The sequence below is a fragment of the Paenibacillus sp. 8b26 genome, assembly GCF_050626875.1.
Taxonomy (GTDB): domain Bacteria; phylum Bacillota; class Bacilli; order Paenibacillales; family Paenibacillaceae; genus Paenibacillus.
Genome location: NZ_CP192445.1, coordinates 865,072 through 980,414, shown reverse-complemented (window position 1 = coordinate 980,414; position 115,343 = coordinate 865,072). Strand labels below are relative to the sequence as shown.

The 115,343-nt window shown below is 46.6% G+C and carries 111 protein-coding genes, 3 pseudogenes and 1 riboswitch (2 of these 115 only partly in view); of the genes and pseudogenes, 85 read left to right on the top strand and 29 right to left on the bottom strand.

What is annotated here, in order from left to right:
- Positions 1–548: the 5' portion of an AraC family transcriptional regulator gene (locus tag ACQ4MX_RS04195; RefSeq protein WP_431089501.1), read on the bottom strand. Its footprint begins 382 nt before the window's first position; 548 of the gene's 930 nt are visible here — the first part of the coding sequence; it begins with the start codon at positions 546–548; its stop codon lies off the left edge, out of view.
- 182 nt (positions 549–730) lie between these two features.
- On the opposite strand from ACQ4MX_RS04195, the gene yicI reads away from it, so the two are divergent.
- Positions 731–3,052 carry an alpha-xylosidase gene (yicI, locus tag ACQ4MX_RS04190; protein WP_431089500.1) on the top strand — a complete coding sequence of 774 codons (2,322 nt, stop codon included), beginning with the start codon at positions 731–733 and terminating at the stop codon, positions 3,050–3,052.
- Positions 3,053–3,171: 119 nt separating this feature from the next.
- Here the strand turns inward: yicI and ACQ4MX_RS04185 are convergent.
- Positions 3,172–4,121 (bottom strand): annotated as a pseudogene (locus ACQ4MX_RS04185) (serine hydrolase domain-containing protein).
- A 218-nt stretch (positions 4,122–4,339) separates the two neighbouring features.
- On the opposite strand from ACQ4MX_RS04185, the gene ACQ4MX_RS04180 reads away from it, so the two are divergent.
- Both ACQ4MX_RS04180 and ACQ4MX_RS04175 read left to right on the top strand, forming a co-directional pair.
- Positions 4,340–6,055 carry a methyl-accepting chemotaxis protein gene (locus tag ACQ4MX_RS04180; RefSeq protein WP_431089499.1) on the top strand — a complete coding sequence of 572 codons (1,716 nt, stop codon included), beginning with the start codon at positions 4,340–4,342 and terminating at the stop codon, positions 6,053–6,055.
- A 90-nt stretch (positions 6,056–6,145) separates the two neighbouring features.
- On the top strand, positions 6,146–7,456 hold the full coding sequence (locus tag ACQ4MX_RS04175; RefSeq protein WP_431089498.1) for an MFS transporter: 1,311 nt from the start codon (positions 6,146–6,148) through the stop codon (positions 7,454–7,456).
- 70 nt (positions 7,457–7,526) lie between these two features.
- Here ACQ4MX_RS04175 and ACQ4MX_RS04170 read toward each other — a convergent pair whose 3' ends face one another.
- From ACQ4MX_RS04170 to fsa, 3 genes are all read right to left on the bottom strand, one after another.
- Positions 7,527–8,726, bottom strand: coding sequence for an MFS transporter (locus tag ACQ4MX_RS04170; protein WP_014280953.1), 1,200 nt, complete (start codon positions 8,724–8,726; stop codon positions 7,527–7,529).
- A gap of 1 nt (position 8,727) precedes the next feature.
- Positions 8,728–9,183, bottom strand: a complete 456-nt coding sequence (locus tag ACQ4MX_RS04165) for a MarR family winged helix-turn-helix transcriptional regulator (RefSeq protein WP_431089497.1) — start codon at positions 9,181–9,183, stop codon at positions 8,728–8,730.
- Between the two features lie 415 nt (positions 9,184–9,598).
- Positions 9,599–10,246 carry a fructose-6-phosphate aldolase gene (gene fsa, locus ACQ4MX_RS04160; protein WP_134910245.1) on the bottom strand — a complete coding sequence of 216 codons (648 nt, stop codon included), beginning with the start codon at positions 10,244–10,246 and terminating at the stop codon, positions 9,599–9,601.
- Positions 10,247–10,430: 184 nt separating this feature from the next.
- On the opposite strand from fsa, the gene ACQ4MX_RS04155 reads away from it, so the two are divergent.
- Positions 10,431–11,147, top strand: coding sequence for a CBS domain-containing protein (locus ACQ4MX_RS04155; RefSeq protein ID WP_431089496.1), 717 nt, complete (start codon positions 10,431–10,433; stop codon positions 11,145–11,147).
- Positions 11,148–11,182: 35 nt separating this feature from the next.
- Complete coding sequence (locus tag ACQ4MX_RS04150; protein ID WP_431089495.1) at positions 11,183–11,803, top strand: TraX family protein; 621 nt, start codon at positions 11,183–11,185, stop codon at positions 11,801–11,803.
- Positions 11,804–11,892: 89 nt separating this feature from the next.
- Here the strand turns inward: ACQ4MX_RS04150 and ACQ4MX_RS04145 are convergent, their stop codons facing one another.
- From ACQ4MX_RS04145 to ACQ4MX_RS04135, 3 genes are all read right to left on the bottom strand, one after another.
- Entirely contained in the window at positions 11,893–12,891 is a 999-nt protein-coding gene (locus ACQ4MX_RS04145) for a polysaccharide deacetylase family protein (protein WP_431089494.1), read from the bottom strand.
- A 116-nt stretch (positions 12,892–13,007) separates the two neighbouring features.
- Positions 13,008–16,703 carry an amino acid adenylation domain-containing protein gene (locus ACQ4MX_RS04140; protein ID WP_431089493.1) on the bottom strand — a complete coding sequence of 1,232 codons (3,696 nt, stop codon included), beginning with the start codon at positions 16,701–16,703 and terminating at the stop codon, positions 13,008–13,010.
- Between the two features lie 144 nt (positions 16,704–16,847).
- Positions 16,848–18,617 (bottom strand): methyl-accepting chemotaxis protein, encoded by a 1,770-nt coding sequence (locus tag ACQ4MX_RS04135; protein ID WP_431089492.1) that lies wholly within the window; start codon positions 18,615–18,617, stop codon positions 16,848–16,850.
- Between the two features lie 468 nt (positions 18,618–19,085).
- Here ACQ4MX_RS04135 and ACQ4MX_RS04130 point away from each other — a divergent pair, with 468 nt between their 5' ends.
- The 10 genes from ACQ4MX_RS04130 to ACQ4MX_RS04085 all read left to right on the top strand — a co-directional run bounded on the left by ACQ4MX_RS04130 (position 19,086) and on the right by ACQ4MX_RS04085 (position 27,072).
- A complete protein-coding gene (locus ACQ4MX_RS04130; RefSeq protein ID WP_431089491.1) occupies positions 19,086–19,556 on the top strand; it encodes a GNAT family N-acetyltransferase in 471 nt (156 codons plus the stop codon).
- A 60-nt stretch (positions 19,557–19,616) separates the two neighbouring features.
- Positions 19,617–20,285 (top strand): ribose-5-phosphate isomerase RpiA, encoded by a 669-nt coding sequence (gene rpiA, locus ACQ4MX_RS04125; RefSeq protein ID WP_134910239.1) that lies wholly within the window; start codon positions 19,617–19,619, stop codon positions 20,283–20,285.
- Positions 20,285–20,731: a VanZ family protein gene (locus tag ACQ4MX_RS04120; RefSeq protein WP_431091249.1), complete on the top strand. Its 447-nt coding sequence runs from the start codon at positions 20,285–20,287 to the stop codon at positions 20,729–20,731. The genes rpiA and ACQ4MX_RS04120 overlap by 1 nt, the downstream gene beginning before the upstream one ends.
- A gap of 182 nt (positions 20,732–20,913) precedes the next feature.
- Positions 20,914–21,372 carry a MarR family winged helix-turn-helix transcriptional regulator gene (locus ACQ4MX_RS04115; RefSeq protein WP_044648507.1) on the top strand — a complete coding sequence of 153 codons (459 nt, stop codon included), beginning with the start codon at positions 20,914–20,916 and terminating at the stop codon, positions 21,370–21,372.
- 201 nt (positions 21,373–21,573) lie between these two features.
- The gene (locus ACQ4MX_RS04110) at positions 21,574–22,119 is read left to right on the top strand and encodes a hypothetical protein (RefSeq protein ID WP_431089490.1); all 546 of its coding nucleotides are present in this window, start codon (positions 21,574–21,576) and stop codon (positions 22,117–22,119) included.
- A gap of 83 nt (positions 22,120–22,202) precedes the next feature.
- On the top strand, positions 22,203–23,915 hold the full coding sequence (locus tag ACQ4MX_RS04105) for an ATP-binding protein (protein ID WP_431089489.1): 1,713 nt from the start codon (positions 22,203–22,205) through the stop codon (positions 23,913–23,915).
- Between the two features lie 98 nt (positions 23,916–24,013).
- The gene (locus tag ACQ4MX_RS04100) at positions 24,014–25,267 is read left to right on the top strand and encodes an MDR family MFS transporter (RefSeq protein WP_431089488.1); all 1,254 of its coding nucleotides are present in this window, start codon (positions 24,014–24,016) and stop codon (positions 25,265–25,267) included.
- A gap of 20 nt (positions 25,268–25,287) precedes the next feature.
- A complete protein-coding gene (locus ACQ4MX_RS04095; RefSeq protein ID WP_134910236.1) occupies positions 25,288–25,842 on the top strand; it encodes a nucleotidyltransferase family protein in 555 nt (184 codons plus the stop codon).
- Positions 25,843–25,884: 42 nt separating this feature from the next.
- Positions 25,885–26,307 carry a GNAT family N-acetyltransferase gene (locus ACQ4MX_RS04090; RefSeq protein WP_431089487.1) on the top strand — a complete coding sequence of 141 codons (423 nt, stop codon included), beginning with the start codon at positions 25,885–25,887 and terminating at the stop codon, positions 26,305–26,307.
- 126 nt (positions 26,308–26,433) lie between these two features.
- Positions 26,434–27,072 (top strand): GDSL-type esterase/lipase family protein, encoded by a 639-nt coding sequence (locus ACQ4MX_RS04085; protein WP_431089486.1) that lies wholly within the window; start codon positions 26,434–26,436, stop codon positions 27,070–27,072.
- Positions 27,073–27,167: 95 nt separating this feature from the next.
- On the opposite strand, the gene ACQ4MX_RS04080 is transcribed toward ACQ4MX_RS04085, so the two are convergent.
- The 5 genes from ACQ4MX_RS04080 to ACQ4MX_RS04060 form a co-directional block, all read right to left on the bottom strand.
- The gene (locus ACQ4MX_RS04080) at positions 27,168–28,049 is read right to left on the bottom strand and encodes a TetR/AcrR family transcriptional regulator (RefSeq protein ID WP_431089485.1); all 882 of its coding nucleotides are present in this window, start codon (positions 28,047–28,049) and stop codon (positions 27,168–27,170) included.
- Positions 28,046–31,126 (bottom strand): efflux RND transporter permease subunit, encoded by a 3,081-nt coding sequence (locus ACQ4MX_RS04075; RefSeq protein ID WP_431089484.1) that lies wholly within the window; start codon positions 31,124–31,126, stop codon positions 28,046–28,048. The genes ACQ4MX_RS04080 and ACQ4MX_RS04075 overlap by 4 nt, the downstream gene beginning before the upstream one ends.
- Positions 31,123–32,535 (bottom strand): efflux RND transporter periplasmic adaptor subunit, encoded by a 1,413-nt coding sequence (locus ACQ4MX_RS04070; protein ID WP_431089483.1) that lies wholly within the window; start codon positions 32,533–32,535, stop codon positions 31,123–31,125. Before ACQ4MX_RS04070 ends, ACQ4MX_RS04075 begins: the two co-directional genes overlap by 4 nt.
- Before the next feature lie 220 nt (positions 32,536–32,755).
- On the bottom strand, positions 32,756–33,433 hold the full coding sequence (locus ACQ4MX_RS04065; RefSeq protein WP_431089482.1) for a hypothetical protein: 678 nt from the start codon (positions 33,431–33,433) through the stop codon (positions 32,756–32,758).
- A gap of 371 nt (positions 33,434–33,804) precedes the next feature.
- The gene (locus tag ACQ4MX_RS04060) at positions 33,805–34,014 is read right to left on the bottom strand and encodes an XRE family transcriptional regulator (RefSeq protein WP_431089481.1); all 210 of its coding nucleotides are present in this window, start codon (positions 34,012–34,014) and stop codon (positions 33,805–33,807) included.
- A gap of 237 nt (positions 34,015–34,251) precedes the next feature.
- Here ACQ4MX_RS04060 and ACQ4MX_RS04055 point away from each other — a divergent pair, with 237 nt between their 5' ends.
- Positions 34,252–35,436, top strand: a complete 1,185-nt coding sequence (locus ACQ4MX_RS04055) for a DNA-binding protein (RefSeq protein WP_431089480.1) — start codon at positions 34,252–34,254, stop codon at positions 35,434–35,436.
- On the opposite strand, the gene ACQ4MX_RS04050 is transcribed toward ACQ4MX_RS04055, so the two are convergent.
- The gene (locus ACQ4MX_RS04050) at positions 35,431–36,465 is read right to left on the bottom strand and encodes an IS630 family transposase (RefSeq protein WP_431085585.1); all 1,035 of its coding nucleotides are present in this window, start codon (positions 36,463–36,465) and stop codon (positions 35,431–35,433) included. The two genes, ACQ4MX_RS04055 and ACQ4MX_RS04050, sit on opposite strands and share 6 nt — an antisense overlap.
- 284 nt (positions 36,466–36,749) lie before the next feature.
- Here ACQ4MX_RS04050 and ACQ4MX_RS04045 point away from each other — a divergent pair, with 284 nt between their 5' ends.
- The 5 genes and pseudogenes from ACQ4MX_RS04045 to ACQ4MX_RS04025 all read left to right on the top strand — a co-directional run bounded on the left by ACQ4MX_RS04045 (position 36,750) and on the right by ACQ4MX_RS04025 (position 40,671).
- Positions 36,750–36,878, top strand: coding sequence for a hypothetical protein (locus tag ACQ4MX_RS04045; protein ID WP_431089479.1), 129 nt, complete (start codon positions 36,750–36,752; stop codon positions 36,876–36,878).
- Between the two features lie 415 nt (positions 36,879–37,293).
- Positions 37,294–38,411 (top strand): annotated as a pseudogene (locus ACQ4MX_RS04040) (IS3 family transposase).
- A gap of 420 nt (positions 38,412–38,831) precedes the next feature.
- On the top strand, positions 38,832–39,146 hold the full coding sequence (locus tag ACQ4MX_RS04035) for a DUF2500 domain-containing protein (RefSeq protein ID WP_431089478.1): 315 nt from the start codon (positions 38,832–38,834) through the stop codon (positions 39,144–39,146).
- Positions 39,147–39,156: 10 nt separating this feature from the next.
- Entirely contained in the window at positions 39,157–39,288 is a 132-nt protein-coding gene (locus ACQ4MX_RS04030) for a hypothetical protein (RefSeq protein ID WP_431089477.1), read from the top strand.
- Positions 39,289–39,537: 249 nt separating this feature from the next.
- The gene (locus ACQ4MX_RS04025) at positions 39,538–40,671 is read left to right on the top strand and encodes a fibronectin type III domain-containing protein (protein WP_431089476.1); all 1,134 of its coding nucleotides are present in this window, start codon (positions 39,538–39,540) and stop codon (positions 40,669–40,671) included.
- A gap of 88 nt (positions 40,672–40,759) precedes the next feature.
- Here ACQ4MX_RS04025 and ACQ4MX_RS04020 read toward each other — a convergent pair whose 3' ends face one another.
- Entirely contained in the window at positions 40,760–41,278 is a 519-nt protein-coding gene (locus ACQ4MX_RS04020) for a DUF3231 family protein (protein ID WP_044648487.1), read from the bottom strand.
- 157 nt (positions 41,279–41,435) lie between these two features.
- Between ACQ4MX_RS04020 and ACQ4MX_RS04015 the strand changes: the two genes are divergently transcribed.
- Positions 41,436–41,549: a WGxxGxxG family protein gene (locus tag ACQ4MX_RS04015; RefSeq protein WP_431089475.1), complete on the top strand. Its 114-nt coding sequence runs from the start codon at positions 41,436–41,438 to the stop codon at positions 41,547–41,549.
- A gap of 145 nt (positions 41,550–41,694) precedes the next feature.
- Positions 41,695–41,867, top strand: a riboswitch (M-box (ykoK) riboswitch).
- A 315-nt stretch (positions 41,868–42,182) separates the two neighbouring features.
- On the top strand, positions 42,183–42,728 hold the full coding sequence (locus ACQ4MX_RS04010; protein WP_134910227.1) for a DUF1003 domain-containing protein: 546 nt from the start codon (positions 42,183–42,185) through the stop codon (positions 42,726–42,728).
- 65 nt (positions 42,729–42,793) lie between these two features.
- Here the strand turns inward: ACQ4MX_RS04010 and ACQ4MX_RS04005 are convergent.
- From ACQ4MX_RS04005 to ACQ4MX_RS03995, 3 genes and pseudogenes are all read right to left on the bottom strand, one after another.
- Positions 42,794–43,070 (bottom strand): annotated as a pseudogene (locus tag ACQ4MX_RS04005) (transposase); the annotation flags it as partial.
- A gap of 261 nt (positions 43,071–43,331) precedes the next feature.
- Positions 43,332–44,549 carry a sialidase family protein gene (locus ACQ4MX_RS04000; protein WP_431089474.1) on the bottom strand — a complete coding sequence of 406 codons (1,218 nt, stop codon included), beginning with the start codon at positions 44,547–44,549 and terminating at the stop codon, positions 43,332–43,334.
- 43 nt (positions 44,550–44,592) lie between these two features.
- On the bottom strand, positions 44,593–44,958 hold the full coding sequence (locus ACQ4MX_RS03995; protein WP_354452682.1) for a hypothetical protein: 366 nt from the start codon (positions 44,956–44,958) through the stop codon (positions 44,593–44,595).
- Between the two features lie 570 nt (positions 44,959–45,528).
- Here ACQ4MX_RS03995 and ACQ4MX_RS03990 point away from each other — a divergent pair.
- Positions 45,529–45,774, top strand: a complete 246-nt coding sequence (locus tag ACQ4MX_RS03990; RefSeq protein ID WP_431089473.1) for a hypothetical protein — start codon at positions 45,529–45,531, stop codon at positions 45,772–45,774.
- A 99-nt stretch (positions 45,775–45,873) separates the two neighbouring features.
- Here the strand turns inward: ACQ4MX_RS03990 and ACQ4MX_RS03985 are convergent, their stop codons facing one another.
- Positions 45,874–46,377 carry a TetR/AcrR family transcriptional regulator gene (locus tag ACQ4MX_RS03985; protein ID WP_431089472.1) on the bottom strand — a complete coding sequence of 168 codons (504 nt, stop codon included), beginning with the start codon at positions 46,375–46,377 and terminating at the stop codon, positions 45,874–45,876.
- On the opposite strand from ACQ4MX_RS03985, the gene ACQ4MX_RS03980 reads away from it, so the two are divergent.
- The 5 genes from ACQ4MX_RS03980 to ACQ4MX_RS03960 all read left to right on the top strand — a co-directional run bounded on the left by ACQ4MX_RS03980 (position 46,360) and on the right by ACQ4MX_RS03960 (position 48,717).
- Positions 46,360–46,728: an NAD(P)H-binding protein gene (locus ACQ4MX_RS03980; RefSeq protein WP_431091248.1), complete on the top strand. Its 369-nt coding sequence runs from the start codon at positions 46,360–46,362 to the stop codon at positions 46,726–46,728. The genes ACQ4MX_RS03985 and ACQ4MX_RS03980 overlap by 18 nt on opposite strands.
- A gap of 96 nt (positions 46,729–46,824) precedes the next feature.
- Positions 46,825–47,046 (top strand): VOC family protein, encoded by a 222-nt coding sequence (locus ACQ4MX_RS03975; protein ID WP_431089471.1) that lies wholly within the window; start codon positions 46,825–46,827, stop codon positions 47,044–47,046.
- 28 nt (positions 47,047–47,074) lie between these two features.
- The gene (locus ACQ4MX_RS03970) at positions 47,075–47,431 is read left to right on the top strand and encodes an SDR family NAD(P)-dependent oxidoreductase (RefSeq protein WP_431089470.1); all 357 of its coding nucleotides are present in this window, start codon (positions 47,075–47,077) and stop codon (positions 47,429–47,431) included.
- Between the two features lie 20 nt (positions 47,432–47,451).
- Positions 47,452–47,718 (top strand): dehydrogenase, encoded by a 267-nt coding sequence (locus ACQ4MX_RS03965; RefSeq protein ID WP_431089469.1) that lies wholly within the window; start codon positions 47,452–47,454, stop codon positions 47,716–47,718.
- A gap of 891 nt (positions 47,719–48,609) precedes the next feature.
- Positions 48,610–48,717: a YjcZ family sporulation protein gene (locus ACQ4MX_RS03960; protein WP_431089468.1), complete on the top strand. Its 108-nt coding sequence runs from the start codon at positions 48,610–48,612 to the stop codon at positions 48,715–48,717.
- 531 nt (positions 48,718–49,248) lie between these two features.
- Here the strand turns inward: ACQ4MX_RS03960 and ACQ4MX_RS03955 are convergent.
- The gene (locus ACQ4MX_RS03955; protein WP_431089467.1) at positions 49,249–50,283 is read right to left on the bottom strand and encodes a stalk domain-containing protein; all 1,035 of its coding nucleotides are present in this window, start codon (positions 50,281–50,283) and stop codon (positions 49,249–49,251) included.
- 245 nt (positions 50,284–50,528) lie between these two features.
- On the opposite strand from ACQ4MX_RS03955, the gene ACQ4MX_RS03950 reads away from it, so the two are divergent.
- Positions 50,529–51,680, top strand: coding sequence for an iron-containing alcohol dehydrogenase (locus ACQ4MX_RS03950; protein ID WP_431089466.1), 1,152 nt, complete (start codon positions 50,529–50,531; stop codon positions 51,678–51,680).
- 90 nt (positions 51,681–51,770) lie between these two features.
- Here ACQ4MX_RS03950 and ACQ4MX_RS03945 read toward each other — a convergent pair whose 3' ends face one another.
- The gene (locus ACQ4MX_RS03945; RefSeq protein WP_431089465.1) at positions 51,771–52,367 is read right to left on the bottom strand and encodes a TetR/AcrR family transcriptional regulator C-terminal domain-containing protein; all 597 of its coding nucleotides are present in this window, start codon (positions 52,365–52,367) and stop codon (positions 51,771–51,773) included.
- 246 nt (positions 52,368–52,613) lie between these two features.
- On the opposite strand from ACQ4MX_RS03945, the gene ACQ4MX_RS03940 reads away from it, so the two are divergent.
- From ACQ4MX_RS03940 to ACQ4MX_RS03930, 3 genes are all read left to right on the top strand, one after another.
- Entirely contained in the window at positions 52,614–53,738 is a 1,125-nt protein-coding gene (locus ACQ4MX_RS03940; RefSeq protein ID WP_431089464.1) for an NADH:flavin oxidoreductase, read from the top strand.
- 321 nt (positions 53,739–54,059) lie between these two features.
- A complete protein-coding gene (locus ACQ4MX_RS03935) occupies positions 54,060–54,482 on the top strand; it encodes a MarR family winged helix-turn-helix transcriptional regulator (RefSeq protein ID WP_431089463.1) in 423 nt (140 codons plus the stop codon).
- Between the two features lie 72 nt (positions 54,483–54,554).
- Complete coding sequence (locus ACQ4MX_RS03930) at positions 54,555–55,136, top strand: NAD(P)H-dependent oxidoreductase (RefSeq protein ID WP_431089462.1); 582 nt, start codon at positions 54,555–54,557, stop codon at positions 55,134–55,136.
- A gap of 663 nt (positions 55,137–55,799) precedes the next feature.
- Here the strand turns inward: ACQ4MX_RS03930 and ACQ4MX_RS03925 are convergent.
- Both ACQ4MX_RS03925 and ACQ4MX_RS03920 read right to left on the bottom strand, forming a co-directional pair.
- Positions 55,800–56,333: a peptidase M56 gene (locus ACQ4MX_RS03925; RefSeq protein ID WP_431089461.1), complete on the bottom strand. Its 534-nt coding sequence runs from the start codon at positions 56,331–56,333 to the stop codon at positions 55,800–55,802.
- A 265-nt stretch (positions 56,334–56,598) separates the two neighbouring features.
- A complete protein-coding gene (locus ACQ4MX_RS03920; RefSeq protein WP_431089460.1) occupies positions 56,599–57,063 on the bottom strand; it encodes a GNAT family N-acetyltransferase in 465 nt (154 codons plus the stop codon).
- Positions 57,064–57,254: 191 nt separating this feature from the next.
- Here ACQ4MX_RS03920 and ACQ4MX_RS03915 point away from each other — a divergent pair, with 191 nt between their 5' ends.
- Both ACQ4MX_RS03915 and ACQ4MX_RS03910 read left to right on the top strand, forming a co-directional pair.
- A complete protein-coding gene (locus tag ACQ4MX_RS03915; protein WP_431089459.1) occupies positions 57,255–57,692 on the top strand; it encodes a MarR family winged helix-turn-helix transcriptional regulator in 438 nt (145 codons plus the stop codon).
- Between the two features lie 21 nt (positions 57,693–57,713).
- Positions 57,714–58,544, top strand: a complete 831-nt coding sequence (locus ACQ4MX_RS03910; RefSeq protein ID WP_431089458.1) for a DegV family protein — start codon at positions 57,714–57,716, stop codon at positions 58,542–58,544.
- A 79-nt stretch (positions 58,545–58,623) separates the two neighbouring features.
- Here the strand turns inward: ACQ4MX_RS03910 and ACQ4MX_RS03905 are convergent, their stop codons facing one another.
- From ACQ4MX_RS03905 to ACQ4MX_RS03895, 3 genes are all read right to left on the bottom strand, one after another.
- Positions 58,624–59,256 (bottom strand): BclA C-terminal domain-containing protein, encoded by a 633-nt coding sequence (locus tag ACQ4MX_RS03905; RefSeq protein ID WP_431089457.1) that lies wholly within the window; start codon positions 59,254–59,256, stop codon positions 58,624–58,626.
- A 208-nt stretch (positions 59,257–59,464) separates the two neighbouring features.
- Positions 59,465–60,691: an MFS transporter gene (locus ACQ4MX_RS03900; protein WP_431089456.1), complete on the bottom strand. Its 1,227-nt coding sequence runs from the start codon at positions 60,689–60,691 to the stop codon at positions 59,465–59,467.
- Positions 60,692–60,761: 70 nt separating this feature from the next.
- Entirely contained in the window at positions 60,762–62,789 is a 2,028-nt protein-coding gene (locus ACQ4MX_RS03895; protein WP_431089455.1) for a beta-galactosidase, read from the bottom strand.
- A gap of 139 nt (positions 62,790–62,928) precedes the next feature.
- Here ACQ4MX_RS03895 and ACQ4MX_RS03890 point away from each other — a divergent pair, with 139 nt between their 5' ends.
- From ACQ4MX_RS03890 to coaD, 8 genes are all read left to right on the top strand, one after another.
- Entirely contained in the window at positions 62,929–63,765 is an 837-nt protein-coding gene (locus tag ACQ4MX_RS03890; protein ID WP_149095796.1) for an AraC family transcriptional regulator, read from the top strand.
- Between the two features lie 192 nt (positions 63,766–63,957).
- Positions 63,958–65,775, top strand: a complete 1,818-nt coding sequence (locus tag ACQ4MX_RS03885; protein ID WP_431089454.1) for an APC family permease — start codon at positions 63,958–63,960, stop codon at positions 65,773–65,775.
- 149 nt (positions 65,776–65,924) lie between these two features.
- Positions 65,925–67,043 (top strand): acyltransferase family protein, encoded by a 1,119-nt coding sequence (locus ACQ4MX_RS03880; RefSeq protein WP_431089453.1) that lies wholly within the window; start codon positions 65,925–65,927, stop codon positions 67,041–67,043.
- A 171-nt stretch (positions 67,044–67,214) separates the two neighbouring features.
- Positions 67,215–67,847, top strand: a complete 633-nt coding sequence (locus ACQ4MX_RS03875; RefSeq protein ID WP_431089452.1) for a hypothetical protein — start codon at positions 67,215–67,217, stop codon at positions 67,845–67,847.
- A complete protein-coding gene (locus ACQ4MX_RS03870; RefSeq protein WP_431089451.1) occupies positions 67,840–68,355 on the top strand; it encodes an accessory gene regulator ArgB-like protein in 516 nt (171 codons plus the stop codon). The genes ACQ4MX_RS03875 and ACQ4MX_RS03870 overlap by 8 nt, the downstream gene beginning before the upstream one ends.
- A gap of 5 nt (positions 68,356–68,360) precedes the next feature.
- Complete coding sequence (locus tag ACQ4MX_RS03865; protein WP_431089450.1) at positions 68,361–68,483, top strand: cyclic lactone autoinducer peptide; 123 nt, start codon at positions 68,361–68,363, stop codon at positions 68,481–68,483.
- Positions 68,484–68,795: 312 nt separating this feature from the next.
- Positions 68,796–69,434: a 16S rRNA (guanine(966)-N(2))-methyltransferase RsmD gene (gene rsmD / locus ACQ4MX_RS03860; RefSeq protein ID WP_431089449.1), complete on the top strand. Its 639-nt coding sequence runs from the start codon at positions 68,796–68,798 to the stop codon at positions 69,432–69,434.
- Positions 69,427–69,948 (top strand): pantetheine-phosphate adenylyltransferase, encoded by a 522-nt coding sequence (gene coaD / locus ACQ4MX_RS03855; RefSeq protein ID WP_025686336.1) that lies wholly within the window; start codon positions 69,427–69,429, stop codon positions 69,946–69,948. Before rsmD ends, coaD begins: the two co-directional genes overlap by 8 nt.
- Here coaD and ACQ4MX_RS03850 read toward each other — a convergent pair.
- The gene (locus ACQ4MX_RS03850; protein ID WP_431091247.1) at positions 69,911–71,206 is read right to left on the bottom strand and encodes a nucleoside recognition domain-containing protein; all 1,296 of its coding nucleotides are present in this window, start codon (positions 71,204–71,206) and stop codon (positions 69,911–69,913) included. The genes coaD and ACQ4MX_RS03850 overlap by 38 nt on opposite strands.
- Positions 71,207–71,442: 236 nt before the next feature.
- Here ACQ4MX_RS03850 and ACQ4MX_RS03845 point away from each other — a divergent pair, with 236 nt between their 5' ends.
- Entirely contained in the window at positions 71,443–72,474 is a 1,032-nt protein-coding gene (locus tag ACQ4MX_RS03845; RefSeq protein WP_431089448.1) for a YlbL family protein, read from the top strand.
- On the opposite strand, the gene ACQ4MX_RS03840 is transcribed toward ACQ4MX_RS03845, so the two are convergent.
- Positions 72,464–73,699, bottom strand: coding sequence for a nucleotidyltransferase (locus ACQ4MX_RS03840; RefSeq protein WP_431089447.1), 1,236 nt, complete (start codon positions 73,697–73,699; stop codon positions 72,464–72,466). The genes ACQ4MX_RS03845 and ACQ4MX_RS03840 overlap by 11 nt on opposite strands.
- Positions 73,700–74,055: 356 nt before the next feature.
- Here ACQ4MX_RS03840 and ACQ4MX_RS03835 point away from each other — a divergent pair, with 356 nt between their 5' ends.
- From ACQ4MX_RS03835 to ACQ4MX_RS03700, 28 genes are all read left to right on the top strand, one after another.
- Entirely contained in the window at positions 74,056–74,574 is a 519-nt protein-coding gene (locus ACQ4MX_RS03835) for a YceD family protein (protein WP_431089446.1), read from the top strand.
- A 186-nt stretch (positions 74,575–74,760) separates the two neighbouring features.
- The gene (gene rpmF / locus ACQ4MX_RS03830; protein ID WP_007429979.1) at positions 74,761–74,934 is read left to right on the top strand and encodes a 50S ribosomal protein L32; all 174 of its coding nucleotides are present in this window, start codon (positions 74,761–74,763) and stop codon (positions 74,932–74,934) included.
- 276 nt (positions 74,935–75,210) lie between these two features.
- Complete coding sequence (gene fapR, locus ACQ4MX_RS03825; RefSeq protein ID WP_025682284.1) at positions 75,211–75,807, top strand: transcription factor FapR; 597 nt, start codon at positions 75,211–75,213, stop codon at positions 75,805–75,807.
- Positions 75,791–76,783, top strand: a complete 993-nt coding sequence (gene plsX / locus ACQ4MX_RS03820; protein WP_431089445.1) for a phosphate acyltransferase PlsX — start codon at positions 75,791–75,793, stop codon at positions 76,781–76,783. Before fapR ends, plsX begins: the two co-directional genes overlap by 17 nt.
- A gap of 8 nt (positions 76,784–76,791) precedes the next feature.
- A complete protein-coding gene (locus tag ACQ4MX_RS03815; protein WP_044644902.1) occupies positions 76,792–77,781 on the top strand; it encodes a beta-ketoacyl-ACP synthase III in 990 nt (329 codons plus the stop codon).
- Between the two features lie 81 nt (positions 77,782–77,862).
- The gene (gene fabD, locus ACQ4MX_RS03810; RefSeq protein WP_431089444.1) at positions 77,863–78,804 is read left to right on the top strand and encodes an ACP S-malonyltransferase; all 942 of its coding nucleotides are present in this window, start codon (positions 77,863–77,865) and stop codon (positions 78,802–78,804) included.
- Between the two features lie 52 nt (positions 78,805–78,856).
- The gene (gene fabG / locus ACQ4MX_RS03805) at positions 78,857–79,606 is read left to right on the top strand and encodes a 3-oxoacyl-[acyl-carrier-protein] reductase (protein WP_044644900.1); all 750 of its coding nucleotides are present in this window, start codon (positions 78,857–78,859) and stop codon (positions 79,604–79,606) included.
- A 109-nt stretch (positions 79,607–79,715) separates the two neighbouring features.
- Entirely contained in the window at positions 79,716–79,949 is a 234-nt protein-coding gene (locus ACQ4MX_RS03800; RefSeq protein WP_007429985.1) for an acyl carrier protein, read from the top strand.
- Positions 79,950–80,175: 226 nt separating this feature from the next.
- Entirely contained in the window at positions 80,176–81,414 is a 1,239-nt protein-coding gene (gene fabF / locus ACQ4MX_RS03795; RefSeq protein ID WP_431089443.1) for a beta-ketoacyl-ACP synthase II, read from the top strand.
- Between the two features lie 12 nt (positions 81,415–81,426).
- Positions 81,427–82,125: a ribonuclease III gene (gene rnc / locus ACQ4MX_RS03790; RefSeq protein WP_014281046.1), complete on the top strand. Its 699-nt coding sequence runs from the start codon at positions 81,427–81,429 to the stop codon at positions 82,123–82,125.
- 257 nt (positions 82,126–82,382) lie between these two features.
- A complete protein-coding gene (gene smc, locus ACQ4MX_RS03785) occupies positions 82,383–85,952 on the top strand; it encodes a chromosome segregation protein SMC (protein ID WP_431089442.1) in 3,570 nt (1,189 codons plus the stop codon).
- Positions 85,953–85,990: 38 nt separating this feature from the next.
- Positions 85,991–87,007: a signal recognition particle-docking protein FtsY gene (gene ftsY, locus ACQ4MX_RS03780; protein ID WP_431089441.1), complete on the top strand. Its 1,017-nt coding sequence runs from the start codon at positions 85,991–85,993 to the stop codon at positions 87,005–87,007.
- A gap of 137 nt (positions 87,008–87,144) precedes the next feature.
- Positions 87,145–87,795 (top strand): PAQR family membrane homeostasis protein TrhA, encoded by a 651-nt coding sequence (trhA, locus tag ACQ4MX_RS03775; protein ID WP_134910191.1) that lies wholly within the window; start codon positions 87,145–87,147, stop codon positions 87,793–87,795.
- 166 nt (positions 87,796–87,961) lie between these two features.
- Positions 87,962–88,330, top strand: a complete 369-nt coding sequence (locus tag ACQ4MX_RS03770; protein WP_431089440.1) for a putative DNA-binding protein — start codon at positions 87,962–87,964, stop codon at positions 88,328–88,330.
- A gap of 52 nt (positions 88,331–88,382) precedes the next feature.
- On the top strand, positions 88,383–89,759 hold the full coding sequence (gene ffh / locus ACQ4MX_RS03765; protein ID WP_014281050.1) for a signal recognition particle protein: 1,377 nt from the start codon (positions 88,383–88,385) through the stop codon (positions 89,757–89,759).
- A gap of 67 nt (positions 89,760–89,826) precedes the next feature.
- Entirely contained in the window at positions 89,827–90,099 is a 273-nt protein-coding gene (rpsP, locus tag ACQ4MX_RS03760) for a 30S ribosomal protein S16 (RefSeq protein ID WP_014281051.1), read from the top strand.
- 23 nt (positions 90,100–90,122) lie between these two features.
- Complete coding sequence (locus ACQ4MX_RS03755) at positions 90,123–90,353, top strand: KH domain-containing protein (RefSeq protein WP_013309863.1); 231 nt, start codon at positions 90,123–90,125, stop codon at positions 90,351–90,353.
- A gap of 97 nt (positions 90,354–90,450) precedes the next feature.
- Complete coding sequence (gene rimM, locus ACQ4MX_RS03750) at positions 90,451–90,966, top strand: ribosome maturation factor RimM (RefSeq protein WP_431089439.1); 516 nt, start codon at positions 90,451–90,453, stop codon at positions 90,964–90,966.
- Positions 90,966–91,769 carry a tRNA (guanosine(37)-N1)-methyltransferase TrmD gene (gene trmD, locus ACQ4MX_RS03745; RefSeq protein WP_431089437.1) on the top strand — a complete coding sequence of 268 codons (804 nt, stop codon included), beginning with the start codon at positions 90,966–90,968 and terminating at the stop codon, positions 91,767–91,769. The genes rimM and trmD overlap by 1 nt, the downstream gene beginning before the upstream one ends.
- A 246-nt stretch (positions 91,770–92,015) precedes the next feature.
- Entirely contained in the window at positions 92,016–92,360 is a 345-nt protein-coding gene (gene rplS / locus ACQ4MX_RS03740) for a 50S ribosomal protein L19 (RefSeq protein ID WP_010346403.1), read from the top strand.
- A gap of 101 nt (positions 92,361–92,461) precedes the next feature.
- Positions 92,462–93,088 carry a signal peptidase I gene (lepB, locus tag ACQ4MX_RS03735; protein ID WP_431089435.1) on the top strand — a complete coding sequence of 209 codons (627 nt, stop codon included), beginning with the start codon at positions 92,462–92,464 and terminating at the stop codon, positions 93,086–93,088.
- Positions 93,089–93,176: 88 nt separating this feature from the next.
- On the top strand, positions 93,177–94,037 hold the full coding sequence (ylqF, locus tag ACQ4MX_RS03730) for a ribosome biogenesis GTPase YlqF (RefSeq protein ID WP_014281056.1): 861 nt from the start codon (positions 93,177–93,179) through the stop codon (positions 94,035–94,037).
- Positions 94,038–94,229: 192 nt separating this feature from the next.
- Positions 94,230–94,898, top strand: a complete 669-nt coding sequence (locus ACQ4MX_RS03725; protein ID WP_431091246.1) for a ribonuclease HII — start codon at positions 94,230–94,232, stop codon at positions 94,896–94,898.
- Between the two features lie 91 nt (positions 94,899–94,989).
- Positions 94,990–97,137, top strand: a complete 2,148-nt coding sequence (locus ACQ4MX_RS03720) for a DNA ligase (RefSeq protein ID WP_431089434.1) — start codon at positions 94,990–94,992, stop codon at positions 97,135–97,137.
- On the top strand, positions 97,134–97,433 hold the full coding sequence (locus ACQ4MX_RS03715) for an EscU/YscU/HrcU family type III secretion system export apparatus switch protein (protein ID WP_134910176.1): 300 nt from the start codon (positions 97,134–97,136) through the stop codon (positions 97,431–97,433). The genes ACQ4MX_RS03720 and ACQ4MX_RS03715 overlap by 4 nt, the downstream gene beginning before the upstream one ends.
- Positions 97,433–97,816 (top strand): YraN family protein, encoded by a 384-nt coding sequence (locus ACQ4MX_RS03710; RefSeq protein ID WP_431089432.1) that lies wholly within the window; start codon positions 97,433–97,435, stop codon positions 97,814–97,816. The genes ACQ4MX_RS03715 and ACQ4MX_RS03710 overlap by 1 nt, the downstream gene beginning before the upstream one ends.
- Positions 97,817–97,971: 155 nt before the next feature.
- Positions 97,972–98,523 carry a nitroreductase family protein gene (locus ACQ4MX_RS03705; protein WP_431089430.1) on the top strand — a complete coding sequence of 184 codons (552 nt, stop codon included), beginning with the start codon at positions 97,972–97,974 and terminating at the stop codon, positions 98,521–98,523.
- A gap of 150 nt (positions 98,524–98,673) precedes the next feature.
- Positions 98,674–100,425 (top strand): YifB family Mg chelatase-like AAA ATPase, encoded by a 1,752-nt coding sequence (locus tag ACQ4MX_RS03700; protein WP_431089428.1) that lies wholly within the window; start codon positions 98,674–98,676, stop codon positions 100,423–100,425.
- A gap of 266 nt (positions 100,426–100,691) precedes the next feature.
- Here the strand turns inward: ACQ4MX_RS03700 and ACQ4MX_RS03695 are convergent, their stop codons facing one another.
- Positions 100,692–101,120, bottom strand: a complete 429-nt coding sequence (locus tag ACQ4MX_RS03695) for an organic hydroperoxide resistance protein (protein WP_431089426.1) — start codon at positions 101,118–101,120, stop codon at positions 100,692–100,694.
- Between the two features lie 147 nt (positions 101,121–101,267).
- On the opposite strand from ACQ4MX_RS03695, the gene ACQ4MX_RS03690 reads away from it, so the two are divergent.
- The 13 genes from ACQ4MX_RS03690 to fliG all read left to right on the top strand — a co-directional run.
- A complete protein-coding gene (locus ACQ4MX_RS03690; protein ID WP_431089425.1) occupies positions 101,268–101,738 on the top strand; it encodes a MarR family winged helix-turn-helix transcriptional regulator in 471 nt (156 codons plus the stop codon).
- Between the two features lie 332 nt (positions 101,739–102,070).
- Positions 102,071–103,231: an ADP-forming succinate--CoA ligase subunit beta gene (gene sucC / locus ACQ4MX_RS03685; protein WP_431089423.1), complete on the top strand. Its 1,161-nt coding sequence runs from the start codon at positions 102,071–102,073 to the stop codon at positions 103,229–103,231.
- Positions 103,232–103,280: 49 nt separating this feature from the next.
- Positions 103,281–104,210, top strand: coding sequence for a succinate--CoA ligase subunit alpha (sucD, locus tag ACQ4MX_RS03680; RefSeq protein ID WP_025684916.1), 930 nt, complete (start codon positions 103,281–103,283; stop codon positions 104,208–104,210).
- A gap of 228 nt (positions 104,211–104,438) precedes the next feature.
- Positions 104,439–105,557: a DNA-processing protein DprA gene (gene dprA, locus ACQ4MX_RS03675; RefSeq protein ID WP_431089421.1), complete on the top strand. Its 1,119-nt coding sequence runs from the start codon at positions 104,439–104,441 to the stop codon at positions 105,555–105,557.
- Positions 105,558–105,774: 217 nt separating this feature from the next.
- The gene (topA, locus tag ACQ4MX_RS03670) at positions 105,775–107,877 is read left to right on the top strand and encodes a type I DNA topoisomerase (RefSeq protein WP_431089419.1); all 2,103 of its coding nucleotides are present in this window, start codon (positions 105,775–105,777) and stop codon (positions 107,875–107,877) included.
- A 27-nt stretch (positions 107,878–107,904) separates the two neighbouring features.
- The gene (gene trmFO / locus ACQ4MX_RS03665) at positions 107,905–109,245 is read left to right on the top strand and encodes an FADH(2)-oxidizing methylenetetrahydrofolate--tRNA-(uracil(54)-C(5))-methyltransferase TrmFO (protein WP_431089417.1); all 1,341 of its coding nucleotides are present in this window, start codon (positions 107,905–107,907) and stop codon (positions 109,243–109,245) included.
- Between the two features lie 26 nt (positions 109,246–109,271).
- Positions 109,272–109,814, top strand: a complete 543-nt coding sequence (hslV, locus tag ACQ4MX_RS03660; RefSeq protein WP_014281071.1) for an ATP-dependent protease subunit HslV — start codon at positions 109,272–109,274, stop codon at positions 109,812–109,814.
- Between the two features lie 36 nt (positions 109,815–109,850).
- Entirely contained in the window at positions 109,851–111,251 is a 1,401-nt protein-coding gene (gene hslU, locus ACQ4MX_RS03655; RefSeq protein WP_149095822.1) for an ATP-dependent protease ATPase subunit HslU, read from the top strand.
- A 407-nt stretch (positions 111,252–111,658) separates the two neighbouring features.
- The gene (gene flgB, locus ACQ4MX_RS03650) at positions 111,659–112,066 is read left to right on the top strand and encodes a flagellar basal body rod protein FlgB (RefSeq protein ID WP_134910154.1); all 408 of its coding nucleotides are present in this window, start codon (positions 111,659–111,661) and stop codon (positions 112,064–112,066) included.
- A 6-nt stretch (positions 112,067–112,072) separates the two neighbouring features.
- Positions 112,073–112,525 carry a flagellar basal body rod protein FlgC gene (flgC, locus tag ACQ4MX_RS03645; protein WP_014281074.1) on the top strand — a complete coding sequence of 151 codons (453 nt, stop codon included), beginning with the start codon at positions 112,073–112,075 and terminating at the stop codon, positions 112,523–112,525.
- Between the two features lie 39 nt (positions 112,526–112,564).
- Positions 112,565–112,879 carry a flagellar hook-basal body complex protein FliE gene (gene fliE / locus ACQ4MX_RS03640; protein WP_431089414.1) on the top strand — a complete coding sequence of 105 codons (315 nt, stop codon included), beginning with the start codon at positions 112,565–112,567 and terminating at the stop codon, positions 112,877–112,879.
- A 35-nt stretch (positions 112,880–112,914) separates the two neighbouring features.
- Positions 112,915–114,501, top strand: a complete 1,587-nt coding sequence (fliF, locus tag ACQ4MX_RS03635) for a flagellar basal-body MS-ring/collar protein FliF (RefSeq protein WP_431089412.1) — start codon at positions 112,915–112,917, stop codon at positions 114,499–114,501.
- Positions 114,502–114,512: 11 nt separating this feature from the next.
- Positions 114,513–115,343, top strand: partial view of a flagellar motor switch protein FliG gene (gene fliG / locus ACQ4MX_RS03630; RefSeq protein WP_431089410.1) — the 5' portion only. It continues 186 nt past the right edge of the window; only the first 831 of its 1,017 coding nucleotides appear in the window; it begins with the start codon at positions 114,513–114,515; its stop codon lies off the right edge, out of view.

The following is a 115,343-nucleotide window of genomic DNA, read 5'->3' as shown; positions in this document are numbered from 1 at the left end:
ATAATCACGTCCTCTCCGTTAGCCGGGGTCATATGTGGATACATGCTGGCGATGATGCTATAGAGCTGTGCCTTGGTCGCCAGTTCACGGGCAGGTGCATTCTGTTCATGGCTGGTGATGATGCGACGCAGCGCGGTCAGCACCTCCTGTTCCCAGGGCAGGACTCCGCGAATGTGAGGGGGAGCGACCAGCTTTTTGCTGATAAAAGGGTCGATAAACTGCTCCTGCACCGTATCTTGTGTCTGGCTGTGCAGCAGATCTGGATGAAACACCACGGCAGAGAATACGCAGTCAGGGTCTCGCTTCAAATACCCGGCGTGAAGTTCCCCGCTATTTACAAAAAGGGCTTCACCTTCGCTGACCTCAGTGTAGGCCATATCCGTCTGAAATACCGCGCTGCCCCGCTCCACAACAATAAACTCCATTTCCTCATGCCAATGACACTCCAGTACACAATTTCCATTCAACTGTTCCACGCCCGGATACACGCTGACCGGATACATGGGATTGCCATGAATACGGTTTTCCCGCAGCATTTCCCGATTCATTTCCTGCACTCCCTTCCAGATGCCTGTTTAGTATAGAAAATATCAAAATATTGATACAATACGTCAAAATAAAAGAAGTAAACCCTTACATAAATCAATATTATTATAGTAAGGATTTCGAAAAAATCCAACAAGCGATTTGGGTTCACCAATATATAGATCGAAACGGAGGAAATAAACAGATGAAATTTACAGATGGCTATTGGATGGTCCGCAAGGGCTATGAAATACAAAACCCTGCGGAAATCCGTGATATTGTGACGGACGATGCTTCCATGACGGTATATGCGGCAACTCACCGGATCGAGCATAAGGGAGATACCCTGAACGGGGCGTTACTGAAAGCGACCTATAGCTCGCCGATGCCGAATGTCATTCGGGTACGCTTCAACCACCACAAGGGACGGGTGCATCATGGACCGGATTTTGAAATTCATACCTTGCCGACCGAGGTGAACATTACGGTAGGTGAGGACGCAGCGGTGCTCCAAAGCGGCGATCTGAGTGTGCGGGTCGGCCGTGGAAAGAGCTGGGACGTAGGCTTTTATGTGGAGGATCGTAAAATCACGGGTAGCGGGCATCGTGGGCCTGGATACATTACAGACCCGCAGGATCAGCCTTTTTTCCGGGAGCAACTGGAGCTGGGGATCGGGGAGTACATTTACGGCCTCGGGGAGCGCTTCACTCCGTTTGTGAAAAATGGGCAGGTGGTCGATATTTGGAATGAGGACGGCGGCACCAGCAGTGAGCAGGCGTACAAAAACATTCCCTTTTACCTGTCTAATAAAGGCTATGGTGTGTTCGTCAATCATCCGGAAAAGGTATCGTATGAAATTGCATCGGAAAATGTCTCGAAGGTGCAGTTTAGCGTCTCCGGCGAATCGTTAGAGTATTTTATTATTGGCGGAGCCAATCCTAAAGAGGTGCTGGACAATTACACCAAGCTGACGGGCAAGCCGGCGTTGCCACCAGCCTGGACCTTTGGTTTGTGGCTGACCACCTCGTTTACGACCGACTATGATGAAGCGACGGTGAATCATTTTGTAGATGGGATGGCTGAGCGTGATTTGCCGCTCTCTGTATTCCATTTTGACTGCTTCTGGATGAAGGAATACCAATGGTGCGATTTCCAATGGGATCAAGATATGTTCCCGGACCCGGAAGGCATGCTACAACGTTTGAAAGCGAAGGGACTTAAAATTTGCGCATGGATTAACCCGTATATTGCGGAAAAATCCATTTTGTTCGATGAAGGCATGGAGAACGGATATCTGGTCAAAACCGCAGATGGCGGCGTGTGGCAATGGGACATGTGGCAGGCAGGTATGGGGCTGGTTGATTTTACGAATCCGGCTGCGGTGACCTGGTATCAGGAAAAGTTGAAGGTACTGGTGGATCAGGGCGTGGATTGCTTTAAAACGGATTTCGGCGAGCGGATTCCTACGAATGTGGTGTATTATGACGGCTCTGATCCGGTGAAAATGCACAATTATTACACGCATCTGTACAACAAAGCTGTATTTGAAGTGCTGGAGGAAAAGCTGGGTAAAAATGAAGCGGCCTTATTCGCACGTTCCGCCACAGCCGGGGGACAGCAGTTCCCGGTTCACTGGGGCGGCGACTGCTCGTCGACATATGAGTCGATGGCGGAATCGCTGCGGGGCGGCTTATCGCTCGGTTTGAGCGGCTTTGGCTTCTGGAGTCACGACATTAGCGGCTTCGAATTAACAGCAGCGCCGGACGTGTACAAACGGTGGGTACAATTTGGACTTCTGTCCTCCCACAGCCGTCTGCACGGAAATGAATCGTACCGCGTACCTTGGCTGTTCGATGAAGAGTCGGTGGATGTGGTACGCAGCTTTACAAAGCTCAAATGCTCGCTGATGCCGTATCTGTACCCGTCCGCTGTGGAGTCCTCGGTAAAGGGTCTGCCAATGATGCGGGCTATGGTATTGGAATTCCCGCAGGACCCGACTTGTGCAACGCTGGATCTGCAATACATGCTGGGCGATTCTATTTTGGTAGCCCCGATCTTGAATAAAGAAGGCAATGTGCAGTATTATGTACCGGAGGGCCAATGGACGAATTTATTGACGAATGACACGGTAACAGGGGGTCGCTGGGTTAACGAGCATCACGATTTTACAACCTTGCCCGTGCTGGTGAAGCCGAACACGCTGCTGGCGATCGGTCATGAGGACAGCCGTCCGGATTACGATTATGCAGATCAAGTGGTTTTCCACCTGTTTGAGCTGGGCGAAGGCCAACAGGCTCGGACGGTTATTGTGAACACATCAGGTGAAAAAGAGCTGACCTTTACAGCCAGTCGCAAGGATTCTGTGATTACGGTGAAGGCTGAGGGTGCGGTTAAACCATGGTCACTGGTACTGAGAGGGATTCACGAGGCTAAAGTCGAGGATGGCAGTAGTCAAGCGGGAGAGCAGGGTGTGACCATTACACCAGCCTCAAGCGGACAACAGGAGCTCACCATTCATTTGGGATAGCTCATGTACACTCTCGCTTACAAATAAAATTCGCTATTTTTTTTGTATAACGATTGTATTGCAAAAAGAGGCTTGCCTGATTCAACGGGCAGGCCTTTTTTTTGCTTTGGAATTGCCGGTTATCCTTGCTGGAGAAGCATCGGAACAACGTACTGCCTGAATATATCCACAGGAGTCCGTTTCTTTTTGAACTTGTCAGCAGTAACGACCACCACCATGTCATAAGACGGGACGACAACAATATATTGACCGCCAAAGCCGAGCGCGTAATAATAGTCCGTTTCAGTGCTTTTCTCCGTTGCGTCTGAAAAGGAAGAAGCCCACCAGTGCCAGCCGTAAAAGGCTTTTTGTGGCTTGGCCGCGGGAAGGAGCGCACGGGTGGAGTGCCGGACGGTCTTAGCTTGTATGAGCTGATGGCCTTCACGGCTTCCTTCGTCAGGTAGAGCAGTCCAAATTGAAGCATATCCACGGGTTTGAGACGCAGTCCAAAGCCTCCTGTATGAGTGCCTTGCGGATCGGTTTCCCAATGGTAGTTTTCGATACCCAGCGGTTGGAATAACTGCTGCTCGGCAAATTCAGCTACCGCTTGTCCAGAAGCATGACGCAAAATGGTAGCCAAAAGCTGAGAGCAGCCGGAGTTGTACTCCATTCGTGTACCTGGTACATCAGCCAGCGGCTGTGACAGCACAAATTGCACCCAGTCTGATGTTCGGCTCATCGTCGGAAATGAATTTTGCCCGCCAAATTCAGTCCAGTTAAAGCCCGCGGACATCGTTAACAGATGTTCAATCGTAATATCACGCTTTCGCGTATCGCTGTCCTCGGCAATCTGGGGAAAAAAATTAAGGATAGGCGTGTCCGGCTGTGGTACGATTTGCTGATCCATTGCGATGCTGACTAGTGCGGCAATCACGCTTTTGGTGCAGGAGTTTATTTTATAGAGTTCATTCGCGAATTGAGGTTCACGGTAGTATTCCAGCATTATGTTCCCTTGCTGAACGATCAGGCAGCTACGAATTTCCAGCTCCTTCAGCCCACGGACAAGCGGTGTAAGTTCCAAACTACTCAAGTAAGTCCCTCCTTGACATTTATACTACATAAAAAAATAAGTATATCATTTTTTAACCGCTTCTTAAGACAATGAAGGCGGCCTTTTTGGTTCACAATATTGTCACAAATACATTGAGAAATCTATACACTATTCTCGTTTCGTTCAAAAACTTCTCTAAATTAAACGATATATAGTAAGTTGGACATTTTATTCAGACATAACTGGGGGATCGATTCATGAATTTAACAATCAAGGCCAAAATGATTCTTAGTGCACTGCTTATTCCGGGTGTCATTGCAGCCATGCTGCTGACAAACTATATTCTGAGTGTGCACAATGAGAACGAGTATAGGGATATTGTGAATCGTGAGGAGACCATTGTATATAATTCAAAATCTCTTCAATTTTTATTGAACGGAATATCTAATGACGAGCGTGGATATTTGCTAACCCGGGACGAACAGTATGGTAAAGAGATCGAAAACAAGCAGAGCGAAATCGAAAAGCTGCTACGGGAAACGGAAGCTTTGGTCGATACGAGTAATGGGGATATAAACAAAAAGATGGATGATCTGAAAACGGGAATCAATGCCTATTTTAACCATGTCCATGGCTTATTGAATACAGCGGGTTACCGGAGTACTAAAGACATGTTTCCGCCATTTTCGGATTTACTCGATGTGTTTGAAAATGAACGGGTTCAACGAAAGCAGCTTGATGTGAAGATGATGGCGTTCGTCAAAGCTCAGGAGGACATGGTAAAGGTGAAAATACAGCACGCGCACCAAACCATGACGAACACTACCTGGATAACGAGTATTGTGGGCTGTCTGATCATCATTTACAGTATTGCACAATCGGTTATTTTGATTCGTTCGATCCGGCCGCTGCATCACATGAATGAACAATTGCTGGAGATGTCGGAGGGCGGGGGAGATTTGCGTAGCCGCCTCGATATTACATCCAAAGACGAAATTGGCATGATTGCCAGCTCGTACAACAAGCTGATCGCGGGCTTTCGCAATATTATTGTGGATGCTCAGGATACAGCCCGTACGTTATCTGTGACCGCCGAGCGGGTAAGCCTGAGCACTGAAGAGATGAATCAGGCCAATCGTCATACTTCCGGTGTGATGGAAGAGCTTGCTACTGGTATGGAGCACCAGGTCGATGATATTACACGCACCACCGATACAGTGAAGGAGCTTGCTGACGGACTCAACCATATTGCGGTGACGAGCCAGCAGGTATATGAGCTGTCTGATACGGCTGCCAGAGATGCGCAAGCAGGGGAGCAATCCATCGGTCAAGCGATGCGGCAGATGGAAAAGGTCAGCGAAAGTGTAGATAGCTCTGCTCGTGCTGTACGTCTGCTCAGTGAACAGGCTGAACAGATTGGAATGATCGGTTCCGTCATTACCGGTATTGCCAAGCAAACAGGAATGCTGGCGCTTAATGCGTCGATTGAAGCCGCCAGAGCAGGAGAACAGGGCAGGGGATTTGCTGTCGTAGCATCTGAGGTAAGAAGGCTGTCTGATCAGGTATCCGTTTCAGCAGCGGAAATTACACAATTTGTGCAGCATATTCAGGACCATGTTGGTCATGTAGCATCAACGATGCAAGCCGGAACGGTTGAAGTTCAATCAGGCGTGAAGATTATGGAATCGGCTGAAACGGCATTTCGTCAGATTGGCGGCTCCATTCAGCAGGTTAGCGAACAGATACACAGTGTACATCGCTCTGTGGGACAGATGTCTACCGGATCGGGACAAATGGTGGAGGCCGTAGAGCGTATCCGTGAAGTAGCCGAACAGTCGGCAGGCGGAACCCAGAGCGTCAGTGCAGCCGCTGAGGAGCAGTTGGCTTCCATGGAGGATATCGCGTCATCCATTCATACGCTGGCAGAAATGTCGAAATTGCTGAATGCAAGGGTTGGAGGATTTAAGGTATAGCTGTATAAATCCGCACCAATGTAAACACAATAACACCTGTTGAATCATTTTGGACAGTTGTGTTATTACTTTTGCAAAGGTGGTAACGGGATGCAACAAAATAAAGGGAATCTGCTTGCATTAGGTTCCATCCCGCTGATGATGACGCTAGGCAATTCCATGCTGATTCCTGTTTTGCCGGAAATCGGACGTAAGCTACATGTCAGTTCCTTTCGCATTAGCATGTTGATTACGGTATATGCGGTAGTTGCCATTTTGCTGATTCCAATCGCGGGATATCTCTCCGACCGATTTGGTCGCAAGGCCGTGATTGTGCCCTGCTTGATCCTCACGGTGATTGGCGGGGGAATTTCTGCGGTGGGGGCATGGCTGCTTCATGATCAGGCAGCGTACTGGACCATTATTGGGGGACGGTTGCTTCAGGGGGTCGGAGCAGCGGGAGCTTTTCCCATTGTCATTCCGCTCGTGGGGGATTTGTATGAGAACGAGGAAGAAGCCAACAAAAATCTGGGTGTAGTTGAGACGTACAATACATTCGGAAAAGTGCTAAGTCCGATACTTGGTGCGGCATTGGGAGCAGTCCTTTGGTTTTTGCCATTGGCGGTGATTCCGGGCCTCTGTCTGATTTCACTCATTTTGGTGCTTTGGCTGATTCATGCGCCCAAACGTAAGAACCAACCGGTTACGTTTCGAGAGTTTGTGGGAAATGTGAAGCAGGTGCTTAGCGAAAAAGGACGCTGGCTATATGCTATTTTCGCCGTGGGTGGCATTTGTATGTTTGTCATTTTTGGCGTCCTGTTCTACTTATCTGACATACTGGAAAGTCGTTACAATCTTCGTGGAGTCTGGAAGGGTTTCGTGCTGGCGATTCCGCTGGTTTCTCTCTGTCTGTGCTCTTATATCGGAGGAAAGATCATCGGTAAGCACAAAAAACGGATGAAATGGATCGGTTTTGGCGGGTTGGCCGTGTTGACGATCAGCTTTGGCATTCTCGGATTTTTTCAACATATTTATGCGGTGATCGGACTGTTTACATTGGGGGGAGCCGGAATTGGACTGGCACTTCCTTGTTTGGATGCCCTGATTACGAAAGGGATTGAAAAAGAGGAGCGCGGAACGATTACCAGCCTGTACAGCAGTATGCGCTTTGTCGGGGTATCGCTAGGTCCTCCGGTTGTATCCTTGCTGATCGGAAGCAGTGGGCATAGTCTGCTCTTTGGCGTGATGGCCGGAGTGGGCGGAATTGCGGCTCTGCTCATGCTGTTTGCGGTTAAACCGAAGCAAGATGAACCCTCAGACGAAAAATCCGGTGAACGCATAAATGTGTCCGGGGGGCAGTCAGATATATCACGAAAAAAGCCGCTTTCTTCCAAATTGAGACGCAAAACCCCTGCAAAATAAGAGCGATCTAAAACCAAAGAGCACCCGATTCCATGAAGCCATGGTGTTGGGTGCTCTTTTCGAAATATGTTTACCCCTCGACAGGGACACGTGTCTTGGGCTTGCGACCTACAGCAAGCTGAATGATATAGATGAGCAGGAACAATACGATAAATAGCGAGGAAAGGCGATACATCCACGCATAATCGCTGGCTTTGGCGATAATACCAAGAATAAGCGCTCCGGCAGCGATCCCGAAATCGAGGGAGTTTAGAAACATACCGTTTGCCATGCCCCGCTGCTTGGGCGACACGACCTGAATCATCCACGTTTGCAAAGTCGGCTGCATTACGCCAAAACCGACGCCATAGCAAAGGGCAGACAGATACATGAAGGCATCACTGTGCGCGTAGGAGAGCAGGATGAGACCGCCGAACAGGAACAGGGAACCGGGGATGAGCAGCGCTTTTGCTCCTTTTTTATCATAGATACGGCCTGAGAAGGGACGTACGATCAGGACGGACAACGCATTAAACAGGAAAAAATAGGCCGGGTGCGACAAATTGGCTTCATCTCCGTAAAGCGCCATAAAGCCGATCAATCCGCCGTACGTAATAGACATGAGCATGTTCAGCAAGGCGGGAATCCAGAGCTTGCGGTTAAATGCCGGTTTTCGTCCTTCTTCCAAAGGAACCATCGGCGGCTCAACATGTCCTTTCGGCAGGGTGCGAATCAGCCAGTAAGCCAACGGGAAAATGAGGACAATGACAGCTGAGGTCGTATATACCAGCAGATTAAAACTGCCATATTGCAGCATCGAAATACCGATGGTCGGTCCAATCGACATCGCCAGGCTGGTGGACAAGCTGAAATACCCCATTCCTTCACCTAGACGCTTGGCAGGAATGACATCTGAGGCCATGGTCGGAAAGGCGGTACTGCTCAAACCGAAGCCGATACCAAACAGCATGCGCATGAGAAGCAGCACCGTAATCGTCGGTGAAACGCTGTATCCGAGCGTACCCGCTAATCCGAGTAGCAGACCGATGAAAATCAGGGTATTGCGATGCCCTTTTTCCAGCATACGGGCTGAAAAAAGCCTTGCCACAATCGCGCTCAATGCGAACAGCGTAGTGACGAGGCTGACCTGAACGGAGCTGGCGTGGAATGTATTTTTAACATACGCAGGAATGGAAGATACGATCATCTGTAATTCAAGAAATAAAAATAAATTAGATACCGTTAGAACGATAAATTCTTTGGTCCAAAGAGGTTGCTTGCCTTGTTGCATGTTAGTCATTATCTCCTTGTTTTTCCGATTGAGTCAGGTTAGCGTGGACTTGTAAAAGAGTTTGGCGAAATTGCTCCAGATCAGCAGGGGAAATTCCCTTCATAAAATCGTGGTTGGCGTCGCGCTCGACCGGAAGAGTTTCCTCCACGAGCTGTCGACCGGCTTCGGTCAAATGAAGCAAATAAGCCCGACGATCCTGTGGACTATTCACACGGCGAACCCAACCCTTCTTGTCCAACAAATCAATAATTCGGGTCGTAGTCGGCTGGTCCTTGACCGCCTTAGCTGCAATTTCCTTCTGATTGAGACCTTCTGCCTGGTAAATTTGATACAGAACCGACCATTGCTCAGGGGAAATATCATAAGGTTTAAGGCGCTGCATAAGCTGCTGGCTCATCTTACGGTGGGTAATGCCGAGCAGCATGCCGATGGAACAATCCGGGGGCAAGTTATTCATGAGTAGCTTCCTTTCTGTTTTCCGTACATAAATTAATTCAAAAATAAATTAATTGTTAAAACAATTATATGTAAAACAAGTTGTTTTGTCAAAAAAAGTTGTCTATAAATGCTCATCTGCCGATTCCTGAACCAAGATAGCAGCCGCAATTACGCAGGAGCAATTTAGGGAGGCGCTGTCAAGCCATCCGACATACGAGAGGTGCTGGTAGAGGATCGGGTTAACCATATGTCTAGCTATCTGAAATCGGTTTACGTGGATCATGGTGAGGATTTGCCTGAACGCTGGAGAAACTTGACGCGCCCTTTGGCAGACTTGCGAGATATGGAGAGAAAATGATGCGGAGGCAAAAAACAGCCCGCAATATACGGGCTGTTCGGGTTTAAAGCAATATAGTTTTGCCGTTTCGGGCGAATTAGGCTTTAGGTACAGTTTCCCAGTCCTTCAGGAAGCGTTCAATACCGCTGTCAGTCAACGGGTGTTTCCACAGGGAAGGGAGCAGGGAACCTGGAATGGTGGCAATATGCGCACCAGACAGAGCAGCATCTTCCACATGCTTGATGTTACGGATGGAGGCTGCAATGATTTCGGCTTTCAGATCATAAATGTCCAAAATCTGTCTCAGGTCACGAATCAGCTTCATACCATCAACGGCGATATCATCCAGACGTCCTACGAACGGGCTGATAAAAGTAGCGCCAGCTTTGGCAGCCATCAAACCTTGAGCCGCGGAGAAAATCAGCGTTACGTTCGTTTTAATCCCGTTCTTGGTCAGCTCGTTACAAGCATACAAGCCGTCTTCAGTCATAGGCAGCTTAATAACAACGTTTGGAGCCCATTTGGCAATCTCATAAGCTTCCTTGAGCATATCCTCGGCTTTCAAGCCAATGACCTCAGCACTTACGGGGCCCTCAACGATACCGCAAATCTCCTGAATGACTTCCTTGAACACCCGACCTTCCTTAGCGATCAGCGAAGGGTTCGTTGTTACACCATCAACCAGACCCAAACGTTCAATACGTTTGATTTCTTCAATGTTACCAGTATCCAAGAAAAATTTCATTTGATTTCCTCCTCAGGGTTTTATAATTCATAATACATATCACACACCATGCACATCAGCTAATAAAAGGTAGCATATTGCACACGTTAAACTTATAATTAGTATGTATTACATACTTAATTGTGACACATTTTAAAATTGAAAACAAGCGGTCTTTGATTAAAATTTGATGAATTGTCGGAAAATGCGGAAATTTACCGATCGATGCTCATCTATAATGTATACTACCCCATTCTATAAGGAGGTAATCATTATTCAACTGTCTGAAAGACAGCGGGAAATTGTTGATATCGTCCAGCGCCAGGCGCCTGTTACAGGGGATAAAATCGCTGAGGAGTTGGGGCTGACGAGACCGACCCTCCGTTCCGATCTTGCTTTGCTCGTCATGCTCGGTCTGGTAGACGCCAAGCCCAAGGTTGGATATTTGCCAGGGCGTTATCCTAAATATGAAAGTCATATCGGCACCATGCTTAAAAAGCTGACCGTGGCTGATGTGCTCAGTGATCCGATTTTGATTTCCGGTGACGCTACGGCTTACGATGCGGTACTGATGTTGTTTCAGCAAAATACGGGTACGTTGATGGTCACGGGAGAGGATCAGGAGCTGATCGGAATTGTTACCCGCAAGGATCTGCTGAAGGTGACGCTGGGGCATACCGATCTTCACGCCGTTCCGGTAACGATGGCGATGACGCGACGGGCACAAATGACGACACTTACTCCGGGTGATTCTCTGCTGGAGGCGATATCCAGACTCGTTCGTCATCAGGTCAATTGCCTTCCGGTCATGGACGAGCAGTGTATGGAGACCTCCTCCATTCAGGCCAATGGATTGGTGGGGCGGGTTTCCAAAACGGACATTATGAACGCTATTTTGAGCTTGACGGAAGAGAAGACGTAAAAGAAGATGTAGAACAAGAAAAAAGGGGGCCTTATATGTACTGGTTGGCCATGCTGACCATGCTGATTGATCATATCGGACTCGTATTTTTCCCGACTGATCCGGCCTGGAGAATTGCCGGCAGGCTTGCTTTTCCAATCTATGCGTATGCGCTGTATATGGGGTATGCCCGCACCCGGAATATGCGAAGCTATATGCTCCGCTTGCTCGGTATCGCCCTGATTTCTCAGGTGCCCTATATGCTGGCGTTCGATGTGTACAGGCCGAACGTGGTCTGGACACTGTTGACCTCGCTGCTGGCACTGACCGCCGCGTCCCGCCTGAAAAATGGAGCGGCTGTGGCAGGCTTGTATGTGCTGACAGCACTGGTCATGGAGCTTACCCTGATGGATTACGGAGCCTACGGGTTGCTGCTCATCCTCATTTATCGCTATACCCGTTCGTATATGATGGTTGCGGCGCATTTTGCGCTGAACGTCGTATATGACATGGTGCATCACGCGAATCTCCAGCATTTTAGTCTGCTGTCTACTATTCTTATCGCATGCTTTGCATCGGGGGAGAGCGGCTTTCATAAACGGGTGCCGCGCTGGTTGTGGCGCAGCTTTTATCCGGTGCATCTGGCTGTTATTGCAGTCGTTCGCCTCTGGCCCTGAAATAAGCTCATAATCATCCTCAAAATTAGCAAAAGAACCTTTGAAACCACAAAATACATGGTTTCAAAGGTTCTTTGTTATACCAAAGTTCAGGACGCTTTGTTAGGACCTTGGGCAAAAGGCAATGGCCGCTCTGGAGCGCCTTCCTTCATGTACTGCACCAATACTTCCGGAATATTGTGTATTCCGCCTGCATTAACACGATAGCCATTCGTTTGTCCAGGTGAGTTAATGCCACGCTTCACCGTGAAGGTAACGTCAATACCCAAGGCGCGGCAAATTTCCAGCGTTTCCTTAGTATATCCTCCATACGGAAAGGCAAGGACGTTGCGATCATTATGAAGATGCTTGAACAGCTTCTTGTCGGCAGTGTCCAAATCGTTGTAAACCCGCTGTTTAAATTCGTCCTCGGTTTCCATACGCCCCAGCTTTTTCGAATATACCGGACCCATGAGAAGCGGTTTTTCCTTGGTGCGTGCTACATTTGTGTATCCATACGCATGCTGGTCATTGGTATGATTGTAAAAATCAACACCTTCAGAATGCATGTACTGGATTTGTTCCCAGGTCAGCTTCGGAATACCGATGTGTTTGGGATTACTGATCGTGGATGTGATGAGAAAATTGGTTGCCGGTACACGGTACTTTTTCAACACGGGAAAGGTGTCTGTATAAAAAGATTCATAGCCGTCGTCGAAGGTCATGAGAACAGCATTATCGGGCACCTTGGCTTTATGCAGAATAAAGTCCGTATACTCTTTCATCGTGATCCAGTGGAAGCCGTTGGCTTTCATTTCATCCAGTTGCTTCGTAAAATTGCTGAGCTTGAGAGCGCCGGGATCGGGTGGCGTTTTGGTTACCTCATGGTACATCAGAACAATGACTTTGTTTTGGTAATATACTTTATCCGGCGTTGGCGTCAGAGAGAATAAATGTCGTACCAGCCGATCTGCATTAGCCGTACGTGTACGGTGAGTCCCTTTAACAACGGGTGGATGGTAGATGGCGCGTGCTTCGTACACCAGTATCCCTAAAATAGCTACCATGCTCATAATCAGCATCGTTCTTTTGAATATGACGTGTTTCATGTGATGACATCCCCCGCATGCAAAAATTCTAAAAGTGCAGATATGTAAACCAGATATCTACTAGCAAAATCTAGTCTATCATACCTAATACACACGGAGGAAATATCACAACTTTGTTACCTCTGTGTTGCTTTTGCCGATACAGACGATGCGGCAGGGAAATAACCGATCTCAACCGCATGCTGGATCATATTTTGAATAAACTCCAGATCGGTTGTCGGGCATTGCACACCAGCCTGATCCAGTAGAGCGGCGGTCACAGGGCAGCCGTATCGGTAAGCCGAATCCTTGGCCCCGTCTCCCTCCAGTTGGCCCATAGCGAGGTGCAACGCATCCTCCTGAATGCCGGAAGACGGGTTCAGCAGCCAAGCGCTGTAATCGTCAAAAGGCATCGTGTCTACTGCGTATCCAAGCTGGTTGACCATAGCAATCAGCTCATCATACGGCAGCGGGTTCGGATTGCATATATGGAAAATGCGGTTCGCGCTTTTTTGATGCACGGATAGCTCCACAATAGCGCGGCTCGCATAGTCAATTGGCGTGAAGTCCGTATGCCAATCAGCCTGTGGCGCTTTGCCCAGCAGCAGCATCGCCTTTATCATCCGGTAGTAGGCGTTACTATCAATATTGCGCTGGAAGCGTCCGTTAGCCGAATGGGCCGTCAGATTGCCTGCACGATAGATAGAGACAGGTGTACCCGACTGGGCCGCCTGGAACAGCAGCTTTTCCGCTGCGAGCTTACTGTTCGTGTACAGGTTGTCCACCTGTAGCTCGTCAGGGAAGGAGGACAGCTCCAATACGGATTCCCATTGTCCTTCATTCGCCAGATCCTCCGGTATGCCCATGGTTGAGACATGATGAAAAGATACTCCCGGTTTGGCCTGAGCAATTTTCAGCAGTTCCAGCGTTCCGGTTACATTCGTACGATCAAAGGCAGCCGAATCACCAAAATGGCGAACGTCAGCGGCGCTGTGAATAATACCGTCAATTTGATGCTCCAGCATATGGCGGTCAACGTCAGAGAGGCCAAGGTTCGTCTGCTCCAGATCACCGTACACCGCTTTGACCCGTCCTTCGATCAGGCTGGAAACGTCTGGTCCAAAATATCCTGTCAATACGGACTGAATACGTTCGATGCCGGATGGACCGTCCTGAGAAGGGCGTACCATGGCATACACTTTGGCTCCCGTCCGTTGAAGCAGGTCATAGAGAATATGCGAACCGAGATAACCTGTAGCCCCGGTCAATAACACAACATTCATGTCGCGCAATTCAGCTACATCCGCAGTGCCTGACAGCTCGATAGGATGCTCATTCAGGTCTGTTTTTTCTTGTGTAACTGTTATTGTTTTGCGTTGCGGTGTTTGTTCCGTACCCAGTTGCTCCACGTATTCGGCAAGCTCACGAACGGTTTTGTAGCGGAAAAAGTCTCCAATACGTAACGCACCATAACTCGGCTTTAGAATAGCCAGCACATGAATGACCCGAAGGGAGTCGCCGCCGATCAGGAAGAAGTCATCTGTTGCGCCGATGTTGGTTTTGCCAAGTACCTGTGTCCAGGCTTCGGCAATAAGCGATTCAGTTCCTTCACGGAGAGGTTCCCCGCCGTAGGAGCTGTCGGACGCCTCGGGAAGCGGCAGCAGGGCCAGCTTTTTGCGGTCAATCTTGCCCGTCGGTGAAATTGGCATAGCTTCCAGATGAAGGACATGGCTCGGTACAAAATAGGAAGGCAGCTTGCCCGCAATATAAGACTGTATTACGTCTTGCGGAATGGACTGTCCGTCCGTAGTTGTGTAATAGCCAACCAGCATATTTTGATCCGTGTGATCCTTGACAGCTACGACAGACACGTCCTGAACGCCCGGATGCTTGGAAAAATGATCTTCAATCTCCCCAATTTCAATCCGGTTGCCCCGGATTTTGAGTTGTGAATCTTTCCGGCTTACATATTCAATCGTACCGTCCGGCAGCAGCTTGGCGATATCGCCTGAGCGGTACATTTTTTCACCCGGAACAAAAGGGTTGTCCACGAACGATTGTGCCGTCCGTTCCAGCTGATGGAGATAGCCATGAGCCAGTGCCGGCGTAGCAATGCATACTTCACCGGGAATGTTAATCGGGCATAGCTTGTTATCATCGTTGACGATATAGACTTTGTAGTTATAAATCGGCTTGCCGATCGGGATGTTCACGACGTGCTCAGGCACAGCACCACGCACCCGGTGGGTCGTCGTTGCTACGGTGCATTCAGTCGGGCCATACACGTTCACGATGTCTGTATCTGTACCGAATTTGCTCTGGAAGGCCCGAACTTGTGAGCCGTACAGGGCTTCGCCTGCCACGGTGACAATTCGTACCTTAGCTAATTTGCGGTAGCCTTCGTCTGACAAATACGTAGATAGCTGATTAAAGAACACGGTTGGCAAAATGGTAATGATCGTCGTGCCTGTGCGTGCGATGGCTTCTGCGAATTCTTCAACAGACACGCGTTCTTCAGAGGACAACAGGTACAGCTTGGCTCCGTAGAACAAGGCTCCAATCGTATCCCAAACGGATGCATCAAAGCTATAGGTGGCGAATTGAGTCAATACATCCTGAGGTGTAATATCGCAATCGCGCTGTACGACAGCCCCCAGGTTCACGACGCCCCGGTGAGCAATCAGGGCACCCTTCGGCTTGCCTGTCGAGCCGGACGTATAGATGACATAAGCGAGATCATCCGGACCTACGTTAACGTTCGGATTGCTTGCGGCATAGCCTGCCAGAGGCCCGTTAATGGCCAGAATTTCTTTGACCGTCTCAATGGAGCCGCATAGTTCAGCCGCTTGTCCGGCGAGTGCAGAAGTCGTAAGGACGAAGGGAGAACGCGTGTCCTCTACAATGTAGCTGCTCCGGTCGGCTGGATGGGCTGGATCGACAGGCACATATACACCCCCGGCTTTCAGAATACCAAGCAGGGAAATGATGGTTTCCAGGCTTCGCTCCATGAAAATGGTCACGAATTCGCCTTTTGCCAGACCTTTAGACAATAGCACGCGTGCAACTTGATTGGCGCGTTCATTAAGCTCACGGTACGTATATTCTCCGGCGTGGGAAGCGATGGCCGGACGATCCGGATACTGCGAAGCGGCCTCCTCGAACATTCCATGAATGGTCTGATGCTCAGGATACTTCACAACTGTATTATTTAAGTCCTCGTGAGCTGCCCGATCTGCTTCGGATAAGATGTCAACCGAATTGATAAGGGCATGACTGTTGGTGAGTACGCCACGCAGAAGAAATTCAAAATATTCTGTATACCGAACAACCGTTGTTTCCAGAAGAAGTGATTCATCATACCGAATCTGTATTTGGTAAGTGCCGTTGTTCTCACGGATCACCCAGTCCATGATACGAGGCTCTGTATCTTCATTGACCAGCAGATTTACCGAGAACGAGGTATCCGCTTGCGGGTCTGCCAGATAAGCCTGGGGCTTATGGAGCATTTCCTGAAACAAGCCTGCCAGCTCGTGAAAATTAGTATTATTTTCCATCGTCAGCGAAGCTGTGAGTATACCGGATTGAGGCACGAAAGTAGAGAAGGAGATATTTTCTTCTGCGGACAGACGATACAGCCATGCTGCATACACTGACAGAAGCATGGCATGTTGTTCTTCCGCTGACGTTTGCTGATGCAACAGCTTCGAGATGCTTGGTTCTAACTCTACCTGATAAGTAGAGTATGTATGTTTGCGTTGCAGACGTGCAAAATCCAAAGGAACCAGGAATGGGGATGGCGCTGTTTGTGTACTGTTTTGTAGTAATAAAACCATTACGCTTACCTCCTGAACGTATGATGTCGTAATATGAATGCTAAAGTCAGTAAATGCCTCCGATCCCGTCAAATGCATGAATAGGAGGGAGGCACTACCGAACGACTTACTTATTGAATAAGATTCAAAGTAGATAATTGATAATTATGATTTGGTGCGGTTAGGGTCTGCAATTTTGAAATAAGAAGTAATTTCCTGAAGCTCCTCAGACATGGATGACAGCTTATGGGACGATTCAATGATGGAGTCCAGAGAAGCTTTTTGTTCATCAACCGTTTGTGCAATATGAATGCTGTTGTTAGCTGTTTTGCTTACGGTGGAAGAAAGATCATCTGCTGTCGCCGTCATTTCCTGCGTACCGGCGGATATTTCCTCGGTAGCGCTGGATACTTCTTGAATTTGCCATGCCACCGTTTTGGTTGCTTGAAGAATGCTATTGAACAGCTCGCCTGCTTGTCCGGCAACGACGATTCCGCTCTGTGCCTCAACGTTACCTTGATCCATCGATTTCACAGCCTGACCGATTTCACTTTGAATCTCTTCGATCAGCGGCGTGATTTGTTTCGTTGCATCCGCTGTTTGTTCTGCCAGCTTGCGTACTTCGCTGGCAACCACGGCAAAGCCTTTACCTTCCTCACCGACACGCGCTGCTTCAATAGAAGCATTCAAGGCAAGCAGGTTTGTTTGGCTGGAAATGCCTGAAATCGTACCGATGATATTACCAATTTCCTGTGAACGGTCGTTCAGTAACTTTATAATACGGGATGTATTCGTAACTGTATCGGTAATCAAATGCATTTGTGAAGAAACTTTGCCCATGATTTCGTTGCCTTCATTAGAACGCTTCTCTACCGAATTGGCTTCCTCTGCAACGGTGGCGGAACTGGCGGCAATATTTTGGATAACCGAGGCCATTTCAGCCATGGCCCGTGCGCTATCGCCCGTTGCCTTTTCCTGTGCACGGATATTTCCCGTAATTTCATTGATGTTCTGATTGATGATGTTCGAATTGATTCCGTTTTGTTCGCAGATTGCGAGTAATTCCTTCGCCGATTCATTCACTTCATCAGTTGTCAGCTTCACTTTGGTCATAATGCTGTTAATGTGGCTTACCATATCGTTGAAGTTTCTATTCACAACGCCCAGATCGTCTTGTCCTGCTTGAATTTGAACGTCCAGATTTCCACGGCTTACTTCACTGATACCGTACATCAGTTGTTTAATAGGGGACAGCGTACGCTTCACGACCCAATATTGGAGCGCCAAGCAGATGAGCAGGAAGATAGCTAGAATGGTAGCACCGCTGATCAGCAGCTTGGTCAAACCGGCAGGTACAGCGCCTGCATCTGCATCGACAGCAAAATATGCAAAGATTTTGCCACTTGAATCTTTAAGCGGGTACGTCAAGGTTGTCCACGTACCGAAGCTGTCATCATAGAAACTGGTAAACGTCGGTTTTCCGGTATCCAGCATATGGCTTACGCCTTCTGCGACAACAGCGGGTTGTTTGTACATAGCGCCGACACCCAATTTATCTTTTTCGAATGCTTCTCTCAGAGCGGTAGGCATCGCTACAATAGATGTCTTGTCACCGTCTTCCAGCTCGGTTCCGAAGATATAAGCTTGAGAGATATTTGGGTTCGTCGCTGTGATGTTATCCAGATAAGTGCGTAGTTTGGCCTGAACGGGACCATCATAACTTTTTTCTTGAACGGCTTGGGTTACTTCATTTACATTAATTCCCTCAGCCCACTTTAATGTGATTTTTTCCACTTGCCCATGTAACTGGTCTATCAAAATCGTACGCTGGATCAAATAGCTGGACACAATGAGGACTAGCCCGATCAATACGATGTTGAAGAAGGATAATAATAAGTTCTTGGTGAAGAAAGATAAGCTACTCCACTTTTTCAAAATGCTCCACTCCCTGGTTGTAATTTTTGTATATGGTGTTGAACCGCTTATCGAATGAGATAATTTAGTCCCCCTTACAAACAATATTAATTAAGGTAATAGACCTCTTGAAATTTTGTTAATAGGTCTTTGGTCCTTTTTAGATAAGTATGTATCCCTATATATATGTCGTACGATAAGCTCTTGAAATGAATACCTTGCCCAATAAAAATTTAATTTTTACCGGGTAATTCCTGTGTGTGTTTCAGTATATTCCATTTTATACTTCAACTTGAAATTCAAATTCAATTCAGGCTTCAAGTAGGTATCCAATAGAAACCATCATACTTTATAATAGAGTCAAATGCACTTGTCAATTTGGGACATTTTTCATATTTCGCATTACAGATGCTTGATATGCCGCGGTTTTTGCGGGTTCCTTGCAAAATGAGTCAATATAGCCACGACATAGGAAGAGGGATGAAGAGAATGTCCAAGCTTACGATTGTAAAGGTTGAAAGTGATCATGCAGATCTGCATGATTTGATTCAAAGGCTGGATAAGGATTTGCTGAAAAGGTATCCTGCTGATGAAATTTACTTGGTTGATTTTTCCAATCCGAAAGTTAAAGAAATGATTTTCGCTGTTGTGTATTCGGATGCAAAACCGGTCGCTTGCGGCGGACTTAGGCCTATAGATGCGGAAGAGATGGAGCTTAAGCGATTTTATGTCGATTCTTCTTATCGTAGGCAAGGCATTGCCGTCAGTCTGTTAGCTTTTCTGGAAGAAGAGGCCCGTAAACGAGGCACTATAAGAATCAAGCTGGAGACAGGGGCTGCTCAACCTGAAGCCATTGCTCTCTATACGAAGCAGGGATATGAGCCTATTGAACGATTTGGAGAATATAAAGAGGATGAAAATAGTCTTTGTTACGGTAAGAAGCTGACAGTGTCTTTATAAAACGTTTTCATATAAAATGAATGATGAACCATACTAGCCTATATAGCGGGAGAGATGATAATGAATTTGAAGCAAAAAGCAGCTGAAAAAGCAGTAGAAGCCATTCAGGACGGCATGAAAGTAGGACTGGGCACAGGCTCCACAGCTTATTGGGCCATTCAAAAAATAGGTGAGCGTGTGGCGCAAGGCTTACATATACAGGCTGTAGCTACTTCCCAAGCTTCGGAGGATCAGGCCAGAGAACTGGGAATTCCCATCGTTCCATTTGATCAGATTGGACGACTCGACGTAACGATTGACGGAGCGGACGAGGTGAATGAGCAGCTTGTTCTGGTGAAGGGTGGAGGTGGAGCTTTACTGAGAGAGAAAATCGTGGAAAGTAACAGCAACCGGCTAATCATTATTGTGGACGAGTCCAAAGATGTGAAGGTGCTGGGTGCATTTCCATTACCAGTCGAAGTCGTACCCTTTGCCAGTGAATGGACGTTGGAGGCATTACAGCAGACAGGCTGCCGGGCTGAGTGGCGAATGAAGGACGGGGAGCGTTTCCAGACAGATAACGGCAATTATATTGCCGACTGTCGTTACGGAACCATTGAAAACCCGCAAGAGCTGGAAATCCGATTGAACCAAATTCCGGGGGTGGTCGATAACGGACTGTTCATTAATATGGCAGACCAGGTTATTATCGCACGGGCCAATGGACAGATTGACGTTCGAAATAAGTGATGCCTAACGCTCGTCTGCTTCGCAATGTAGCCTTTGTGGTATTCATTTTATATACGGGGCTGTTATTATATTGGATGTTTCTTGGTTTTGGGCGTACATTACGACCGGGTCCTCCATATTCATATAATATCGTTCCGCTGGATACGATCGGGCGTTATGTGAGGGCGGCACAGTCGCTTCCTTTTCGGGTGTGGGGTGTCAATTTGCTCGGTAACATCGGAGTCTTCGTCCCGTTTGGCATCCTTCTGCCTATCATTTGGGTGGCCTTACGCAGATTAGGCAGCTTGTTGCTGACCGTGGCGGTCGCGCTTGTAATTCTTGAAGTGTCCCAAATGCTGCTCGGCGCAGGCACGATGGACGTGGATGATGTGATCCTGAATGTACTGGGTGTGCTTCTTGGCAGGGTTGTTTACAAGCTACTACGAAAGAGGCTAGGGATTGAATAATGAAAGCCCTGCTCTCCCGAAGGCGTTTCTTGTGCCGATTGGGGACGGGCTTTTTTACATAATAGACTGTAGTTTTCGCATAATACAACTTCATAACCAGGGGGGATAAAAAGGTTGAACTTGACAAAAGTTTGCAATTAAGATATCTTTGAATAAAGATATGAGTAACGGAGGCTGTTAATATGTCAGTAAAACCAGATGATCAGGACTTGGCGCTTAACTTATTTGTTGTGCTGGCTCGCGCCTATAATTCGGTCACATCCCGCACAAATCGGGATATTCATAGTCATGGATTGAACACAACGGAATTTGGTGTACTTGATCTGTTATATTATCGTGGACCGCAGCCCTTGCAGAAAATTGGTGAAAAGGTGCTGATCTCCAGTGGAAATATTACGTACGTCGTAGATAAACTTCAGAAAAAAAAGCTGCTCACCCGGCGTGCATCACAAGATGATCGGCGTGTGATTTATGCAGAACTGACTGACGAGGGACGTCATTTCTTTGAGCAAATATTCCCGCAGCATCATCGTGTTATTATGGAGACAGTGGACGGATTATCTGTGGAAGAGAAAGAACAGGTCATTCATCTGCTAAAAAAGTTGGGGCTAACGGCTGAGGGACAGAAAAGTAACGACTAATAAGCTGCAAATATCCGAGTTAAATAGGCTTATAAATAAAATACCGGTTTTCCGGTATTTTATTTTTTTACACGCATTTTTAGGCAGCGGGGTTAATGTAAAGGCGGAAATCAGGTATAATTGACAAATAGTCACGCTCGGATGTTCCCCCAGTTACAGTCTATGGATATAAATACGGCCTTGTCGGGGAAGGAGCTGTACATGAGTATACAGCAATATACCGCAGGTGAATCGTTACTGCTGCAAGCAGAAAATTTGGCGGAATTAGTCACAAATAAGCAATACGAATTACAGCCGGATCTTTTGCAGCGTTTTGGGGATAACGGTAAAGTAAAAACAAAGCAGGATTCAATATATAGTTTGAATTATTTGGCAGAAAGTGTGATTGTAAACAGTCCGATTCTATTTACTCAGTATGTTTCCTGGTTAAGAAAGCTGTTGGAAGGCTTCGATATAACACAGGAAGATTTGACGATCAATTTCAGATTGATTAAGGAGACGTTAGTAGAGCATTTCCGTCATCCGGATAAAATGATGGTGCTGCAGCATCTGGATTTGGGGATACAGCAAATTGGAAAGAAAGAGGAATACGCCTCTTTTATTACGAATGATAATCCGTTAGCGGCTGATGTGGTGGCTATTTCAGCTACCATGGCTTACCATGTCCATTTGGTGAAGGAACTGATTGCTTTCATTCGGCAAAATGCTGCTACTGTGCACCTGATGCAGAGGAAGCGCTGGAGGTAGCAGAACACCTGCTGTCGTCCAGGGTGTGAGGCAGTTTGAAATATTTGTAACCAGGAGTCATTGGGTAAAGGGGGGCCTTTTATATGAAGGAACCGGCAGCAGAAATGGCTGTCCTGCGGAAAACGATCGAGCAATTAACAGATGAGATTGTGAAAAGCAAGGCTGAAGAAGAAAAGATGCTGAATGAATTTTCAGCGATGAATAATGAGCTTGTCAATTTGCAGCGTCAGCTTGCCAAAAGCAATGCAGATTTAAATCGGACAAAGGAAGAAGCGGTACGGGCGAATGACTTGAAAAGCACCTTTCTTGCAGTGGTCAGTCATGAATTCAGGACTCCGATGAACGGGATACTCGGGATGATCGAAATGCTGGGTTCATCCAGGCTTTCCCCGGATCAACGGCAGGCGATCAGTGTCATACGCGAATCGGCATCTGTGCTGCTAAATATGATTAATAACCTCCTTGATATATCCAAGGTGGAAGCGGGACAAATGGAGCTGGAGATCGGGAGCGTCAGGGTCCAGGCGATTATGAACCACGTTGCCCAGTTGTTGGAGCCGCAAATCTATCAGAAGGGAAACCGTCTAAGCGTAGAGGCTGATTCCGGTGTAGCAGACCATTTGGAGGGAGATTCGGCACGGATCATGCAGATTTTGCTCAATCTGCTGAACAATGCCAATAAATTCACGAGCAATGGATTGCTAGTTGTTCGGACGAAGCTGGTAGAAGAAACAGAAGATTCCCAGCGTATTCGGTTTGAGGTGCAGGATTCAGGCATCGGGATTTCACCGGAGGATCAGGTCAAGTTATTTCAACCCTATGTGCAGGCAGGGGAAGGCAGCTCTTCACAATATGGAGGGACCGGACTGGGACTATGGATATGCAGTTCATTCGTTGATCTGATGAAGGGACAGATTGGAGTCATCAGTGAGGAAGGTCAAGGCTCTACGTTCTGGTTTGAGATTCCTCTTGTCAGGGGAACAGGGCAGGCAGACGAAGTGAAAGAGCATGAAACCGCCGAGCTGACAGGGCTTGGTGAGTGGCTGCGTGAGCATAGTCATTCCCTCGCTATTCTGGTAGCCGAGGATAATCGGGTTAATCGTCAGGTTGTCGAGTTACAGCTTCGTCACTTGGGATTCCAGCATATCGATTTCGCGGAGGATGGAGAGGCTGCCGTAAAAGCGGCCTCTCAACGGACTTATGCTTGTATTTTGATGGATCATCATATGCCCATCATGAATGGTATTGATGCGGCAAGGGCCATTCGCCAGCGTGAAGCGGTGGACAAGCTACCCCCGGTGCCAATCATTTCTTTGACAGGGAACGTGTCAGAGGAGGATAGAGCGAGGGGCCGGGAAGTTGGGGTGAACGACTATCTGTTGAAGCCGGTAATGATTGAACGACTGTCTGAGAAGCTCATCCAATGGCTTCCCATGGCTGCTGCCGAGCCTATCCTTAATGAAGAAGTTATTCATGAAATTATGCTGCTGGACGAGAATGGCAGTATGGGATTGCTGGCCTCACTCGTAGAGATGTACACCAGTGATACACCTGCTAAAATAAGCACATTAGTTGAACTGGCTACTGCGGACGAATCAGCAAAAGTAGTGGAGGTTGCTCACGAGCTGAAATCAGGTAGCGTGAGTCTGGGAATTGGGCGTTTGTCCACGTTATTTTCCGATATTGAGCAGCTTGCACGGGAGAAGCAACTTGAAGCTGCACAAGAGAAGCTGGCTGCCCTTCAGTCTGCTTATCAGGCAACGTGTAGGGAACTGGAACGATATATTCGTCAGTAATCGTTGGAATTTTCCTGTTAGGCTTGCACACAGATGGAAGAGTTGTGTGCAAGTTTTTTTCTGGAGACAGGGCGGAGAAGGAGACATAGATAACAGATATGAAAGAACAGCTTCGTTCGATTCACCCACTGGCCTGGACGATTATTGCGGGTACTATATTTGGCAGGATGGCGACATCCATGAGTATCCCGTTTTTGTCCATTTATTTGACTACCCGCTTGGGGGTATCCCCTTTTCATACAGGGGTGATCGTATCGGTCAGTTCATTAGTTGGCATTTTTGCCAGCTTTTACGGTGGATATATTTCCGACCGGATCGGACGACGTAAAGTGATGCTGGTGTCCATCGCCAGTTGGGCACTTGTATTCGTGGCTTTTGCGTTGGCTGAAGCGCCCTGGGCCTTTTTCGTCATCAATGCTCTGAATGGACTGTGCAGATCCTTGTTCGAGCCAACCTCGCGGGCGCTGTTATCAGATGTAACTCCCAAGGAGAAAAGACTGCTCATCTACAATATGAGATATGCGGCGATTAATGTAGGTGTGGTGGCAGGGCCGTTGCTTGGTTTGATGTTAGGATCGGCATCCTCGGGTACACCGTTTATGGTAGCGGCTGGTGTGTACGCGTTGTACGGGGTGTTGCTGTTGATCCAATTTACTCGGTATGCATCAGATCTGCATTCAGGGACAACGGCGGGAGAGGCTCCACTGCGGATGGGAGAGGCGTTCCGCACAGCCAGCCGTGATCCGGTGTTTATGCCGATTTTGCTGGGGACGATATTTTGCGTCATGGGTTATGCTCATTCCAATTCCACGATGCCCCAATTCTTGTCCTTATCCTTCGAGGAAGGGACCCGGTGGTTTACATACATGCTTACAGTCAACGCGGTGTGCGTATTGGCTTTTCAATATCCGCTGGTACGGCTGGCAAGCCGTTTTTCCCCGGTAAATTCCTTGATTGCAGGAAATATATGTATTGCAGCCAGCCTGTTACTGTGCAGTATGTTAAATTCGGGCTGGATGTTCATACTGGATATGGTGCTGTTTACAGTGGGGGAAGTACTGCTGTTCACGATGCTGGATGTATTAATTGACCAAATTGCAGATGCTCAATATAAAGGGACCTATTTCGGTACGATTGGCTTTAATAATCTGGGTAGCGTGCTTGCTCCTTTGTTTGGCGGCTGGCTATTGGACATCTATGGTCAAACAGCGCCGCTTGCCGTTTTTGTTCCGGTTGCGCTGTCGGTCGTGATTGGCATTCCATTCCTACTGGTCGCACGCCGCCGTCTGGCGCAGCGTACAGCCCGGATCGCAGCTCAAGGAGGAGAGTCCGTAGAGCAACTGTCATCATAAAAAAGGGAGCTGAGTGCTGGATGAAGTCGGAAGAAGATGTGCTACGAATCATACAATATATGAATGATCCACAGGTGCTTGAAGACTTGCGCTATGTGCGAGAGCTGAGGCTGCCGCAGGGCTGTATTGCCGCAGGTTATGTACGTAATCGGGTGTGGGACAAGCTGCATGGTTATACAACTCCTACGCCTTTGAATGATATAGATGTTATTTATTTTGACCCGAAAAATACGCTGGAGGAACGGGACGAGCACCTTGAACTGTCCTTGAACCGCAAGCAGGCGGGACGCAACTGGTCTGTCAAAAATCAGGCGCGGATGCATTTTCGCAACGGGGCAGCTCCTTATGCTTCGGTAGAGGATGCGATGAGCCGCTGGCCGGAGACGGCTACAGCGGTAGCGGTTAGATTGAATGACGAGGATCAAATGGAAGTCGTTTGTCCGCATGGATTAAAGGATCTGCTGGATATGCGGGTACGCCAAAGTCCATTGTTCCGCCATACGACGGCTTTTCGTCAGCGTGTATTTGAGAAGCAGTGGCTGGATAACTGGCCGTTGCTTATTTTGGAGAACTAGAGTGTAATCCCCATTTCAGGTTATAAGGAGAGACGATGAACCATGTTTAAAAATATAAAAGCAGATTCGGATCGTGAGGAGGTTCTGGAGCTGCTAACCTACGCCGTGCTGGATCATCCTGAACGCGGAGAGGCAGCTTTACGTATTTACCAAGCTTCGGATGACTGGAAGCTGTTCGGTGTGGAAGATGAAGGACTTATTGTAGGTATTGTCGGATTTGAGGAGCAGGAGGATGGAACAACCGTAATCCGGCATCTGGCCGTGTTGCCCGAAAATCGTCATAGAGGATATGCCAGAGGTATGCTGCTTACGCTCATACAGGAGCGTAATCCGAAACGGCTTACTGTGGACACGGATGCGGAAGGGGTTGACTTTTTTCGCAACGTGGGCTTTGCCGTATACGGATCGGAGGACTTGTCCGAGGATGGGCAATTTCATTGTGTGTATGAAATGGACGAAGAATAAGCGAATCTCCGGGTCCCGCGTCTCTTTTTTTACATAAGATATGATATGTCTGGAATTGACATCATTCTCATGTAAAAGTTGATGTGCCTTTGATTGCAAAGGCATTAGCGGGGGAGTTGGGTTCCAATGGGTTACCACTACACGGCTATAGGAGATTCATTAACGACAGGTGCTGGGACGCTGCTGACTGGCGGATTTGTGCCTACCTATCGACGGATGGCGGAAAAACGTCTTCGTACTCCAGTCAGTTACGAGAATTTGGGGATCAACGGACTGACATCGCAGGAGCTGCTGGCGATGGTCCGCAACAATCCACTCTTTCGGTCGGCGTTGAGCCGGGCTGAACTCATAACGGTGACGATCGGCGGGAATGATCTGCGCCCATACGCCAGCGCTATTGCTGGAGGCTCCGGTTCGTCTGCGTCGTCCATTCCGCAAGCACTGAACCGCACGAAAGAACATGTACGCCAAATCGTACATGCCCTGTATCAGATAAAATACGGCCAGCGTGAGCCATTTATCATTCGAATGGTAGGGCTGTATAATCCTTTTCCGGGCGTGAGGGAGGCGGGGATATATGTACGCCAATATAACTCATTTCTCGCTACGCTGGGCGGTCCGAATTACCGGGTGGCGAACATTTACCCTGCGTTTGAGGGCTACGAACGGGAACTGCTCTCGCTGGATCGGGTGCACCCGAACAGCCGTGGCTATCGCGTCATTGCGGAGGAGCTGGATCGGCTTGGCTATGCGCCATTGCGGTGAGCGTAGAAGGGTATGTGCAACAGAAAAAAGAGGTCCATCATGGCAGTAGTATCTGACCATCGTGGACCTCTTTATCTTTAGCTGAATTGAACCGTTTAAACTTCCAAAATAGCTTTCAGCTTGGTACAGTCTTCCTGTAACTCGGGTAGCTGCTCCAAAAAAAGGAGGAGTGCTTTAACGTGGGCAGTTTCCACGTTTTGTTCGGACAGTTCGTCCTGTAGCCTGCTTAATATTTGTATATGTTCATTCTGGATGGCTGCATCTAATTCGATTTGTTTCAAGACTGCGTCCATATGTTGAAGCACATAGGCGATTTGTCTTCCTTTGGTCCAGATTTGATCAGAATCTTCATGGAATACGGAATCGTGGCCCCACATGATTTGATGTTGAACATCAGGGCTCAGCATTCCTTGTGCCAGCATATCCGTAATGCTGACGATAAATTCAGCCAGTGTTTGGTGCTCCGTCGAGGACAGTTCTGAATCGCTCATTCGGAAGGAATTAATAATGATACTTTTGATGACAAAATTGATATCGTGCGCATAGTCACGTATAGATTGTCCATAAGCATCAATTAAGAAATCAACCATCACGTTAGACAAATAATGTTCAACACGGTCAATGGCTTGTGCGATTTTTTCTTCCTTAGAACCGATTAAAGGGACGGAGTATATCAGCAAATGAACTTTATTCTTATAAATCCGGCCCAGCGCAATCAAATACAGTTGTCTCAACTTTTCACGGGAAGGTAGCTGGTGCTTCAAATAAAGTTCTTTAATATCTGCATCAAGAAGTTTTTCAATCAGGACGATTGTCCCCAGCAGCAACTCTTCTTTACTTTGAAAGTATTTATAAAAGGAAGCCTTCACCATCCCGCTTTCGCGGGCAATTTCATCCACCGAGGTGGCATCGTACCCTTTTTCAGAAAACAGGGAAAGGGCGGCATATATAATATCATCGCTCTTTATTTTTTTCATTGTACCCCCAATTTTTTGCTCTGTCTTTTTAATTTCCAGCGGGCAATAACCATATACAGGGACGGAACCACAAACATCGTAAGAATGGTCGAGTACATCAATCCAAACATAATGGTGTACGCCAGCGGTCTAAACATAAGTTCCCCAATAAGTGCAATTGGAATCAGACCGACAATGGCTGTCAGTGAAGTAAGCAATATGGGACGGAAACGCGCTTTGGTCGCTGCAACAACGGCCTCCTTCAGTTCGATCCCTTCACGTCTTGCATCCTCAATAAACTCAATCAGCACAATGCCATTACGTACGATAATACCTGCCAAGGTCATCAAGCCCAACACGCCCATAAAAGTAATCGGCGTATTTAGAATAAACAAGCCAAGAAATCCGCCTGCTGCTGCCATATACACGGTAGTCAATATGATGAGTGGAGTCGAGAAAGAATAAAATTGCAAAAAGATCAGCATGAAGATTAATAGTATGACGACAACATATAACCATCCTATTTCTGATAAAATGTCATTTTGTCCTGAAATCTCACCGCCAATTTCCCAAGTGTAGCCTGGAGGAAATTTAATGTCCTGCAATTTAAGCTTGACATCCTTCATGACTTCGGAAGCTGTACGCCCGTGAACTTCAGCTTCAACAGTAATCGAACGTTTTAAATTATAATGGTTAATTTTTTGTGTTGCAAAGGATGGCTTCAACTCAGCCAATTGAGATAAAGGGATTTGAACACCATTGGCATTGGTCACATTCAATTGCTGAAACAAAATTTCAGGATTTTGGTCGGTTTGGCTCAGCTTCAGCTTAATATTGATCAAATCTTTCCCCGTATCAAATCGGCTAAAGCTCACGCCATTACCCATTAACAAGAGTGTACGTGTCAGATCATTATTGCTTACCTGATATTGATCCATTGCTTGTTTGTTGATTTGGAAATCCAGCGTATAGCCTTCGTTTTCCATATTGTCTTGTATGTCTTGTGTTCCTCTGGTAGCCATAATGCCTTCTTTTAACTGCTGTGACAACGAACGCAACTGATCTACATCATTGCCTGAAATCCGAATGGAGATCGGCTTGCCGAGAGGCACCCCCACTTTGGCTATTTTCAAGGAAATGGATTGACCCGGATAACGATCCTTTAAGATGAAGGGCCATTTGTTTGCCATTTCATCGGGATCAAATGCACCTTCTTCCCCAACAATAGCAATCTGACCCACGGTTGTGCCTGTTTTGGCGTCAGCGGTCATATCTTGAAACAACGGGGGAGCATCGCCGCCAGCCGCATAGCTGATCGTTTCCACATGAGGTTGCTGCTTCACCCATTTGGCAATATCCTCGGTGACTCGCTTGGTTTCTTCTATAGAAGTACCTGTAGGCATACGCACATTAATGCTTAATTGCGGATCGTTGGTTCTGGGGAACAGGTCGATCGGAATCAGAGCAAGTACGCCGTACAGTGTGGTACTGATCAATAATCCTAATGAAGCATACAATCCAGGTCGCTTAATGACTTTGGGAATCAGCTTGCTGGCATATATGTTACGAAGAGCATCAATTTGTTTTCCCAGCAGTCCCGGCGACTTCATGGTGGAGTGGGGTGTTTTTTGACTTCGTTGTCCATACCATTCTCTAAAGATCGGGATGACGGTAAAGGACATGAGCATGGAAGCCAATAGCGTAAAGACAACAGCAAACGGTAAAGGTTTGATAAGGGAGCCTGCATCGCCTGACATAAAGAACAGTGGGGCAAAGGAGGCTACAGTTGCCAGGGTTGCTGTCAAAATAGAAATGGAAACTTCCTTTGTTCCTTTTAAAGCGGCTATCTTGGGACTCTCACCTAAGGTCAACATTCTGCGTTCAATATTATCATTAACCACCACAGCATCATCGACTAGAATCCCCATTACAATAATTAAGCCAATGACCGTAACCTGATTCAATGTTATTCCGAGCATAGGAAGAATAATAAAGCCTATGGCAATCGAAATGGGAATAGCCAGTGCCACAAAAGACGATGTAATCAGATTCAAGCCCAGTGTACATACGATCACAACCGCCGCAATGGCAAACAGCAATTCACGGGTCAACCCATGAAAAATATGATCAATCCGCTCGATCTGTGAAAATAACGTATTCAGTTGAAACGTATTAGGCAGATCTGGTTTTAACAACTGCATTTCTTTATTTACTTTGCTATAAATCGTGTCTACGTCAGAGCCGGTATTACCGTTAATCGTCAGTGTAATAGCTGGTTTACCGTTAAAAAAGGCCATATAGCTGCTGGTGTTATGTGTAAGCAATACGGTGCCCACATCACTGAGATACACAGGAGCGCCGCTGTCCGTTCTGGAAATAATGACTTTACTCAAATCCTGAGCATTCTTGGACTGCGTTACATTCATTCGGTACGTGCGTTCATCGTAATCCAGATTGCCTATCGGATATTGCTCATTTTCCTTCTGCACTGCACTCATGAGCTGTTCCCAACTGATATGGTACTGCTGGAGCTTTTGAGCATCAATCTGAATCTGAACCTCTTGATCCGGTAATCCCTTGATTGTTACTTCCGATACACCGGGAACGGTTTTTAATTGATCCTTCCACGATTTCACCATATCATTTAGCTGATACAATTGCTCTACAGAGTCCCCCGTGATGGCGTAGGAATGGATAAATACCTTATTCAAATCATCATTGACGACAGGCTTTTGAGCATCTGTGGGCAGAGAAGACTGGGCATCGTTCATTTTTTTGCGTAATGTATCCCAGACTTCTGCGGCATTGGCGTTGCCTTCTGTCTCAATGATAATCGTCGAAAGTCCATTTTCGGATGTAGAAGAAATCTTTTTAATATGACTGATTTCTTTCATTTTTTGTTCCAGAGGCTTCGTGACCGTTTGTTCTACCTTTTGGGGTGTAGCTCCAGGGTAGAGGGTCGTGACCACAGCGGTTTTCTTGATAATATCCGGTGTTTCCTGCCGGGGAAGTTGAGAGACACTATACAGCCCGGCAACAATCGACATGATAAAAATAAAGAGGGTCAGTTTTTTCTTTTTGATAAAATATGCAATCATTTGCTGGTTCCCTCCGTGATCTGAACGAGCAGCCCATTGTAGATCAGGTTTACTCCGGTGGTAACGATACGATCCCCGACATTCAGCCCCTTCGTAATTTCGAGCTTATTGTTGGACATCTGACCGACATTCACAACCGTCTTGACCGCCTTGTTGTTCACCACTTTATAGACAAAGGTATCTGTACCATTATTAATGACAGCCTTGGCTGGGAGCAAAATTTGCTCACTTTGGGTCAATTGGCGGCCTGCCTTTACGACTTGTCCTGGGGCCCAATCATGCTGGGTGTTAGGAATAATCACTTCCACGTTGATACTGCCCGTATTGGTGTTGGTGGCCGGATAAATTTTGCTGACCGTTCCTTCTCTGTTCTCATCGTACAGTTGAAGCTGGACGGTCTGACCTTGCTTCCAGTTTGTGATTTCATGGTCGGGAACAGGGAGCAGCACCTTGAGCCTGTTGATTTGTGCGATACGATATACCGGCTGTCCAGCGCTCGCCAATTGTCCGACGGTTGCTTTTTTCTCCAAAATAACGCCGGAAATCGGTGCCTTTAAAGCTGTCTTGGAGAGGGCGAGCTCAGCCTGCTTTTTAGCAATGATCGCCTGCTGATATGCCGCAGTAGAGTTATCCATGGAGGCTACGGCCTGTTCCTTCGCGGCGATGGCAGATTCTTTCCCGGCTTGGGCTTGCTGTAAACTGGATGCTGCCGATTGCCGATCTTCTAATGTTGCTCCCTCCTGGATTAAGGAGAGGGCTTCTTGTGCATCCTCAAGGTCCTTGGTGGCATTGGTCAAAGCGAGCTGCGCATTTTCATTATCGTTTTTGGTTGCAGCTCCCTGATCATATAAAAGCTTGGTGCGTTCAGCAGTAGCCTGTACTTTAGTCAAAGCGGACTGCGCTCTTAGCACTTTGGTGCGCACTTGTGCTTTTTCCTGCTCTCTGGCTCCTTTATTCACTTTGTTAACTCCGGCCTGAGCTGCTGCCTTTTGCGCATCGGCGGATTGGATGGAGGCATCTGCGCTTGAAATGGCGGCAGTTGCATTTTTCATGCCTGCTTGTGCTTCAAGAATAGTCGTATTCGCTTGCTCCAGTTGTAGCTGATAGCTGGATGGATCAAGCTTCGTTAATATCTGCCCTTGGGAAACGGAGTCTCCCACATTGACAACTGTGTCGCGTATCAGTCCGGATAACTCAAAAGATACAGAGGTATCCTCATAGGGCTGTAGTGTGCCTGAAAGGTCAAAAGACGCAGATAGCGGCTCTTTTTTAACGACCATCGCTTCCACCTTTTGGTTTTGTTGTTTTGCTGCTTCATGATCACTCGATCCTGTAGATGAGCAGGCTGAGGTGAACAGAAGAATGAATATAGCAGATATGTAGAGACTGTGTTTCAACAAGATGATCATCCTTCCTGATTTGAACTTTATAGTTTATATATAAACTCATTAGTTTATAAACGGATTATAGGGTCTGATCTGTGGCATGTCAATAACTGTTATGAAAAAACATTCCAAATTCAGGTATCAAAAAAGCCGATTCAGGCGAGTGAAGGTGCAGGGTGGACAAGCATAAAAACGACCTTTCTCAAAGGATGAGAAAGGTCGTTAAGAAAAAAATATAAGCTCGTCAGCCGATTAATTTACGGAATAAGCTGCGTACAGCCCACTTGCGCTCACTTCGTTTGCGGTATTTGGGCAGGGAGCGGTAGACCGCGATAGACTGGTTAAAAGCTGCCGTGGCTTCGTCTTTGCGTCCCAGCAAACGATACATCAAGCCTGTCAGATAATAGCCCTCGCTGGAAGAAGACTGAATCTCCTGAAATTGGTGTAGATAATGCAGCGCCTTGTTTACGTCACGTTCCTTGAAAGCTGCGGCCAAATGCAAATAAGGCTCACCGTATTGTACCCGCGGGTTAATGTCCAGTGCTTTCAGTAAATGCGGTTCTCCATCTTCGATGTGCCCCGTATGTACCTCAGCCGTTCCCCGTGCGTTCCAATAATCTGCGGAAACCTCATAGCGGGACTCGATGTCCAGCAGCAGCTCCAAAGCCTGATGATATTTCTTACTTTCGATCCAAATGCGAGCCACATCGAACTTGGCAGCCACATCGTTGGCATTTAAGGCAATCTGCTGACGCAGCCGCGCAGCATTGCGCCTTCTTTTCCATGGCTTGCTGATGCTGGGCAATACACCGATAAAGCTGCGATCCAATATATAGATCACAATCAGCAGTACGAGCAACGCCAGAAACGGATTGCCGAGCAAGCTCCATAATAGAGAGAAAATTAAAAATTTCCCGATCATTCTGCTCCCATCCTCCTGTACATGTAACTATCCATACTTTCCACATTATAGCATAGGGTCATCGCAAGGGTCATTAGTATGGTGAGGCTTGCAAGGAGTGTAAAACAGGCAGTGTGAAGTAGTGTGTTCATTTATGATGTTCGATGTACATTCTTACCAGAAAGGCAACTTTGGAACGGTGGTAGCTCTCTAACTTGGTAGGGTACTTGTACGTGCTTTTGAGATAACAGTGGGCACAAATGAATGCACCTTTGGACATAATGATAGAATCGGTCGAATGGCAGAGTACACAACGTTCAGGCTTATGCTTATGCTTATGCTTGTAAAAATGTTGCATGTTCAAAGTCTCCCCTCATATGTACGATAGGTTTCTATGAATCGTCCTGAATGCCAAGTAATTGGGATACTATTTTCCTGTGTCGTTTGGCTTTTCTTGTACCATGAATGAGATTCGACAGACGAGAAGGCGGAATTTGATACGTCTCACAAAACGTTTTCTGATCCAGTTTCCTTTCCACAAGCTTCTGCTTGATCGTCCATCCGAAGGGCGTTACAGGATGTTTTTTATTATTGTCCAACATGATTCACCTTCTCTATATTAAGGATTGAAAAATTAGTCTTGATTGGTTGCTAATTGGTTATTCAAAGCGTACCATGAGATAAAATAATTATCGAAAATAGATTTTCATTGAAAATTGCAACTTCATCGTGGGTATAATTGACATTATTTCTAGGTGCATTCTATAATCGGAATATTACGTAAAAAAGTAGGTTCTCTAAATGAAATTTTAAAATCATTACTGGAGGCGACATATTCATTGGAACAAGCCATTGTGATTCGTTCAGAAATACGAAAGTGTATGCAAGAAGAAGGCTTTACGCTAGGCGGTTTCTCGAAAGCAACAGAAATAAGGGGTAGCTACCTTAGTTTATTGCTCAATCACGATCCCCATAAATATCCTCTACCGATGCGACATTTTGATAGTATGATCCAGGCTTTAGGTAAACCAGAGGGATGGCTGTATGAGTGCTACGTGGATGAATGCTTTATTACAGGAAAGACGGATCGTCGTCGGGTGGAACCTTTTTTGCTGCGTTGTGCAGAGCTTGGGAAAACTGAATGTATAGAACGAGTATTATCTCGTTTAATGGAGAACCTAAATCAACTTTCTCTAGTGTTCGAAATTGCAGAGAAGGTACACGCAGCGGGAAATCAGCAGGGGGCGGTGCCGCTCTATGAGTGTGTGGCTGAACATGAGAAACACCAGCATTCCGAAACCTTGGCGATTAGCCAGTATCGGCTGTTTCGTGCCGCCTTGGGTCAAGACTTGCAGAAAAATAGATTTGCAGCCACACGTTTTGCACCTTTTCGTAAACGTTTGCCTGTAGAATATCAGTTGGATGGACTATTACAATTGGCTAACACATATTATACATTGAGTGACTGGAAACGACTGGGGGAATGTGCCGATGAATTAATCGCATTAGCTAAAGTTGTGTATCAAGAGCAGCATCAAAGAAAAACTAGTAAGCGGGAAAAAACTCTGTTGAATACAGAGCGGCATTTGGTACTGTATTACGGTAAAGGCTATCTAAGTAAAGCTACAGCATATGAAAAACAAGGGTTATATGCTGAATCTAAAAAATGCATTGAAGGTTACGCAGATTTGAGTTGGTTTGAAGGACTAGACGAAGTTGGAAAAAAAGAGGTACAAATGTTTCAAATATTCGCGGTAGCTAATTCGTATACCTTAGAAATACTTATGGGTCATAGCTATGTATTGTCCGAGTATACAAACTATTTAAGTATGCATAAACATGAGATATTATCAGGGTTAGCTACAATTTTAGAATCGGCAAATAAATATGGGTTTTCTGTAGATGAAACATTAGAAATGTTGTCCAAAGAGATATTGGAGTTCAAACAACGTGAGGATCTTCCCGGATTAGGGTGGCGATTGCGGTTTCATTATTATCTATATAAACCGCAATTAAGATTATAACCTGACCAACAGGCGATCAATCGTTTCCAACGGCCGCTTATTGATTCGCTTCATAAACTGGCCGACATGAAGCTTAATCTTGTAGAACTTTTCAAAAAAGACGTTATTGACTACGTCGGATTTAAGCCACAGCCATAGTCCCTCGACCGGATTCAGGTTGGGACTATAGGGCGGTAGAAAGACCAAATGAAGGCGCGGATGTTCTTTCAGAAAAGGTTGTAACCCGGTGGCATGATGAATCCGGCTGTTGTCCAGAATGATAGCCATTGTTCCATTAGGGTACGCCGACAGAAGATCCTGGAGGAAGCGAATAAAAGCGTCCACATCGGCCTTTTCTTCTTCACGGTGATGCACCTGTCCGGTTTCATAGTTAATCGCGGCGAATAACTTGGCTCCTTCATGCTTCCCATACGTTGGTACTTTACGCTGCTTGCCGCGCGGAAACCAGTTATATTGCAGCGCCTGATAGGAACGAATCATCGATTCGTCTTCAAACAGCAGATGATCGATTTCTTCGGCTTCCACCTGCTTTTTAAGCTGGGCGAAGGTGTGCTTACGGAAAACCGCTTGGGTCTCCTCATCAGCTTTGGCCAGTGTATAGGTTGCTTTAGTGAAGCTGAAGTTCATGCGTCTAAGCATGGCGCTGATTCCGCGCACACTCATCGTAACGCCAAACTTTTGCTTGATCCATTCCGCTACGAGCGGTAGGGTCCAGGTATAGCGAGCTTCAAAGCCTACATCGGCTGGCTGTTGCTGCTCCAGCATAGCGGCTAATTGGATGCGTTGCTCTTCCGTAAGCTTAGGCGGTTGTCCAGGGGAGTGTCCTATTTCCAGTCCGGTAAGGCCCTGCTCTTGGTAGCTCTGCCAATAGATACTGACGGTTTGACGCATGCGACCGAGTAGATCACCGATCTCCGAAAACGTGTGTCCTTCCAGACGAAGACGAACGGCCAGGTATCTTTCGTAAAGTCGTTTATCGGCTGTTTCTTTCATGGCTTTATTCAGTTGCTCGATTTCTTCGCTCTTCATTTTTATCGCCACCTTGGGTTTGATCTTTCTATTCATTACCCGATTAGGCGATGGGTGTGATGCTGTTGGTTTCTTAATTGCGGTTTATATAGCCATTTATTTTTTAGGTAAGGGTAAAATTGCTGAATGCATAGAGAATACTTTACAGAGTCTTGATTTATCGGTTATTATTAACAATAGTGGCGCATTTGCTCAGGCTGTCGCTTTATTTGAATTCTGTAGGGGGCAGGCCACAGATGCACATTTGAACAATTACAAGGGTTTACTGGAGGAGGTTAGAAAGCGTGAAAGGTTTAATCTCGGCTTTCATAACTATTAGCTTTGTTAGTGCTATTTTCTTTGGGAATGATCAAATCCTGATTAAACCTCCTACTACTGTGATTGAACCATTAGATCATGGTATGGATCATTGATCTAAACGTTTTTTTGGAGTCATAATTACTTTTACAACATAGACATTTTTAAATATCTAATTAGATTCAGCGCTTTTAATGTTTATTAGTACACAACCCACATAAACTACATAATTACATTTGACCCTTGCCACTTGCGACAGGGGTTTTCTGCTTTCTTATTATCATTTAATCGTAGCAACATGTTCGTTAAAGAGTGATTTTCTGTTAAAAGATACGAAAAGGTACTTTCGGCATGGGGAAAAAGGTTTATTCAAGCAATCACATTGAGCGATATAAAAGAGATATCAGGATAAAATACGGATATACGTCATTTAATTCTTCTGATAACATTGTGGATCGGCTACACTTAGTTGGACAATAAAAATGAGGGCTTGTAGAATGAACATATCATTCTAAGGAGCGGATCTCTACAATGCTAAAACAACGCAGAACGTTTACAGCAGAATTCAAGAAACAAATGGTAGGGCTCTATGAAAACGGGAAATCCCGAGCAGCTATTGTGGAGGAATATGGCCTCACAGCCTCGGCTTTGGATCGCTGGATTAAACAAGCTCAAACGACAGGCTCCTTCTCCGAGAAGGACAATCGCTCTGCCGAAGAAAATGAGCTGATCGCTTTGCGCAAATAAAATCAGCGTCTCAAAATGGAGAACGATATTTTAAAGCAAGCCGCGCTGATCATGGGACGAAAGTAGCTATCATCCAGAATAATCGTGATAAATACTCGGTATCAGCAATGTGCGACGTCCTGCAAATCGCAAGAAGCATGTTTTACTATGAAGCTAAAGTACAGACTCAGGACGATGAGGTGTCCGAAGCTGTGGTGGAGATTTTCCACAAGAACCGAAAGGCTTACGGTACACGAAAGATCAAAGTTAAGCTTCATGAACGCGGAATGGTTGTATCCAGACGATGGATCGGTCGGATTATGAAAGAGCAAGGATTGGTTTCAACGTACACCGTGGCACAATACAAGCCCCATAAAACGGCGTGTAACGAAGCGATGACGACCCATACACTGAACCGTGAGTTCACCCAAACGGAAGCCAAACGTTTCGTGGTCAGTGATCTGACCTATGTGAAAGTTCAGAACAAGTGGAACTACATTTGTGTGCTTGTCGATTTGTTTAATCGTGAAATCATTGGGCACAGTGCCGGACCTCATAAGGATGCTGCGCTAGCTTCCCGCGCCTTTGCGACGGTGAAGGGCGACTTGCGTCAGATTCAGTGGTTCCACACAGACCGTGGAAGTGAGTTTAAAAATCAAAATATGGACGAACTGTTGAGCACCTTCAGCATCGGCCGATCTCTAAGTATGAAGGGTTGTCCGTATGATAACGCCGTGGCTGAAGCCACGTTTAAGGTGATGAAAACCGAATTCGTGAACCAGATGGACTTCCAGAGTCTACGTCACCTGGAACTGGAGTTGTACAATTACGTCAACTGGTTTAACAAACATCGGATTCATGGAACCTTGGGGTACATGACCCCTATTCAGTATCGATATGCAGCCCTTAAAAAAGTTGTTTGATTTACTGCTGACAATCCAATATATCCCTTTTTATGTAGGAGCTTGAAAACTATTTTCTTTCAATAAAACTTCTGTAAGTCTTCCTTCATAAAATTGCTCGACATGAAATTTATTCGGTTGGGGCTCATAATTCATAAGGAATTTTACAACATCACCAGGCTTTACTGGGGTCGGTTTGGATCGGCTACACTCTTCTAGACAGGGGCTGTCCAAAGCATTTTTAATTATCTGATTGATTAGTTAGTTGCAAAAAACTCTGCTGACCTTAATAGGCTATCAGAGTTTTTTTGTTCATCGGTTACACCCTACTGGCTACATTGTTGGGGTGTTTTTATATTCACTTTTCATTGGATATCAAAATAAACAGTTGAAAAGCCGATATCATAATTACCAACGAATGAATACTTAGGAGGATTATTAATGAATTGGGGTTTTTGGATTCCTTTACTTGTAGTCGTGGGACTTATTCTTTCAGCAATGATAGGCGGTTCTCGGATTGCAAGCAATAATCGTAAACAACCGAAAATAGAACGTATAGGTGAGGTGGTTGATAAACGGGTAGATTGGACTGAAGGATCGTCTTCAAAAACATTCTATATAACCTGCGAGTTCGAAAACAATGAGCGCAAAGAAATTTCAGTTAGTGACGATAAATACGGCCTTTTTGTCGTAGGGGATAAAATCAAAGTTACAAGCCAAGGTACTTGGAACTGGACAGAACGCGTCATAACGTGAGGTGATTAGTATGAATCACACTTATAAGAAGCTTGAAACGAATATTGATTTTTTTGCGGCTGAATTGTCCCAAGAACGTGTACATGTTGTGTCGATTGAAGAGAAGCTGCGAGTGACGTTGAGATTATGGCGGCGTGGTTGAGAAGATCACGCTGGAGTCGATCAAGATTAACGGAAAGTATTTCATGAGAAATCAGTTTGATTTTAGAGTAGATGTAAAGAAGGACTCCAACGGTATGTAGCCGGAAAGAGTCCTTTTTAATACCCAATAAAAAATAAATATGCAAATATATGGATTAAATTTATAGATCAGCAAGTTTATGTTTAGACAATATAAGAGTGTTAATTTATCTTTATGGATATAGAAGATATTCATAGGGGGCTAATAATCATGTCAAAGAAATTTATGGCTACGGTTTTAACTTTTTTTCTAATTAGTATCATGTTACTACCGTCTGTAACACATGCAGCAACACCAAATAAAACAGTAAAAGGGATGCTTGGATTCTCACCTCCAGAAGGAACTACTGCAAAAGGCAGCAGTATTTATAGCAAATATGTAGCGGAAAATTCAATAGACGGAGACATCGGAACGTATTGGAATGCCAGTACATTCAAAGGGGATATTGAATTAATTTTTCCTAGCCCAATCGAAATGAATTTCGTTCATATTACCACTGCTGCTACGCCACCGAGAGCGATTTCATACACCATTTATGGACTAGAAGGTGGAAAGTGGGCGCCAATAAGTGAGCAAATAACTCATTCTTTAACTGCTACATATACAACGTCACAACCCGATAAGGTGAAGCTTGGAACCTATGATGGTATAAAAATTGATGCTAACGGAGGTTCGTCATGGTTAGCATTTAACGAGATAACTATTGGCATGGTGGAAGCAATTGATCTTAAGGGTCTGCCACAGAACTCATCTGCTAAATTAAGTTGGAATACAATCAAGGATGCTACTAATTATAAAATTAATTACGGTACACAACCTAATAAATATACAGATTCAATTTCTGTAGAAAAAGACGCGGCTGGTAACTATGTGATTCCTAATTTGATAAATGGAACAACTTATTATTTTCAAATAGTTGCTATTTTCAATGGTGTTGAGACATCGGTTTCCAATGAAGTGGCTGTTACACCAAATGAGCCTCAAACGACTGAGCCGACAACTCCGGACAATCCTTCTACGGGAGAGCCAAGTAAACCAAGCGAGCCTGGTACAACAAATCCAGGTGACCCATCAACTGGTGAGCCTACGAATCCTCAATCACCATCAGGCAACCGTGCTATTCTGGTAGTTACTATGACAACGGGTCTTGAGAAAGAATTTGATCTGAGCATGAAAGAGGTCAATGATTTCATTTCTTGGTATGAAGGCAAGCAGGCCGGAACTGGCAAAGCTTCATACGCCATTAATAAGCACGATAACAATAAAGGCCCATTCAGCAGCCGTAAGGACTACATGCTATTTGATCGTATCCTAACATTTGAAGTAAGTGAATACTCTAAATAAGATTAAATCCCCGCTAACCTTAACTGGTCGGCGGGGATTTTTGTTGAAGAATATAAGGAACAGTGTGTTGAAGAATCGTACAGGAAATTTAGGCTTTAACTGGTTCAGGTCTTTTTAATTGAAGAGGGGGAGGTATTAGCCAACCCTTTTCTTTGTTCATTTTTAGAATACGAACTCCCAAAGCAGTCTTAGTTAGATGATATTTTGCAAATAAAGCCCCGATGTCTTCTCTAATGGATTGACCCATAGCTTGGCTGCAAGATGTCAATCCCACAGAGGTATCTAATGCGATTTTAGCTGCAATTTCGGGATCAGTAAACCTTGCACCAGCCGGGATATCCTCAAGTTTCACAGGGGGTCTTTCAGGCATAATAGGGGCTGGGGCAATACCATTATCAGTAAGCATTGCGTCGCATTCTTGGATTTCCAGTTTAGCTTGATCAATAAGATCATCCAGTACTTTTTTGAGTTCTTTGTCTCCTGCGTGGTTTAAATATGCTTGGTAGAATGAAACGCTGCCTTTCGCTAACGCTGAAAACTGCCACACACTATAAATTTCTCCGTAATGCATGGGCTCGTCTTTTGGATTCCCGCTTAGGATACCCATTATAAAAACCACTCCTTGTTTATTTTAATGTTGTACAAATTTATGATTCCCAGTAGTTAAGATTTAATGTGAAGGTAAAAGCAATACTGTCATTACAAATAATGTATGTTGTTGCATTAATGATTTCAAGTTTTGGAGCGGTAATAGCATTTGCTAAATGCTGACCACTAACAATGGCGATAATGATAATTGGGGATGGCTTGGTTTATTGGGGTTAATTGGATTGGCAGGTTTAAGACGTCGCGACCATGAAAACGACAAAAAAAGATAATCGTAAATAACAACTCAAAAAACACCTTAAAAAATCTCTGCTGTCCTTAACTGGTCGGCGGATTTTTTTACTTTCAGAAATTACCACCCCGATATATTTGGGTTGACAGCACATTTGGACAGCAGTATGCTTGCTAGGGAAATATTGATGTCCTTGTTAGGTGAGGCTCCTATACGAACATAAGCCACTGCCCGGAAACATCGAAAGATGCCAATGGGTATAACAGGAATTGCCGGATTAAGGCTCTTCTTAATGTGGCTAAAGAACTTTGGTTCTTTTACGTCGTATAGTGCTAAAGCTCGACTTGGGGGAATCGGATATTTGCATGCCTTATCTTGCATGCAGAACGACGCCCCTTCAGTTGAGCTGAGGGGCGTTTTTATTTCAATGTGTTAGGTATTGGCAGTGACATGGTTCCAGTGTGATCAGTAAAATATGGAGCCAACAATATGATAATGGGAGAGGGGGTGAACCATTCTTATGAGTAGCCAAAGTTCGTCTGAACCGGATCCAGAACCAGTGAGTCTATTGGCAGTCGGGTTAAAACTAGATACCGTAATTGAGTATGGTTGCAACTCCTCTCCTACGGGGTAGTATTGGGCCTGACTGCCTTAAAACAAGGAGGCAGTCGACATGTCAAAAATGAATTTTTTTCAAAAAAAGCAGCAAAATAAAAGTGCTGCTCATATTCAAGGCTTTGATATTGAATTGAATCAGGAAAATACTCGTCGTATTGATCGGCTAGTCGATAGTTACGAAAATAGCATTCTTTCTCATTTAGATGAAGCGTACCAAAGAACGACAAGCTGGTCAGATCGTCTTGCAGATCGGATCGCATCATTCGGCGGTAGCTGGAGATTTATTACTTATTTCGCTATCTTTCTGACCATCTGGATACTCTTGAACAGCTTGCCGTTTACTCGCTTTCATTTCGATGAACCTCCATTTATCTTGTTGAACTTGTGTTTGTCCTTTATCGCAGCATTTCAGGCTCCGGTCATTATGATGAGTCAGAACCGCCAAACTGCAAGGGATAAGCATGAATCGATCATTGACTTCGCGATCAACTACAAAGCCGAACAAGAGATTGACGATATGCAAAGCCACCTTCATCGGATCGAAGGCGAACTGATTGAGATTAAAAAACTTTTACTTGTTCTAAAACAACCGAATGAATGAAGAACACAAATGACCCTTTGGATTATACGGAGGCCTCGTGGAAAAGTTGGATTGTGAACACTAAACTAGACAATTTTTTTGTGGTGCCTCTGCTTGAACTCAGCCGGACTCAAGTAATCCAGAGAACCGTGAATCCGCAATATGGTTAAACCAGTGTACATAGTCATGTAATTCTGTGGTTAGCTCAGCAAGACTTTCAAAATGACGTTTCTTCACAAACTCCGTTTTGAAAATTTTAAAAGTAGCTTCCGCAACGGCATTGTCATAGGGACAGCCTTTCATGCTCAAAGAACGCTCAATCTGAAAAGCCTTCAACGCATCGTCGATGAGCTTATTCTTGAACAGACATGTAATAAGGCGCTTCAATTTACATAACCCAATTCATTTTTGAATATAGTCTATCAGAACTGGGAATATATATCCAGATTAAAAAGTGTTCAACACCTGCAACTACTGAATAAAAGAATAAAGTAAATACCCTACTGGCATTAAGCTGGTAGGGTATTTTTTGTTTATAGATACAAATTTATTGTGAGTAACGAAAGCTGTCTCGCTGATTCGAGTTCCTGGATCTCATGAAACCATGTGGTGGACTTTAGAAGTTTATTGGTTATCGCCAAACCAAATGTTTTCAGTTCCTGTCCGAGTGTCCATCCAAACGGTTACAAGGCGGCCTGTTTGAGGAACAATGGAATTTCCAATGTAGTCTCCAATTAGAGGAAGGCCTGCGACACTAAACGAAGTTGTCGTAATGCGAGTGTTTGTAAATGTTACTCCGCCGTCCCTTGATGTAGCAAGTAAAACGTCAATATCAGGCGGATTTAATCGATTGGTATAATAGGAAATAAACACTGCTCCATCCGTTGGGGAAACGGTGATGGCCGGGAAAAAGTTCTGGGATCCCACCGGACTGTTTGTAATAGGCGTCGGCGTACCCCAATCTACGCCAAAATTAGTGGAAGTTGTCATAAAAATATCGGAATAACCTTGCCGAAAGTCTTGCCACACTGCATAAACATTTCCTTGGGACGTTGGTGCGTTTGAAATGTCCGCTGACATGGAGGGATACGTCAGACATCTGAATTGGTATCCTGGTAGTGGCGAAGGCGGAACAACGACCGGGGCAACCATGGTTTCCGTCTCGAATGTTGTTCCTCCGTCTAGTGATGTACGAGTATTAAGTTCGGAATTACCTGGAGGTTGGGTAATCCAACCCACGATGAGAATTCCATTTAATGTGATTGCAATTCCAGGGAATTCTTCAAATTCGGTGACTGAAGATAGGAGGCCTGGGCTAGAGTAAGTGTTTCCCCCATCTAGGGAACGATTGAGGAATATTGTATTTCCTGGTATAAATTGCGTGTTGTAATCGTGAGTATAACCTGTGTAAACATTTCCGAAAAATGGGCTGGACCCTGCCTTATCGGCGGTAACAACCACCTGATCGTCATTGACAAACTGTCCAAATCCCTGGTTCACAATGACTGGCGGTCCGAACGAAGATGCATTGTCGTTAGAGGTATAGGACACAATCGTTCCGCTGAGACCGTCCGAATCAAAGGCGTGAGCTGCCACAACGAACGAATTGGGGAAAAAATAATCAATATGAGGTGCCTCTATGCCAGCGAACCCGGTTGGTAAAGGGAGTAACGTCGTGCTCCATGTTGCGCCTGCATCGATTGACTTGTATAAGCCAATATTCGGCGGTCCTGCCCTAGAATCTACAGCCACCGTCACCATAACGGAGGGATTGAGCCAGTTTATCGCGATGGTTGGCTCAAACTGAACACTAGTACTTGGCGAGATTTGTACGTTTACCATAGTTGCCTCCCCTTTATATTAAGGAAACTGCGGTTACTTCAACTTATGGGTTAAGTTGGGCAATTTGAGTAAGTTCTTCTTGCAGCACCTTTTGATGTGGAATCACGTTTCCAGATGAATCCGTTCCGAATACCGTGATGACTGTATCTGTTGGAACCGTGCCAGTAACAAGAAATTGAACTTCGTAAGAAGTATTACCTGTGATATTGAAACTAAGAATTTGACTAGTATTCGCATTGATCGTCAGTGAATTGGAATAAACCAGTGACTTACTCACCAAGCTATTCCATACGTAGATGTGATAAACAACGTTAGATGAAAAACTAAGATTATCATTACTAATGTTTATTACAAGGTTCGATGCAGGGGTCGTTCCCGTATTCGTAATTATTCCAGTTGTTGAAGCCATGAGAACACTCACTCCTTCTCTAAATGTTTTAGTTAGTATATGAATTCCGGGTCCATGTTGTGTGGACAATGTTACTCTTTTCTTGTCTTAGTTTGGTCATATAGTAAAGCCGTTGGATCTTATTTCTTTCGTAATCAGTTTGAATTTAGAGTAGATGTAAAGAAGTGATCTGTGGGAACTTAGCTGAAGGAGCCCTTCTTGTGCGAATTACCGTTTAGTCTAGTCAATTTCTTTATTTATACATACTGTATACCGTATCTTATAAAAAGGAGGAGTTCATGTGAGTGAATGTGGACATGAGCATAAGGTAAAACATTTTGGTGCTTTCACATCGCCAGCTGCAATTTTGGTACTTTTTATCCTGTTGGTTATCATCACTAAAGCCTGTTGGATTTAATTTTTAAAGTATCGTGGCGGTAACGTCCAATCCTTGTTTCGGTATAAAAGGCTCTACTGGTATGTAACCGGTAGAGCCTTAGTAATGTTTACCTGTATGCCCTGTCCTCTGACGTATTTGAGCTTATATTTATGTTGTACTGCAAATAAAGGAGGTTCAAGCCAAGAGCGGATATGAAGGGTAATGTAGTTGCTAGATCAATCAAGCTTACAGGCCAGATCGACAGCTCAGAAATGAATGCTTCAGATATAAAGGCCAGTACAGTTACAGCAAGTACAATACGAGGTAGCAAGTTAATCGGCAATGAGATCGAGGGCGGTATCATTACAGGAGCCTTGTCCGAACTGCTATTCATTTATTCAGATAAGAATGATACTGCAACATACGAAAGAATACCTTCAAAGCAAATAGGTAATTAAAAATGAGAACGTGGCCCCAGCGAAGGAGGGAGCGTTCTTTTATTTTTGTTGAGCTAACGGGCAGTTTTCGCTAATCGATAAGTTAAAGAACGGGATATCTCACTTAAGAACGGTAAATCTGATTCCTTTCAAACAATCCCCAAACGCAAAGGCCATAAATTGCGTAATCAATTGCTTGTCATACCCCTTATTAAGGTCCTCCATATTGACTTGATCTTTTATGTTCCCTGCCACGATCTCCAGCATATGCTCCCGAAAAGCAGGGATTCCTTTATTCGAAAGCATGGAAGCGTAAAACGTATGGTTCTGCTCAAAGTATTGAAAAACAGGTAACAATGAATGGATAAAATTAACTTCCTCTTGGTTTGGATCGGTCGAGATGCAAATAGAAATCATTTTGCTCAAATGCTCATCGATGCATTTGTTAAGAAGATCGTATTTATCGTTGTAGTGAAAATAAATGGTTCCCCTATTAACATTCGCCCGATCCGCAATCTCATTAATAGTTATTTCTTCAAAATCCTTCTCCGAGATCAAACCGATAAATGCATTAAATATGGCTTCCTTCGTTTTTAGGATTCTTCGATCGATTTTAACTCCCATAATATAGCCCCCAGAAAAAGTGGTGCGATCGGGAAAATTTTGACTGAGGTAACAATTCAAAACGGAGATAACGTTACCCTGTATGTTAGAAATGCCGGGAAAATTGGACAGAAACATGAGAAGCTAAATGTTGTCGAGGGTCAATTATCTAATCAAGACTTGGTGGAACAAGCAATATCGAATGCTGATGTCGTCATTAGCACATTGGGACCCGCGCTCGATACGTCCAGAAAATTAAAAGGTACCCCTGTTGCGGATGGTCATGAGGTTATTGTTACACTTGCTACTTCAACCTTGAAATCTGATAAGGATCGGAATTTATGCACCATGCAGCTTCAAACCAATCCTTAATTCATCAGATGCCGATTGTATCCAACAATTAAGAAAGCCTCCGTTAGGGTAAAAAGTAGCTGATTAATAGAGGTCTAAAACTGAGGAGGTGTTCAAATGGCAGAAAGAAGTGAAGTAAGGCATTCCGCTCTACATCATGTCGGTATTACAACAGGTAAAATCGACGAAATGTTGTTGTGGTACAGTAAGGTGCTCGGAATGAAAATCAATTTCGAGAAAGTTAATCCGGCAGCTAACCTTCCGGGCGTTAAAGCAGCATGGGTGACGAACGATAAAGCAAACCACCGAATAGCGCTTAGGTCAATCGTTAGCACGTAAATTCGGCAAAAATGGATTTCAGATTGCCTTGATATCTCGAAACCAGAGTAAACTGGTTGATCTAGTATTGGAGTTAGAAGAACAGAACATCGCGGCAACTGGCTTTGCAGCTGATTTGTATAGTAAAGAACAGCTGGAGGGTGCTTTTGCAACAATCAAAGAGAAGTTTGGTTCAATTGATGTCGTGGAGTTTAGTCCAACGGTTGGCAACTATCCACCTACTCCAGCTTGGCAGGTAACAGACGAGAATGCCTTAGACATCTTTAACGGCTTTATGATTGGTGCAATTCGAACCGTCCAATCTGTCTTACCTGATATGATTAAGGAGGGCGAAGGCGCACTCTGTTTACGACGGGCCTATCTGCAATTTATCCGATGCAAATAATGGGGAACATTGGTATTGCTATGGCTGGTTTACGAAACTATTTGATCAATCTTCATGCCGATCTTGCGCCTAAAGGTATTTATGTCGGACATCTCTCTTTGGGGGTATTCACTAAGCAGGGAACGCAAACAGATCCTGACTACATTGCTGAGGCGTGGTTTGACATGTACACTAGACGAGACAAGGCCGAAGAAACTTTTCCGGTCGGTGTAACCCCAGAAACAATAGTATGGGATTTGAACTCAGTCTATTTTTTAACGAATAACGATAGTTCAATTCCACTGTAAATTCTTAAGAGAAACGTTCTATTATATATTTGTACCAGTCAATCCTGAGTCTAATGTGTAGCCTTATATTAAGGACTCCTAATAAGTATTTGAGGTAACTGGTGCAAGATTGTGGTTGGATAGCCTGATACAGTCAAACGCGCGTGCCAACCGATGCAGCGGTGTGGAAGCCAACTTAGATGAGCAATACCTTAAAAAAACGGATAGAAATTCTTCTGGAGTGGAAATCAGTGTTATTATGTCTTGCAGAAGGTGAACTGTCCCCCTTTGATAAATGGTCGCTGAAATAAACTTAGTCAGGAAGACCCTGAAGTTGAAACATATTGAAAAATATCAACAAGACAAATAACCAATCAATGAATGGGACGCTAGAGAAGTGCTTGAAAAGCTGACCGAGAGTAATAGGAGTATTGAGCTGAAAGAAAAGCTACTTGGTTAGTTATGGATTCTGAACGGAATAGGAACAAAACAATCCCCGCTAACCTTAGCTGGTCGGCGGGGAATTTTTTCGTCGAAGTAATTTCCGCTTAGCCTTGCCAAATTTATTGAATGACACATACGGTATACAGTATCTAAATAAAAGGAGGAATTCATGTGAGTGAATGTGTTGGAGGGGCTGAGCGTAGGGAAGAGCGTAGGGAAAACTGTTTTGGTGCTTTCACATCGCCAGCAGCAATTTTAGTACTCTTTATTCTGTTGGTTATCATCACTAAAGCTTGTTGGGTTTAATTTTTAAAGCAATGTCACGGTAATGCCCGATCATTGTTTCGGTATAAAAGGCTCTATCGGTATGTGATCGATAGAGCCTTTGTAATTATTACCTGTATGCCTGTACTCTGACGTATTTGTGCATATATTTATGCTGTACTACAAATAAAGGAGGTTCAAGCCATGGGTGGATATGAAGGTGGAGCAGGTTATGGTGGGTTTCATTCTATAGGTGCAATCTTGGTGTTGTTTATCCTGCTGGTAATTATATCAAAAGCATTTTGGGTATGATTTGACTAGGGGCTCTGCCGATGTGATACTGGCAGAGGCTTTTTTGTATCTTGAATAACGAGTGGGAGAAGCATGGTGGATGTATGATTAGTTTTGGGAGAATGCCTTTTATATCCTGGCGTATTCCTCCGCAAGAATAGAGTACAAATATGAATCATGAAATTCGCCTTTGTAATACCAGTGTTCACGCATCAGACCTTCACGTTGCATTCCGAGCTGTTGCATAACCATCTCAGAAGCCTTATTTTCTGGACGACATGTCGCATAAATACGGTTGACACCAAGTGTGCTAAATCCATCAGGATTCCATCGTTTTTCAGACAAACGGCTAGTTCGTAGTCTTGTCGTGGCTGTTCCTGCTGTGAAGCTAGAACTTGTTCTATATACGCCTTTGTATTTTCTTCTGTATTCGGTCCCCACCAGACCTTTTACCGCCTGAACGCAAACCGCAAGGGTGCGTCCGGCAAAAGGCAATTAGAAGATAATGAATGTGGTACTGGAATCCTCCTGTTATTGGCTATCTGGTTCATCCTAAAACAGCCTGCGCGCTGTGACGAAACGTTTTTGCCATTTATCGTCAAACGTGTCAAAATGAACGCCGCGTTCTTTGGAGAAGGTATGCAGCAATGTGTTGTTCCCTGCATAGATCGCCACATGGCCGATCCCCAGGCCGCGTGCGCTAAAGAACAGCAGGTCGCCTTTGCGCAGCTCGTTCAGCCCGACCTCCCGCCCTTCTTTAGCCTGATCGTAAGAGACACGGGGGAGGTCGATAGAGAGCGTATGCCGGAACACTTCCCCCACAAAAGAAGAACAATCAAAGGTCGATGTCTGTCCGGTTGCTGCGCCGAATTCATAAGGGGTACTGAGAAATTTCTCACCGTAGGCGATCAGTTCATCTCCCTGCCGTTCCGCCAGGGATGGGCTGGAATAGTCGCTGTATTTTGGTTTTGCCGATATGTATCCGGTCAGGTTGTCTTTAGTGCGCACTTCCAGCCAGAGAGCATTGACCTCGCGGATGACATGAACCTTTTCGTCGGCTGGAATAAGCCGCAGGGAAGGGGAAGCTACCGATGAATCCGGTTTGCTGCGCAGGTTGACCCCGGAAAGAACCGTTGTGAAAAAATCGTCCCTGGAGGCAATTCGGATCGTCCGGGTCAAGGCATCCCACTTTACTGTGCTCCCAAGTGCTTCGCTTACAAAACGTAGTGGAATCATCGTGTTGCCCTTAACCATCTGTCCGGGAACATTCAGGGATAGCGTATTGCCATTTAAGGTGGCAGCGAGTTCCCCGATGCGGTAGGTCAGCACCGTGTCGTTTTTGGTTGCCGTTACGGTTTTGCTGGATCCATCCCAGGAAAGCCTGGCTCCTTGCGCCTCAAACAACTGGCGCATGGGGATGAGCGTTGTCCCGTCTAGCTGCAGCGGCTGGGCGGCAAGCTGAAGCGGGCGGTCATCTACATAAACGGTTGTCACCGGAGTCGTCCGTACCGACTTTGCATACGACGGGTTTGCTTGGAGCAGTGATACCGCTAGCAGAGCTAGCAATGCTTTCTTGTTGATTGTCATGCTGTTATCACCTCATTGTGAATGTGTTCATCTAAGTTGTACGAGACTGCATCCGATTAGTTGTGTACCAAATATTGTATTCATTCGAAAAACAAAACAAACAAAAATAAAACAAAATCATATCTGTGTTTTATCATTGACAACAAAATAAAATAAAGATAAAATTAGTGAAATATTTCACTTTATAGAATAGTTCCGTATTTAGCGAGGCATCAAGAAGTGAATCCTTTAGGAGGCCGATTTTTATGAGCGCACATGTATTTTTTGTACCGTCTATCAATCTAATGGGAAAAGGCTGTTTGCATGAAGTTGGACCCTATATAAAAGAGCTGAATTTAAACAAAGCACTAGTCGTGACGGATAAGTTTTTGATGAAGAGCGGTATTGCAGGCAAGGTCACATCCTTGCTGGATGATATTGGCTTGGACTATGCGGTATACGATGAGGTCAAACCAAATCCCACCTGTAAAAATGTACATGATGGCGTTCAATTTCTGGAAGAAAACGGATGTGACTTTTTAATTTCCATTGGCGGAGGATCACCACAGGATACGGCTAAGGGAATCGGCATTATTGCTACCAATGGGGGACATATAACCGATTATGAGGGCGTTCATAAATCCAAGCATAAATCGCTACCTATTGTTGCTATTAATACCACGGCAGGAACATCCGCTGAAATCACGATCAATTATGTCATTACGGACGAAGAGCGCAAGGTCAAAATGGTTATGGTTGACAAGAATAGTGTAGCTACGATTTCGGTAAACGACCCTGTACTGATGGTAGACAAACCCGCCGCGTTAACGGCAGCTACAGGACTAGATGCTTTGACCCATGCCATTGAAGCTTTGGTTACTCCAGGTTCCTATCCTGTTACGGATGCGACCGCATTGGCAGCAGTAGAGATTATTTTTAATCATTTGGCCCGTACGGTGAGAAACGGTCATGATATAGAAGCACGTGAGCAAATGGTTTTCGCTATATTCTTGGGAGGACTTGCATTTAATAATGCTGGATTGGGTTACGTTCATGCGATGGCGCATCAGCTTGGCGGTGTATACGATTTGCCTCATGGTGTTTGCAATGCCATGCTGCTGCCGATTGTGGAGGAGGAGAATGCCAAGCATGTACCAGAGAAGTTTCGTGCCATCGCTAAGGGAATCGGTTTTGAAGATAAGGGGAAAACGGATAAGGAATGCGCAGACTATGTAATCAAAAGAATCAAAGACCTGTCGAAGGAAGTTGGGATTCCTTCCAAACTTTCTGAACTGGGTGTAAATGAAGTGGATTTGGATCTGCTTGCCGAGAACTCAATGAAGGATGCTTGCGCTCCGGGCAATCCGTTCATACCTAGCAAAGAACAAGTTATCGAGATGTTTAAGAAAATTCTTTAAATAAAAGCTGATATTATTTTGTTATATACTATAAGGGCTGTCCCAGAAAATCATCGATGAACACTGGGAATGGCCCTTTCGCATTTTCTGCTAAGAGATTTGTGAGACTAGAGATAAGACAACCCCATTAAATATTAATGGCACTGCTCTCTCGGCTAAAGCTGTAGGAGACTCTTTTTTTCCTTCCACATTCCAGCGAAAGGTTACACCATAAATGGACCAGCTTAATATGGTCGCGGCAAGTTCTAACGTTCTTTGGTCTGTATTATTGGCTTCTTTTGTTATGAGTTGAATTATGAATTGCTCTAATTGATTCTTAATATGTTCTTCCAGGATCGGTGCGACTGAATTATATTTACGGATGCATTGGTTACTAGTGTCATGATAGTCGCATAATGAAAGAATAAGCTTCTGAATGGTCTCCTCGGTCAAATGTGCCTCGGCATCAATTCTATTGATCACATGCTTCGAAAATGCGTCTGACAAAAGGGTTTCAAGCAGTGCATATTTATCTTGAAAATGTGCATAGAACGTAGCACGGTTAATGGTGGCTTTTTGGGTAATGTCATTGATCGTAATCGTGTAGAAGTCTTTCTTATTTAATTGGTCAACGAATGCGTCGAGAATTAACCTACGTGTTCGAATGACGCGCGGATCGTTTGGGTTGGGTGAAGTTACACCAGGCATCCTCAAGCCACTCCTTTCAGGTAAATCAAATGATTCCCCCATTATAAACATGTGTTGTTTTGTCAACAAGTGAATTTAGATATACAACAATTTCATAACCCTTTTGGTTAAGCAACAGAATGAACATTTTGTCGGTTGAATGATAAATTAAACATTGCTAACATTTTACTTGCACCCCGTTTGATGGTGCACGAGCTTTTTATATAATCGCTAAAAACGATAAAAGAAAATGGGGAGGTACAATCCTTGAGTAATCAACCGCAAAATGTCCATTCAACAGAAGCTTTATTTCAACCTTATACCATTCATAATCTGACCCTACAGACTCGTATTGTAATGCCGTCAATGGGCCGCGCTTTTTCACCACATGGTGTGCCAGGACCGGATGTAGCCGCTTATTATCGCCGTCGTGCTGAGAATGATGTAGGTCTTATTATTACTGAAGGTGCAGTGATTGACCATCCGGCTGGAACAAGTGAGCCGAGGATATCTAATTTTTATGGGGAAGCGGCTTTAAACGGTTGGGCTGAAGTGGTCAGACAGGTTCATGAGGCCGGAAGCAAAATTTTCCCACAGCTTTGGCATATGGGGATGACTCGTCCTTTGGGATCTCAGCCGAACCCGGAAGCGCTGTCGATTGGTCCATCAGGGCTGGACCTGGAAGGAAAAAAAGTAACCGAGCCGATGACAGAAGAAGAAATCGTCAAGGTCATTGGGGCCTATGTCGATGCAGCTGCGAATGCAAAACGACTGGGCTTTGACGGCGTTGAAATTCACGGAGCACACGGCTATCTGGTTGATCAATTCTTTTGGGAGAAAACGAACCAACGTACGGATCGCTATGGTGGCGATATCATAAAACGTGCTCAATTCGCCATTGAGCTTGTGGAAGCTATTCGTGCTGAGGTTGGCCCTGACTACCCTATTGCCATGCGCCTATCCCAATGGAAAATGAATGATTACAACGCAAAGCCGTTCGATACACCGGATAAACTGGAGCAATTCCTGAATGTATTAGTACAAGCGGGCGTGGACATCTTCCATTGCTCGGCACGTCGCTTTTGGGTACCTGAATTTGAAGGCTCCGATCTGAGTTTTGCCGGATGGGTGAAGAAGCTGACTGGAAAAACCACGATTACGGTTGGCTCTGTAGGCCTGGATGAGGATTTTGTAAGTCTCTATACGGAAGGGAAAGTGGCAGGACACCAAGATATTAATGAACTTCTGGAACGGCTGGACAACAATGAATTTGATTTGGTAGCTGTTGGGCGTGCGCTTCTGGGCGATCCTGCATGGGCTACGAAAATACGTGAAGGTCGAATTCATGATCTTCAAACTTTCACACCTGAGGTACTTAAAACGCTCAACTAAAATATCCCATGCTTCGAATATCTCTTCATTTCATAAATAAACAATGTAAGCCAAAATACTCAAAGTCATAGGAACTTCGGGTATTTTGGCTTTTTAATGTGTCTGCAACAGCAGTCCACCATCAACCATTTTGAATTAAGTCATCACAGATTCCCACTTGTTCACTTTTTTACTCAAGAACTCCTGAAGTTCCTCTTCATTGTTGCTTAACTTATACAATAAAGAAAGGGCAACTTGAAGCATTCATACGTTAAACTTAGAACCAGATCAGGCTGACAAAAAATACTTGATATATATAGATGTCTATGTAATAATGCTTGTATGTTAAAAAATAACGCAGCTGCACTGATAGGAACGATCAGAGACTCGATCAATAAATTGATTGTGACTGAGCTCGAATCAAATGGAGTTGAAGGGATTGTTCCTACCCATGGTGGAATATTAATGTTCCTCTATCAAAAGGACGGGCTTTCCATTAAGGAATTGACGCAGAAAATTTCTCGTCAGCAGCCCACAGTCACTGTTTTGATCGACAAGCTAGTGAAGCTGGGGTATGTCGAAAGAAAAAAAGAAAGGGAGGATAGCAGAGTTACCCTGATTTATCTGACCGATAAGGGGAAAGAGCTGGAGCCTGTATTTGAGGCGATCTCCAATAGATTAAAAGAAACCATTTATGGTGGTCTCAAAGACGAAGAAAAAGAACAACTGGAATATCTGCTGGAACATGTAAAAAACAGATTATAAATTTTTTTGAGTAAATGTATAGATATCTATATAAATGCCAAAATAACAATAAAACATCTGGAGGTTATTAAAATGAAACATCTTATTATCTATGCTCACTCTAACGCAGAAAGCTTCAATCATGCGATACTCGAAACAGTTGTAAATACCTTGAAAGAAAAAGGCGATGAAGTCGTTGTACGCGATCTATATGCCCTTGATTTTCAGCCTGTATTAAAACCTGAGGATACTGCCGCTATGAGAACAGGGCAAACCCCGGCTGATATCAAAGTGGAGCAGGAATACATTTCTCAGTCCGATACGATCACTTTTATTTCTCCCATTTGGTGGACAGGTCTTCCGGCTATCCTGAAGGGTTACGTTGACCGTGTATTTGCATACGGCTTTGCATATACGGCTGGTGCGGAAGGGATTAATAAGCTGCTTACAGGTAAAAAAGGTTTTATTGTGAATACACATGGTACTCCCAACGCGATCTACGATGAAATCGGTATGACCGCAGGATTGAAGATCACTTCGGATACGGGGATTTTTGATTTCGTTGGGATTGAATCCGTCGGTCACTTGCTGCTTGGAGGTATCGGTTACCTTGATGAAGATGGCTATAAAGGACTATTGAAGCAAGTCCAAGACACCGTCAAATCGGTGTTATAACGAAACTATATTATCACATTGAAAGGCTGTTCTTACCGTTAAGAAATGTACGGCAGTCTTCGAATGATGAGGTCAACCAGCATTTACTGGTTGGCCTTTTTTTGTACTTTTTTACGATGGAGCATTTTTTGGGGAGCTACACTCCAATCATGTAAAGCCATCAAAACAGCTTGTAATATCATGTCATATTCAGTCATGGAATATTTTGAGAATAGACTACCCAGTTTATTAATTTCTCTCCTCCAGCTCTTTGAGTTAAGTAGTGAGCATTTGAGAGTAATATTTCCACCTCTATTAGTATGTTTTTACATAAGGATTGAAATTGTTTTTAAATATGGTTTTATAGAAAAAACAATTTGATCATAAGGAAATCATGAATGATGAAGTTTATGTGGAGACAGTGGGGTTGGTTATACCGAAGAATCCGGCCGAGTAAAGTATAACGTTTGTTATGCATTATAAAAACTTCGATGAATATTTAAAATGTCAAAGCAAGTAGACAAATTCCCTCAACTTTCTTATTCTCCATATTCGTATTCTTCTCTCATTGGTTAATATTCTGATTTAGACATAAATGATCCGCAAGATGGACACTTTGAAAAAAAGTATACATCTTGCGGATCACAGTTCACTGTTAATAAAAAAGTACTTTTTTTGTAAATGCTAATATTTCTCCAATATAGCCCAGACGATTCTTTGATCAGCCTCGTTATTTTTTGGATATATGAAGCTTGCTTTAATTCGGTTTTTTTTGTCATAATACACTTTGGCGTTTAAGCTTTGAGCGGAGTCGTAACTTTGATCCGCAAAATTGTTACCCAATTTATTTTTCATATCGTTGAGATTGTGAAGATTGTAGCCAGCGAAACTGGAAATTCCATTCTCAGACAAGGTTTGCAACTTAATGATATCTCCTTTAGAGTTATAGGCAATTAAAAAATTTTCATAATACCTATAATCGGCATCCTTGGTGCATTTATCGTTAAAGTCTGGATTCTTTTTATAAGCGGTCAAATTAATGTTCGCAACATTTCCTTTAAGAGAAATATCGTTTATTGTCAATTTCGATAGGTCGGTTGATTCTACCGACATCGCCGTCCATAGATTTTTTGGTAAGTATGCAATTAAAGCGACGATAGTAACAATAACTAAAATGATAATTAACATCATACTTTTTTTAGAAATTAGTTTATTCATAAAGCTCTTAAACTCCTTTAATGATAAGAAATATTATATTTATTTTGGTTTCCTCCCGTGTATCGTCTGTCCAATATAAAGACGCAAATATCGTAATCAGAACGGGGCGTTTCCGATGTCAAGTACGCTGTAAAGCAACGATTACCACGGGGAATAACTCATAAAATATAAACCCTCCTTGTTGACTCTTCTGGCTGCCTTACAGTTCACAGTATAAAACCTCCTGTTACTGGACAATCAAGGGGGGATATAAAGCGTGACACTGTTATCCTTCGACGGTTTTGGAATGTCCCTCTACGATTAAGGACATGTAAACGTCAATAGGATCCTCACTTTCAACTTTAAAACCAAACCGTTCATAAAGACGTCTGGCAGAGCTTCCTTGCAGGACATTTAAGGTTACACAGTTTCCTTTTACATCATTTTGTTCAAGTAGATTTCTTAATACTTGACTGCCGACCCCTTTACCTTGGTAATTGGGATGAATATAAAAATGCTCCAATAAATAACTGTCTACCGTCGGTTTAAAAGCTATGCAACCAACAAAAGAAGAATCTATTTCGATGATCCAGGTATGTACAGAGTCGAATGCATCACGGAAGCGTTGCCGAACTTTTTCTTCATCAAATCTTCCTAACCTGGTTAAATCGTTACGCAGTACAATGGCCCGTAAATGAGCAATGGTTTCAACATCGGAATTTTGGGATTGGCGAAGAGTAAAAGGCTTCATCTAATGTAACAACTCCTTTATCGTAAACAGGCAAGAGGTGACCAGCATATTTTTTCTTATTCGACGCTGAGTTCTCATAACCCTTGTATTAAAATTCACAAATAATTCATTGTTATTATCGTCAGCAATTCATTATAGTACATAGTATTAATAGTTAACTGTATGTATTATGTGTTTTACGGAGGTTCACTATGAAAGATTATGAATTAAGAGACGATTTGAGAGAATCCGTTAACCGGATTTATAACATGGAATTATTCAGCAGCCTGACGGAGCTTGTCCAAGGAGAAAACCATGTGCTTCAATATTTAGTTCAGCATCGAGATGATGAGATTAATCCATCCTTACTCAGTGACCACCTGCATGTATCCAGATCGAGAATTACGGCAGCGCTTACGGCCTTAAGAAAAAAAGGCTATGTGACCATGGAAATGTCTGAGCATGACAGACGACGAATGTGTGTAAGGCTCACACCAGAAGGTGCATCCCTGATTAAACAGAAACAAGAGAGGATTGAAGGCTATTTTGAAGCGCTGGTAGAAGGTTTGGGTGAGGTCAATGTCAAGGAATTTATACGATTGATCGAGCTTTCCATGAGTATCATGAATGCGGATTCTACTGAAAAATAACATAATGTGAGGGTGTACAGGATGAAGTATAAAATAATAGCAGATAGCTGCTGTGATTTAACGAGAGAGCTTAGAGAAGAGATGCAAGTTACTACGATTCCGTTAAATATGACGCTGGGAGATAAATGCTTCGTAGATGATGACACATTGGACTTACCTCAGTTTATGGAAGAAATGAAAGCCTGTACAACCAAAATTGGATCCGCATCACCGTCACCTATGCTGTATAAGGAAGCCTTTCAAGGTGAGCATACTTCTTTCGCCATTACATTATCCAGCAATCTGTCCAGTTCGTATTCAAGTGCATTAGTTGGCAAGGATATGGCGGAGGAAGAAGGGGCTGATGTTCATGTATTCGATTCGAAAAGCGCGTCGGCTGGACAAATATTGTTAGCTCTAAAATTACGCAAGCTGATCGACGAGGGGTATCATAAAGGAGAGATTATTTCTTCCCTGGAAAGCTTTATCACGAAGATGAAAACCTATTTTGTGCTAGAGAACCTGGACAATTTGGTGAAGAACGGACGAATGAATAAAATTACGGGAAAGATACTTTCATTCCTGCATATCAGACCCATTTTGGGTTCAGACGGTGACGGAAATATCGCATTGTTTACCCAAGCGCGTGGTCAGAATCAAATTATCGAAAAGCTGGCAGATACCATTGAAAAAAGTGGTCGGGAAACCGAGGGGGAAAGCATCGTAATTACGCATTGCAATAATCCCGGTCTGGCGGAAAAATTAATGAATGCGTTGAAGAATCGTTATCAATTCAAAGATATTCATATTGTATCCACCAGAGGGATCAGTTCGATGTATGCCAATGACAAAGGTATTATAATGGCGTTTTAAGCTATTCAGGGTTTATCCAGCTCGAACGGGAGTGGGATAAACCCGTTTTTATAGCCTGATGCTTTACAGAAGCTCAAGCCTATCTCAATTTTCTAATGATGATAGAAGCATTTACGCTGGCTCGAGTCCCCCCGGCCAATGTTTGCAGCATAACCGCAGTGGCAGAGCTGTGGTTTCTCAGGGTAAGAACATCACCGCATGCCAGCGCGAGGATGGCTTGCCCTGTGTTCTGCTGCGTGCCAGCTTCTGAGCCGTATAGGGTTCCTTCAGCCAGGGTGCCATTGATAAAGATAGCGAATTGGTTAGGCTCTGCACCCGACACAGAAAAGTGAACCTCATAGTTGCCTGCGTCGGCGACAGTAATCTGTGTAGTCCCGGGTACATGAGCAATTCCAGGTGTAAGTATACCGTTCGTATCAAAAATGATTTCCGATTCAATCGGAACGACTTGAGGTTTTAGGTTGTAAATATAACCGAACTGCCTTAATTCACTTGTAGTAGAATCCCCCTCCGTCCCTGAAGCGTCATGAGGAATATTTACACGCACAATTTGTTTTTTGACGATAATGTCCTTGCCAAAAAATTTTCGTTTTGAGCGGACTTTTTTCTTTGAGGGCTTTTCATCGAACTTTTTTTCAAGTTTATCAAACCAGGAACGGATAAAAACTTCTTTTTTACGGCCTTTTTTTCGTTTTAATTCAGGACGACCCAATACAAACACCTCCATATGGTTTGTTGTATACTACTCCATTCATCTAGGGGAGGCATGGATATCTGTCCTGCGTTTCATAGGCAATGATCTATCTTTAGCTCAAAATAGGCTTTTGTATAAGGTACATTCGTCCAATATGTAAAATGGCGCATCGGCTGTTCCACTGGATGATACCAAGGAACAGCCGATGCGCCGGAAGAGGCATATATTAGGATGTAGCGGTTTGAAGCCGTTTTTTGCGCATGTATAGGACGTACAGAATGCCGCCAAGCAGGCATAGGATACAGGCAAAGCCTGCCAGCAACCATGCCGAAGCGACTGCTCCGCCACGATCCATACTGTTTCCAAGCCATAAGGGCAGCAGAGCACCCCCGACTCCACCTGCACCAATCAGCAGGCTGGTGGTGGATTCTTCTGTACCTGGCATCATTTTGCTGGCAAAAACGAGTGCGATGGAAAATATGCCGGACATGCCCAGCCCCAGCAGCGCAATAAGGACAAAGGCAACGGCAGTGCCCTTGATCAGCGGGAACACGCACAGCAGCACCGTCGCTGCCAGTGAGCTTAGGAAGACAAAGACGCCATAGCCGTAACGATCGGCAATGTTGCCTGCGAACAGTCGCCCGGCCGCCATTGCCAGCCAGAAGCAGGTAACACTGAGTGCCGCCTCGGCTTGGGAAAGGCCCAGCCGTTCAATGAACATAGAAGGCAGGAAATTGGCAAGGCTCATTTCTGTCCCTACATAGATAAAGAAAAAGATGATGAACAGTGCCAGCAGCCGCCAATTTCCCGCAGCGTTCACTTTAGAAGCTCCCTTGGATGAAGAATGTGGGGCCGAGCCGGAATGCGTATGCCTTTTCCTGGGACGCCCATATTCGTCCAATACGGCATCCAGCTTGCCGAAGGACTCCCGTAGCCAGGCTACGACTGCCACCGCCGCACAGACGGAGATGACAGGGAAGGCCAACCGCCACCAGCCAAGGGCGATCAACTGGCTGGCAACCGCAGGCATAGCTAACGCGCCGATCCCGAAAAAGACCTCCAGACGGCTCATCGCCGCACCCGTTCCTTCGGTAATACCGCTAATCACGATGGTTCCGATGACCGCTTCCACCATGCCGAAGCCAAAGCCAGCTACCGCTCCGACGGCATATAGCCAACCCCATGGGGGCAGCAGTGAGTAGAGCACTTCCGCCGCACACAGCAGCAGCAAGGCGAATACCAGCGTCCGGCGTTTGCCAAACTGCCTTGCAAGCCATGGCGACAGCAGGACGCCAGCCAGAAAACCGGAAAATTGGGCGAAGATCAGACTTCCGCCCTCCGTATAGTTCCGGCCATAGTGCTCCAGCAGCACGGGCAGCAGAGATCCTACAACCACGTGCGCCAGGCCAATTAGAAAATAAGACAAGCTGCCAATCCATAGCAGTCGTTTCATGATGAACTCCTTTGATACCTGAAATTGCACTTATACCGTAAAGTGAACGACAATGTAAGGTATTAAATATTTATGATAATTCCAGCACGTGAAAGCCATAGCCTTCGATGGTAACATCTCCTTCCAGGAATTCGCCGCTGAGCAGCTCATGTCCTTTTTGTTCATCCAGATGATAATTCTGTTTCTCGGCGTTATGGTTCAAGATGAACAAATACGATTTTTCATCCTTGGAGCGAACGCTGGCCTCCACACCCGCAGGAGCACGCAGCAAGGACGGAATCTCTTTTTCCTCACAAATATAGCCCAGCAGACCGTCCAGGAAAGCTCCTTCAGGGTCCGAAGCCACATACCATGCTTCACCTTGACCAAAACGATTGCGTGTCAGTACGGGCATTCCCTGATAAAAATCATCGCCATACTCCGCCAGCACCTCGGCACCTTCGCTATGCAGCAGGTCGCAGAGTAAGCCGCATTCATATTCCCCTTGTAATGCTCCCACCTGTTCCCTCAATACGATCCGATTGCGTGACTCCGGCAGAAGTGCGTCAATTTCTTCTACCCAAACTCCGAGAAGCTTACGTAGCTTACCCGGATATCCTCCGGTTGTGACCAGATCGTTTTCATTCACAATTCCGCTGAAAAAGGTGGTGACAAAGGTGCCGCCATGTTCAGTAAATTGTTCCAGTTTTTCCGCTGTACCCGGCTTGACCATGTAGAGTACAGGCGCGATAATGAGATCATATTTCTGGAAATCTGATTCCACGGAAATCAAGTCTACCTGGACGTTACGGCGGAAGAGGGCGGCATAGTATTTATGCACCTGATCGACGTAATTCAGTGCTACAGAAGGACCGCTTGATTTTTCCAGTGCCCACCAATTATCCCAATCGAACAAAATGGCTACTTTTGCGTTCACGGTGGCATCCAGCAGCGTATTACCTAATGTGCCAAGCTCGCTGCCGAGCTGTGCCACCTCCCGGAATACGCGTGTATTCTCATGACCGGCATGCTCAATCACAGCCCCGTGGAATTTCTCACAGGCTCCGATGGAACGGCGAAGCTGGAAGAACATGACCGTGTCCGCGCCATGCGCTACCGCCTGGTAACTCCATAACCGCATGACACCAGGCCGCTTGAGCGAATTGTACGCTTGCCAGTTTTGCTGGCTCGGTGTTTGCTCCATCAGCATAAAAGGCTGCCCATCCTTTAGACCGCGCATCAGATCGTGGGCCATCGCGGTATAGCTCGGTGGGGTATTAGCCCGCGGATAGCTGTCCCAAGACACAATATCCATGTGCTTTGCCCATTTGAAATAGTCTAGTTGCTTGAAAAAGCCCATCAGATTGGTCGTTATGACAGCTTCGGGGATATGCTTTTTGATCGCGTTATACTCCAGCAAATAGCATTCCAGCATACTGTCTGAATTAAAGCGTGCGTAATCAAGGGAAATGCCCTGAAAGGTGGAGTGGTTTTCGCCCCAATGCTCGCTCAGATTATTTGGGGGTACAATTTCATCCCAATCATAGAAGGTGTGTCCCCAGAACGAAGTATTCCATACCTGGTTCACTTCTTCCAGTGTTCCATATTTTTGTTTGAGCCACACTCGGAATGCAGCAGTACAGTTATCACAATAGCAATCCCCGCCGTACTCATTGGACACGTGCCACACGAGGATCGCGGGATGGTTTTTGTAGCGTTCTGCCAGTCGGTCAGCCATGCTCTCCGCATATTTGCGGTAGGTGGGACTGTTCGGACAGGAATTGTGGCGTCCGCCGAATTTTCGTTTGCGCCCGTCGACATCAACCCGGAGAATATCCGGATATCGAGTCGCCATCCAGGCAGGATGAGCCGCAGTGCTGGTGGCAAGACACACAAAAACACCGCTTTCATGTAAACTGTCGATGAATTGATCCAACCATTCAAAATGATATGTGATTTCATCGGATTGAATTTTGGCCCAGGAAAATACGTTGACTGTGGCGATATCAATTCCTGCCAGCTGGAACATCCGTAAGTCCTCCTGATGTGTGGTGTCATCCCACTGCTCAGGATTGTAATCTCCGCCGTAAAATACTTTTGGCAGTTTACCGCTTATCATGCCAATCACCTCTATATATAAGAATAATTCTATCTTATAATACAAGTAAACGCTTTTAAATATAATAAAATGAACATGGATATAACAATATGGATCTGCATTAAGGAATACATAACCGCGTGCGCCGGAGGTGCCTTTTATGATCTTAACTCCCCATCATTTGCGATTTTTTCTAACTACGCGGGAGCATTCTTTACCGCTTTTTATCGAAAGTATCGGATTTAACAGCAGGCAGGAGGATGTATCCCGGCCAGAGGGCTATCCTTGCTTTCACTGGATTCAGACCGTGTCCGGGGAAGGGGTATTCACTTTCAAGGGGGGCTCTTTCCGTTTGGGAGAACATGCCGGAGTTCTGCTGCTACCGGGCGAGTCCCATGCTTACAGCCGGGCGACGAAAGTATGGCGAACGCTGTACATTACGTTTGACGGACCGATAGCCGCTGCTGTGCTGACCGAGCTAGGGTTAAAGCATACGCGCGGGTATCATTGGGACGCTCATAGTGAACTGCACAGCTTCGGAGAAAGTATGCTTCATTCTATGGCGAGTGAACGGGATTTATCAGGGCTGGACGCTTCGGCCAATATGTACCGCTTTCTAACTTTGCTGCGCAAACATGGTCAATACAGCTCTATGCCTTCCTTGTCTCATAATGTAGAACGTTTGGGGCCTGTGCTGGCTTTTATGGAAGAAAATTATGCCAGCCCGGATATCGGCCTGTCCGATATGGCGGTGATGATGAATGTCAGCGCCCGTCATTTGAATACATTATTCAAGCAGGCATTCGGTGTGACCTCTTACGCTTATCTGATCGTCATACGTCTGCGCAAGGCTAAGGAAATGATGACTGATTTCCCGCACTTAACGGTAAAAGAGATCGCCGAGCGGGTAGGGTTCCGTGATGTCAGTCATTTTGTGGCGACTTTCCGCAAGGCCGAAGGAATTACCCCTGAAAGGTTCAAATTATTGTATTTATAAGGGTATTTAAGCGAAATACTCTTTCTTACGCGGGAATGCTCTTTTTAGGGAGCATTCCTTATTGTTTTTTTTCGGATGAGGGAGTATAAAATAATAGTTCATTTGTTTCATCAATCTGATGTTCAGGTGACATAATAACATATGATCCAAAGTTCTTCTGCAAAACCCTCATCCAAAGAAGGAGTTAACGAAATGCTGAGTAAAGTCAAAAGATTACTAATCGGTCGTCCACGAAAATCGACGGCTCTTGAAGATGAGAAACTAAACAAGCTTAAGGCTCTGGCCATCCTGTCCTCGGATGCGTTGTCCTCTGTAGCTTACGGAACAGAGCAAATTCTGCTTGTTTTGATTACAGCGGGCTTCGCTGCCCTATGGTACTCCATTCCTATATCCATCGCGGTATTGGGATTGCTGATTATTTTGATTCTGTCCTACAGACAGACTATTTTTTCCTATCCCGGTGGCGGTGGCGCCTATATCGTCGCACAGGACAATTTGGGCAGGGCACCGAGTCTGATTGCAGGCGGATCTTTGCTGGTCGATTATATTCTGACAGTAGCAGTCAGCTCGTCGGCGGGTACAGATGCTATTACATCGGCGTTTCCATCATTGCATGATCATCGGATCGCGATTGCACTGATCATGATCATCTTTTTGACCATTATGAACTTGCGCGGGGTAACGGAATCTGCCTCGGTGCTGGCTGTACCGATTTATTTGTTCGTGGTTTCGATCTTTGTTCTGATTATTAGCGGTATCATCCATTACGTGGCAGGAGGAGCTCATGCTGCGGCACCACAATTTGGAGCTACGGTATCTAACGTCAGTCTGTTTCTGCTGCTGAAGGCGTTCAGCTCAGGTTGCTCGGCGCTAACCGGGGTAGAGGCTGTCTCAAATGCCATTCCGAACTTCCGCAAGCCTGCTGCCAAAAATGCGGCAACTACGCTGATGATGATGGGCTTGATTCTCGGGTGTATGTTTATCGGAATCAGCCTGCTGGCTTATTGGTACGGTGTTCGTCCAAATCCGCATGAAACGGTCATTTCGCAAATTGCGAACGCCACTTTCGGGCGTGGTGTGATGTATTACATCATTCAGGGCGTGACGGCGCTGATCTTGTTTTTGGCGGCGAATACAGCCTATTCGGCCTTTCCGTTGCTTGCATTTATGCTGGCTAAAGACAAATACATGCCGCATATGTTCATGGTTCGCGGAGATCGGCTTGGTTACTCGAACGGTATTCTATTTCTGAGTATTTTCTCGGCATTGCTGGTTATCGTATTTGGCGGCAATACGGGAAATCTGATTCCGCTTTATGCTGTAGGGGTATTTATCCCGTTTACGCTTTCTCAGCTTGGAATGATGATTCGCTGGATTCGTCTCAAGCCGTCAGGCTGGGTCGTCAAGCTTGCTATTAATACGGTTGGGATGCTGACCACGCTGTCCATTACGCTTATCTTTATTTTCACCAAGTTTAGTCAGGTGTGGATGGTGTTTATCTTCCTGCCTCTGGTACTGTATTTCTTTATGAAGATCAATGGACATTATAAAAATACAGCGGAGCAACTGCGGATCGACATTACGAAGGATAAACCTATGGTCAAAGGTAATACAATCATTATTCCGGTAGCTGGCATTACACGGGTCGTGATGAATACCATCAGCTATGCCAAGACCTTGTCGGATAATGTGGTTGCTGTATATGTAGGTGTTGATGATGAAGCGATCCGCAAGATGGAGCAAAAATGGGAAGAGTGGGATGTAGGTATCCGATTGGTGGTGCTGAAATCCCGTTATCGGAGCATTATCAATCCGCTTCGCAAGTTCATTGATACGGTGGAGTGGAAAAAAGCGGACGAAGATCATATTACCGTCCTTATTCCGCAATTCATCACGAAGCACTGGTGGGAAAATATTTTACACAACCAGACCAGCTTGCTGATGAGAGCTTATCTGATCAATTATAAAGACGTCATCGTAACGACCGTGCCATTTCATTTAAATAAATAAAATAGCTTGACAAGATGAACATCTTCTGGCTGCATGTCATTGCTTGCTAGAAGGTGTTTTTTTTCATGCCGGCATATTTACTTTAACGATACGCTTTGTGTATTATAGATACAAAATGTATCGTTAAAGAACCGATATGGAGGGATACAATGCCCGTAGCCAAGGGTGAAACGGAACATAATAAGCTGCAATTTGTAGATACGCTGAGAGCACTGGCGATTATGGGCGTGTTGCTTGTCCATGTCAGCCAGCACGTAGAGGGACTAAACGGATGGTTGCAAAAGGGTTTAAGTTTGGGAGCGAAAGGGGTCGCTTTATTTTATCTGGCTAGTTCTTTTACGCTCTTTCTGTCTTTGAGCAGACGTATGGGCGACAGGAAAGAGGGGGTCTCGGCGTATCTGGTGCGTCGTTTTTTTCGTATTGCCCCGTTGTATTACGTTATGCTAATCATCTACTTGGTTGTGAACGGGACAGGGCCCCGTTTCTGGCTTGGGGATCAGGAAGGGGTCACCGTTGTCAATATCGCGGCCCATATTTTGTTTCTGAATGGCCTGAACCCGTACTGGATCAACAGCATTATCGGTGTGGAGTGGTCCATTGCGGTGGAATGTATTTTTTATCTGTGCGTGCCGCTATTATTTAAGCTCATTCAATCGATTCGGCATGCTGCCTGGTTTGTGACCGGCGCGCTTGTACTGAGCTTCGGACTGAATGCGGTGTTTGCGTATGCTCCATGGATCAGTAATCACTCGTTATGGGGGCATTATCTGTATTTGTGGTTTCCCAACCAACTGCCTGTTTTCGGACTGGGGGTATTGCTGTTCTTCATATGGAAAGACGAGCGGCATTGGAAAATTATGGATCGATTCAGCGGGGGATTGCTGCTTGGCTCCGTACTGTTTGCTCTTTGTACGGGGATGACGGATTATCTCATCGGTGTCCTGTTGCTGCTGGCAGCCTATGCTTTGTATCACTGGCAGCCTGTGTGGCTGCTAAACCGGGGATGGTCATGGATCGGCTGCCTTAGCTACAGTATGTATTTGACGCATCTGCTTGCTCTGGAGATGGTCAATCAGATCAAGCTACCCTTTTTCCCTATTGTTAATATGACTCTGATGTTTATCATGACACTACTGTTGACTACAGGTCTGTCTTGGCTCACCTATTCTTGGATCGAGCAACCGGGCATTCGTTGGGGAAAAAAGATCATATCACGTATGAAGTCTGTGCGCTCACAGAAAGATTCGGTCAAGGAAAGTGTTGCCTGAGCTGGAGCTTTCTTCTCATCCGATAACATTTCGTTGAAGTGCTTAAAGAAATCTATCAAATCATTGAAAAGACCTCTTGAAAAGTAGGCCGTAGCCCTTTATATTCGATGTACATCCAAGTTTTTTGAAAACACCGATGAGATTTGTTGGAATTGAAAAGGAGATGCACGTATGCTTGTGAAGCCTTTCGGCTTTTTAGTATTTTCCACGTTTGAAGGAGTGGCAGTTTTTGCGCTCATTCTTAGTATTTTTAAAGTTAAAATGACTCCTTATGTATGGCAAGCAATTTTTGTGAACCTGATTATGAATTTGCAAAGTTATTTGCTGAGAGAGGAATTTTCTCTCGCTTATCTGGTGCCTGTCATTAATATGCTGCTTTTTATTTTTTTGCTCGCTACGGTGGTGAAAATTCCGATTGTATGGTCAGGTATTATGACGGTCACCGGTTATTTTGCTTATGCGGTCATTCAGTCGGTGCTTTTAAAAGCGATGTTCGGGAGCCTGCCAGTCTCTGAGCTACAGGACGGTTCCCTGAAGGGCTATCTGCTGCAAATGGTAAGTGCGGTGGCAGGACTGCTCATTTCATTTATTTTGTATCGAAAAGGCATCGGGTTTGCCGTTAATTTCAAAAAGCTTAAATTTAGAGCTGAATACGGCATTGTGATTACACTCATTATTTTATCCTTCATATCCACCTCTATCGTGCTGTACTACAACGAGGTATGGTTAAATATGATGTTTTTTGCACTGGTATCGGGATTCTTCATCTATTATGCGGTTGGAAAGGAATATCGGGATGATTGAAACGATGGCTTTCAAGCTTGCTAACCAGATCAAACGGACTGTGCCGGATCATCCGGCTTCTATCCCGGTACTTAAATATGCACTGGCTCTTATTATAAATGCCTCCATGATTATTGTGCTGACGTTACTCGCCTCATTCTTCACCGGGCGGACGGCAGAAGCTGTGACGATTCTAGTGGTTTTTGCCTTGTTGCGTCAAATGTCAGGAGGAATTCATCTAAAAACAGGGATGGCATGTGTTGTGGCGACCTCTTTAGCTTTTACAGCCCTATCCTGTATCTCTTTACATAGTTGGTGGACAAACGTGTTCACCGGATTATCCCTGCTTCTTGTCTTATGCTTTGCCCCGTCCAGAATAGAAAAGCAGTCGCGCATTCCATCCCGGTTTTATCCCCTCCTGCGATTGTTGTCTTCCTTGCTTGTATGTACTAATTTTGTAATCGGTTCCTCTGTAGTGGCTGTTGCTTTTCTAGTCCAGAGCCTGACGTTGATTCGGGGAAGGAGGTGAGGAAAATGGTGAAAAAAATCGTATATGGTCTAGCGACATCGTTGTCTATGTTTGCTGTATTTGCTGTATCGGTAGCGAGTTATGTGTATGTCTATCAGGGAGATACGCCCGAAGAGCTGCTTAAATAGTATAACATCACTTCCATATATACATAGGCTGCCAGCGAGCAGCTTCTTTTTTTTGCAAAAGAAAATCAGGCGCTCCATTAAGAGCGCCCGAATGGGAGAGGAGAAACCGGACGAAGAGCTTATGGGGAAACGTAAGTCTTCTCCGCGGTTGTCTACGACATTGGTTGAATGCCGATATCTTAAGGATGCCCACGATATGGTTTTTTATACCTCCTCAAACCCTACATTTTTCAAACGGCTATGCATGTGGTACGATAACGTCATAATCTTTATATGGTTATCAACACATATAGAAAATAGGTGAGTTTCAGCGTGAGAGTGGTATCGGGTAGTGCCAAAGGAAGGCCGTTAAAGGCAGTTCCCGGCACAGGGACGCGACCAACCACGGATAAGGTCAAGGAAGCGTTATTTAGCATGATAGGTCCTTATTTTGATGGGGGAGTCGCGCTTGATCTGTTTGCAGGCAGTGGCGGCCTGGGTATAGAGGCGCTCAGCCGGGGAATGGACAAGGCAGTCTTTATTGATATGGAATCAAAAAGTATTGATGTCATTAAAGAAAATTTGCGAAAAACCGGATTGGAAGAACAGGCTGAAGTGTTCCGCAATGATGCCGGACGAGCGCTCAAGGTGCTGGCTAAACGTGGAGCTTTTTTTGATGCTGTTTTTCTGGATCCGCCCTATCGTCTCAAGCATGGTGATGAATTGATGAGCCGTATGGCTGAACTTGACTTGCTTCGTTCCGAGGCAGTCATTGTGCTGGAGTATGAGTCGGGACATAAGTACCCGGAAAGCTTTGGGCCGTTCGAACAGGTCAAAAAAGCGGTCTATGGCGAAACAACGTTATCTATCTACCGCTTTGCAGCAGAGCAACCGGACGATGCAGAACATACGGAGGCCGGAACGGAAACATCCGGTATAGCCGAATCAGGCGGGGAGGACCATCATGACTGAGCACAAACCACGTATTGCCGTATATCCGGGAACCTTTGATCCCGTGACGATGGGGCATCAGGATATTATTCAAAGAGCGGCGAGGCAGTTTGATCTGCTGATTGTCGCGGTACTTAACAATATTAGTAAAAATCCACTGTTTTCTCTGGAGGAGCGAATGGAGCTACTGCGGACGGTAACCCGCGATATTCCGAACATTGAGGTGGACAGCTTCCGTGACCTGACAGCCAATTATGTACGTGAAAAAGGGGCTCAGGTTATCGTCAGAGGAATCCGGTCGGTGACAGATTTTGAATACGAGCTGCAATTGGCTTCCACAAACCATAAGCTGAACCCGGATGCCGAAACGATCTTTATGATGACGAACCCGACTTATTCATATCTGAGTTCCAGTATGGTGAAGGAAATCGCCCATTTTGATGGCAAGGTCGTAGATCTGGTGGCCCCTGAAGTCGAGGATGCGCTTCGTGCCAAGGTTAACGCCAATCGCGGTGGCTCCACCATGAAGTCATAAAGGAAATGACGAGCAGTGTAAGTATAATCGCGACCAGCAGCGCAGTAGACAAGACGGTCAATTGCCATGGATACAGTGACGGACTTTCCAACTGTGTCCATAGGTTGCTGCTCTCTGCTATAACGGAATGCGCGGCTGGATCATAACCGCCTTCCGCGAAGGAAGAAACGGAGCTGCGGCTAACATAAGCGGGAAGTGCATTGCTTGTCATAAGGCTAAGAGACGTCCATGCAACGAGTGTGAGCATAAAGGCGATGATGCCATGAAGCACCCTGGATATGGTGAACGTGATGCCTTTGTCCGAGGGTCTGGTGACGGCTGTGATTTGGAGCCAGCCGCATAGCCCTCCCCAGCCTAGTACGGCGCTGATCAGAGCCGCTTGTGTACGAAGGTCGTAGGGCAGTCGGCTGATTTCATAGGAACCGAGATGGATTTCTATCCAAGCGGGCCAGATGAAAGAAAATGCTCCTTGACCTGAGTACATGGATAGCAGCCGAATCAGCACGGAAAAGAAAATAATGAATCCACCTGTCATCATAAGTGTCTGTACGGCATGGGATACGGTTTCGCCCAGCAGCTTTCCGAAGCTGCGCCCGTCTCGTTCTCTGGCAGAGCGTGTGGCGTCCCATGCGGACCGGATGAGGGTGGTAGAAGTACGGGAAACAGAGGTTCGCCGGAGGGCAACTGGCGTTTCCCGTTTTTGCGATTCTTTTGACGATGCAGTTAGTCTGACTGTAATCCATCCCGCCAACAGGCCGGAGATCCAGTGAATGGCAAGCAGCATGGCGCCTACAGCAGCATTGTGCAGCAATCCTGTCCCGATCACGAGCAGGATGGTAATCGGGTTGCAGAAATGAGCGATAGCGGTCAATCGTCTAAGCTGGCGATCGGTCATATCCTCCTGCTGTGTCCATTGGCGCACTGCTTCCGCAGCAGCCGGGAATCCGGCGGTCAGACCGAGGGCCAGTACCCAGCCGCTTCGACCCGGAAGACGGAACCAGGAGCGCATGAACGGTTCCAGGAGGACGCCAAGCCCATGCACCAAACCGAAGGCGACGAGCATTTCGGACAGCATTAAGAAAGGGAGCATGGCCGGGAAAATAATGCTCCACCATAGCTTAAGTCCCTGGGCGGAGGCTTGAAATACCTCTTCCGGTGAGGCGACAACAGCCAGCACAAGCAGAATGGCACCAAGTCCTAGGAACAGGGTTGTCCAATAAGAAGCAGAATGGGCTTCCTTTTGTAGCAAAGGGTTCACCTCCCTGGAAGTGATATGATTTAACATTTAAAAACGAATCTCATCGTGCATAAATATAGTAGAGTTCACCGTATGTTGTTTCTAGCGCCTGTTCGCGTTTGTTTGTAATCGGCCGAGGTGCTCGTACGCGCTGTCGGTAAATAATGTATGCTTTTTTGTAAGAATTGAGAACAGGCAGGGCACAGAGTGTATTTGGGTGAGATAGGAAGAAGTTAAGGCTGTGAGGGGGAGAAGCGATGAAACGAATTAACCGGAACAGAGCTTTTTTTACAACCGGATATGTTCTGTTCCTGGCCGCTATGGTCTATGTGCTGGTATATATGCCAACCCCGTATCTGATCTATGGACCCGGCGGGGCGAATGAAATCAAGCCGATGGTTACCGTCCAGGAAGGTGACCGTAGCGAACGGGGGACCTTTATGATGACGACGGTATCGGCGCGTTATGCCAATGTCATTATGCTGGGTATGTCGAAGCTGGATGCCAATTCGGAGATTCAGCGCAAGGAGGATCGCCTGCACGGCCGAAGTGAAGACGAATATGCAGCAGAGCAGGTGTGGTATATGGGAGATTCCCAGTCTTCCGCGATGGAGGCTGCTTATACGCGGGCCGATATTCCTTATCGCATTGTGCCGGATTATGTGTATGTATTTAAGGTACCCGGCTCGAACAGTGTGTTTCATCCCGGAGATGAAATTCTGGAGCTGAACGGGGTAAGGGTGACGGATAATCGTTCCATTCGAAATGCCCTAGAGGATGAAAAGGCGGGAACGATGGCTAAAGTGAAGCTAAAACGTGATGGCAAGCTGCTGACGGTGCAAGCTCCATTAATGACCATCACGGACAGCGAAACAGGCAAACAGCGTCCCGGCTTTGGAGTCAGCATCGCTACCGTTCAGAAAGTAGAGCCAAAGGATGAACGTAAAACGATTCATTTTACGTCAACGGATGTGGGCGGGCCTTCGGCCGGTTTGATGTTTACGATGGAAATTTATAATCAGCTGACACCGGGCGATCTGAGCAAGGGATATCGTGTTGCCGGTACGGGTACGATTGATAAGAACGGTAAGGTGGGAGCGATCGGCGGTGCAAAGTATAAAATTGTCGCTGCTGACCGTCAGGGTGCTGAATTGTTTTTCGTCCCGACGGACAATTATAAGGAAGCCCAGGCCAAAGCCGAGCAAATCGGAACCCGAATGAAGCTCGTTCCGGTTCGCAAGCTTGACGATGCGTTAACTTATATGGAAAAGCTCCCGATCAAATCATGACGGGCGGCCGCAAGTAATCGGCATACATGTCACGAATGGCGGGACGGGGCATTCCGGCGGCGTGTATGGCGGCTGCTGCGGTGTCCCAGTCCAGATGAGGATGCGATCCGGCTGACGGCTTAACCCATACTGGAAGGGTCGCTGTCTGCTTCATTCGGGCCAGCAGCTCGCGTCCGGCAGTATTAAAGCCGAGTACGCGGATATAGCCGGGGCCTTTCGCCAGCTTGGAGGGGGCCATATCTGTTTTGGCATGATTCAGCAAAATATGGGTGAACATACGCTGAAGCTTCGTACGAGTGTACCGCTTCGTCTTGACAGCGGCGAGTAATGCCTCTACGGAGGGCTGGGGCAGCGTGTACAGCGATTGCCGTAGGCGATGCTCCAGCCCTTCGGTCACCTCGTGCAGCTCCGCCAGCTGCTGCGGGCTGCGCGTGATCAGGGCGTTCAGCAACGGTTGGCTGAACGCTTCCCAATGCAGCGGCGCGCGTCGGGCTTGCCATTCGCGCCGCAAAATCTCCAGCGTCGCCGCAGGCACGTACGGCGACGCGGCCTCCGGCCCGCCGTCGAGGAGGAGACGGCGGATGGCCGTGGCGCTGGCGATGACCCCGTCCGCGGGCGCAACGGCTTCGTGGTAGCCCGATCCCGTGCGGGCTACGGTGAAGGGCTTGATTACGCTGCCCAGCCGTTCCAGCGCAATCAAGTAATGCAGCCCCAACGTATTGTTGGGCTGCTGCATTAGCGCAGCGAGCGCAGCGCCGTCCGCCCCTTCGGCCGCGAGCTCGGCTGCGGCCCCCGCGTAGGCGGCGGGGTAGCTTGCGCCGCTGCTCAGGCGCTGCGTGATGCCGGCCTTGAACTCGGCAGGCTCCGCCGCCAGCACGCGGGCCAGCGCGCGCAATGGGGCGATGTCGCCGCTCTCGCTGCCGAAGCAGAGCGCGTCGACGACGCCCGTGGCGCGGAGCAGGGCGACCGCCCCGTGGGCAAACCATTCTGCGGGCTGGACGGCATAGGCCACAGGCAGCTCCAAAACCAGGTCCACACCCATGGCAAGTGCCATTTCGGTGCGGGACCATTTGTCCACAATTGCGGGTTCCCCCCGCTGGAGGAAGGGACCGCTCATCACAGCCACCGTGCGCTGCGCGCCAGTGATGCGAAGAGATTCCTTCCAGTGATGCGTGTGACCGTTATGTAGCGGGTTGTATTCTACAATAATACCGAGGGTTTTCAAGGCTATACTTCGGCTCCTTTCTGATGTCGCCAATCTGGTGACTATCCTGAAAAGGATGGTTCTCCACCAGTAAATGATTGCTCTAGGGGTAGCGATGATGCTTTTTTGTGATCCGAAATGAACAAGACCATTGAGACCTGAAGAAAAAAGCTTTATACTCGCATTATTGTACACGAAGAGTGGCGGGGGTACGAATACTCACAGGTACATGATCCATGCAACGTATTTTCGCTTTCGCATAAAACTTGCGGAACCATTGGAAAACCGATGGATTTGTGAGAGGTGTAAAGTGAAAGGTGTTGACAAACGACTCGATCAGTCGGTATAATAATTTTTGTTTGTTTGGAGTGATAGCGATGCAACTATTTTTTCGCAAAGTAGCAACAAGTGATGGTCCTTTTCCGATCCGTGAAGCTCTCAATGTGAGTGAATTGGTGGATGATCGTCCTGATGTTACGGCCGTTTCCCCGCTGGAGACCGATTTGGTCGCCGTTAGTCTGGGTCAAGGCTTAATGAGCGTGGAAGGCACGTTGACCGCAGGTCTGGACATGCTGTGCTCACGCTGTTTAAGTCCGATGCACGAGGATTTGAAGATTGAATTCCGTGAACGGTTCAAGCAAATCTCTTCGGTTGGCGAAGAGGAGGATGAAGATGGCGAATTTATCGCAGTGACGGGGGATTCCTTCGACATTGCACCGTATTGTGAAGAGCTGTTTGTACTGCACGTGCCGTTTGCGCCTGTGTGCAGTGAGGATTGTCAGGGGATCGCTCCTGCGGCCGGACAAAACTGGAGCGTTGGCTCCGAAGACAGTGACGATGGCGATACGAAAAAGATTGATCCGCGTCTGGCAGGGCTTAAGGATTTTTTCAAATGAGAATTGAGTTCAATTCTGACAAATCATCATCCACTTGTGCAGGGGAGTTACAGAACCGACACATGGATGTTGCAGGCTTGATTCACCGGCTGTGAGGTAGCTGCTTCCGGCAGCTTCCTTCAGTCTTGAATGAGATAAGAAGTCACGCCCGTTATACGGGTTGATCTGGTTAAGGAGGTGGGAATAATGGCAGTACCTCAACGGAGAACATCCAAAACTCGTCGCGACAAACGTCGTACTCACTTTAAACTGGCAGTACCAGGTATGGTGAAATGCTCCGAATGCGGCGAATTGAAACTTGCTCACCATGTGTGCAAAGTTTGCGGAACGTACAAAGCTAGAGAGATTATCTCTCAATAATGTCCGATAAGCGGATTCTTTGGAATCTTCGCAGGAAAAGTAGCGCTTCACTTTAGTGAGGCGCTACTTTTTTTGTCTTCGTACTTTCTTTTTACGGCCGCATGCTATATACTGTTTTAGTACCAGGTTCTAAGAAAGAAGGGCCGAAGGGGTTCTTTATACATACAAGATGACAAATCGGCATGAAGCATTCGCCGCTAGCACGTGAAGTAACCCGAACCGCCGGCTGAACGGTAATTTATTGCAGGGAAAGGAGGCGTCACTGATATCGAACGTTTGCCAAAGAGACAGAGACAGCAACGGCTGACTCAATTAATTGATGAGAATCCGTTCGTAACGGATCAGGAGCTGACGAGACAGCTTAAGGTGAGCATTCAGACGATTCGGCTGGATCGGATGGAATTGGGTATCCCAGAGCTGCGGGAGCGACTGAAGCTGATGGCTGAGCGTTCCTACGATCAGGTTCGCTCCCTGCCTTTACATGAAGTGATCGGGGATATCGTGGATCTCCAGTTGGACAGAAGCGGTATTTCCATTTTTGAAATTAAAGAAGAGCATATCTTTTCACGCACTGGCATTGCGCGGGGGCATTATGTGTTTGCCCAGGCCAATTCTTTGGCTGTTGCCGTGATTAATGATGAGATAGCGTTGACCGCTTCGGCGGACATCCGCTTTGTCCGCCCTGTTCATTTGGGAGAAAAGTGCATTGCCAAAGCATATGTGCGATCAAATCCCGAGCAAAAAGGGAAAGCCAAAGTAGAAGTGTTTGCTTACGTGGGGGAAGAAATGGTGTTCCAGGGTAACTTTGTCATTTACCGCTCCACAGAGGAAGAGTATAGCGAAGGAGGAAGTCAGCATGCGGATCGCCATTGATGCCATGGGGGGAGACAATGCTCCCGAGGCGACAGTAGAGGGCGCGTTATCTGCGGCGGCGGAATGGAAGGATACAGACATTACGCTGGTTGGTGACCGGGAACGAATTGAATCGGTGCTGAACGGCAGAGCATTGCCTGCGAATCTCAACATTCGCCATGCATCCGAAACGATAGATGCGCAGGATGAGCCTGTGAAGGCAGTACGACGTAAAAAGGATGCCTCCATGGTCGTAGCTGGCCGAATGGTCAAAGAAGGCGAAGCAGATGCCATGATATCGGCAGGTAATACGGGTGCGCTGATGACAACAGGTTTGTTGGTGGTTGGGAGAATGGCAGGTATTGAGCGTCCTGCTCTTGCACCGATGATTCCAACGATTGACGATCAGGGTGTGTTGGCGCTGGACTTGGGAGCTAATATGGACGCTAAGCCCGAACATCTTGCCCAATATGCGCTGATGGGTAGCTTGTACCGACAAAAGGTTCATGGTGTGGCTTCCCCCAGAGTGGGTTTGCTGAATGTTGGGACGGAAGCCGGGAAGGGCAATGAACTGACGAAACTGGCTTTTCCTCTGATTGAGCAGTTGTCTGTTAACTTTGTAGGTAATGTGGAGTCTAGAGATGTGCTGACCGGGAATTGCGATGTGCTGGTGTGTGACGGATTCGCCGGAAACATCATGCTAAAATCGCTGGAAGGTACGGCGGGTGCGATATTCTCTCTCTTAAAGGAGCAGTTTAGTAAATCCTTAAAAACCAAACTGGCAGCGGCTCTGATTATGCCTGAGCTTCGCGGTTTGAAAGATAAGCTGGACTACAAAGAACATGGCGGCGCTCCCTTGCTGGGGCTGAGCGGACTCGTATTGAAAAGTCACGGTTCATCTGACGGCATTGCCGTCAAAAATGCAGTAAGACAGGCCCGTACAGCCTTGCAAAACCAGTTGGTGGAAAGTATATCCAAGGAAATCAGTAGGAAGTGAGTGACGATATGAATAATTTGCGGTCGGTTGGTGTTATCGGAACAGGGAAATACGTGCCTGAGAAAATATTGACGAACAAAGATTTGGAAGCAATCGTGGAAACAAGTGACGAATGGATTGTCAGCCGTACAGGGATTCAGGAGCGCCACATTGCGGCTCCAGAGCAGGCTACGTCCGATTTGGCTTATGAAGCAGCGATTAAGGCATTGGCATCCGCAGGTATGACGGCACAGGATTTGGATCTGATCATTGTTGCTACGGTTACGCCGGACATGGCATTTCCTTCGACTGCCTGCATTCTTCAGGACAAGCTCGGAGCCAAAGGCGCAGCAGCTTTTGATTTGTCTGCGGCATGCTCAGGGTTTGTATATGGGCTGGCAACTGCGACGAGCTTTATTAAGACGGGCATTTATAATAATGCGTTAATCATTGGGGCAGACTGTCTTTCCCGGATCACGGATTATACAGACCGCAATACTTGTGTTCTTTTTGGAGACGGTGCAGGGGCGGTAGTAATTGGTGAAGTACCTGAGGGTAGAGGATTCCAATCCTTTGATCTTGGTGCCGAAGGAGCAGGAGGCGGATTGCTTAAGCTGGAAGCTGGCGGTTCACGTTTGCCTGCAAGTGCGGATACCGTAGAAAACAAGCAACACTATATTTATATGAACGGACGCGAAGTGTTCAAGTTCGCGGTACGTGTTATGGGAACGGCAACTGTCGATGTGCTTGAAAAAGCGGGGCTTTCCAAAGATGATATTGATTTGTTCGTTCCGCATCAAGCCAATATTCGTATTATTCAATCGGCGATGCAGCGTTTGGATCTACCGGAAGAAAAGGTTATCATTAATGTTCATAAATATGCGAATACATCAGCTGCATCAATTCCTCTTGCGCTTGTAGAAGCAGCCGAGGAAGGCCGCATGAAGGAAGGCGACCGGGTATTAATGGTGGGCTTCGGCGGTGGTTTGACTTGGGGCGCGTCGGTTCTTGTCTGGTAAGAAAGCGGCGGGTTTGATACAATATTGATTTTGTCGGGTACTTTACAGGACAAGCATTGGATACAGAGAGGTGCATACACGATGGGCAAAACGGCATTTATATTTCCCGGTCAGGGTTCACAAGCTGTAGGTATGGCTAAAGATGTTTATGAAGCGGTTCCTGCGGCAAGAGAAGTGTTCCGCCAAGCGGACGAACGGTTAGGTTTTGCGCTAAGCTCACTAATTTTTGAAGGTCCAGATACAGCCTTGAAGCAGACATCCAATACGCAGCCTGCGCTGTTGACGGCGAGCATTGCGTTGTATGAAGCGTTCAAGGAAAAGGGCATTCGCCCTGATTACGTGGCTGGGCACAGTCTTGGAGAATACAGTGCCCTCGTTGCTTCTGGCGTACTTGCCTTTGAAGATGCAGTTGAGATCGTTCGTACTCGTGGGGAGTTCATGGAGCAAGCTATTCCTGACGGACAAGGTGGGATGGCTGCTGTACTGGGAGCCGACCGTGAAGCGCTGGCGACACTATGCCGTGATATTACGGAATCCGGTCAACTGGTCGAATTGGCGAACATCAACTGCCCGGGGCAGATTGTCGTATCCGGTACGAAGGAGGGCGTAGTCGCTGTCGCTGAACGCGTGAAGGAAGCGGGTGGCAAGCGTGCTATTACTTTGGAGGTCAGTGGTCCTTTTCATTCTTCGTTGATGAAGGAAGCAGCGATTAAGTTGTCTGGCAAGCTGGAAGACGTGGCTTTTTCCAAAGCACAGGTTCCGGTTGTAGCCAATGTCACAGCGAAACCTGTGCGTGAGGGTGGCGAAATTCGCCAGCTACTGGTCGAGCAGGTCTATTCCCCGGTATTGTGGGAAGACAGTGTAGCATGGCTGCTGGAGCAGGGAGTTGACACTTTTGTCGAGTTCGGACCGGGCAGTGTTTTGACCGGACTGGTTAAAAAGATCGACAAAACGGTTAAGCTGTATAATATAAGCAGCCTGGAATCGCTTGTTTCGGTAACGGAAGCCTTGGAGGCCCGTTAAAAGTAGCAATTATCGCCTTAACGGTTATATACTTGCAAGGGGAGGCTGGATGATGTCTAAGCCATTAAGTGGAAAAACGGCGCTCGTTACAGGGGCGTCACGGGGGATCGGCCGCAGTATCGCATTGGCGTTAGCTGAAGCAGGCGCTAATGTAGCGGTAAATTACGCTGGTAGTGAAGCGGCTGCGGCAGAGGTTGCGGAGCAAATTCGTGCCAAAGGCGTGGAAGCTATTACGGTTCAGGCTAATGTTGGTCGCGCCGACGAGGCAGATCGGTTAATCAAGGATGTGATTGGCGCTTGGGGCAAGATCGATATTCTGGTGAATAATGCCGGAATAACAAGAGATAATTTAATCATGCGTATGAAGGAAGAGGAGTTCGATCAGGTGATCGAAACGAATCTGAAAGGTGTGTTTAATTGCCTCAAGGCAGCGACTCGACCGATGATGAAGCAGCGTTCCGGTCGGATCATCAATATTTCTTCCGTTGTCGGCGTACTCGGCAATGCAGGACAAGCCAACTATGTGGCTGCCAAAGCAGGAGTGATCGGTCTTACCAAATCGTCCGCGAGGGAGCTTGCTTCGAGAGGTATTACAGTCAACTGCGTAGCCCCGGGATTCATTGATACCGAAATGACACAGGTGCTTGCTGATGATTTGCGTGACAATATGCTCAGCGGTATTCCGCTGGCCCGTCTCGGACGGCCTGAGGAAATTGCGGATGTGGTGCTATTTTTGGCCTCTGATGCTTCCTCATACATGACGGGCCAGACTTTGCATGTGGATGGCGGCATGTACATGTAGCTACATGTAGCTAATCCGCATGCCCCGAAGAAGAGTAGTGATTGAAAACTCTCTTCTATGGCATTTTAATTGTAATTTTCGTATAATACCTAAGGAGGAGGTGAGCCGGATGTCCGACGTATTGGAGCGCGTAAAGCGCATTGTCGTTGACCGTTTGGGAGCCGACGAAGCCGAAGTTACACTTGAAGCATCTTTCAAAGATGATTTAGGCGCTGATTCTCTCGATGTAGTTGAATTGGTTATGGAATTGGAAGATGAGTTTGATATGGAAATCTCTGATGAAGATGCAGAGAAAATTACAACCGTAGGTGAAGTTGTAAAGTACATACAATCTCATACCTAATTCAAGTCAACAAAAGTCCCGTTCTGTTACAGGCGGGACTTTCTCCTAATCATACAGATTGAACTAAAGACGGAATTGCCGCGTGTTCTTGAGCTTGGCTCGGCATGACTTAGTCAAGGGTGGGAGTATGCGGCATTACTAACTTTAGTTGATTCTATATTATTTTTGCACACAAGAGCGTAAGGCCTTGAAATACAATATGCAGTAGACATAGAGGTGATTATCTTTGAAACAACGTGTTGTCATAACAGGAATGGGTGTAATCACTTCGCTGGGACAGGATTTGAACACACTGTGGGATAATCTGATGGCTGGAAAATCTGGCGTCAGTGAAATCGAAGCTTTCGATACCAGTGAATATACAACGAAAATTGCGGCTTCTATTAAGGATTTTAATCCTGAGGATTATATAGAGCGCAAGGATGCCCGAAAAATGGATCGTTTTGTACAATTCGCCGTTGCCGCCAGTAAATTGGCACTCAAGGATAGCGCACTCGTAATCGGAGAGAACGCCGATGCCGAGCGTGTTGGTGTATCCGTTGGCTCCGGTATTGGCGGATTGGGTACCTGGGAGGATCAGCACAATGCGCTGATTGAAAAAGGACCTAAACGCGTAAGCCCTTTCTTTATCCCGATGATGATTGCTAATATGGGTTCCGGTCAAGTGTCGATTTCACTCGGCGCTAAAGGACCTAATACATCACCGGTTACGGCTTGTGCAACGGGTAGTCATGCGATCGGCGATTCGTTCCGCATGATTCAGCGTGGTGATGCTGACGCTATGATTTGCGGCGGAGCTGAGGCAACTATTCGTCCGATTGGAATGGCTGGCTTTTGTTCGATGCGGGCGATGTCCACTCGTAATGATGAGCCTGAGAAGGCAAGCCGTCCTTTTGATACAGACAGAGACGGATTTGTTATGGGCGAAGGCTCCGGTGTTCTGATTCTGGAATCGTTGGAGCACGCATTGAAGCGCGGCGCACGTATTTACGGCGAAGTGATCGGCTATGGTCTGTCCGGCGATGCACATCATATGACAGAGCCAGATCCGGATGGTGCAGCACGCTGTATTAAAATGGCGATCCGCGACGCAGGGTTGAATCCTGAAGATATTGATTATATCAATGCCCATGGTACATCTACACCAGTCGGTGACAAATCAGAAACAGAAGCAGTTAAGAAAACGCTTGGAGACCACGCCTATAAAGTGGCGATTAGCTCAACCAAGTCAATGACGGGGCACTTGTTGGGTGCCGCCGGTGGCGTTGAGGCCGTGATCTGCGGACTGGCTCTTCAGCACCAGACTATTCCGCCGACGATTAATCTGGATAATCAGGACCCGGCTTGTGATCTGGATTATGTACCTAACGAGCCGAGAAAAGCGAAACTAAATGTCGTGATGTCCAATTCCTTTGGTTTTGGCGGTCACAATGCTACGGTTATTCTAAAAAAATATGAAGCGTAAGGGGTCAGTTCGTTGAGTGGAGACTTGAAGCAATTACAGCAGAAACTTCATATTCAATTCAACAACCGGCAGCTTCTGAAGCAGGCCTTTACGCACGCTTCCTACGTAAACGAACATCGGTTCAGTCAGCATGCAGACAATGAGCGGCTTGAATTTTTAGGTGACGCTGTTCTGGAGTTGACTGTATCCGAGCAATTGTACAATCAGTACCCTAATCGGCCGGAAGGCGAACTGACCAAGCTGCGTGCAGCCATTGTCTGTGAGCCTTCTTTGGTAAAATTTGCTGTCGGACTTGAGTTCGGGCAATATGTACTGCTTGGCAAAGGTGAAGAGCTGACAGGCGGACGTACTCGTCCGGCTCTGTTGGCCGATGTATTCGAAGCGTTCGTAGGCGCGCTATATTTGGATCAAGGTCTGGATGCCGTCCGGTCGTTTCTGGAACGTTATATTTTTCCTCAAATTGTATTAAACGGTAAGCTACAGATGAGTGATTTCAAAACAGAGCTTCAGGAACTGACGCAGCATCATAACATGGGGATGCTTGAATACAAGATTGTAGAGGAGCGCGGACCTGCCCACGAGCGCGAGTTTGTAGCTGAGGTATATATGGACAGCGAACGGCTGGGTACAGGTACAGGACGCTCCAAAAAAGAAGCTGAGCAGCAGGCGGCGGCAGTAGCCTTAAACCGTTTGAAGCTGGCGGAATCGTAATCGGTACCTGAGCGGCCCGAACGGGTTACACGAGCAGGGGACACAAAGTAAGAGCAAAGGGCAGTCCGCGGGGAGTCCCGGCCCGCAATGGCGAATGGACTGCGTTTTGCTCTTTTTTCGTGGCTTTGCTGCTGTAGCTCTGTATGTCGTTGCCTTGCTTTATCCGAAGTAGTCTTGTGCTACAATAGGAATAATTCTTGTGAATCAGGTAAACGGTGTTGTACAAGCATATTTAAATGTTAGAGGTGAGATTGAGTATGTTTTTAAAGCGCATTGAGCTGGCGGGCTTCAAATCGTTTGCAGATAAAACGGAGATGGAATTCGTCCGCGGCATAACAGCGGTCGTCGGACCCAACGGAAGCGGAAAGAGTAATATATCCGACGGTATTCGCTGGGTACTGGGTGAACAGAGCGCCAAATCACTGCGCGGCGGTAAAATGGAGGACATTATTTTTGCGGGTAGTGATGCTCGTAAGGCCGTTAATTACGGCGAAGTGTCGCTTACGCTGGATAATGAGGATCAGGCGTTGCCGCTTGATTTTGGCGAGGTCACGGTCACGCGGCGTGTGCATCGTAGTGGAGATAGTGAATATTTTATTAACCGACAGTCATGCAGACTCCGGGATATTACCGAGCTGTTTATGGATACAGGTATTGGTAAAGAAGCATATTCCATTATCGGACAGGGGCGTATTGAAGAGATTTTGAGTACCCGTTCCGAGGACCGCCGGGGGATTTTCGAGGAAGCGTCCGGTATTGTTAAATACAAATCACGTAAAAAAGACGCGGTTCGCAAGCTGGATGACACGGAGCAAAATTTACTGCGTATTCATGATTTGGTCAGTGAGCTGGAGGATCAGATCGGGCCGCTCAAGGAGCAGTCGGAAAAGGCGATCCACTATAAGGAGCTGCGGGGTGAACTGAAATCGAAGGAAATTTCGATGTATGTCCATCAGATTGAACAGATTCATACCTCGTGGAGCGATGCAACGTCCAAACTGGCTTTGTTGCAGCAGGAGCAGCTACAGCTGTCTACGGTAGTGTCCCGTCATGATGCGATGCTGGAGAGCGACCGCAATGAGCTGCGTCAGCTGGAGGAGCAAGTGGAGCGGCTGCAAAGTGATCTGTTGCAATACAGTGAAGCTACGGAAAAGAGTGAAGGCTACGGTGAACTGCTGAAAGAGCGTACACGCAATCTGGAGGCAAACAGGGAGCAGCTCATTTTATCACTCAGCACGAGCGAATCACGTCATTCCGAGCGCAAAAGTGAGCTGGATCTACTGAACGAAAAACTGTCTGCATTGACTGTCGAACTTGACGAGCTACGTGAACGGCTATCCGACGAAGAGGCGAAGTTGATTGGTGTCACAGGCGGAATCAGCCAGGAGCAGGAGGAAAGTTTGAAGGGCGGACTGCTGGAACTGATGAATCAGATGGCACAGGCGCGTAACGAAATCCGTTATACCGACCAGCAGAAGGAAGCGCTGGAACGGCGGGTGACTCGCGTAAGTGACGAATCTGGCAAATGGGAAGCCCAGAAAGCCGAACTGGAACAGCGTAAAAAGGGTTTGGAAGCGGCTGTGCAGAAGCTGGGTCAGGAAATCAGCAGTCTGCGCAGCGGATATATTCAGGGAAGCGAAAAATACCAGGCGCTGCAAAAGCTGCTGGAAGAAAGTCAGGGCACTGTCCGCAAATGGGAACAAAAACGTGAGGCCCAAATTTCACGCCGAGATACGATGAAGGAAATGCAGGATGACTTCGATGGCTTTATGCTGGGTGTTAAAGAAGTATTGAAGGCGGCACGCAAAGAAACCCTGCATGGTGTGCATGGGGCGGTAGCAGAGCTGATCCGGGTACCTGAGCATTTGGAACAGGCGATGGAAACCGCTTTGGGCGCTTCGATGCAGCATATCGTGATGGAAAACGAATCGGTGTCCAGACAGGCGATTAGCTTTTTGAAGCAGCGTCAGCTGGGCAGAGCGACATTTTTGCCTATGGATGTTATCCGTCCGCGTCAAATTGGGGCGGGTGAACGCCAGATCGCGGAAGATGCCGAGGGCTTTGTTGGAATCGGTGCGGATCTTGTTCAGTTTGATCAACGGTATGCGGGCATTGTAGGCAGTCTTTTAGGAAATGTGGTTATTGCCCGTACCCTGGAAGATGCAAACCGTATTGCGGCACGTTGCCAATATAGATATCGTGTCGTAACGCTGGAAGGCGATGTTGTCAATGCAGGTGGTTCCATGACAGGTGGTAGCCAATTCAAGAAAAATGCCAATCTGCTTGGACGTAAACGTCAGTTGGATCAGTTGGATCAGGATATTATCGATACGGAGCAACAAATTGTGAGGCTGCGTCAGAGCGCGGTAGATACAAAACGCCAACTGGAAGAGACACAGATTCGTTTGGACGAGCTGCGTCAGGGCGGCGATGTGAAGCGCGGCGAAGAACAGCAGACAGCAATGGAGCTCAAGCAACTGGAGCATGAGCTTCGCCATGTTCTGGAGCAGGTGGCTGCATCTGGTCAGGAGAAGAAGGGTTTTGATCAGGAGATCAAGGAACTGGAAGCTTCCCGTGAAGAGGCGTTGCTGAAATTAGCTGCGCTGGAGGAAGAAGAGAAGAAAACCCACCAGGCTATCCATGCCGCTGAATTTGCCCGTAAGGCCAACGAATCTGCGAAAGAACAGCTACAGGGAGAACTTACGAATCTCAAGGTAAGAGAAGGAAAGCTGGATCAGGAGCGTTTTTCACTGGAAGAGCAGTTGCGTAGACTACGGGGCGATTATGATACCCTTGGCAAGGATTCGAGACAGAACAAGACCTTACTTGCTTCCATCGAAGCTGATCTGCTGACCAATGAACAGGAAAGCGTGAAGCAGATTGAAAACCTCAATCAGTATCGGCTTAAAAAGGAAGAGGCTTCGCAGCAATTGGAATTCAAGCGTGCTGCACGCAGCAGCTTGTCCAAAAAGCTGGAAGTGGCCGAAAATGAGACGAAAGAGCAACGCGTTCAGCTCAAGTCGGTCGAGGAGCAGCTACGCCAGACAGAAATCGGAGTGAACCGGCTTGATGTAGAGCTGGAGAACGTCCTGAAAAAATTAAGTGATGACTATGAACTCAGCTATGAGCTGGCCAAGCAGCGTTATCCGATACCGGAAGATATAGAAGGTACGCAGGCCGAGGTGCAAAGGCTCAAACGCGGTATTTCCGCGTTGGGCGAGGTAAGCCTGGGTGCCATTGAGGAATACCAGCGGGTGCATGAGCGTTATACGTTTCTCGATGAGCAGAAATCTGATCTGGTCGAGGCCAAGACAACGCTCTACCAGGTCATTCGTGAAATGGATGATGAAATGTCCAAACGCTTCAAAGCCACTTTCGATGCCATCCGGCGCGAATTTGGTACGGTGTTCTCCAAGCTGTTCGGGGGCGGACGTGCCGATCTGGTACTGCTTGACCCGGAACGTATGCTGGAGACGGGAATTGATATTGTGGCCCAGCCGCCGGGCAAAAAGCTGCAAAACTTGCAACTGCTGTCAGGAGGAGAGCGGGCGTTAACGGCGATGGCGCTATTGTTTGCCATTTTACATGTCAAGCCTGTCCCATTCTGTGTGCTGGATGAAGTAGAGGCCGCACTGGACGAATCCAATGTGGTGCGTTTTGCCCAATATTTACGGGAGTTCTCCGAACAGACACAATTCATTGTAGTTACACATCGCAAGGGCACGATGGAAGAAGCCGATGTGCTATATGGAGTTACGATGGAAGAAGGCGGGGTTTCCAAGCTTGTATCCGTCAAGCTGGACAATGAGGAAGCAGAGATTGCCTGACATCAAATAACATACTTTCAGATCAACGGAGGGAACCTATGAGTTTCTTTAGGAAATTGAAGGAAAGCATTGCAAGCAAAACCGAATCTGTTACCAAACAGTTCAAGGACGGTCTGGAAAAAACACGCAAAGGTTTTGTTGAAAAAGTGTCGGATCTGATGATTCGTCGCAAGAAGATTGATGAGGAGTTTTATGAGGAGCTGGAAGAAATTCTAATTGGTGCCGATGTTGGCGTCAACACCGTTATGAACCTCATTGAAGACCTGCGGGTAGAAGTGAAAAAACGCAAAATCGAGGACGCATCCGAGCTACAGCCTGTATTATCGGAAAAGCTGTCTGAGCTGCTGCGGGGCAATGACAACAGTCAGCTTCAAATGAGCTCTGACGGGATTACGGTCATTCTGTTCGTCGGTGTCAATGGTGTCGGCAAAACAACAACCATCGGTAAGCTGGCGCATCGTTTTAAACAGGAAGGTAAAAAGGTGTTGTTGGCCGCCGGGGATACATTCCGTGCTGGTGCGATTGAACAGCTGGAGGTATGGGGTGAACGGGCTGGTGTAGAGGTCATTAAGCAGCAATCCGGTTCTGATCCAGCGGCGGTTATGTTTGATGCTGTACAGGCTGCCAAGCAGCGTCAGGTGGATGTGTTACTGTGTGATACCGCAGGACGTCTCCAGAATAAAAGCAATCTGATGGAGGAGCTGAACAAAATTTTCCGCGTGATTCAGCGTGAAATTCCCGATGCTCCCCATGAAGTACTGCTGGTACTCGATGCGACGACCGGACAAAACGCGCTCAATCAAGCCAAAATGTTTGGCGAGAAAAGTGGCGTAACCGGGCTGGTGCTGACGAAGCTGGATGGTACAGCGAAGGGTGGTATTGTCGTGGCGATCCGCCAAGAGCTGAATTTGCCAGTGAAGCTGGTAGGCTTGGGTGAAAAAGTGAATGATCTCCAGCCATTTGATTCCGAGCAATTCGTTCATGCGTTGTTCGCTGGGTTGATTCAGGAAGAAGGCGTAGATGAAACCGCTCCGGATGAGGAAGAACAGGCCTAATCAGGCTTGGGGCTAAGTATGATCTGGTTGCTGCGTGAGATCACAGGGATGTATAATGAAAGAAAAGGGTCTGTCGGCGCTGGATATGAATTTTTTGGATGTAAAAAATATTTCACAGGAAGCCGGGTGAAGAACCAATGGCGAACACCTATACTTATTCCCGCCGGGAAGAAATAGCCAATGCGATCACACATGGAATTGGAGCCGTTTTAAGTGTGGCGGCACTTGTGCTGCTCATTGTTTTTGCAAGCTTGAAAGGGACCACTTGGCATGTCGTCAGTTTCACGATTTACGGAATTACGATGCTGCTGTTATACACCAATTCCACGTTGCTTCATAGTCTGCGCGAAGGAAAATTGAAGGATTTGTTCGAAATATTCGATCATTCTTGCATTTACCTGTTCATTGCAGGCAGCTACACCCCGTTTATGCTCGTTGCCCTGCGCGGGACATTAGGTTGGACGCTGTTTGGCGTTATTTGGGGAATCGCCCTGTTTGGTGTGCTATTCAAGGCATTCTTCACCAAGCGCTTCCTGTTCATGTCTACCGTGTTCTACATCGGGATGGGCTGGCTCATCACGATTGCCTGGAACCCGCTGGTGGCGGCTGTTCCCGCCGGGGGCATGACGCTATTGTTCCTGGGCGGTCTAATGTATACGTTGGGCACAATCTTCTATGTGTGGCGGGCGTTTCCGTATCATCACGCGATCTGGCATCTGTTTGTTCTGGCAGGCAGCGTACTTCATTTTCTGGCTGTTCTGCTGTATCTTACCCCGGTAAGAGTTTAAACCCTAGTAGGGAAAAAGCCGATTCGTACTTCCGTTTAAGGGCAGTGAATCGGCTTTTTTTTGGTTGACAAGGGATAACGCTTGACATCTTCTTTTCTTTTATGTATGATAAGGATCGTTGAAAAGAACTGTAAAGTGTTTTTCCTTGACGATGGAGGTATACGCGATGAGTCAGGAGAATCGGCTGGAAAAGACAAACCGGATTAACCGACTGTTTGACTTCTATGAACCTCTGCTTACGGAGAAGCAACAGATGTTTTTGAAATATTACTTCCATGATGATTTTTCTCTGGGAGAGATTGCTTCGGAATTTCAAATTAGCCGTCAGGCCGTGTATGAGCATATCAAACGTGCCGAGCAGGTACTGGAAATGTATGAGGAAAAGCTCGGGTTGCTCAGTAAACATGAGCGCAGAAGCCGAGAGCTGGAAGAATTGAATACAGCGTTGTATGAGGCGTTCGGTAAAATCGGTAAACCCGATGAAGGCACTCTGCAACATGTTCATCAAATTGTAAATCGCCTGCAGGAATTGTAGGTCATATAGATTAGTAAACAAACAACCCTGGTAGACAAGGAGGTGCGAAAATATGGCATTTGAAGGATTATCGACCCGCTTGCAAAATGTATTTAGTAAACTGCGTGGCAAAGGAAAAGTGTCTGAGGATGATGTAGCTCAGGCGATGCGCGAAGTACGATTAGCTTTGCTGGAGGCGGACGTTAACTTCAAGGTTGTAAAGGACTTTATTGCCAAGGTGAAGGAGAAATCGGTCGGCAAGGAAGTGATGGACAGCTTCACGCCAGGCATGGTAATCATCGACATCGTGAACAAGGAACTGACCGAGTTGATGGGCGGCAGTCAGGCCAAGCTTGCCAAAGCAAACAAACCGCCTACGGTCATTATGATGGTGGGTCTCCAGGGCGCAGGTAAGACGACGACGTCCGGTAAGCTGGCGAAGTTGCTGCAAAAGCAAAATCATCGCCCCTTGCTCGTAGCTGGTGATATATATAGACCGGCTGCGATCAAGCAGTTACAGGTACTTGGCGAGCAGATCAACGCTCCTGTATTTACGCTCGGTGATCAGACAAGCCCGGTGGAAATTGCAAAACAGGGCTTACAGCATGCCAAGGATAACGGTAATGACTACGTTATTATAGATACTGCCGGTCGTCTTCACGTGGATGAAGAGCTTATGGAAGAGTTGCGCCAGATTCATGCGAATGTGAATCCTGACGAAGTTCTGCTGGTTGTTGACAGCATGACAGGTCAGGATGCGGTAAACGTTGCGGAGCACTTTAACACGAGCTTGGAGTTAACAGGGGTTGTACTGACGAAGCTGGACGGCGATACCCGCGGTGGTGCGGCTTTGTCGGTTAAGGCTGTGACTGGATGCCCGATCAAGTTTGCTACATTGGGTGAAAAGCTGGATGCAATGGAGCCGTTTCATCCGGAACGGATGGCTTCACGGATTTTGGGTATGGGCGACATGTTGTCCCTGATTGAAAAAGCGCAATCCAATATCGACGCCGATAAGGCGAAGGAAATGGAGCGGAAAATGCGCAATGCTGAATTTACCTTCGAAGATTTTCTGGAGCAGATGGATCAAGTTAAAAAGCTTGGCCCAATCGACCAGATTCTCGATATGATTCCTGGCATGGGCAATATGAAGCAAATGAAAGATGTTAAAGTGGATGACAAGCAGATGGGCCGGATTGAGGCTATCGTTCATTCCATGACCACACAAGAAAAGCAAAACCCGGACATGATTAATCATAGCCGCCGCAAACGGATTGCTGTAGGCAGTGGAACATCACTGGCTGAGGTAAACCGCCTGATCAAGCAATTTGACGAAATGCGGCGCATGATGAAGCAGTTCTCAGACATGATGGGACCTAAGGGTGGCAAAAACAAAGCCCTGAAGCAGTTGAAGGGTATGGGTAAAGGTATGAAGTTTCCTTTCCGTTAAGGCCATTAGGCCGTTGGAATTATAGGATAACAATATACAGTCTACTTTTTGAAGGAGGTGAATTTTCGTGGCAGTTCGTATTCGTCTGAAACGTATGGGTGCACATAAAGCTCCTTTCTATCGCGTCGTGGTATCGGATTCCCGTTCCCCGCGTGACGGTCGTTTTATCGAAGAAATCGGTTATTACAACCCTATTACAGTACCAGCAGTTGTAAAAATTGATGAAGATAAAGCGTTGAAATGGTTGCAAGATGGTGCACAAGCATCCGATACAGTCCGCAACTTGCTTAGCAAAGCGGGCGTAATGAAAAAGTTTCATGAGCTTAAACAACAGAAATAAGGTGCTGATACGGAGGGTCAACCATGGAAGAATTAGTGATAATCATTGCTAAGGCTTTAGTCGATCATCCGGAAGATGTAACCGTGAAGACCTTGGAGAAGGATCGGCTTGTCGTATATGAGCTTAGCGTGCATCCTGAGGATGTAGGTAAAATCATTGGCAAGCAGGGTCGTATCGCCAAGGCGCTTCGCACTGTGGTTGCATCAGCAGCCGTTAAGATGGATAAACGGGTTACCGTAGACATCATATCTTAAAGATATACGAAAGTGGGTTAGGATGTATGTCCTAACCCTTTTTCGTACATGATGAAGATGATATGGAGCGGGACCGATTACATGCAGGAGGAACACGATGCAGCAATTGTTTAATGTCGGGAAAATTGTGAATACACATGGAATCCGCGGCGAGCTTAAAATATTAACGACGACTGATTTCCCGGAGGATCGTTTTGCCAAAGGCAGTGAGTTGTTGATTATTCTTGCGGATGGTAAAGCGCCGATCCCTGTAACTATTGAAACAGCACGTTTTCAAAAAAATATGGTTGTAGCCAAATTCAAGGAATATCATAACATCAATGATGTTGAAAAGTATAAAGGCAGCTTATTGAAGGTCTCCGCTGAACGGCTAGGCGAACTAGAGGAAAATGAGTTTTATTTTCATGAAGTTGTTGGCTTGGAAGTAGTGACAGAAGATGGAGAAAAGCTTGGTGTGGTGAAGGAGATTTTGACACCAGGAGCTAACGATGTATGGGTAGTCACAATGCCCGATGGCAAGGAACTGCTGGTGCCGTATATAGAAGGTGTCATTTTGGATGTAAACGTGCCTGAAAAACGGGTTACGGTACGGTTGATGGAAGGACTACTGTAATGCGGGTGGATGTGCTGACCCTGTTTCCCGAAATGTTTGACGGTGTATTTAATGCAAGCATTCTGGGAAAAGCAAGGGAGAAGGGAATCATATCACTGCAAGCGGTTAATTTTCGCCAATATGCCGGGAACAAGCATGGTCAAGTGGATGATACACCCTATGGCGGCGGGGGCGGGATGGTATTGAAGCCTGACCCGATTTTCGCTGCGGTGGAGACGTTATTGGATGAATCAGAGCGTCCAACCATATCAGTGAACACAGACGAAGTTGTTCAAGGTAGAGAGGCCAGGTCGAGTGCAGGTTTGAAAGCACCGCGTATTATTTTGATGTGTCCCCAAGGTGTGACTTTTACGCAAAAGAAAGCGGAGGAGTTTGCTAAAGAGGACCATCTTATTTTTATATGCGGGCATTATGAGGGCTATGATGAGCGTATTCGCGAGCATTTGGTGACGGATGAGCTTTCTATCGGAGATTATGTTCTGACTGGTGGGGAACTGCCCGCCATGGTCGCTATAGATAGTGTGGCACGGTTGCTGCCTGGAGTGCTGGGCAATGAAACGAGTGCGGTAACGGACTCTTTTAGTACAGGTCTGCTGGAGTACCCGCATTATACCAGACCTGCTGAGTTTCGGGGCTGGAAGGTGCCTGAGGTGCTGTTGTCAGGACATCACGTTAATATTGATGCCTGGAGACGGCAGGAGGCACTGCGTCGTACGATGGAACGTCGACCGGATCTGCTGGAGCAGGCTGAATTGACAAGCAAGGAACGGCTATGGATAGAGGAACAGCGCAAGATGGATTGATCATGGGAAGAGTGTATTAAAGCGCTGTAGCGATAAGAGGATTTGAAAGCAGGTGCTAACCTGTTTTATAATGTAATTAATTAAATATAATGTTTGGTCAAATCCCTTTTTCTTGTTGCAATGCGGTATCCTCCATGATACAATACATCTGTTGTGTGTAATACGGTGGTCCTCTGTGGATGATGAAGGAAACGGATGTGTTTCCAGAAGATGCATGAACACCTGTACGGAAGGAGGGAGTCATAGATGAATATCGTCCAAGCGATCACTGAAGAACAACTGCGTAAAGATTTGCCTAACTTTCGTCCCGGTGACACTTTGAAAGTGCACGTGAAAGTTATTGAGGGAACTCGTGAGCGTATCCAGTTGTTTGAAGGTGTTGTAATTAAACGCCGTGGTGGTGGAATCAGTGAGACTTTTACAGTTCGTAAAATTTCTTACGGTGTAGGTGTGGAAAGAACTTTCCCGCTTCATTCCCCGAAAATCGATAAAATCGACGTGGCTCGCCGTGGTAAAGTGCGTCGTGCGAAGCTTTATTATCTTCGTGAACTGCGCGGTAAAGCAGCGAGAATTAAAGAAATTCGTCGTTAATACAACGAATAACGAAAGGGGCTTGATTACAAGCTCCTTTCGTTTTTTCTACGTACATAGGGAACTGTGGATTATTGACCGTAAAGAGAGGACAGTGAGCTATGGAGCAAGAAGTAGGACAAGGAGCTATACAGCAGCCGACCGATCAGGATGGTACGCCCAAGCGTAAACCGAAAAATGAGATTTTTGAGTGGATCAAGGCCATCGTTATCGCATTAGTGTTGGTCTTTTTAATCCGTTGGTTTCTTTTTAAGCCGTTTATTGTGGATGGCCCGTCGATGCAGCCTAACTTTCATACCGGAGAACGTGTCATTGTAAATGAAATTTTGTATGATTTCCGTTCCCCAAAACCGGGAGAAGTAATCGTGTTTCATGTACCGGATGAAGGAAGAGACTTCATTAAGCGCGTCATTGCCGTTGAGGGCGATACGGTTAAGGTAGAAGGTGACACGATTACGGTGAATGGTAAACCTATTCAGGAGCCTTACTTGAAAACTCCAGTGGAGGAAGCGCATCAAAATGGTGAGCTTTACAACAAGTTTACAAATTTCCCGAATGAAAATTTTAAGGATGGTAAAGTTCCGGCAGGGCATATTTTTGTTATGGGGGATAACCGTTCCAACAGTACAGACAGTCGGATGATTGGATATATTGATTTGAAAGAAATCGTCGGACGTGCTGATGTTATTTTCTGGCCGGTGAAGGATATGAAGTGGATTAACCACTAGAACAACTAATATGCAGCATAGCTGCCGTAATCCTGACGCATAACCCTATGGGGAACGGTTAGGAGTTACGATCAATGAGGTGATGACGGTGACGATTCAATGGTTTCCTGGTCATATGACCAGAGCGCGCCGCCAAATTGAAGCAAAATTAAAGCTGATTGATTTGGTAATTGAGCTGATTGATGCTCGTTTGCCGCTTTCCAGCCGTAATCCAATGATTGATGATATTTTGCAGGGCAAGCCGCGAATGATTATTTTAAATAAGGCAGATTTGGCAGACCCGGTCGTATCACAGCAGTGGATTGCCTACTTTAAGGAGCAGGGGCATATCGCTTTTCAGGTGGATGCTACAACAGGTACAGGAATGAAAGAAATTCCGGTTCAGGCCAAGTTGCTGCTCAAGGAAAAGATAGATCGGCAGATTTCTAAAGGTATGAACCCACGTCCTATGCGTGCTTTGATTGTTGGTATTCCGAATGTCGGTAAATCAACCCTGATCAACCGTATGGCAGGACGTAGCATTGCAGCTACAGGCGATCGTCCCGGAGTGACGAAGGCACAGCAATGGATCAAGACTGGTGAAATTGAGTTGCTCGATACACCGGGTATTTTGTGGCCCAAATTTGAGGATCAGAATGTTGGTTATCGTCTGGCGGTTACAGGCGCGATCAAGGAAGAGATTTTGAATGTTGAGGATATCGCTTTTTTCGCGACAAAATATTTGGTTCAATATTACTGGGATGAGCTGGCAGCGCGCTTTGAGCTGACTGAACGTCCCGAGGATACGGAAAATGCTGATGAAATTGTCAGTGTCATGGAAGCGATTGGACGTAAACGCGGCTGTATTGTCAGCGGTGGACGTGTAGATCTCGAAAAGTCGTCAAAAATCATTTTACGAGAGCTGCGTGCAGGTAAGCTGGGACGCTTCAGTTTGGAAGCTCCTTACTGATTCTGCCAGATGTACCGGATACACAACATAGCATAGTGTGGCAAGGAAGAACCTTCCCCATCTCTCCGGAGAGAGGAAGGTTTTTTGGTATGTGAAGGCAGGTTAACGAAAAGGGTTTTGGGATGGACAGGTCTGTGTTAAGCTGAATAAAATTGTGCAGAACTATGGCGTGAATTAAGCGCCAAACTACATATAGATAGGCGGGTATGGAGTATGGAAGAAAAAGTGGTAGCGGTAACGGACATGCTGCGCTATGAAAAAGAGTTCTGGGAGCAATCCTATGAGCGCATCGCTGGTATTGATGAGGTAGGCCGAGGGTGTCTGTTCGGGGATGTTGTGGCAGCGGCGGTCATTTTGCCGAATGGTGAGCTGCTGGAGGGCGTGGATGATTCCAAAAAGCTGACGGACAAGAAGAGGGAAACCTACTATGAGCTGATTATGGAGAAGGCCATTGCCGTAGGAGTCGGGTATGTGGACGCACGAACGATTGATGCCATCAATATTAAGCAGGCTGCTCGTTTGGCGATGAAGCAGGCAGTTGAGGCATTACAGGTATCTCCTGACTATTTGCTTGTAGATGCAGAAAAGGTAGACTTGTCTATTCCCCAACTCTCTATTATTAAAGGAGATGCGAATAGCCAATCTATTGCTGCGGCTTCAATCATTGCCAAGGTAACCCGTGATCGGCTGTGCAAAGGTGAATGGGATGCAAAGTACCCGGAATATGGGATTGGCATACATAAAGGTTACGCTACCAAGCTACACAGGGAACAAATTTTGGCGCTGGGACCTACAGCGATGCATAGACGCAGCTTTCTTGGGAATTTGTTGATCGAGCAACCGACGTTGTTTGACCTATAAATACTTATTATGAGTCGGGACTGTGCCGATATAATGTATACCCAATAAAATAGAGCCCTTGAACATAGGGCATAAAGAGAGGAGGGACCTTATGAATATCGGTTCTGTATTTCGAGGATTACTTGGTGATGCGAAGGCGGGAGAGACTAAAAAGCTCGATATGCAGCCAGGTCAGGTCGTTCGGGGCGTCGTATTAAAGGTGTCTGAGGACGGCGGTGAAGCTGTACTGCAAATTCAAGGTTCCCAGGTCAGGGCCAAGCTGGAAACCCCTCTTCAACCTGGACAGTCCACATTACTTCAGGTTCAGCCAGCTTCGCCCAGTGGAATGACTGTGCTTAAGCCTTTGAACGATGCAGCCAACACAGGACAGCAGACTGTAGCGTTGGCAGATGTACTGGATTCGGTGGGGCTACCGGATACAGCGCAGAACAGAGAACTGATACAGGCGATGCAAAAGAATGGTGTACCGTTGACATCGGAAAATGCGGCTTCTTTACGGGACGCTTTGGCGAAGCAGCCGGGAAAAGTACAAATGGAGACGTTTGTACAGGCAGCAGCGGTTGCCTTTCAACGTGGCTTGCCATTGACGGTGGAAAGTATAAACGGTTTGCGACAGGCGATGTTTGGCCCTCCTTTAAATGATCTTTTGTCTTCGCTGGAGCAGGAGCTTGAAGCGGTATTCAAGCAGCAAGGACAAGGAGCATCTGCTGACCGTATAGCGGGAGAAGCAACAGCGGTAAAGGGGGCTGGCCGAATGTCCCTTGCTCCATCAGGGGCTTCTTCATATGTTGTTGCAGATACACCAGAAGGCCAAGTTCCTGTATTGTCCAAGGATGCCGCTGCTGTTGCTGTTGCTACAAAGCAGGCAGAAGTGGCACAGGCAGCAGGAGGCAAGGAGACGCTGAAAGGGACTCAGGCGGCAAATCTTGCTGCTATGGTGGGTGAAGCGGGCGCTTCGGCGACAGACACGGATGCTCCGACTGGAACTGCTGCACCTGTAGCTAAAGGTGCAGTCTCTGGGGAAGCAACGGTAGCTAATGGGCGTGGAGCCATAGCCACGGAGGTGGTGGTGGATTCTGGTGCAAATGTGCCTGAATCAGGCGCTGATGCACTAAGGGCTTCACGAGCCGGAGCGGAGCAGCCTCAAGCTGCCACGGCGGGTACACAACAGCCCAAGGGCACCGAAGGCACTCCGACTGCGGCAACGGCAGAGCCTGCCGGGGCGAAGCCCGCTGCAAACGCCGCTACGGCCGAACGTGCCGCCGCGCAGCTAGCTGGCGGCTTTGCGCCGCAGGCCGCTGCGGGCAACGCGGCCACACCGGAGGCGCCTCTCCAGCGGCTGCGCACGCTGCTGCAAGAGCTGCGCTCGGCGGTGCCTCCCGCGCTGGGCACGGCTGCGCCGGAACAGCCCGCAGCAGAAGCGCCGCAGCCTACGGCTGGCGCTCTGCGGGCTACGGACACCGCTGCTACGCAGCCAGCGGCGTCCGTGGCGTCCAGCACGCAGCTCACCCCCACGGAGGACCCGTGGGTGGGCCGCGTGCTCAAGCTGCTCGGTGCAGAGCACGAGCAGCAGGTACACCGCGCGGCTGCACAGACCGTGCAGGGAACGGCGGCGACCCGTATGGAGCCGCCGGAAGGGACGCAGCCGCTGCCGGGATTAGCGACTGCGGCGGGCGGTACGGTGTCAGCGGACGCCGACACCGTAAAGGGGGCGCTGCTCCAGTTGATGGGCAGCGATGACCTGCCGCCTGCCCTGAAAGAGGCGGCGCAGCAGGTCGTGCAGCACCTGACGGGTCAGCAGTTGCTGCTGAATACGGACCGTACGGCCCCTTTTGCACAGGTACACATGTTTATTCCATTTGTCGGTCCGGATGGTCGTGAAACAGCTACGATCCAGATTCAGTCTCGACGTGGTAAACGTGGGGAGCTGGATGCATCCAACTGCCGACTTTGGTTTGATTTGGACATGAAGGCGCTAGGGCCGACATTGGTGGATGTGCAAGTCGTGGACCGGATTGTGAGCCTCAAGCTCCATAACGATCAGGATTGGGCCGCTTCGCTGTTGACCAGTGGGCGTGAAACCATTCATACGGCGCTGGAATCACTAGGGTATCAGCTTTTATCGCTGCGCACCGAACCGATGCCGGTAAGGACTAGACAGGAGAGCAAAGGTCTGGCCTCTTCGGAGGTACAAAGCTATGTGCCTCAGCCGTATAAAGGAGTCGATCTTAAAATATGAAAGAGCCGTTAGAGGCTCCTTCTCCTTCTAGGAAGAAGGCTGTCGCCCTTAAATATACTCCCGGTGAGAGCGAAGCCCCTATCGTCGTTGCCAAAGGCAGTGGTCGTATTGCGGATAGCATTTTAGAAAAAGCCAAAGAGCACGGCGTTCCCGTTCAAGAGGATGCCGCACTGGTTGAGGTATTGTCCAAGCTTGACTTGGATGAACAAATTCCTGCTGAGCTATATCAATTGGTGGCAGAGGTGCTCACCTATATATATCAAATGGATAAGCTTGCTCCAAGGGATGACACCTGATGAGGAACGACATGAGGACCGGAGGCAAGGATCAACGAAAAGCCAAAGGAGCTTTGGGTGAACAGGCAGCGGCTTCGTTTTTGGAAAATCTGGGTTATCGTATCATAGAGCGTAACTGGCGATGTCGTAGCGGAGAAATGGATCTGATTGCCGCGCAGCATGATATTCTCGTGTTTATTGAAGTACGCAGCCGAAGTAGCTCCAATTATGGAACGCCAGCAGAATCAATCACTGCACGTAAAATAACCCAAGTTCGCCAGACAGCCGCTGTTTATTTGCATATGAACGGAATTGAGGATGTTCCAATTCGTTTTGATATGATCTCTGTACGATTGATTGACGAAACCGCGGTCGTCACGGACCATATAATCGAGGCATTCTAAAAGAGCGATAAATTTTTTGAAGGTTCATTTCAAATTTTTATATGCACAGGTTGACAGGAAGGAATGCTAAAGGTATATTTTATTGAGAATGGTTATCATTTTGATTTATAGTTATAGTGAACATTCACGAGCTATTCCTACAAAGGAGGATATACGTGACAGAGCATACCTTTAGTGAACATGTCATAGATGTAATTCAGGAACGACGGACCATTAAACGGTTCAAATCCGACCCCATTCCAGTAGATACCATTAAAGAACTGCTGGATGTTGCTGTATGGGCCCCCAATCATAAAATGCGCGAGCCATGGCGTTTTCTCTTGTTTGCCGGTGACGGCCGGAAAAAACTTGCTGAAGCTATTGAAGCCGATATTGGCAAGGATAACAAGTTCGAAAGTGGCATTTTGCACAATCCGATTCAGCTTTTAGTTGTGTTGGAGGAAGATCCGCGTCAGGCAGTTTGGGATGAGGACTTTGCAGCGGTTAGTGCCTTTGTACAAAACTTTATGCTTGCCGCATGGAGTAAAGGAATCGGAACGTTTTGGGTCACAAAGCCTTTTCTTTATTCACCGAAATTCCGCAAGCATTTGGGAATTCAGCCTGGTGAGAAGATCATCGGCATGGTATATGCAGGTTATCCTGAAGTCATTCCAGAACCAAGACCACGTATTCCAGCAGCGGATAAGCTAACCCTGTTTGACAAATAATCTTTTGTCGAATAACCTTGATTAGACAGCTATATGAATTAAAAATGTACATGATATTTGCAGCAGATGAAAATTTGGAAGCACCTTTTTTCATATATGCAATGCTCCCCGTGGGAGACATTTCAGTATGAGGAGAGGTATTTTTTTGTTATGTATGGAAAACTACATGGAGCTTGTCTTTATGGAATAGACGGTGTTCTGATTGAAGTTGAGACTGATTTGTCTAATGGGTTGCCTCAAACTGCAATCATCGGATTGCCGGATTCGGCCATTCGAGAGGCTGTGGAGCGTGTAAGAGCAGCGATCAAAAACTGCGGTTTCAAATATCCGTCCCAGCGTGTAACCATAAATTTGGCTCCTGCTGATTTACGTAAGGAAGGCTCATCCTTTGACCTTGCTATCGCTTTGGGACTGTTGACAACCAGCGGACAAGTCGTTTTACCTGCGGGGGAACGGACGCTATTTATCGGTGAACTAGCATTGGACGGCAGTATTCGCCCCGTGAACGGGGTATTGTCTATGGTTGATTTGGCCAAGCGAGAAGGATTTCATTCGGTACTGCTTCCCGAGGAAAATGCAGGTGAAGCACGCCTGATCACGGGTATACGTATTTACGCTGTTCGTCATCTGATGGATCTCATTCCAGCAAAAGATCACGGACAATACGCTATTGAAGGCCAATCAAAAGATCCGAATTCTAACTACCTATCTGATCCAATTAATGACGAGCTCACTAACCAAGTCACTAATCAAGTCATTAAGAAATCTAATGATCCAGCTCCTATTCCAGTCTCGAATCAAGCTGAAAATCATGATCAAGACAAACGTATTAATGCTAGACAGCAGATCATTATCCATGCTTATGACCATTTGCCTCAGGCAGATCAAATACCTATGGGTGAGGTCAAAGAGATAATTGACGCTATGGAGGATTACAGCGATGTATTAGGTCAGCTACACGCTAAACGAGCGTTGGTTATCGCTGCTGCCGGGATGCACAATATCATCCTTATCGGGCCTCCAGGTGCCGGAAAAACGATGCTTATCCGCAGGCTGCCATCCATTTTGCCGCCCTTGACCGGAAAAGAGGCACTGGAGGTTACCAAAATATACAGCGCCGCCGGGAAGTGGAAGGAGTCATCGCCTCATTTAATGAACATTCGCCCCTTTCGTTCACCTCATCATACGATTTCTGCTGCTGGACTGGTGGGAGGAGGCGGCATTCCCAAGCCGGGAGAAATTAGCCTTGCACATCGGGGGATTTTATTTCTGGATGAGTTGCCTGAGTTTAGTCGCCATGTGCTAGAGGTGCTGAGGCAGCCGTTGGAAGATCGCAATGTGACAATCAGTCGTTCACGTGCAGTTTTTAAGTACCCGGCACATTTTTTACTTGCAGCTTCTATGAACCCGTGTCACTGCGGCTTTTTCGGAAGTGATACGCAACATCAGCGGTGTACCTGTTCACCTGCTGCGGTAGCTCGCTATCGTTCGCGTATTTCTGGTCCATTACTGGACCGGATCGATCTTCAGCTTGAGGTATCGCAACCGAAGGACTGGCGTGAGGAAAAGGAGTCACTGTCGTCCGCTGAAATGCGAAGACAGGTACTAGCTGCTCAAGCGATACAAATCCATAGATACAGCAAGCTTCCTTTTTCATGGAATAGCGAACTATCCGGTCAAATGCTCCGTAAATATGCGGTATTAGAACATAACGCGGCAGAGCTGCTTGATCAGACGATGGATGCACTCGGTTTAAGCATGCGTGCGTATGATCGAATTCTCAAACTGTCACGCACCATTGCAGACTTGAATCAATCAGAGAAGATCACCGTGTCGCATGTAGCTGAAGCCATTCAATATCGGAATATGGACAGAGCACATGCCAGTTTTTCAGAAGAATAAAACGGTATAGAAATAACGCTATGTCCATATTTTTTATGTAAGACAAAAAAAAGCTCCAGACGCAAAGTTCTGGAGAAGAAAAAAAGATTATGACAACGTGATTATACAATAAGTATATCAGTTTCGTATATACGATTATGCATCATCTGCCATGTTACTTGATGGAAGAAAAACCAGCTGTCAATCCTTTGTTGTGAAGGTGTAGCTGAAAGTATACAAAGCCTCCGAACCAGAAACTGCTCGGAGGCTTTTTTATATAATTCGGATTAGAGCACGTTCAGCTTCACTTCGATATTACCGCGGGTAGCGCGGGAGTAAGGACACTGTTCGTGTGCGCCTTCTACCAGTTTTACCGCTGTTTCATGGTCAACACCTTTCACCAGAACATCAAGGTTCATTCCGATTCCGAAGCCGCCGTCTTCAACTTTACCGAAATTGACCGTTGCTGTTACTTCGGTACCTTCATGTTTAATACGCTGCATGCGGGCAACCATATTCAAAGCACTGTCAAAACACGCTGAATAGCCTGCTGCAAACAATTGCTCCGGGTTCGTACCCGTGCCGCCTGCACCGCCCATTTCTTTTGGTGTATCAATATTTAGACGAAGTTCAGGGGAAGAAGACTCGACATAACCATTACGTCCTCCAACCGCTTTCACTGTGGTTTCGTACATTTTTTGTTGAATGGTCATCATAATCCAATCACTGCCTCTCGCTCAATTTATATTTTACACAATTTAATTTATCAAAATAATTATCTTTTGTAAAGTATTTTGTGCAATTAGCATGTTTTTTGTTATATAATGTGCTAAAATAATGATGAAAGCAGGTGATCTGACAGCATGGACAACAATCATAATGAAGGTGCAGCATTAAAACTTGATAATCAATTATGCTTTGCCATATATGCGTGCTCCAGAGAGATTACGAAGCTATACCAGCCTTATCTGGAAAAGCTTGGTGTGACATACTCACAGTATTTGGTGCTCATCGTGCTGTGGGAGCGCGAGGAATGTACAGTGAAGGAATTAGGCGAGGCGTTGTATCTGGACTCAGGGACACTAACCCCGTTATTGAAAAGATTGCAGAATGCCGGACTCATTGACCGGAAGCGTTCGACTCAGGATGAGCGTAAGGTGCTGATTTCTTTGACTCCTGAAGGAAGTGCATTGCGGGAAAAAGCGCAATCTGTACCGGGATGTATTCAGGAAAAAACAAGCATGACCCACGATCAATTCGGCTCGCTCCTGTTTCAGTTCAATGATCTGCTGGACCGAGTTCATGAAGCGAATGTGCAGGTTGAAAAACCATAATAGGCATTTTCGGTTACTTTTAAGAATCTTATTGTTATGTAGCCGCCTGTAACTGGGTGAAGAAATGCTCGGATGAACTGAAGTACCTCTCATACGGATTTAATAAATCCCGAACTTGAAGAGGTACTTTTTTGTTTGTATTCTATTAAAATGAATATCCATTAATATCCAAGCATTCGATTTTGGGAATGATATTGATATCAAAATACTGTAATTCATAACGTTAAATTATAAGGAAAGCGTTTTAAAAACATGTTACAATGATGTAGGTTTAGTATAGATTTCCTTGTGAACCGCCCTTGTTGCAGTCATGTTGATAGGAGGATTCCAGAATGAATATCCATGAATATCAGGGTAAAGAAGTATTGAAGCAGTACGGAGTGGCTGTACCGAACGGTAAGGTTGCCTATACGGTGGAGGAAGCCGTTGCAGCAGCAGAATCGCTTGGAAGCGCTGTTACGGTGGTAAAGGCGCAAATTCATGCCGGCGGACGTGGTAAAGCGGGCGGTGTGAAGGTGGCCAAAAGCTTGGATGAAGTGCGCACCTATGCTTCAGAAATTTTGGGTAAGGTGCTGGTGACACATCAGACCGGGCCTGAAGGTAAAGAGGTTAAACGCCTTTTGGTAGAGGAAGGCTGCGATATTCGTAAAGAGTATTACGTTGGTGTTGTCGTTGATCGTGCGACCGGACGTGTCGTGATCATGGCCTCGGAAGAAGGCGGTACGGAGATCGAAGAGGTAGCTGCGGTTACTCCGGAGAAAATTTTTAAAGCGGTTGTTGATCCCGCGATTGGGCTTCAGGTATATCAGGCTCGTAAGCTGGCTTATGACATTAACATCCCCAATGAGCTGGTGAACAAGGCGGTTAAGTTCATGCAGGCGCTCTATGAAGCTTTTGTGGACAAGGATTGTTCGATTGCAGAGATCAATCCGCTGGTCGTTACAGGTGACGGGAATGTGCTGGCGTTGGACGCCAAACTGAATTTCGACTCGAATGCGTTATTCCGTCACAAGGATATTTTGGAGCTGCGTGATTTGGACGAAGAAGACGAGAAAGAAATAGAAGCTTCCAAATACGATCTGAGCTACATCGCATTGGACGGAAATATTGGGTGTATGGTCAACGGCGCAGGTCTTGCCATGGCGACGATGGACATTATCAAATATTACGGCGGCGATCCGGCCAACTTCCTGGACGTAGGGGGCGGTGCGACGACGGAAAAGGTAACCGAAGCGTTCAAAATCATTTTGTCCGATCCGAAGGTAGAAGGCATTTTTGTGAACATTTTCGGCGGAATTATGCAGTGCGACATCATTGCGAACGGTGTGGTGGAGGCTGCTAAACAATTGGGGCTGACCCGTCCACTTGTTGTCCGTCTCGAAGGTACGAATGTCGAGTTGGGTAAACAGATTTTGGCGGAGTCCGGTTTGAATATCGTGGCGGCTGATTCCATGGCGGACGGTGCCCAGAAAATCGTCGAACTTGTTCAATAGCCTGTTTGCATTCCGATATGCCGAATAAACGATAGGGGATGTGAAGATCGTGAGTATTTTGGTCGATAAGCATACAAAGGTGATTACACAGGGGATTACGGGAAAAACGGCGTTATTCCACGCCAAGGGTGCGCTTGATTATGGCACACAGATGGTAGGAGGCACCTCTCCAGGCAAGGGCGGCACCGAGGTGGAAATTACGCTGGAGAACGGACAACAGGTCAAGTTGCCCGTGTTTAATACGGTGAGCGAAGCGAAGGCTGCTACAGGTGCGACAGCGAGTGTTATTTATGTGCCGCCTGCTTTTGCTGCGGATTCCATTTTGGAGGCTGTAGATGCAGAGTTAGACCTCGTCATTTGTATAACCGAGGGTATTCCGGTGCTTGATATGATTAAGGTCAAACGCTTTATGGAAGGTAAAAAGACCGTTCTGATCGGTCCTAACTGTCCAGGTGTAATTACACCGGGAGAGTGCAAAATTGGCATCATGCCGGGTTACATTCATCTACCGGGTCATGTAGGTGTTGTGTCACGTAGCGGAACGCTAACCTATGAAGCGGTGCATCAGCTGACTACCCGGGGCATCGGACAATCCTCTGCGGTTGGTATCGGCGGTGATCCGGTTAAAGGCTCGGAATTTATTGATATTTTGCAGCGCTTCAATGAAGATCCTAACACGCATGCTGTCATTCTGATCGGAGAAATCGGCGGTACGGCCGAGGAGGAAGCTGCCGAGTGGATTCGAGACAATATGACGAAACCGGTAGTCGGTTTTATCGGCGGTGTGACTGCGCCTCCAGGCAAACGGATGGGGCATGCAGGCGCCATCATTTCCGGCGGAAAAGGAACAGCCAAGGAAAAAATCGCTACGCTTGAAGCCTGTGGTATCAAGGTGGCACCGACTCCTTCGGAGATGGGCTCGACGCTGGTCAGTGTGCTGGAAGCACGTGGTATTTTGAATTTATGTACGACACATTAAATCGTGTTTCTTCATTAATATACAAGCAGTAAAATGGCATCGAAATTTGCCGCCTGCTAGTGTATAATGAAAGAAAGGTAAGCAACCTTTTTGTCTTCTGAAACAGGGGATGAAAAGGTTGCTTTTTTTGCGTTGGGACAAGCTTTTCAGGGAAACGCTTGCAAAATGATACGTTGTACCACAAAATAAGGGAGGGTTCACTCTTCCCGTGAATGGGGGAATCGCAGTTTGGAAGAAAGATGGCTTTTGCTGGGTTTGCATGAATTAGAGGGTATCGGTAGAAAAACAATTCAGCGTATTTGGTCGAGTGACTACCGATTGCATGAACTGCTGCATTTTAGCGAGCAGAAATGGATTGAGGTAGGATTAAGTCCTGCTCAGGCCCGTGTAGCGATGCAACGTTACGACGAAGATTGGGTACATGAAAGATATCGGCGGGTTCAATCCGGCGATATCGGAGTGATTACTTATGTGGATGAAGATTATCCCCTATTAATGAAGGAAACGGTAGACGCGCCTTGGGTATTGTATACGAAAGGGGACATTTCACTTCTGCATACATGCTCTGTAGCTATGGTGGGGACCCGCATTCCTACGGTTTATGGACGCAGAGTGGCCGAAATGCTGACAGAGGGATTGTGTGATGCGGGTATTACTGTAGTCAGTGGATTGGCGAGAGGGATCGACAGTATTTGCCATGAAGCTGCTCTGCGCCGGGGAGGCAATACGATTGGGGTGCTTGGAACGGCGATTGATCAAATTTACCCGTCCCAAAATGCATCGTTATTTGCAGAGATGGCGAGCAAAGGCCTGATTGTATCTGAATATCCACCAGGAACCAGATCGCATCCGGGAATGTTTCCACAGCGTAACCGGATCATTGCCGGTCTTACACAGGGAACCGTTGTCGTGGAAGCAGATGTAAGAAGCGGTTCCCTAATTACAGCCGATGCTGCGTTGGAGGCGGATCGAGATGTGTTCGCCGTTCCGGGGCCGATTACATCACCGAAGAGTAGAGGTACGTTAAGCCTGATTAAGCAAGGCGCTAAAACGGTCACCGAAGCTTCAGATATTGTAGAGGAGTACGTAGCTGATTTGCGTATAAGGGATGTTTCTTCATACAATAGAGAGCAGGGTCTGGATGTGAATGGGGTCTCCAAAGCACCAGCGAGTGAAACACCGGAGGAAAAGCGTGTCGTGCTTTTGCTGGAGCAAGGAACCATGACACTGGATGAACTGCTTGAAGCAACTGCATGGGATTTTGGACTTTTACACTCAGTTCTGTTATCGTTAATCATAAAAAAAAGGATCGCCCAGCTTACGGGTACAAAATACAAACTTATTTAATAGTTAATTTTGCAAATCCTTAATGTAGTAATTGTACAAATTCAATATTAAACATCCGGGGATGGGAGTTTAGATATTTATCCGCATAGCGGATTCCTGCTCCCTCCCTACTTCCTGAAATGTGTTGACTTTATAGCTCGGAGCGGCTCCGCGCTATAACTCACCACATTTCAGGAAGTCTATCCTAATTGTACGTAATTGAGAGGAGGAAGAGCCTATGGCGGATTCACTCGTCATCGTGGAATCGCCTTCCAAGGCGAAGACGATCGGCAAATACTTGGGCAGCAAATATATCGTCAAGGCTTCCATGGGTCATATCAGGGATTTACCAAAGAGTCAGATCGGCGTAGAGGTCGAAAATGATTTTAATCCCAAATACATTACCATTCGAGGTAAAGGCTCGATTTTAAAAGAATTAAAGGATGCCAGAAAAAAAGTAAAAAAAGTATATCTAGCGGCTGACCCGGATCGCGAAGGCGAAGCTATCGCTTGGCATTTGGCGCATGCGCTGGATCTGGACGATACAGCAGACTGCCGCGTTGTATTTAATGAGATCACAAAGCAGGCGGTTAAGGATGCATTTAAAACACCACGCAAAATCAATATGGATTTGGTCAATGCCCAACAGGCACGGCGGATCCTTGATCGGCTTGTCGGCTACAAAATCAGTCCATTACTTTGGAAAAAGGTAAAGAAGGGCTTGTCCGCCGGGCGCGTGCAGTCGGTTGCCGTGAAAATTATCCTGGACCGGGAAAACGAGATTAATGAGTTTGTACCGGAAGAGTACTGGACGATCACAGCTAAACTGGCGATTAAGGACAGTGCCTTTGAGGCGAAATTCCATCAGCTTCGTGGCAAAAAGAAAGAGCTCTCCAGCGAAGCGGATGTACAAGAAGTGCTGGAGGCTATCGGCAAGTCGTCTTACAAGGTTCGTGATGTGAAAGAGAAAGAGCGTTTGCGCAATCCCTCTCCACCATTCACGACTAGCTCCTTGCAGCAAGAGGCGGCTCGGAAACTCAACTTCCGTGCATCCAAAACGATGTCCGTGGCCCAGCAGTTGTATGAGGGTGTGGACTTGGGCAAAGAAGGAACCGTGGGTCTGATTACGTATATGCGTACGGATTCCACACGAATAGCCGTTTCGGCACAAGAGGAAGCGAAGGAATTCATTATTCAGAAATATGGCGAAGCTTTTGTACCTGAAAGTCCTCGTCAATATTCCAAAAAAGCGGCCAACGCCCAGGATGCGCATGAAGCGATTCGTCCAACCTCCGCGTTGCGTGACCCGGAAACGGTTAAGCCGTTTATGAGCCGGGATCAGTTCCGTTTGTACAAACTGGTATGGGAGCGTTTTATGGCCAGCCAGATGGCTTCCGCTATTATGGATACCTTGTCCGTTGATATTGAAGCGGGTGAAACTATATTCCGGGCAGCCGGCTCGAAGGTTCGTTTTCCAGGCTTCATGAAAGTGTATGTGGAGGGGAATGACGATGGCAAAACCGAAGAAGATAAGCTGCTGCCGCCGCTTAAACCGGGCGACAAGCTGAAAAAGGAATCGGTTGAGCCGAAGCAGCATTTCACACAACCGCCTCCCCGCTATACAGAGGCACGACTGGTGAAAACGCTGGAAGAACTGGGTATCGGACGTCCGAGTACGTATGCACCGACACTGGAAACTATTCAGAAGCGTGGCTATGTCGCCATTGAAGAGAAGAAGTTCTTCCCTACAGAGCTGGGAGAACTGGTCATCGAGCAGATGGAGGAATTCTTTCCTGAAATTCTGAACGTGGAATTCACGGCCAATATGGAAGGTGATCTTGACCACGTAGAAGAAGGCGAAGGAGACTGGGTCAAGGTCTTGAGTGACTTTTACGAGTCGTTTGAGAAGCGTCTGGAAGTGGCAGAGGAAGAAATGAAGGAAATTGAGATCAAGGATGAAGAATCCGATGTCATTTGTGACAAATGTGGCAGCCCGATGGTGTATAAGCTCGGCCGCTTTGGTAAATTTCTGGCCTGCTCTGCGTTCCCGGATTGCCGCAATACGAAGCCGATTGTCAAGGATATCGGGATCAATTGTCCTAAATGTGGTGAGGGTCATGTTGTGGAACGGCGGAGTAAAAAAGGACGTATCTTTTATGGGTGTGACCGTTATCCGGAATGCGATTTTGTATCCTGGGATAAACCGTCCATTAAGCCTTGTCCAAGCTGTGCTAGCCAAATGGTCGAAAAACGTACAAAACAGGGAACGAAGCTCAACTGTACCGTCTGCGATCACAGTGAAATGCTGGAAGATAGCGACGAGGGTGTAGAGACTTCATAAGAACAACAATAGCAGGGGGATTTAAACGTGAGTGAACTACAAAAGGTAACGGTCATCGGAGCAGGTTTGGCGGGCAGCGAAGCTGCCTGGCAGATCGCAAGCCGTGGTGTGCCTGTCCAGCTATATGAAATGAGACCGGTTGTTAAGACACCGGCGCATCATACAGATAAATTTGCCGAGCTGGTGTGCAGCAATTCTTTACGGGCAAATGGTTTGACCAACGCGGTAGGTGTGCTTAAAGAAGAAATGAGGATATTAAACTCCTTGATTTTGAATGCCGCAGATCGTCATGCTGTTCCGGCAGGTGGTGCGCTGGCGGTGGATCGTGATGGATTTTCCGGACATATTACAGATACTCTTCATCAACATCCGCTTATTGAGGTGGTCAATGAGGAGCTTCAGGAAATTCCCCAGGATGGGATTGTGGTCATTGCTACTGGGCCTTTAACTTCTCCGGCTTTGTCGGAGCAGATTAAGTCGCTGATGGGAGAAGAGTATTTTTACTTTTACGATGCAGCGGCCCCGATTGTGGAAAAAGACTCTATCGACATGAGTAAGGTTTATCTTGCTTCCCGCTACGATAAGGGAGAAGCAGCCTACTTGAACTGTCCGATGAATGAAGCGGAATTTGATGCTTTTTATGAGGCGCTGATTACGGCTGAAGTGGCACAAGTTAAGGAATTCGAAAAAGAAATTTATTTCGAAGGCTGTATGCCCATTGAAGTGATGATGCAGCGCGGTAAGCAGACGGCATTGTTCGGGCCGATGAAACCAGTCGGTCTCGTGAATCCACATACAGGAGAGTTGCCATATGCCGTTGTGCAGCTTCGACAGGATAATGCGGCGGGTACACTGTACAATCTGGTTGGCTTCCAGACTCATTTGAAATGGGGAGAGCAAAAGCGCGTATTTTCCATGATACCGGGCCTGGAGAATGCAGAGTTTGTACGTTATGGTGTAATGCATCGCAACACCTTTATTAATTCCCCACAGCAGCTTCATCCGACCTATCAGTTCAAAGGCAGAAGTAATCTGTTCTTTGCCGGACAAATGACTGGAGTAGAAGGGTACGTGGAATCTGCGGCCTCGGGGTTGCTGGCGGGAATGAATGCAGCGCGTGCGGCGCGTGGACAAGAAATGTTTGTGTTCCCTGCAGAAACGACACTCGGCAGTATGGCTCGTTACATCACAACCGCTGATTTCAAACATTTTCAGCCGATGAATGCGAACTTCGGTCTGCTGCCAAAGCTGGAAACGCGTATTCGCAACAAGAAGGACAAGAACGAAGCGCTTGCTAACCGTGCGCTGGAAAGCTTGCGTGGTTACATCAACGAAGCGGAAGTTATGTCAGCCGAAGTACAGGCATAAGGATGAAGGAAAAGGAGGAGCGCGTTATGGATATGTCCTTTCATGCTACCACCATCTGTGCTGTACGCCACAATGGCAAGGGAGCTATTGCCGGTGATGGTCAGGTAACGTTCGGTAACAGTGTCGTCATGAAGCAGACGGCAAAAAAAGTACGCAGATTATACCGTGGTCAGGTGGTTGCAGGTTTTGCCGGCTCGGTGGCGGATGCCATCACATTGTTTGAAAAGTTTGAAAACAAGCTGGAGGAACATCACGGCAACCTTCAGCGGGCTGCGGTGGAACTGGCTAAGGACTGGCGGCAGGACCGTATCCTGCGTAAGCTGGAGGCTTTGATGATTGTTATGGATCAATCCGGAATGTTACTCATTTCCGGGGGCGGTGAAATTATCGAGCCGGACGATGATGTGCTCGCGATCGGCTCAGGCGGAAATTTTGCATTGGCGGCGGCGCGCGCATTCAAGCGTCATGGCTCCGGTATGGAGGCAAAGGATATGGCCCGGGAAGCGCTGGAGGTTGCCTCGGAAATATGCGTATATACGAACAATCAGATTATCGTGGAAGAACTGTAAATCGGCTCTGAGTATTCAAGGGTGGAGGAGTGCAAAATGAATAATCAATCGTTGACGCCCAGACAAGTTGTATCCGAGCTGGATAAATATATTGTCGGACAGAAGCAGGCTAAAAAATCCGTTGCCGTTGCCTTGCGCAACCGTTATCGGCGCAGCAAGCTGCCGGACGATATCCGGGATGAAATTGTGCCCAAGAATATTTTGATGATCGGTCCGACGGGCGTGGGTAAAACCGAAATTGCACGCAGACTGGCCCGGCTCGTGGGAGCTCCTTTTATTAAGGTAGAGGCGACTAAATTTACAGAAGTGGGTTATGTCGGCCGGGATGTGGAATCCATGGTGCGTGACTTGATGGAAACCTCGATTCGCATCGTTAAAGCAGAGCGGACGGAGAATGTGAAGGACAAAGCCGAGGACATGGCGAATGAACGGATTGTCAGCATTCTTGTACCTGCGGAGAAATCGAATAAATCCCAACGCAACCCTTTTGAAATGCTGTTTGGCAATAACACCGGGAATTCGCCAGAGGAAGAACCCCCGCAACAGGACGCATCCTTGGCAGAGAAACGGCGTAAGGCTAAATTCGATCTATTGTCCGGCAAGCTTGAGGATGAAGTGATTGAGATTGATGTGGAGGACACCGCACCCAATATGCTGGATATGTTTGCTGGGCAGGGAAATGAGCAAATGGGTATGAATATGCAGGAAATGTTCGGAAGCTTTCTGCCAAAGCGGACTAAAAAGCGCAAGTTGCCGGTGAAGGAAGCCCGCAAGGTGCTAATTCAGGATGAGGCTGCCAAGCTGATCGACATGGATGATGTCATTCAGGAGTCCGTGAAACGTGCTGAACAATCCGGTATCATTTTTATTGATGAAATCGACAAGATTGCCAGCCAGGGCAAGGGCAGTGGTCCTGATGTATCTAGAGAAGGTGTCCAGCGCGATATTTTGCCTATTGTCGAGGGTTCTACCATTATGACTAAATACGGCCCGGTAAGGACAGATTATATTCTGTTTATCGCCGCTGGAGCTTTTCATGTTGCCAAGCCTTCTGATCTGATCCCTGAACTGCAGGGACGTTTTCCAATCCGTGTTGAACTGAGCAGCCTCACATTGGATGAATTTGTATCCATTTTGACAGAGCCCAAAAATGCGCTGACCAAGCAATACACGGATTTGCTTCGTACCGAAGAGATTGAAGTAGAATTTTCGGCAGAAGCCATCCGTGAAATTGCCAGCATTGCCGAGTCTGTAAACCGGAACACGGAAAATATCGGTGCGCGCCGCTTGCATACCATTTTGGAGAAGTTGCTGGAGGATTTGTCCTTCGAGGCTCCGGAGCTTACTTTGGACCGTATGATCATTACCCCGGAATATGTTCGGGAGAAGCTGGGTGATATTGCCCAAAACAGGGACCTTAGTCAGTATATTTTATGAGTGGAAGCTTTTAAAATAGGATGCGTTGTCTAGAATAACACTATCTTGCACCGTCATATAGACCTAGATGAACCTCTCTTTGATGATTTTTCTGTCTATTCCAAAAGTAGGACGTATAATCTTTTACAGGTGCAAAGTGCTAAGAAAACATTCGTTTTATTGAAAAAAACCTGAAAAATTTAACATTTTATGCATCGAAAGCCCTCTTTTTTAAAAAAGATAGGGCTTTTTTCTTATTGTAATTAGGTCCCAACTCTACGAAACTTAGAATATATGACACAAAGCAATTATTTTCTACTTAAGACCTAAGAGAAATGTATAATTATGAAATTTAATTGTCGAAAAAAAGTGAAAAATCTTGTTTTATTGAATCTTACTTTGGAGTAGACGCTGGAAGGAGGAGCTAAATGAATCTGCTGGGTGATATGAGCTTTCAAAAACTTCAGGCAGGTGTTCAGGCGGCAAATACGAGACAACGTGTGATGGCCAACAACATTTCCAATGAGGATACCCCGTATTTTAAGCGTTCAGAGGTCTCATTTGAAGAATTGCTTCAGCAGCAAATGGGTGGCGACGTGACACCATTACGTGGAAAAGTAACCAATGCGAAACATTTTCAAATAGGACCTGCGAACTCCATTCCAGATGCTGTGGTTACCAAAGATGGGTATTCTGTCATGAACAACAATATGAATAACGTGGATATCGACAGAGAAATGAGCCTTATGGCCGAGAATCAACTGAGATATAATACCTACATCCAAGAAATTATTGAACGCATCAAAATGATGAGAACAGCGGTAGAAGGGAGATAGGACCAGGTGAAGATTAACAACGGCTTTGATATCAGCGCATCTGCTCTTACGGCCCAAAGGTTGCGGATGGATGTCATATCAAGCAACATTGCCAACGCAGAGACAACACGGGCAAAAGTGGAGAATGGACAAGCGGTTCCATATCGGAGAAAAACGGTTGTTTTGGAGCCTAACCAATCTCGGTTTGCCGATGTTTTGCAGGCTCAAATGGAAGGAAATGGCACGGGCGCCGCTGGCGTCAAGGTTTCGCAAATACAGGAAGATCAGTCACCTTTGAAGCCTGTGTACAATCCGGGTCACCCGGATGCTGATAAAGATGGCTATGTATATATGCCTAATGTAGACATTATGAAAGAAATGGTAGATATGATTTCCGCAACACGCTCTTACGAAGCCAATGTAACAGCTCTGAATGCATCCAAGGCAATGGTTTCCAAGGCACTTGAAATCGGTCGCTAAGTTCCAGGACTACTAACTACAGAATAGGGAGAGTAAAACATGATCCAGAACGCCATGTTTAATGTACAGACACCGGTAATACAGCAAATTCAATCGCCTAACAATGAGTTGACGAAATCGACGCCTTCCGAATCCTTGAAGGATTTTGGTTCGTTCCTAAAGGATGCACTCAATGAAGTGGGGCAGCAGGAAGCCGCTACACACACGATGTCCGACCAGTTCATGGCAGGAAAAGTTGATGTTGATCAGGTCTTGATTACTTCCCAACAAGCGCTGCTTTCTCTGCAGCTTACTACTCAAGTCCGAAACAAAGCGATTGAAGCCTATCAGGAGATCATGCGTACACAGATGTAAAGAGGGTCTAGCAAAGTTTCGGATGGGGTGACGGAGTGAACGAGAGAATCGCCCAATATCGGGATAAGATTTCCGGGTATTGGAATAATTTCAGCAAAAAACAGAAGATATTACTTGTTTCGACATTGGCATTCATTATCATTGCCATTGTAGTACTAACGATGCAGTTTACCAAAACCGAGTATGAAGTGGCGTTCCGAGATTTAAATGCAAACGATGCTGCCGGGGTCATTAAATATCTTGATTCTGCGGGTATTCCGTATCAGCTCAATGCTGGTGGGACACAAATCGCAGTCCCAACCGCAAACGCGGATAAGGCAAAGGTAGATGTTGGGTCTCAGGGCCTAATTCAGAAGGGTTCAATCGGCATGAGTGCCTTTGACCAGTCCTCCTCGGCAATTGGCATGACAGAGAACGAGTTCAATGTGAAGTACAATAACGCATTGAACGGCGAAGTGCAGCAACTGTTGGAACGGATGGATGGTGTCCAAAGCGCCAAAGTTGTCATTAATATGCCGAAGGAAAACATTTTTGCCGGACTTGAAGAAAAGGACAAAGCATCTGCTTCGATTCAAATGGAATTCGAACCTGGCTTTACGCCGAATCAGCAAGCCATCGACGGATACTTTAATCTGGTAAAGACGGCTGTGCCGAATTTGCCTGTAGAAAACATTACGATCACCAATAAGGAGTATGAACTGATTCCAACGGCCAAGGGCGGCCAGGGAGGTCTCTCCAGCGGTGTTCAGGAAAACATGGCTCTCCAGAAGAAGTTTGAGAGCGATGTAAGGAATAATGTCCAACAATTTTTGTCGAAAATTGTTGGCGAAGACAAAGTGAATGTGCTGGTTATGTCACAGTTAAATTTCGACAAAGTAACCTCGAAAGAACAACTGGTCACACCGGTTGATCAAACGAAAATGAAGGGCATTGAAATCAGCGCCCAGCAAATTCAGGAAAGCTACACTGGCAGTAGTGGACAAACCGGAGGAGTCGCAGGCACAGGAACGCAGGATGTACCTGGTTACCCTGGAGGAAGCAATTCGGGCAACACAAGCTCAGACAAGAGCTCAAGCACAATTAACTACGAAGTTAACCGAATTGCGAAGGATATTATCCAAAGTCCGTACACTGTAAAAGATTTAACCATTAATGTAGCAGTTGAACCACCAACGGGGCAGCAAACTTTGGATGCTGCAACTCAGGCCGCAATCCAAAACATCTTGGTTAATATCGTAAGAGCTTCATTAGCGAATTCCGGCGTTACTATTACAGACGCTGATTTAGCCAAAAAAGTTTCAGTGTTCTCTCAAACCGTACCGGCGCCAGCGAACACCAACACGTTTTTCTCGGCTTCCAACCCTTGGGTATGGGGCATCGGGGCTGCTGTACTGGCACTGTTGGCAGGTGTAATCTTCTTGATTGTACGCGGTCGTCGTAAGCAGCAGGAAGAAGAACTGGAAGAAGATCTGCAACTTATGCCAACCCCGACGGAGTTCCCGTCCATTACCATGGAAAGTGTGACAAATGAAAGTCAAGTGCGTAAACAGCTTGAGAGTCTGGCGAAAAAGAAACCCGACGAATTCGTCAATCTGCTTCGTACATGGCTGGCTGACGAATAGAGGTGAGTTCATTGGCAAAGGCAAGCAGTCAAGGTTTAACGGGAAGACAAAAAGCGGCAATTCTGCTAATCACGATGGGGCCGGAAGTATCTGCTCAAATATTCAAGCATTTGCGTGATGAAGAGATTGAGCAACTTACATTGGAAATCGCCAATGTGAGGAAGGTTGATGCAACGGAAAAAGATTCGATTATGGCTGAGTTTCATCAAATTTGTTTGGCTCAGGAGTACATTTCCCAAGGCGGCATCAATTATGCCAAAGAGATATTGGAAAAGGCACTCGGGTCACAAAAAGCAGTTGAGGTCATTAACCGTCTGACGGCGACGTTGCAGGTGAGACCGTTCGATTTTGCCCGCAAGGCTGATCCAAACCAGATTTTAAACTTTATACAGAATGAAAATCCACAGACGATTGCTCTCGTGCTCTCGTACTTGCAATTTGAGCAGGCGGCAGCGATTCTGTCGTCTCTGCCACAGGAAAAGCAGGCTGATGTGGCCAGACGTGTCGCTGTAATGGACAGCACTTCGCCGGAAGTCATTTCACAAGTGGAACGTGTGCTGGAGCAAAAGCTGTCGGCAACCGCGACACAGGATTACACGAATGCGGGCGGTATCGAGTCCATTGTTCAGATTTTGAATGGCGTAGACCGAGGAACCGAGCGTACGATTCTGGACTCGCTTGAAATTCAGGACCCTGAACTGGCCGAAGAAATCAAGAAAAGAATGTTCGTATTCGAGGATATCGTCAATGTGGACAACCGTTCCATTCAACGTATTGTCCGCGATATCGACAATGCCGATTTGCAGTTGGCGCTTAAAGTGTCCAGCGAAGAGGTACGCGAT

What these genes read in the sequence shown, in the direction of transcription:
- ACQ4MX_RS03895 (WP_431089455.1), bottom strand. Translation starts at nt 62,789, where the DNA reads ATGATAAGCGGTAAACTGCCAAAAGTATTTTACGGCGGAGATTACAAT.
- ACQ4MX_RS04010 (WP_134910227.1), top strand. Translation starts at nt 42,183, where the DNA reads ATGTCAAAAATGAATTTTTTTCAAAAAAAGCAGCAAAATAAAAGTGCT.
- ACQ4MX_RS04015 (WP_431089475.1), top strand. Translation starts at nt 41,436, where the DNA reads ATGCTGACCACTAACAATGGCGATAATGATAATTGGGGATGGCTTGGT.
- ACQ4MX_RS04070 (WP_431089483.1), bottom strand. Translation starts at nt 32,535, where the DNA reads ATGATCATCTTGTTGAAACACAGTCTCTACATATCTGCTATATTCATT.
- ACQ4MX_RS03955 (WP_431089467.1), bottom strand. Translation starts at nt 50,283, where the DNA reads ATGACAATCAACAAGAAAGCATTGCTAGCTCTGCTAGCGGTATCACTG.
- coaD (WP_025686336.1), top strand. Translation starts at nt 69,427, where the DNA reads ATGACTGAGCACAAACCACGTATTGCCGTATATCCGGGAACCTTTGAT.
- ACQ4MX_RS03915 (WP_431089459.1), top strand. Translation starts at nt 57,255, where the DNA reads ATGAAAGATTATGAATTAAGAGACGATTTGAGAGAATCCGTTAACCGG.
- ACQ4MX_RS04120 (WP_431091249.1), top strand. Translation starts at nt 20,285, where the DNA reads ATGCCTAACGCTCGTCTGCTTCGCAATGTAGCCTTTGTGGTATTCATT.
- ACQ4MX_RS04020 (WP_044648487.1), bottom strand. Translation starts at nt 41,278, where the DNA reads ATGGGTATCCTAAGCGGGAATCCAAAAGACGAGCCCATGCATTACGGA.
- ACQ4MX_RS03720 (WP_431089434.1), top strand. Translation starts at nt 94,990, where the DNA reads ATGAATATCGGTTCTGTATTTCGAGGATTACTTGGTGATGCGAAGGCG.
- ACQ4MX_RS03925 (WP_431089461.1), bottom strand. Translation starts at nt 56,333, where the DNA reads ATGAATAAACTAATTTCTAAAAAAAGTATGATGTTAATTATCATTTTA.
- ACQ4MX_RS03890 (WP_149095796.1), top strand. Translation starts at nt 62,929, where the DNA reads ATGATCTTAACTCCCCATCATTTGCGATTTTTTCTAACTACGCGGGAG.
- ACQ4MX_RS03845 (WP_431089448.1), top strand. Translation starts at nt 71,443, where the DNA reads ATGAAACGAATTAACCGGAACAGAGCTTTTTTTACAACCGGATATGTT.
- ACQ4MX_RS03975 (WP_431089471.1), top strand. Translation starts at nt 46,825, where the DNA reads ATGGCAGAAAGAAGTGAAGTAAGGCATTCCGCTCTACATCATGTCGGT.
- ACQ4MX_RS04065 (WP_431089482.1), bottom strand. Translation starts at nt 33,433, where the DNA reads ATGATCGGGAAATTTTTAATTTTCTCTCTATTATGGAGCTTGCTCGGC.
- fliE (WP_431089414.1), top strand. Translation starts at nt 112,565, where the DNA reads ATGATCCAGAACGCCATGTTTAATGTACAGACACCGGTAATACAGCAA.
- ACQ4MX_RS03950 (WP_431089466.1), top strand. Translation starts at nt 50,529, where the DNA reads ATGAGCGCACATGTATTTTTTGTACCGTCTATCAATCTAATGGGAAAA.
- plsX (WP_431089445.1), top strand. Translation starts at nt 75,791, where the DNA reads ATGCGGATCGCCATTGATGCCATGGGGGGAGACAATGCTCCCGAGGCG.
- ACQ4MX_RS03755 (WP_013309863.1), top strand. Translation starts at nt 90,123, where the DNA reads ATGGAAGAATTAGTGATAATCATTGCTAAGGCTTTAGTCGATCATCCG.
- hslV (WP_014281071.1), top strand. Translation starts at nt 109,272, where the DNA reads ATGGATATGTCCTTTCATGCTACCACCATCTGTGCTGTACGCCACAAT.
- ACQ4MX_RS04050 (WP_431085585.1), bottom strand. Translation starts at nt 36,465, where the DNA reads ATGAAGAGCGAAGAAATCGAGCAACTGAATAAAGCCATGAAAGAAACA.
- ACQ4MX_RS03870 (WP_431089451.1), top strand. Translation starts at nt 67,840, where the DNA reads ATGATTGAAACGATGGCTTTCAAGCTTGCTAACCAGATCAAACGGACT.
- ACQ4MX_RS03885 (WP_431089454.1), top strand. Translation starts at nt 63,958, where the DNA reads ATGCTGAGTAAAGTCAAAAGATTACTAATCGGTCGTCCACGAAAATCG.
- topA (WP_431089419.1), top strand. Translation starts at nt 105,775, where the DNA reads ATGGCGGATTCACTCGTCATCGTGGAATCGCCTTCCAAGGCGAAGACG.
- ACQ4MX_RS04030 (WP_431089477.1), top strand. Translation starts at nt 39,157, where the DNA reads ATGAATCACACTTATAAGAAGCTTGAAACGAATATTGATTTTTTTGCG.
- ACQ4MX_RS04165 (WP_431089497.1), bottom strand. Translation starts at nt 9,183, where the DNA reads ATGAATAACTTGCCCCCGGATTGTTCCATCGGCATGCTGCTCGGCATT.
- ACQ4MX_RS04145 (WP_431089494.1), bottom strand. Translation starts at nt 12,891, where the DNA reads ATGAAACACGTCATATTCAAAAGAACGATGCTGATTATGAGCATGGTA.
- ACQ4MX_RS03695 (WP_431089426.1), bottom strand. Translation starts at nt 101,120, where the DNA reads ATGATGACCATTCAACAAAAAATGTACGAAACCACAGTGAAAGCGGTT.
- rpiA (WP_134910239.1), top strand. Translation starts at nt 19,617, where the DNA reads ATGAATTTGAAGCAAAAAGCAGCTGAAAAAGCAGTAGAAGCCATTCAG.
- ACQ4MX_RS03875 (WP_431089452.1), top strand. Translation starts at nt 67,215, where the DNA reads ATGCTTGTGAAGCCTTTCGGCTTTTTAGTATTTTCCACGTTTGAAGGA.
- ACQ4MX_RS03985 (WP_431089472.1), bottom strand. Translation starts at nt 46,377, where the DNA reads ATGGGAGTTAAAATCGATCGAAGAATCCTAAAAACGAAGGAAGCCATA.
- ACQ4MX_RS03960 (WP_431089468.1), top strand. Translation starts at nt 48,610, where the DNA reads ATGGGTGGATATGAAGGTGGAGCAGGTTATGGTGGGTTTCATTCTATA.
- yicI (WP_431089500.1), top strand. Translation starts at nt 731, where the DNA reads ATGAAATTTACAGATGGCTATTGGATGGTCCGCAAGGGCTATGAAATA.
- ACQ4MX_RS04100 (WP_431089488.1), top strand. Translation starts at nt 24,014, where the DNA reads ATGAAAGAACAGCTTCGTTCGATTCACCCACTGGCCTGGACGATTATT.
- ACQ4MX_RS03770 (WP_431089440.1), top strand. Translation starts at nt 87,962, where the DNA reads ATGAGTCAGGAGAATCGGCTGGAAAAGACAAACCGGATTAACCGACTG.
- ACQ4MX_RS03800 (WP_007429985.1), top strand. Translation starts at nt 79,716, where the DNA reads ATGTCCGACGTATTGGAGCGCGTAAAGCGCATTGTCGTTGACCGTTTG.
- ACQ4MX_RS03930 (WP_431089462.1), top strand. Translation starts at nt 54,555, where the DNA reads ATGAAACATCTTATTATCTATGCTCACTCTAACGCAGAAAGCTTCAAT.
- ACQ4MX_RS04080 (WP_431089485.1), bottom strand. Translation starts at nt 28,049, where the DNA reads ATGAAAAAAATAAAGAGCGATGATATTATATATGCCGCCCTTTCCCTG.
- ACQ4MX_RS03990 (WP_431089473.1), top strand. Translation starts at nt 45,529, where the DNA reads ATGAAGGGTAATGTAGTTGCTAGATCAATCAAGCTTACAGGCCAGATC.
- ACQ4MX_RS04025 (WP_431089476.1), top strand. Translation starts at nt 39,538, where the DNA reads ATGTCAAAGAAATTTATGGCTACGGTTTTAACTTTTTTTCTAATTAGT.
- trhA (WP_134910191.1), top strand. Translation starts at nt 87,145, where the DNA reads ATGGCGAACACCTATACTTATTCCCGCCGGGAAGAAATAGCCAATGCG.
- trmD (WP_431089437.1), top strand. Translation starts at nt 90,966, where the DNA reads ATGCGGGTGGATGTGCTGACCCTGTTTCCCGAAATGTTTGACGGTGTA.
- ACQ4MX_RS04085 (WP_431089486.1), top strand. Translation starts at nt 26,434, where the DNA reads ATGGGTTACCACTACACGGCTATAGGAGATTCATTAACGACAGGTGCT.
- ACQ4MX_RS04140 (WP_431089493.1), bottom strand. Translation starts at nt 16,703, where the DNA reads ATGGTTTTATTACTACAAAACAGTACACAAACAGCGCCATCCCCATTC.
- ACQ4MX_RS03935 (WP_431089463.1), top strand. Translation starts at nt 54,060, where the DNA reads ATGTTAAAAAATAACGCAGCTGCACTGATAGGAACGATCAGAGACTCG.
- ACQ4MX_RS03710 (WP_431089432.1), top strand. Translation starts at nt 97,433, where the DNA reads ATGAGGAACGACATGAGGACCGGAGGCAAGGATCAACGAAAAGCCAAA.
- smc (WP_431089442.1), top strand. Translation starts at nt 82,383, where the DNA reads ATGTTTTTAAAGCGCATTGAGCTGGCGGGCTTCAAATCGTTTGCAGAT.
- ffh (WP_014281050.1), top strand. Translation starts at nt 88,383, where the DNA reads ATGGCATTTGAAGGATTATCGACCCGCTTGCAAAATGTATTTAGTAAA.
- ACQ4MX_RS04115 (WP_044648507.1), top strand. Translation starts at nt 20,914, where the DNA reads ATGTCAGTAAAACCAGATGATCAGGACTTGGCGCTTAACTTATTTGTT.
- ACQ4MX_RS03880 (WP_431089453.1), top strand. Translation starts at nt 65,925, where the DNA reads ATGCCCGTAGCCAAGGGTGAAACGGAACATAATAAGCTGCAATTTGTA.
- ACQ4MX_RS03700 (WP_431089428.1), top strand. Translation starts at nt 98,674, where the DNA reads ATGTATGGAAAACTACATGGAGCTTGTCTTTATGGAATAGACGGTGTT.
- ACQ4MX_RS04095 (WP_134910236.1), top strand. Translation starts at nt 25,288, where the DNA reads ATGAAGTCGGAAGAAGATGTGCTACGAATCATACAATATATGAATGAT.
- ACQ4MX_RS04180 (WP_431089499.1), top strand. Translation starts at nt 4,340, where the DNA reads ATGAATTTAACAATCAAGGCCAAAATGATTCTTAGTGCACTGCTTATT.
- rimM (WP_431089439.1), top strand. Translation starts at nt 90,451, where the DNA reads ATGCAGCAATTGTTTAATGTCGGGAAAATTGTGAATACACATGGAATC.
- rplS (WP_010346403.1), top strand. Translation starts at nt 92,016, where the DNA reads ATGAATATCGTCCAAGCGATCACTGAAGAACAACTGCGTAAAGATTTG.
- ACQ4MX_RS04150 (WP_431089495.1), top strand. Translation starts at nt 11,183, where the DNA reads ATGTACTGGTTGGCCATGCTGACCATGCTGATTGATCATATCGGACTC.
- ftsY (WP_431089441.1), top strand. Translation starts at nt 85,991, where the DNA reads ATGAGTTTCTTTAGGAAATTGAAGGAAAGCATTGCAAGCAAAACCGAA.
- ACQ4MX_RS04110 (WP_431089490.1), top strand. Translation starts at nt 21,574, where the DNA reads ATGAGTATACAGCAATATACCGCAGGTGAATCGTTACTGCTGCAAGCA.
- ACQ4MX_RS03910 (WP_431089458.1), top strand. Translation starts at nt 57,714, where the DNA reads ATGAAGTATAAAATAATAGCAGATAGCTGCTGTGATTTAACGAGAGAG.
- ACQ4MX_RS04075 (WP_431089484.1), bottom strand. Translation starts at nt 31,126, where the DNA reads ATGATTGCATATTTTATCAAAAAGAAAAAACTGACCCTCTTTATTTTT.
- ACQ4MX_RS04105 (WP_431089489.1), top strand. Translation starts at nt 22,203, where the DNA reads ATGAAGGAACCGGCAGCAGAAATGGCTGTCCTGCGGAAAACGATCGAG.
- ACQ4MX_RS04035 (WP_431089478.1), top strand. Translation starts at nt 38,832, where the DNA reads ATGAATTGGGGTTTTTGGATTCCTTTACTTGTAGTCGTGGGACTTATT.
- ACQ4MX_RS04175 (WP_431089498.1), top strand. Translation starts at nt 6,146, where the DNA reads ATGCAACAAAATAAAGGGAATCTGCTTGCATTAGGTTCCATCCCGCTG.
- ACQ4MX_RS03865 (WP_431089450.1), top strand. Translation starts at nt 68,361, where the DNA reads ATGGTGAAAAAAATCGTATATGGTCTAGCGACATCGTTGTCTATGTTT.
- flgB (WP_134910154.1), top strand. Translation starts at nt 111,659, where the DNA reads ATGAATCTGCTGGGTGATATGAGCTTTCAAAAACTTCAGGCAGGTGTT.
- ACQ4MX_RS04000 (WP_431089474.1), bottom strand. Translation starts at nt 44,549, where the DNA reads ATGGTAAACGTACAAATCTCGCCAAGTACTAGTGTTCAGTTTGAGCCA.
- fabG (WP_044644900.1), top strand. Translation starts at nt 78,857, where the DNA reads ATGTCTAAGCCATTAAGTGGAAAAACGGCGCTCGTTACAGGGGCGTCA.
- ACQ4MX_RS03995 (WP_354452682.1), bottom strand. Translation starts at nt 44,958, where the DNA reads ATGGCTTCAACAACTGGAATAATTACGAATACGGGAACGACCCCTGCA.
- fsa (WP_134910245.1), bottom strand. Translation starts at nt 10,246, where the DNA reads ATGAAATTTTTCTTGGATACTGGTAACATTGAAGAAATCAAACGTATT.
- ACQ4MX_RS03690 (WP_431089425.1), top strand. Translation starts at nt 101,268, where the DNA reads ATGGACAACAATCATAATGAAGGTGCAGCATTAAAACTTGATAATCAA.
- sucC (WP_431089423.1), top strand. Translation starts at nt 102,071, where the DNA reads ATGAATATCCATGAATATCAGGGTAAAGAAGTATTGAAGCAGTACGGA.
- lepB (WP_431089435.1), top strand. Translation starts at nt 92,462, where the DNA reads ATGGAGCAAGAAGTAGGACAAGGAGCTATACAGCAGCCGACCGATCAG.
- ACQ4MX_RS03945 (WP_431089465.1), bottom strand. Translation starts at nt 52,367, where the DNA reads ATGCCTGGTGTAACTTCACCCAACCCAAACGATCCGCGCGTCATTCGA.
- ACQ4MX_RS04060 (WP_431089481.1), bottom strand. Translation starts at nt 34,014, where the DNA reads ATGTTGGACAATAATAAAAAACATCCTGTAACGCCCTTCGGATGGACG.
- ACQ4MX_RS03715 (WP_134910176.1), top strand. Translation starts at nt 97,134, where the DNA reads ATGAAAGAGCCGTTAGAGGCTCCTTCTCCTTCTAGGAAGAAGGCTGTC.
- ACQ4MX_RS03835 (WP_431089446.1), top strand. Translation starts at nt 74,056, where the DNA reads ATGCAACTATTTTTTCGCAAAGTAGCAACAAGTGATGGTCCTTTTCCG.
- ACQ4MX_RS04130 (WP_431089491.1), top strand. Translation starts at nt 19,086, where the DNA reads ATGTCCAAGCTTACGATTGTAAAGGTTGAAAGTGATCATGCAGATCTG.
- hslU (WP_149095822.1), top strand. Translation starts at nt 109,851, where the DNA reads ATGAATAATCAATCGTTGACGCCCAGACAAGTTGTATCCGAGCTGGAT.
- ACQ4MX_RS03900 (WP_431089456.1), bottom strand. Translation starts at nt 60,691, where the DNA reads ATGAAACGACTGCTATGGATTGGCAGCTTGTCTTATTTTCTAATTGGC.
- ACQ4MX_RS03815 (WP_044644902.1), top strand. Translation starts at nt 76,792, where the DNA reads ATGAATAATTTGCGGTCGGTTGGTGTTATCGGAACAGGGAAATACGTG.
- rpmF (WP_007429979.1), top strand. Translation starts at nt 74,761, where the DNA reads ATGGCAGTACCTCAACGGAGAACATCCAAAACTCGTCGCGACAAACGT.
- ACQ4MX_RS04155 (WP_431089496.1), top strand. Translation starts at nt 10,431, where the DNA reads ATGCGGAAATTTACCGATCGATGCTCATCTATAATGTATACTACCCCA.
- ACQ4MX_RS04090 (WP_431089487.1), top strand. Translation starts at nt 25,885, where the DNA reads ATGTTTAAAAATATAAAAGCAGATTCGGATCGTGAGGAGGTTCTGGAG.
- ACQ4MX_RS03920 (WP_431089460.1), bottom strand. Translation starts at nt 57,063, where the DNA reads ATGAAGCCTTTTACTCTTCGCCAATCCCAAAATTCCGATGTTGAAACC.
- fabD (WP_431089444.1), top strand. Translation starts at nt 77,863, where the DNA reads ATGGGCAAAACGGCATTTATATTTCCCGGTCAGGGTTCACAAGCTGTA.
- ACQ4MX_RS03965 (WP_431089469.1), top strand. Translation starts at nt 47,452, where the DNA reads ATGGCTGGTTTACGAAACTATTTGATCAATCTTCATGCCGATCTTGCG.
- ACQ4MX_RS04170 (WP_014280953.1), bottom strand. Translation starts at nt 8,726, where the DNA reads ATGCAACAAGGCAAGCAACCTCTTTGGACCAAAGAATTTATCGTTCTA.